This is a genomic window from Mycobacterium sp. URHB0044, assembly GCF_000620625.1.
In the GTDB taxonomy this organism is placed as follows: domain Bacteria; phylum Actinomycetota; class Actinomycetes; order Mycobacteriales; family Mycobacteriaceae; genus Mycobacterium.
This window is the reverse complement of sequence record NZ_JIAW01000001.1, coordinates 573,380-688,722: the sequence shown is the minus strand read 5'-3', so window position 1 is coordinate 688,722 and position 115,343 is coordinate 573,380. Positions and strand designations below refer to the sequence as shown.

114 protein-coding genes (2 of these 114 running past the window's edge) are annotated in these 115,343 nt (G+C 67.2%); 66 read left to right on the top strand and 48 right to left on the bottom strand.

What is annotated here, in order from left to right; genetic code table 11:
- The 6 genes in view from N536_RS0103360 to fbaA are tightly spaced (at most 22 nt apart) and all read left to right on the top strand, a layout consistent with a single transcriptional unit that may run on beyond the window.
- A protein-coding gene (locus N536_RS0103360; protein ID WP_029112307.1) for an ABC transporter permease crosses the window boundary here: on the top strand, positions 1-101 show its end. The gene continues 895 nt to the left of window position 1, outside the view; the window shows 101 of its 996 coding nt (coding positions 896-996); its start codon lies beyond the left edge, outside the window; the stop codon is at positions 99-101.
- A complete protein-coding gene (locus N536_RS0103355) occupies positions 98-889 on the top strand; it encodes an ATP-binding cassette domain-containing protein (RefSeq protein WP_029112306.1) in 792 nt (263 codons plus the stop codon). The genes N536_RS0103360 and N536_RS0103355 overlap by 4 nt, the downstream gene beginning before the upstream one ends.
- Complete coding sequence (locus tag N536_RS0103350; protein ID WP_029112305.1) at positions 867-1,784, top strand: PfkB family carbohydrate kinase; 918 nt, start codon at positions 867-869, stop codon at positions 1,782-1,784. The genes N536_RS0103355 and N536_RS0103350 overlap by 23 nt, the downstream gene beginning before the upstream one ends.
- Positions 1,781-2,431, top strand: a complete 651-nt coding sequence (locus N536_RS0103345) for a nucleoside/nucleotide kinase family protein (protein ID WP_029112304.1) — start codon at positions 1,781-1,783, stop codon at positions 2,429-2,431. Before N536_RS0103350 ends, N536_RS0103345 begins: the two co-directional genes overlap by 4 nt.
- Positions 2,432-2,436: 5 nt before the next feature.
- Positions 2,437-3,426 (top strand): LacI family DNA-binding transcriptional regulator, encoded by a 990-nt coding sequence (locus N536_RS0103340; RefSeq protein WP_231514415.1) that lies wholly within the window; start codon positions 2,437-2,439, stop codon positions 3,424-3,426.
- Between the two features lie 22 nt (positions 3,427-3,448).
- Positions 3,449-4,471, top strand: coding sequence for a class II fructose-bisphosphate aldolase (fbaA, locus tag N536_RS0103335; protein WP_029112302.1), 1,023 nt, complete (start codon positions 3,449-3,451; stop codon positions 4,469-4,471).
- Positions 4,472-4,505: 34 nt separating this feature from the next.
- On the opposite strand, the gene N536_RS0103330 is transcribed toward fbaA, so the two are convergent.
- Positions 4,506-5,882: a 6-phospho-beta-glucosidase gene (locus tag N536_RS0103330; RefSeq protein WP_029112301.1), complete on the bottom strand. Its 1,377-nt coding sequence runs from the start codon at positions 5,880-5,882 to the stop codon at positions 4,506-4,508.
- Positions 5,879-6,673 carry a DeoR/GlpR family DNA-binding transcription regulator gene (locus N536_RS0103325; protein WP_231514394.1) on the bottom strand — a complete coding sequence of 265 codons (795 nt, stop codon included), beginning with the start codon at positions 6,671-6,673 and terminating at the stop codon, positions 5,879-5,881. Before N536_RS0103325 ends, N536_RS0103330 begins: the two co-directional genes overlap by 4 nt.
- A gap of 153 nt (positions 6,674-6,826) precedes the next feature.
- Between N536_RS0103325 and N536_RS0103320 the strand changes: the two genes are divergently transcribed.
- From N536_RS0103320 to N536_RS0103290, 7 genes are read left to right on the top strand one after another with little or no spacing between them, the layout of a single operon-like run.
- On the top strand, positions 6,827-7,813 hold the full coding sequence (locus N536_RS0103320) for a carbohydrate kinase family protein (RefSeq protein WP_029112299.1): 987 nt from the start codon (positions 6,827-6,829) through the stop codon (positions 7,811-7,813).
- Entirely contained in the window at positions 7,810-9,171 is a 1,362-nt protein-coding gene (locus tag N536_RS0103315) for an extracellular solute-binding protein (protein WP_029112298.1), read from the top strand. Before N536_RS0103320 ends, N536_RS0103315 begins: the two co-directional genes overlap by 4 nt.
- 3 nt (positions 9,172-9,174) lie before the next feature.
- Complete coding sequence (locus N536_RS0103310) at positions 9,175-10,122, top strand: carbohydrate ABC transporter permease (RefSeq protein ID WP_231514393.1); 948 nt, start codon at positions 9,175-9,177, stop codon at positions 10,120-10,122.
- On the top strand, positions 10,119-10,943 hold the full coding sequence (locus N536_RS0103305; protein ID WP_029112296.1) for a carbohydrate ABC transporter permease: 825 nt from the start codon (positions 10,119-10,121) through the stop codon (positions 10,941-10,943). The genes N536_RS0103310 and N536_RS0103305 overlap by 4 nt, the downstream gene beginning before the upstream one ends.
- 35 nt (positions 10,944-10,978) lie before the next feature.
- The gene (locus tag N536_RS0103300) at positions 10,979-12,049 is read left to right on the top strand and encodes an ABC transporter ATP-binding protein (protein WP_029112295.1); all 1,071 of its coding nucleotides are present in this window, start codon (positions 10,979-10,981) and stop codon (positions 12,047-12,049) included.
- 54 nt (positions 12,050-12,103) lie between these two features.
- Positions 12,104-13,366: a threonine/serine exporter ThrE family protein gene (locus N536_RS37330; RefSeq protein WP_051574197.1), complete on the top strand. Its 1,263-nt coding sequence runs from the start codon at positions 12,104-12,106 to the stop codon at positions 13,364-13,366.
- The gene (locus N536_RS0103290) at positions 13,366-14,751 is read left to right on the top strand and encodes an FAD-binding oxidoreductase (protein ID WP_036435048.1); all 1,386 of its coding nucleotides are present in this window, start codon (positions 13,366-13,368) and stop codon (positions 14,749-14,751) included. The genes N536_RS37330 and N536_RS0103290 overlap by 1 nt, the downstream gene beginning before the upstream one ends.
- Positions 14,752-14,779: 28 nt before the next feature.
- On the opposite strand, the gene N536_RS0103285 is transcribed toward N536_RS0103290, so the two are convergent.
- The 12 genes from N536_RS0103285 to N536_RS0103230 all read right to left on the bottom strand — a co-directional run bounded on the left by N536_RS0103285 (position 14,780) and on the right by N536_RS0103230 (position 24,007).
- A complete protein-coding gene (locus N536_RS0103285) occupies positions 14,780-15,931 on the bottom strand; it encodes a GGDEF domain-containing protein (protein ID WP_231514392.1) in 1,152 nt (383 codons plus the stop codon).
- Between the two features lie 109 nt (positions 15,932-16,040).
- On the bottom strand, positions 16,041-16,424 hold the full coding sequence (locus tag N536_RS0103280) for a type II toxin-antitoxin system death-on-curing family toxin (RefSeq protein WP_029112292.1): 384 nt from the start codon (positions 16,422-16,424) through the stop codon (positions 16,041-16,043).
- A complete protein-coding gene (locus N536_RS0103275) occupies positions 16,421-16,627 on the bottom strand; it encodes a hypothetical protein (RefSeq protein ID WP_029112291.1) in 207 nt (68 codons plus the stop codon). The genes N536_RS0103280 and N536_RS0103275 overlap by 4 nt, the downstream gene beginning before the upstream one ends.
- 67 nt (positions 16,628-16,694) lie before the next feature.
- Positions 16,695-18,131, bottom strand: a complete 1,437-nt coding sequence (locus tag N536_RS0103270; protein WP_029112290.1) for a short-chain fatty acid transporter — start codon at positions 18,129-18,131, stop codon at positions 16,695-16,697.
- 119 nt (positions 18,132-18,250) lie between these two features.
- Entirely contained in the window at positions 18,251-18,733 is a 483-nt protein-coding gene (locus N536_RS40610) for a hypothetical protein (RefSeq protein ID WP_051574195.1), read from the bottom strand.
- 2 nt (positions 18,734-18,735) lie between these two features.
- The gene (locus N536_RS0103260; RefSeq protein ID WP_036435046.1) at positions 18,736-19,293 is read right to left on the bottom strand and encodes a cysteine hydrolase family protein; all 558 of its coding nucleotides are present in this window, start codon (positions 19,291-19,293) and stop codon (positions 18,736-18,738) included.
- 30 nt (positions 19,294-19,323) lie between these two features.
- The gene (locus tag N536_RS0103255; protein WP_029112288.1) at positions 19,324-20,367 is read right to left on the bottom strand and encodes an LLM class flavin-dependent oxidoreductase; all 1,044 of its coding nucleotides are present in this window, start codon (positions 20,365-20,367) and stop codon (positions 19,324-19,326) included.
- A complete protein-coding gene (locus N536_RS0103250; RefSeq protein ID WP_029112287.1) occupies positions 20,364-20,600 on the bottom strand; it encodes a tautomerase family protein in 237 nt (78 codons plus the stop codon). Before N536_RS0103250 ends, N536_RS0103255 begins: the two co-directional genes overlap by 4 nt.
- A 2-nt stretch (positions 20,601-20,602) precedes the next feature.
- Positions 20,603-22,090, bottom strand: a complete 1,488-nt coding sequence (locus tag N536_RS0103245) for an aldehyde dehydrogenase (protein WP_029112286.1) — start codon at positions 22,088-22,090, stop codon at positions 20,603-20,605.
- Complete coding sequence (locus tag N536_RS0103240; RefSeq protein WP_029112285.1) at positions 22,083-22,814, bottom strand: alpha/beta fold hydrolase; 732 nt, start codon at positions 22,812-22,814, stop codon at positions 22,083-22,085. The genes N536_RS0103245 and N536_RS0103240 overlap by 8 nt, the downstream gene beginning before the upstream one ends.
- Before the next feature lie 24 nt (positions 22,815-22,838).
- A complete protein-coding gene (locus tag N536_RS0103235) occupies positions 22,839-23,390 on the bottom strand; it encodes an amino acid synthesis family protein (RefSeq protein WP_029112284.1) in 552 nt (183 codons plus the stop codon).
- The gene (locus N536_RS0103230) at positions 23,387-24,007 is read right to left on the bottom strand and encodes an amino acid synthesis family protein (RefSeq protein ID WP_029112283.1); all 621 of its coding nucleotides are present in this window, start codon (positions 24,005-24,007) and stop codon (positions 23,387-23,389) included. The genes N536_RS0103235 and N536_RS0103230 overlap by 4 nt, the downstream gene beginning before the upstream one ends.
- Positions 24,008-24,281: 274 nt before the next feature.
- Here N536_RS0103230 and N536_RS37320 point away from each other — a divergent pair, with 274 nt between their 5' ends.
- From N536_RS37320 to N536_RS0103205, 5 genes are all read left to right on the top strand, one after another.
- Positions 24,282-25,787 (top strand): cytosine permease, encoded by a 1,506-nt coding sequence (locus N536_RS37320; protein WP_051574194.1) that lies wholly within the window; start codon positions 24,282-24,284, stop codon positions 25,785-25,787.
- Positions 25,788-25,799: 12 nt separating this feature from the next.
- Positions 25,800-26,228 (top strand): ester cyclase, encoded by a 429-nt coding sequence (locus N536_RS0103220; protein ID WP_029112282.1) that lies wholly within the window; start codon positions 25,800-25,802, stop codon positions 26,226-26,228.
- Between the two features lie 5 nt (positions 26,229-26,233).
- The gene (locus tag N536_RS0103215) at positions 26,234-26,743 is read left to right on the top strand and encodes a flavin reductase family protein (protein WP_029112281.1); all 510 of its coding nucleotides are present in this window, start codon (positions 26,234-26,236) and stop codon (positions 26,741-26,743) included.
- Between the two features lie 36 nt (positions 26,744-26,779).
- Complete coding sequence (locus tag N536_RS0103210; RefSeq protein WP_029112280.1) at positions 26,780-27,475, top strand: GntR family transcriptional regulator; 696 nt, start codon at positions 26,780-26,782, stop codon at positions 27,473-27,475.
- A gap of 114 nt (positions 27,476-27,589) precedes the next feature.
- A complete protein-coding gene (locus tag N536_RS0103205) occupies positions 27,590-28,504 on the top strand; it encodes a serine hydrolase (protein ID WP_029112279.1) in 915 nt (304 codons plus the stop codon).
- 27 nt (positions 28,505-28,531) lie between these two features.
- On the opposite strand, the gene N536_RS0103200 is transcribed toward N536_RS0103205, so the two are convergent.
- On the bottom strand, positions 28,532-28,951 hold the full coding sequence (locus tag N536_RS0103200) for an ester cyclase (protein ID WP_029112278.1): 420 nt from the start codon (positions 28,949-28,951) through the stop codon (positions 28,532-28,534).
- A gap of 58 nt (positions 28,952-29,009) precedes the next feature.
- Between N536_RS0103200 and N536_RS0103195 the strand changes: the two genes are divergently transcribed.
- Positions 29,010-29,558, top strand: coding sequence for a PadR family transcriptional regulator (locus N536_RS0103195; RefSeq protein ID WP_029112277.1), 549 nt, complete (start codon positions 29,010-29,012; stop codon positions 29,556-29,558).
- A gap of 242 nt (positions 29,559-29,800) precedes the next feature.
- Entirely contained in the window at positions 29,801-31,249 is a 1,449-nt protein-coding gene (locus N536_RS43415) for a hypothetical protein (RefSeq protein WP_155948391.1), read from the top strand.
- 4 nt (positions 31,250-31,253) lie between these two features.
- Here the strand turns inward: N536_RS43415 and N536_RS37310 are convergent, their stop codons facing one another.
- The 7 genes from N536_RS37310 to N536_RS0103155 all read right to left on the bottom strand — a co-directional run bounded on the left by N536_RS37310 (position 31,254) and on the right by N536_RS0103155 (position 38,166).
- Complete coding sequence (locus N536_RS37310; RefSeq protein ID WP_051574191.1) at positions 31,254-31,883, bottom strand: DUF3159 domain-containing protein; 630 nt, start codon at positions 31,881-31,883, stop codon at positions 31,254-31,256.
- Positions 31,880-33,760, bottom strand: coding sequence for a S9 family peptidase (locus N536_RS0103180; RefSeq protein ID WP_029112276.1), 1,881 nt, complete (start codon positions 33,758-33,760; stop codon positions 31,880-31,882). Before N536_RS0103180 ends, N536_RS37310 begins: the two co-directional genes overlap by 4 nt.
- A gap of 119 nt (positions 33,761-33,879) precedes the next feature.
- The gene (locus N536_RS0103175; RefSeq protein WP_029112275.1) at positions 33,880-34,461 is read right to left on the bottom strand and encodes a TetR/AcrR family transcriptional regulator; all 582 of its coding nucleotides are present in this window, start codon (positions 34,459-34,461) and stop codon (positions 33,880-33,882) included.
- Between the two features lie 141 nt (positions 34,462-34,602).
- Entirely contained in the window at positions 34,603-35,925 is a 1,323-nt protein-coding gene (locus N536_RS0103170) for a carboxylesterase family protein (protein ID WP_029112274.1), read from the bottom strand.
- A gap of 26 nt (positions 35,926-35,951) precedes the next feature.
- Positions 35,952-36,386, bottom strand: a complete 435-nt coding sequence (locus N536_RS0103165) for a hypothetical protein (protein ID WP_029112273.1) — start codon at positions 36,384-36,386, stop codon at positions 35,952-35,954.
- 31 nt (positions 36,387-36,417) lie between these two features.
- A complete protein-coding gene (locus N536_RS0103160) occupies positions 36,418-37,497 on the bottom strand; it encodes a glycoside hydrolase (RefSeq protein ID WP_029112272.1) in 1,080 nt (359 codons plus the stop codon).
- Between the two features lie 129 nt (positions 37,498-37,626).
- Positions 37,627-38,166, bottom strand: a complete 540-nt coding sequence (locus tag N536_RS0103155) for a TetR/AcrR family transcriptional regulator (RefSeq protein ID WP_029112271.1) — start codon at positions 38,164-38,166, stop codon at positions 37,627-37,629.
- Positions 38,167-38,263: 97 nt separating this feature from the next.
- Between N536_RS0103155 and N536_RS0103150 the strand changes: the two genes are divergently transcribed.
- The 7 genes from N536_RS0103150 to N536_RS41210 all read left to right on the top strand — a co-directional run bounded on the left by N536_RS0103150 (position 38,264) and on the right by N536_RS41210 (position 45,407).
- Positions 38,264-39,004 carry an SDR family oxidoreductase gene (locus tag N536_RS0103150; RefSeq protein WP_029112270.1) on the top strand — a complete coding sequence of 247 codons (741 nt, stop codon included), beginning with the start codon at positions 38,264-38,266 and terminating at the stop codon, positions 39,002-39,004.
- Between the two features lie 96 nt (positions 39,005-39,100).
- Entirely contained in the window at positions 39,101-39,970 is an 870-nt protein-coding gene (locus N536_RS0103145; protein WP_029112269.1) for a helix-turn-helix domain-containing protein, read from the top strand.
- Between the two features lie 145 nt (positions 39,971-40,115).
- On the top strand, positions 40,116-41,171 hold the full coding sequence (locus N536_RS37305) for a phosphotransferase family protein (RefSeq protein ID WP_036435042.1): 1,056 nt from the start codon (positions 40,116-40,118) through the stop codon (positions 41,169-41,171).
- An 18-nt stretch (positions 41,172-41,189) separates the two neighbouring features.
- A complete protein-coding gene (locus tag N536_RS0103135; protein ID WP_029112268.1) occupies positions 41,190-42,362 on the top strand; it encodes a hypothetical protein in 1,173 nt (390 codons plus the stop codon).
- On the top strand, positions 42,359-42,991 hold the full coding sequence (locus N536_RS40605; protein ID WP_051574190.1) for a PaaI family thioesterase: 633 nt from the start codon (positions 42,359-42,361) through the stop codon (positions 42,989-42,991). Before N536_RS0103135 ends, N536_RS40605 begins: the two co-directional genes overlap by 4 nt.
- Positions 42,991-44,640 (top strand): class I adenylate-forming enzyme family protein, encoded by a 1,650-nt coding sequence (locus N536_RS37295; RefSeq protein ID WP_081809018.1) that lies wholly within the window; start codon positions 42,991-42,993, stop codon positions 44,638-44,640. Before N536_RS40605 ends, N536_RS37295 begins: the two co-directional genes overlap by 1 nt.
- 47 nt (positions 44,641-44,687) lie before the next feature.
- The gene (locus N536_RS41210) at positions 44,688-45,407 is read left to right on the top strand and encodes a DUF1905 domain-containing protein (RefSeq protein WP_029112267.1); all 720 of its coding nucleotides are present in this window, start codon (positions 44,688-44,690) and stop codon (positions 45,405-45,407) included.
- Between the two features lie 39 nt (positions 45,408-45,446).
- On the opposite strand, the gene N536_RS0103115 is transcribed toward N536_RS41210, so the two are convergent.
- Entirely contained in the window at positions 45,447-45,833 is a 387-nt protein-coding gene (locus tag N536_RS0103115; RefSeq protein WP_029112266.1) for a nuclear transport factor 2 family protein, read from the bottom strand.
- A gap of 70 nt (positions 45,834-45,903) precedes the next feature.
- Positions 45,904-46,950, bottom strand: coding sequence for an aldo/keto reductase (locus N536_RS0103110; RefSeq protein ID WP_029112265.1), 1,047 nt, complete (start codon positions 46,948-46,950; stop codon positions 45,904-45,906).
- A 78-nt stretch (positions 46,951-47,028) separates the two neighbouring features.
- On the opposite strand from N536_RS0103110, the gene N536_RS0103105 reads away from it, so the two are divergent.
- The 6 genes from N536_RS0103105 (at position 47,029) to N536_RS0103080 (ending at position 52,171) form a co-directional block, all read left to right on the top strand.
- The gene (locus N536_RS0103105) at positions 47,029-47,577 is read left to right on the top strand and encodes a TetR/AcrR family transcriptional regulator (protein WP_029112264.1); all 549 of its coding nucleotides are present in this window, start codon (positions 47,029-47,031) and stop codon (positions 47,575-47,577) included.
- Positions 47,578-47,804: 227 nt separating this feature from the next.
- The gene (locus N536_RS0103100; protein WP_155948409.1) at positions 47,805-48,569 is read left to right on the top strand and encodes a DUF1906 domain-containing protein; all 765 of its coding nucleotides are present in this window, start codon (positions 47,805-47,807) and stop codon (positions 48,567-48,569) included.
- 173 nt (positions 48,570-48,742) lie between these two features.
- Positions 48,743-49,633: an SDR family oxidoreductase gene (locus N536_RS0103095; RefSeq protein WP_029112262.1), complete on the top strand. Its 891-nt coding sequence runs from the start codon at positions 48,743-48,745 to the stop codon at positions 49,631-49,633.
- Positions 49,624-50,502, top strand: coding sequence for an SDR family oxidoreductase (locus N536_RS0103090; protein WP_029112261.1), 879 nt, complete (start codon positions 49,624-49,626; stop codon positions 50,500-50,502). The genes N536_RS0103095 and N536_RS0103090 overlap by 10 nt, the downstream gene beginning before the upstream one ends.
- A gap of 93 nt (positions 50,503-50,595) precedes the next feature.
- Positions 50,596-51,405: an arginase family protein gene (locus tag N536_RS0103085; RefSeq protein ID WP_029112260.1), complete on the top strand. Its 810-nt coding sequence runs from the start codon at positions 50,596-50,598 to the stop codon at positions 51,403-51,405.
- 82 nt (positions 51,406-51,487) lie between these two features.
- Positions 51,488-52,171, top strand: a complete 684-nt coding sequence (locus N536_RS0103080) for a cutinase family protein (RefSeq protein WP_036435324.1) — start codon at positions 51,488-51,490, stop codon at positions 52,169-52,171.
- Positions 52,172-52,183: 12 nt separating this feature from the next.
- Here N536_RS0103080 and N536_RS37280 read toward each other — a convergent pair whose 3' ends face one another.
- Together N536_RS37280 and N536_RS0103070 are read right to left on the bottom strand one after the other, a co-directional pair.
- On the bottom strand, positions 52,184-53,593 hold the full coding sequence (locus N536_RS37280) for a carboxylesterase/lipase family protein (protein WP_036435039.1): 1,410 nt from the start codon (positions 53,591-53,593) through the stop codon (positions 52,184-52,186).
- Positions 53,586-54,488, bottom strand: a complete 903-nt coding sequence (locus N536_RS0103070; RefSeq protein ID WP_029112258.1) for an MBL fold metallo-hydrolase — start codon at positions 54,486-54,488, stop codon at positions 53,586-53,588. Before N536_RS0103070 ends, N536_RS37280 begins: the two co-directional genes overlap by 8 nt.
- 101 nt (positions 54,489-54,589) lie before the next feature.
- Between N536_RS0103070 and N536_RS37275 the strand changes: the two genes are divergently transcribed.
- The 3 genes from N536_RS37275 (at position 54,590) to N536_RS0103055 (ending at position 59,839) form a co-directional block, all read left to right on the top strand.
- Positions 54,590-55,477: a helix-turn-helix transcriptional regulator gene (locus N536_RS37275; RefSeq protein WP_036435036.1), complete on the top strand. Its 888-nt coding sequence runs from the start codon at positions 54,590-54,592 to the stop codon at positions 55,475-55,477.
- A gap of 179 nt (positions 55,478-55,656) precedes the next feature.
- Entirely contained in the window at positions 55,657-57,690 is a 2,034-nt protein-coding gene (locus N536_RS0103060; RefSeq protein WP_029112257.1) for a toprim domain-containing protein, read from the top strand.
- A gap of 10 nt (positions 57,691-57,700) precedes the next feature.
- The gene (locus N536_RS0103055; RefSeq protein WP_029112256.1) at positions 57,701-59,839 is read left to right on the top strand and encodes a DNA gyrase subunit A; all 2,139 of its coding nucleotides are present in this window, start codon (positions 57,701-57,703) and stop codon (positions 59,837-59,839) included.
- A 96-nt stretch (positions 59,840-59,935) separates the two neighbouring features.
- Here N536_RS0103055 and N536_RS0103050 read toward each other — a convergent pair whose 3' ends face one another.
- The 3 genes from N536_RS0103050 to N536_RS0103040 are packed head-to-tail and all read right to left on the bottom strand — an operon-like array spanning position 59,936 to position 63,005.
- The gene (locus N536_RS0103050; protein ID WP_036435033.1) at positions 59,936-60,847 is read right to left on the bottom strand and encodes an alpha/beta hydrolase; all 912 of its coding nucleotides are present in this window, start codon (positions 60,845-60,847) and stop codon (positions 59,936-59,938) included.
- A gap of 23 nt (positions 60,848-60,870) precedes the next feature.
- The gene (locus tag N536_RS0103045; RefSeq protein ID WP_029112254.1) at positions 60,871-62,400 is read right to left on the bottom strand and encodes a GMC family oxidoreductase; all 1,530 of its coding nucleotides are present in this window, start codon (positions 62,398-62,400) and stop codon (positions 60,871-60,873) included.
- Positions 62,397-63,005, bottom strand: coding sequence for an isochorismatase family protein (locus tag N536_RS0103040; protein WP_255358397.1), 609 nt, complete (start codon positions 63,003-63,005; stop codon positions 62,397-62,399). Before N536_RS0103040 ends, N536_RS0103045 begins: the two co-directional genes overlap by 4 nt.
- A 232-nt stretch (positions 63,006-63,237) precedes the next feature.
- On the opposite strand from N536_RS0103040, the gene N536_RS37270 reads away from it, so the two are divergent.
- Positions 63,238-63,681 carry a MarR family winged helix-turn-helix transcriptional regulator gene (locus N536_RS37270; protein WP_051574189.1) on the top strand — a complete coding sequence of 148 codons (444 nt, stop codon included), beginning with the start codon at positions 63,238-63,240 and terminating at the stop codon, positions 63,679-63,681.
- Positions 63,682-63,735: 54 nt separating this feature from the next.
- Here the strand turns inward: N536_RS37270 and N536_RS0103030 are convergent, their stop codons facing one another.
- Complete coding sequence (locus N536_RS0103030; protein WP_029112252.1) at positions 63,736-64,380, bottom strand: maleylpyruvate isomerase family mycothiol-dependent enzyme; 645 nt, start codon at positions 64,378-64,380, stop codon at positions 63,736-63,738.
- A 251-nt stretch (positions 64,381-64,631) separates the two neighbouring features.
- Between N536_RS0103030 and N536_RS0103025 the strand changes: the two genes are divergently transcribed.
- The 3 genes from N536_RS0103025 (at position 64,632) to N536_RS0103015 (ending at position 67,490) form a co-directional block, all read left to right on the top strand.
- A complete protein-coding gene (locus N536_RS0103025; protein WP_029112251.1) occupies positions 64,632-65,696 on the top strand; it encodes a sodium:calcium antiporter in 1,065 nt (354 codons plus the stop codon).
- 96 nt (positions 65,697-65,792) lie between these two features.
- On the top strand, positions 65,793-66,779 hold the full coding sequence (locus tag N536_RS0103020) for a YihY/virulence factor BrkB family protein (protein WP_029112250.1): 987 nt from the start codon (positions 65,793-65,795) through the stop codon (positions 66,777-66,779).
- Positions 66,780-66,857: 78 nt separating this feature from the next.
- Positions 66,858-67,490, top strand: coding sequence for a hypothetical protein (locus N536_RS0103015; protein ID WP_029112249.1), 633 nt, complete (start codon positions 66,858-66,860; stop codon positions 67,488-67,490).
- A gap of 10 nt (positions 67,491-67,500) precedes the next feature.
- On the opposite strand, the gene N536_RS0103010 is transcribed toward N536_RS0103015, so the two are convergent.
- Positions 67,501-68,157, bottom strand: coding sequence for a hypothetical protein (locus N536_RS0103010; RefSeq protein ID WP_155948390.1), 657 nt, complete (start codon positions 68,155-68,157; stop codon positions 67,501-67,503).
- A gap of 688 nt (positions 68,158-68,845) precedes the next feature.
- On the opposite strand from N536_RS0103010, the gene N536_RS0102995 reads away from it, so the two are divergent.
- Both N536_RS0102995 and N536_RS37265 read left to right on the top strand, forming a co-directional pair.
- The gene (locus tag N536_RS0102995; protein WP_029112247.1) at positions 68,846-70,270 is read left to right on the top strand and encodes an MFS transporter; all 1,425 of its coding nucleotides are present in this window, start codon (positions 68,846-68,848) and stop codon (positions 70,268-70,270) included.
- Between the two features lie 125 nt (positions 70,271-70,395).
- Positions 70,396-70,743, top strand: coding sequence for a MarR family winged helix-turn-helix transcriptional regulator (locus N536_RS37265; protein ID WP_051574188.1), 348 nt, complete (start codon positions 70,396-70,398; stop codon positions 70,741-70,743).
- Positions 70,744-70,785: 42 nt separating this feature from the next.
- Here the strand turns inward: N536_RS37265 and N536_RS37260 are convergent, their stop codons facing one another.
- The 9 genes from N536_RS37260 to N536_RS0102945 all read right to left on the bottom strand — a co-directional run bounded on the left by N536_RS37260 (position 70,786) and on the right by N536_RS0102945 (position 80,721).
- Positions 70,786-72,069: an LAGLIDADG family homing endonuclease gene (locus N536_RS37260; RefSeq protein ID WP_051574187.1), complete on the bottom strand. Its 1,284-nt coding sequence runs from the start codon at positions 72,067-72,069 to the stop codon at positions 70,786-70,788.
- 8 nt (positions 72,070-72,077) lie between these two features.
- Positions 72,078-73,883 (bottom strand): replicative DNA helicase, encoded by a 1,806-nt coding sequence (dnaB, locus tag N536_RS0102980; RefSeq protein WP_029112246.1) that lies wholly within the window; start codon positions 73,881-73,883, stop codon positions 72,078-72,080.
- A 482-nt stretch (positions 73,884-74,365) separates the two neighbouring features.
- The gene (gene rplI / locus N536_RS0102975) at positions 74,366-74,821 is read right to left on the bottom strand and encodes a 50S ribosomal protein L9 (RefSeq protein WP_029112245.1); all 456 of its coding nucleotides are present in this window, start codon (positions 74,819-74,821) and stop codon (positions 74,366-74,368) included.
- Positions 74,822-74,844: 23 nt separating this feature from the next.
- A complete protein-coding gene (rpsR, locus tag N536_RS0102970; RefSeq protein ID WP_029112244.1) occupies positions 74,845-75,108 on the bottom strand; it encodes a 30S ribosomal protein S18 in 264 nt (87 codons plus the stop codon).
- 33 nt (positions 75,109-75,141) lie between these two features.
- Entirely contained in the window at positions 75,142-75,651 is a 510-nt protein-coding gene (locus N536_RS0102965; protein WP_029112243.1) for a single-stranded DNA-binding protein, read from the bottom strand.
- 90 nt (positions 75,652-75,741) lie between these two features.
- Positions 75,742-76,032 carry a 30S ribosomal protein S6 gene (gene rpsF, locus N536_RS0102960; RefSeq protein WP_029112242.1) on the bottom strand — a complete coding sequence of 97 codons (291 nt, stop codon included), beginning with the start codon at positions 76,030-76,032 and terminating at the stop codon, positions 75,742-75,744.
- Positions 76,033-76,152: 120 nt separating this feature from the next.
- On the bottom strand, positions 76,153-77,826 hold the full coding sequence (locus N536_RS0102955; RefSeq protein ID WP_051574186.1) for a glycosyltransferase family 87 protein: 1,674 nt from the start codon (positions 77,824-77,826) through the stop codon (positions 76,153-76,155).
- A complete protein-coding gene (locus tag N536_RS0102950; RefSeq protein ID WP_029112240.1) occupies positions 77,823-80,306 on the bottom strand; it encodes a transglycosylase domain-containing protein in 2,484 nt (827 codons plus the stop codon). The genes N536_RS0102955 and N536_RS0102950 overlap by 4 nt, the downstream gene beginning before the upstream one ends.
- Positions 80,299-80,721: a DUF5318 family protein gene (locus tag N536_RS0102945; RefSeq protein WP_029112239.1), complete on the bottom strand. Its 423-nt coding sequence runs from the start codon at positions 80,719-80,721 to the stop codon at positions 80,299-80,301. Before N536_RS0102945 ends, N536_RS0102950 begins: the two co-directional genes overlap by 8 nt.
- Positions 80,722-80,832: 111 nt before the next feature.
- Between N536_RS0102945 and N536_RS0102940 the strand changes: the two genes are divergently transcribed.
- The 11 genes from N536_RS0102940 (at position 80,833) to N536_RS0102890 (ending at position 91,566) form a co-directional block, all read left to right on the top strand.
- On the top strand, positions 80,833-81,699 hold the full coding sequence (locus N536_RS0102940; RefSeq protein WP_029112238.1) for a DUF1707 domain-containing protein: 867 nt from the start codon (positions 80,833-80,835) through the stop codon (positions 81,697-81,699).
- 113 nt (positions 81,700-81,812) lie between these two features.
- Positions 81,813-82,367: a PadR family transcriptional regulator gene (locus tag N536_RS0102935; protein ID WP_029112237.1), complete on the top strand. Its 555-nt coding sequence runs from the start codon at positions 81,813-81,815 to the stop codon at positions 82,365-82,367.
- Between the two features lie 49 nt (positions 82,368-82,416).
- Entirely contained in the window at positions 82,417-83,511 is a 1,095-nt protein-coding gene (locus N536_RS0102930; protein ID WP_029112236.1) for an inositol-3-phosphate synthase, read from the top strand.
- Between the two features lie 97 nt (positions 83,512-83,608).
- Complete coding sequence (locus tag N536_RS0102925) at positions 83,609-84,508, top strand: alpha/beta fold hydrolase (RefSeq protein WP_029112235.1); 900 nt, start codon at positions 83,609-83,611, stop codon at positions 84,506-84,508.
- A gap of 41 nt (positions 84,509-84,549) precedes the next feature.
- Positions 84,550-84,696: a hypothetical protein gene (locus tag N536_RS42515; protein ID WP_197040047.1), complete on the top strand. Its 147-nt coding sequence runs from the start codon at positions 84,550-84,552 to the stop codon at positions 84,694-84,696.
- 114 nt (positions 84,697-84,810) lie between these two features.
- Entirely contained in the window at positions 84,811-86,883 is a 2,073-nt protein-coding gene (locus N536_RS0102915) for a PhoX family phosphatase (RefSeq protein ID WP_029112234.1), read from the top strand.
- Between the two features lie 10 nt (positions 86,884-86,893).
- Positions 86,894-87,682, top strand: a complete 789-nt coding sequence (locus tag N536_RS0102910; protein WP_029112233.1) for an LLM class F420-dependent oxidoreductase — start codon at positions 86,894-86,896, stop codon at positions 87,680-87,682.
- Positions 87,683-87,738: 56 nt separating this feature from the next.
- On the top strand, positions 87,739-88,428 hold the full coding sequence (locus N536_RS37255) for a GntR family transcriptional regulator (RefSeq protein ID WP_036435031.1): 690 nt from the start codon (positions 87,739-87,741) through the stop codon (positions 88,426-88,428).
- Between the two features lie 69 nt (positions 88,429-88,497).
- Entirely contained in the window at positions 88,498-90,249 is a 1,752-nt protein-coding gene (locus N536_RS0102900) for an ABC transporter substrate-binding protein/permease (protein ID WP_036435310.1), read from the top strand.
- Positions 90,249-90,989, top strand: a complete 741-nt coding sequence (locus N536_RS0102895; RefSeq protein ID WP_029112231.1) for an amino acid ABC transporter ATP-binding protein — start codon at positions 90,249-90,251, stop codon at positions 90,987-90,989. The genes N536_RS0102900 and N536_RS0102895 overlap by 1 nt, the downstream gene beginning before the upstream one ends.
- 112 nt (positions 90,990-91,101) lie before the next feature.
- Positions 91,102-91,566 (top strand): MarR family winged helix-turn-helix transcriptional regulator, encoded by a 465-nt coding sequence (locus tag N536_RS0102890; RefSeq protein ID WP_029112230.1) that lies wholly within the window; start codon positions 91,102-91,104, stop codon positions 91,564-91,566.
- Here N536_RS0102890 and N536_RS0102885 read toward each other — a convergent pair whose 3' ends face one another.
- The gene (locus N536_RS0102885) at positions 91,567-92,907 is read right to left on the bottom strand and encodes a hypothetical protein (RefSeq protein ID WP_029112229.1); all 1,341 of its coding nucleotides are present in this window, start codon (positions 92,905-92,907) and stop codon (positions 91,567-91,569) included.
- A gap of 53 nt (positions 92,908-92,960) precedes the next feature.
- On the opposite strand from N536_RS0102885, the gene N536_RS0102880 reads away from it, so the two are divergent.
- Entirely contained in the window at positions 92,961-93,626 is a 666-nt protein-coding gene (locus tag N536_RS0102880) for an SDR family oxidoreductase (protein ID WP_029112228.1), read from the top strand.
- Between the two features lie 56 nt (positions 93,627-93,682).
- On the opposite strand, the gene leuS is transcribed toward N536_RS0102880, so the two are convergent.
- Entirely contained in the window at positions 93,683-96,526 is a 2,844-nt protein-coding gene (gene leuS / locus N536_RS0102875; RefSeq protein WP_029112227.1) for a leucine--tRNA ligase, read from the bottom strand.
- A 229-nt stretch (positions 96,527-96,755) separates the two neighbouring features.
- Between leuS and N536_RS0102870 the strand changes: the two genes are divergently transcribed.
- Positions 96,756-97,703: an LpqN/LpqT family lipoprotein gene (locus tag N536_RS0102870; protein ID WP_029112226.1), complete on the top strand. Its 948-nt coding sequence runs from the start codon at positions 96,756-96,758 to the stop codon at positions 97,701-97,703.
- A gap of 42 nt (positions 97,704-97,745) precedes the next feature.
- Positions 97,746-98,084 carry a hypothetical protein gene (locus tag N536_RS0102865; RefSeq protein WP_029112225.1) on the top strand — a complete coding sequence of 113 codons (339 nt, stop codon included), beginning with the start codon at positions 97,746-97,748 and terminating at the stop codon, positions 98,082-98,084.
- 49 nt (positions 98,085-98,133) lie between these two features.
- On the opposite strand, the gene N536_RS0102860 is transcribed toward N536_RS0102865, so the two are convergent.
- On the bottom strand, positions 98,134-98,739 hold the full coding sequence (locus N536_RS0102860; RefSeq protein ID WP_029112224.1) for a YqgE/AlgH family protein: 606 nt from the start codon (positions 98,737-98,739) through the stop codon (positions 98,134-98,136).
- A 122-nt stretch (positions 98,740-98,861) separates the two neighbouring features.
- On the opposite strand from N536_RS0102860, the gene N536_RS0102855 reads away from it, so the two are divergent.
- Positions 98,862-100,151: an MFS transporter gene (locus N536_RS0102855; protein ID WP_029112223.1), complete on the top strand. Its 1,290-nt coding sequence runs from the start codon at positions 98,862-98,864 to the stop codon at positions 100,149-100,151.
- A gap of 10 nt (positions 100,152-100,161) precedes the next feature.
- Entirely contained in the window at positions 100,162-100,935 is a 774-nt protein-coding gene (locus N536_RS0102850) for a TIGR03084 family metal-binding protein (RefSeq protein WP_029112222.1), read from the top strand.
- Between the two features lie 66 nt (positions 100,936-101,001).
- Here N536_RS0102850 and N536_RS37250 read toward each other — a convergent pair whose 3' ends face one another.
- From N536_RS37250 to N536_RS0102835, 3 genes are all read right to left on the bottom strand, one after another.
- Positions 101,002-101,310, bottom strand: coding sequence for a hypothetical protein (locus N536_RS37250; protein ID WP_231514390.1), 309 nt, complete (start codon positions 101,308-101,310; stop codon positions 101,002-101,004).
- 106 nt (positions 101,311-101,416) lie between these two features.
- Entirely contained in the window at positions 101,417-101,923 is a 507-nt protein-coding gene (locus N536_RS0102840) for a hypothetical protein (RefSeq protein ID WP_029112221.1), read from the bottom strand.
- 49 nt (positions 101,924-101,972) lie between these two features.
- On the bottom strand, positions 101,973-103,460 hold the full coding sequence (locus tag N536_RS0102835; RefSeq protein WP_029112220.1) for a CCA tRNA nucleotidyltransferase: 1,488 nt from the start codon (positions 103,458-103,460) through the stop codon (positions 101,973-101,975).
- A 122-nt stretch (positions 103,461-103,582) separates the two neighbouring features.
- Between N536_RS0102835 and N536_RS0102830 the strand changes: the two genes are divergently transcribed.
- From N536_RS0102830 to sigM, 4 genes are all read left to right on the top strand, one after another.
- Complete coding sequence (locus N536_RS0102830) at positions 103,583-104,368, top strand: NUDIX hydrolase (protein WP_029112219.1); 786 nt, start codon at positions 103,583-103,585, stop codon at positions 104,366-104,368.
- Positions 104,365-106,725 (top strand): DUF6049 family protein, encoded by a 2,361-nt coding sequence (locus N536_RS37245; RefSeq protein WP_051574184.1) that lies wholly within the window; start codon positions 104,365-104,367, stop codon positions 106,723-106,725. Before N536_RS0102830 ends, N536_RS37245 begins: the two co-directional genes overlap by 4 nt.
- The gene (gene murJ / locus N536_RS0102820) at positions 106,722-110,363 is read left to right on the top strand and encodes a murein biosynthesis integral membrane protein MurJ (protein WP_081809015.1); all 3,642 of its coding nucleotides are present in this window, start codon (positions 106,722-106,724) and stop codon (positions 110,361-110,363) included. The genes N536_RS37245 and murJ overlap by 4 nt, the downstream gene beginning before the upstream one ends.
- 97 nt (positions 110,364-110,460) lie before the next feature.
- Positions 110,461-111,063 (top strand): RNA polymerase sigma factor SigM, encoded by a 603-nt coding sequence (gene sigM, locus N536_RS0102815; protein ID WP_029112217.1) that lies wholly within the window; start codon positions 110,461-110,463, stop codon positions 111,061-111,063.
- Here sigM and N536_RS41205 read toward each other — a convergent pair.
- Positions 111,017-111,295 carry a hypothetical protein gene (locus N536_RS41205; protein ID WP_231514389.1) on the bottom strand — a complete coding sequence of 93 codons (279 nt, stop codon included), beginning with the start codon at positions 111,293-111,295 and terminating at the stop codon, positions 111,017-111,019. The two genes, sigM and N536_RS41205, sit on opposite strands and share 47 nt — an antisense overlap.
- A gap of 152 nt (positions 111,296-111,447) precedes the next feature.
- Between N536_RS41205 and N536_RS0102805 the strand changes: the two genes are divergently transcribed.
- The 4 genes from N536_RS0102805 (at position 111,448) to N536_RS37240 (ending at position 114,922) form a co-directional block, all read left to right on the top strand.
- The gene (locus N536_RS0102805; RefSeq protein WP_029112215.1) at positions 111,448-112,194 is read left to right on the top strand and encodes a hypothetical protein; all 747 of its coding nucleotides are present in this window, start codon (positions 111,448-111,450) and stop codon (positions 112,192-112,194) included.
- Positions 112,195-112,287: 93 nt separating this feature from the next.
- On the top strand, positions 112,288-113,223 hold the full coding sequence (gene trxB / locus N536_RS0102800; protein ID WP_029112214.1) for a thioredoxin-disulfide reductase: 936 nt from the start codon (positions 112,288-112,290) through the stop codon (positions 113,221-113,223).
- A 34-nt stretch (positions 113,224-113,257) separates the two neighbouring features.
- On the top strand, positions 113,258-113,590 hold the full coding sequence (gene trxA, locus N536_RS0102795; RefSeq protein WP_029112213.1) for a thioredoxin: 333 nt from the start codon (positions 113,258-113,260) through the stop codon (positions 113,588-113,590).
- 135 nt (positions 113,591-113,725) lie between these two features.
- Positions 113,726-114,922, top strand: a complete 1,197-nt coding sequence (locus tag N536_RS37240; RefSeq protein WP_036435025.1) for an N-acetylmuramoyl-L-alanine amidase — start codon at positions 113,726-113,728, stop codon at positions 114,920-114,922.
- Between the two features lie 6 nt (positions 114,923-114,928).
- On the opposite strand, the gene N536_RS0102775 is transcribed toward N536_RS37240, so the two are convergent.
- A protein-coding gene (locus tag N536_RS0102775) for a hypothetical protein (protein WP_029112210.1) crosses the window boundary here: on the bottom strand, positions 114,929-115,343 show its 3' portion. Its footprint extends 323 nt past the window's final position; only the last 415 of its 738 coding nucleotides appear in the window; its start codon lies beyond the right edge, outside the window; it ends in the stop codon at positions 114,929-114,931.

The following is a 115,343-nucleotide window of genomic DNA, read 5'->3' as shown; positions in this document are numbered from 1 at the left end:
CCCAGGCCGGGGTCGACAACCTCTATCAGAACATCGCAACCGGGGTCCTCGTGATCGTCGCGGTGGCAGTGGATCAATTCGCACGCAGGAGGTCACAGTGACGACGACGACCGGCGCACCCGTCCTCGAGGCGCGCGGGCTCGTCAAGAAGTACGGCCACGTGACGGCGATCAACGGAGCCGACTTCGAGCTCCGCGCAGGTGAGGTGCTCGCGGTCATCGGCGACAACGGTGCCGGAAAGACAAGCCTCATCAAGGCTTTGGCGGGCGCCGTCATTCCGGACTCGGGCGAGATCCTGATGAACGGGACACCCGTGTCGTTCAAGAACACCCGCGACGCCAGGGCCGCCGGAATCGAGACGGTGTACCAGGACCTCGCGGTCGTACAGGCGCTCGACATCGCGTCGAACCTGTACCTCGGACGCGAGGTGCGGCGAAAGGGCGTTGCAGGCAGCCTGTTCCGCCGACTCGACATGCCGAGAATGCGCGAGGAAGCGTCGCAGCACCTCTCGGACCTGAAGATCGGCATCAAGTCCGTGAACCAGGCCGTCGAGACGTTGTCCGGCGGGCAGCGGCAGGGCGTCGCGGTGGCGCGGGCCGCCGCGTTCGGCCGCGGCGTGATCATCATGGACGAGCCGACGGCCGCCCTCGGCGTGCGGGAGTCGGGACAGGTCATCGACCTCATCCGGTCGATCCGCGACCGCGGCATCCCCGTGGTGCTCATCAGCCACGACATGCCGCACGTGTTCGAGGTGGCCGACCGGATTCACATCCACCGACTCGGGCAACGCGCGGGCGTCGTCGATCCGAAGCAGCGCTCGATGTCCGAGGTGGTGGCGCTCATGACCGGTGCGGAGGAGCCGACCGATGAGGAACGCGCCGGTCTCTGAGAAGGCCCCGGTGGGGGTCTTCGTCGGATTGGCGACTCTCGACGTGATCCACCGCATCGCGAAACCGCCTGGTGTGAATGAGAAGATCACGTCGACCGCCCAGTTCGTCGCTGCGGGTGGACCTGCGGCGAACGCAGCCGTCACCTTCGCAGCACTGGGCGGCGACGCGACGCTCGTCACCGCGCTCGGCGACGATCCGGTCGCCGACTTGATCCGAGCCGACCTCGCGAAGTACGACGTCCGCGTCGTCGACGCGGCGACGGGCACCACCCGAGCGGTACCCGTGTCCGCCGTGTCAGTGATCGAATCGACGGGTGACCGGTCGGTCGTCTCGCTCGACGCCGTGACCTCCGACGCGTCGCCACCGGCCGACCTCGAGGACGTCGTGGCGGCTGCGGACGTGGTGCTCGTCGACGGGCACCACCCGCTGATCGCCTGCGCCGCCGTCCGGTTTGCCGCAGCGCGAGACCTCACAGTCGTCGTCGACGCCGGCCGATGGAAGCCGGTCATGAGCGACATCGTTCCCCGGGTCACGGACATGGTGTGCTCCAACGACTTCCGGGTACCGGGGGCCGACGACGCGAAGTCCACCGCCGCGGCGCTGGTCGGCAGCGGTGTGCGCACCGTCGCCACCACGCACGGCGGTGATCCCGTCGAGTGGTGGTCGGGTGGTGAGTCCGGGTCGGTACCGGTGGAACCAGTGGAGGTGGTCGACACGCTGGGCGCCGGCGATGCGTTCCACGGTGCGTATGCATACTTCTCGACCCAGATCGACGGGGTCGCCGAGCGCATCGCGTGGTCCGCTCGCGTGGCGGCACTGCGATGTTCGGTGGTCGGGCCGCGGGCATGGCTGGGCAAGATCCACACTGAACAGACTCGAAAGCGGGAACGGTGACCATCGAGCAGGACGTGCAGAACGCCACACTGGACCAGCTGGTCGAGTCGGCCATGGCGCTCGTCGTTCCCGGCGAGCGCCGCATTCTCGGTCTCACCGGCGCACCGGGAGCCGGGAAGTCCACCGTCGCAGAGCAACTCGTCACCGCACTCGGTCCGGACATCGCCGTCCTCGTCCCGATGGACGGCTTTCATCTGGCCAACGAAGTCTTGATCGACCTGGGACGCCGGGACCGCAAGGGTGCGCACGACACGTTCGACGACGGCGGTTACGCACGCCTGATCGCGACCCTTCGGGCGCAGCGCGTCGACGACCCGGTCGTGTACGCACCCCGGTTCCGGCGCGAGATCGAGGAGTCGATCGGCTCGTCCATTCCCGTGCAGGCGACGGTGCCGCTGGTCGTCACGGAGGGCAACTACCTCCTGCTGGACTTCGACGCGTGGCCGGCGGCGCGGTCCGGTATCGACGAGGTGTGGTTCCTGGCCCCCGACACCGACGTCCGCCACGCTCGGCTCCTGCGCCGACACGAGGCCTACGGAAAGTCCCCGCAGGAGGCGGCGTCCTGGGCGCTCGGACCCGACGAGCGCAATGCCCAACTGATCGAGTCGACCGCAAGTCGCGCGGACCGAATCGTGCGACTCCGGTGACCACCATGGGAGACGTCGCCCGCCTCGCCGGCGTCTCTGCGTCCACGGTCTCGCACGTGCTCAACCGCACCCGCAAGGTCGACACCGCCACGCGCTTGCGCGTCGAAGCGGCCATCGAGCAGACGGGGTACCGACGCAACGTCGTCGCACGTTCACTTGCAGCCGGGCGCACGCATACGGTCGGCCTATCCATCTCCGCGTTGACGAATCCCTACTTCGGCAGCTTGGTGCACGCCGTCGAACGGGCGCTGTCCGAGGCCGGGTACGTGCTGATCGTCGGAGACTCCCACGACGACGTGGAGTCGGAGAAACGCGTCACCGGCTCCCTGCTCGATCGGCAGGTCGACGGGATGATCGTGGCGCCCGCAGCCGGTTCGGAGCGCGTCACCCTCCCCGTAATCAACCGAACGGGAACGCCTCTGGTCTTGATCGACCGCGGTGTCGACCTTGGCTGCGATCAGGTTGGCCCGGAGAACTTCTCGTCGGCACGCCAGCTGACCGAGCACCTGCTCGACCTCGGACATCGCCGGATCGCCGCGGTACGCGGCATTGCCGGGATCTCCTCCACCACCGAGAGATTCGACGGCTACGTCGCGGCGCTCGCAGACCGCGGCATCGCCCTCGACGATGCTCTGGTTCTCGACGGCGACTCCAACACCGACGTGGCGGAGCGTGAAGTGCACGCCCTGATGTCGGGCGAGAACCGCCCCACTGCAGTGGTGTCCTTGAACAACTCCATGACCATCGGCACCCTCAAAGCCGTTCGTAGACTGGGTATGTCGATACCGGGCGACGTGGCACTCGTCTGTTACGACGACTTCGAATGGGCGGACCTCTTCGAACCCAAGCTCACCGCCGCGGCACAGGACGTCGAGACGATCGGCGCCACCGCGGTCGAATTGCTTCTGGCTCGTATTCGGCGGGAAGCCGGTGCACCGCAACGCATTAGGGTGCCGACGACGTTCCATCACCGCAATTCCTGCGGATGCACATAACTCACCGACAGGATCTTCTCGCATGCCGATCGCCACCCCCGACCGCTACCTTGCAATGCTCGACCGCGCCAAGGAGGGCGGGTTCGCGTATCCGGCGATCAACGTGACCAGCTCCCAAACGCTCAACGCGGCCCTGCAGGGGTTCGCCGAAGCGGAGAGCGACGGCATCATTCAGGTGTCGCTGGGAACGGCACTCTATCTGTCCGGCAACACCGTTCAGAGCCGCTTCGCCGGCTCGAAGGCGCTCGCGCTCTATGCACACGAGGTCGCATCGCACTACTCGGTCACCGTGGCCCTGCACACCGATCACTGCCCCGCCGAGAACCTCGACGACTGGGTCCGGCCATTGATCGCCGATTCGATCGAACGGCGCGGCCGAGGCCTGGACCCGCTATATCAATCGCACATGTGGGACGGGTCTGCGGTCCCCCTCGACGAGAACCTGCGCATCGCAAGGGGATTGCTGGAGTCATCGGTGGAAGCCAACACGCTCCTGGAGATCGAGGTCGGCGTGATCGGCGGCGAGGAAGACGGCGTCTCCCATGAGATCAACGAACAGCTGTATTCCACCGTCGACGATGCCCGCGCCACCATCGAGGCACTAGGAACGGGAGAACGCGGTCGGTACCTGACCGCGTTGACGTTCGGCAACGTGCACGGCGTCTACCACCCGGACGCGGTGCATCTGCGCCCGGAGATCCTCGAGGAGATCCAGACCGTCATCGGCGGCGAGACCGGGAAGACGAAGCCGTTCGACCTCGTCTTTCACGGCGGGTCCGGATCGAGCGCCGAGGACATCGCGTCCGCCGTCGCAAGTGGCGTCGTCAAGATGAACGTCGACACCGACACGCAGTACGCGTTCACCCGGTCCATCGCCGGCCACATGATCGCCAAGTACGACCAGGTGCTCAAGGTCGACGGCGGCTACGGCGACAAGAAGGCCTACGACCCGCGGTCGTGGGGCAAACCGGCCGAGAGTGCCATGGCCGCACGGGTTGTCGAGGCCGCGCAGATGCTGGGTTCGGCCGGACGGGCGATGCGCTAGGCCCAGGCATCGGTGACGAGCGCGACGGGCGGCGTCACGCTGCCAGGGAACGCTTCGCCAACGCCTTGGCGAGGTCGGGATTGGCTCCGATATAGCCGGCGAGCAGCTCACGCGCGACACTGACCGAGTCGACCAGAGGGTGCAACGCGAACGCCTTGAGCGCCTCCGCCATCGATCCGGTGGTGACCGCGGAGATGGTGTGCCGTTCAACGGCTTTGACCTGTTGCATTAGTCCCAGCTGGTGCAGGTCGGGCTGTGTGTCCAGGGTCAATGGGTGGACGCCGTTCGCGTCGACCATGGCGGGTACTTCCACCACCGCGTCGTCGGGAAGTCCGGCGATGGTGCCGCGGTTGCGCACGTTGAGGATCATCGTGCGCCTCTCGTCGCGGCTGATCGCCGTCATCACGCCGAGAGCCACACCGGCATACCCCAGGTGAGCGGGATCGGTTTCGCGGTCCCGCTCGACGGCGGGCGCGCCCTGGACGCCGCCCTTGGCCTCGGCCATGTAGCTGGCGCCACGCTCGTCTACCGCACCCGTCCACAGCTTCGCCGCGTGGTCGATGTCTTCGGCGGCTTCGTCGAAGAATCGGCCCTGGGTCTCCAGCAGAAAGTCGCCTCGGGTCTGGGGTGATTCGAGGATGCGCCGCACGGCGTCCCGGTTGTAGTAGTAGTAGTACAGATATTCGTTGGGGATCAGCCCGAGAGTCCGGAGCCACTCGGCGCCGAACACCTGGGTCTCCTCCATCCGTGCCAGTCGCTCGTCGTCGTCGAGCAGCGCCGGCAGGACGTCGACGCCGTCGACCAGCACCCGTCGCATCCAGCCAAGGTGGTTGAGGCCCACGTAGTCCATCTGAATGCGCGTGTGGTCGTAGCCGAGCACGCCGGCGACCCGACGGCCCAGACCCGATGGCGTGTCACAGATTCCGAGCGCGCGGTCACCCAGCACGCTCTGCAGCGCTTCGGTGATGATGCCGGCCGGGTTGGTGAAGTTCAGAAAGTAGGCCTCCGGGGCCACCCGGCGGATCGTCTCCGCGATGTCGAGCATCACCGGCAGGGTGCGCAGGGCATAGGCGATGCCGCCCGGCCCGGTGGTCTCCTGACCAAGCACGTTGAGATCGAGTGCGACGTGCTCGTCGCAGCAGCGTTGCTCGACGCCGCCGACCCTGATGGCGGCGAACACGAAATCGGCGCCGGCCAAGGCAGATTCGAGATCGGTGTAGGTCCGCAGAATGGGTACGTCGGTGAATCCTTCGGCCAGTTGATCAAGGATGGCGGTGATGGTCGTCAGCCGCGCCTCGTCGACGTCGTACAGGGCCACCTCGGTCACCTTCGGCGACCCCTGATCGCGGATGAGGGCCTGCCAGACGTAGGGGGTGCGGAACCCGCCGCCACCGAGAATCACGAGCTTCATGCGACGATGACCTTTCCGCCGGCTTCGCGGCGCTGAGCAATTTCTTCCTCCGGGGTGCCGGGGGTAGTGATGAGCACGTCCACCTCGTCGAGGGTGCACAGCCGTAGCGCCCCCGATCCCGGAAACTTGAGTTCACTGGCCAGCAGCACGATGCGGTGGGACGCCGCGATCATCGCGTGTTTGATGGGAGCCTCGACAGCCATGTTGTCCAGCACCCGGCCACCGCGAACACCGGTGCAGCTCAGGAACATCACGTCGGCGCTGAGCTGGCCTAGTACCTGTTCGGCCAGCGGTCCCACGAGCGACTGCTGGTTGCGTCGCAGCACGCCGCCGAGCAGCACCAGCTCTACCGCGTCGTCACTGCGTACCTCATCGAGCACCGCCAGATTGGACGTGATGATGGTGACGGGACGGCCACGCAGTTCTCGTGCGACGAGTGGAGTGCTCGACCCGATGTCGAGCACGACGACGTCGCCGTCCCCGACCAACCGGGCGGCCTCGACCGCCATCCGCCGTCGCAGCTCGTAGTCGGCACGGGTATCGGAGAGGAACGGGTCCTCGATACCACCGGAGTCGGTGATGTTGGCACGGCTGCCCTGGGTGAGCATCGCTCCGCCGTAGAGGCGCTCGAGCCGGCCGCCCTTGGCCAGCACGTCCAGATCGCGGCGGATGGTGGACTCGCTGACGCCCAATGCCCCGGCAAGTTGCACGACCGACTGCCCCCCGCTGCTGAGCGCAGCGAGTATTCGCTCGTGGCGCTCGGCGAGGAACATGCCGGGAATCGTACCCATCTACTGACCGACTCTGCGCGACTCTGGCCAACTTTGGTCCAAATATCTCCGATATCCGGCGGAGACACGGCCGCAGCGCTATCGTCACGCAGTGAACGCACGGTGAGCACGCACAAAACGTCAAACTACGTCAGACGGTGGAGGTAGCCGGGAGTGACCGATCGTGACATCGACGTCCTCGTGGCGGGACGGGTCTTCGCCGACCTGGTCTTCACCGGAGTGCACGCGCCCGAACCCGGCGCCGAGGTGTACGCCGACGGATTCGCGATCTCACCCGGCGGTGCTGCCAACCGCGCGGTTGCCTCCGCGCGGCTCGGGGCGCGCACCGCGTTGGTCGCCGAGCTGGGTGACGATCCCATCGGCTGCATCGTCGCGCGGAGTCTGCGCGAGGAGCCCGACCTGGATCTGCGCTTCGCCATTCAGCGCGAGGACTACCAAATTCCGATCTCCGTGGCGATCACCGACGGCCACGAGCGCTCGTTCGTCACCTACGAACACTCCGGGGAACTACCGCCCTGGCCGGCGTCCACCGCGGTGCGAGTCGCCCACGTCGGCCTCGGCCGCGGTCCCGTACATCCGCAGGCAACACGGCTGCGCGCCAACGGAACCACGATCGTCGCCGGGGTCGGATGGGATCCCTCGGGACAGTGGTCGGAGACCCTCCTCGAGCATCTCGAAGGCGTCGACGTCCTCATCGTCAATGATCACGAAGCGGTCCAGTACACCCGAGCGGACACGGTGGACGCCGCACTCGACGTCCTGGCCCGGGTGGTCGACACGGCCGTCGTGACCCTCGGCCCACGCGGTGCGGTGGCTGCGCACGGATCTGCCCGGCTGCACGTGCCGGCGATCGCGGTGGACGCTGTCGACCCCACGGGCGCCGGGGACGCGTTCGCCGCAGCCTTCATGGCCGCCACGGCATGGGATTGGGAGCTGCATGATCGGCTGCGGCTGGCCAGCGTGTGCGCCACCTGCTCCGTGCGCAGCGCCGGCGGAGCGCGCAGCGCACCCCACCCCGTCGACATCGCGCACCTACTCGCCGACCACCATTCCGACCCCGGCTGGACCTCCGTCCGGCAGTGGGCAGAACAACGCAGTGATCACCCCGTCCCCGCAACCCCAGGAGCACTGACGTCATGACGAAGAATCGACTGTTCCGACTCGGCGCCGCCATCGCCGTGGCTGGCGTGGCGTTGTCGATGTCTGCTTGCGCGCCTGGGCCTTCGGGTGACACGCCAGCTCCGTCGTCGACCAACCAGGCGTCCAAGGACATCTCCTCCGCCGGACCGGTGACGCTGACCGTCTGGGACCAGAACACCGACGGCGGGATCTCGAAGGCCCAGGAGCAACTGAACGCCGAGTTTCACGAGAAGTATCCGAACGTCACGGTCCAGCGGACCGTGGAGTCGTTCAGCGACCTGAAGACCACCCTGAAGCTGGCCTTGTCGAGCAACACGCCGCCCGACGTCGTCCAGGCCAACCAGGGTTATCCCGACATGGGTGCCTTCGTCGCCGCAGGGATGCTGCGCCCGATGAACGACTACGCCACGCTCTACGGCTGGGACGGCTACTACCCGAAGGCGTTGCTCAAGCAGAACAGCTTCTCCCACGACGGCAAGACCTGGCAGGGCGACACGCTGTTCGGCGTGTCCCAGACCGGCGAGGTAGTCGGCATCTACTACAACCGACAGCTGCTGTCCTCCCTGGGGCTGCAGGCGCCAAAGACCTTGTCGGAGTTGAACTCCGCGATGGCCGCGGCAAAGGCCAAGGGCATTCTGCCGATGGCCTTCGGCAATCTCGACAAGAGTCCGGGAATCCACCTGTTCGGCGTGGTCCAGGCTGCCCTCGCCGGCGCTCCCGCGGTCGACGAACTCGTCAGCGGCCAGGGTGGCGCCTGGACCGACGACCCGTCGTTGAAGGCAGCCCAGCAGATCGCCGAGTGGAGTAAGCAGGGGTATCTCACCCCCGGGGCCAACGGGGTGTCTCGCGACGACGCCGTCGCGGCATTCGGCAAGGGCGGGGCCTTGTTCACGCTGACCGGCACGTGGTTGCAGCAGAACATGCAGGACGACCTTGGTCCGAACGTCGGCTTCGCGACGCTCACCTCCACCGACGGCAAGCCCGCGACAACCGGCGGTCAGGGACTGGCGTGGGCGATCACCTCGAAGTCCGCACATCCCGACGTCGCCGCCGCCTACATCGACTTCATCACCAACGCCAAAGCGGCCCAGACACTCGTCGACACCGGCAACCTGCCCACGGTGTTGCCAAATGGGTACGAGCCCCAACCGGGCACCGTCGCCGCCGACATCGCCACGCAGTACCGCGACGTCCAGAAGGCCAATGGTGAAGTGCCGTACCTGGATTACTCAACGCCCACCTTCTACGACACCATCACCGCGGGGATGCAGGAACTCGTCGGTGGACAGTCCGACCCACAACAGTTCGTCGACACCCTGCAGAAGGACTACGCAAGCTTCTTGGCGAGCAAGAAGTAGCTCGTGACGCTGCACCATCCCGAGCAGCGGGTGACCGCCGAGCCGCCTGCGGGTGCGCCAGCGGTGGTCGTTCGCAGCCGACCGGCCCGCCGCTCGGCGAAGGCGTATCTCTATGTGGCGCCGGCGTTCCTGGTCTTTGCGGCGTTCCTAGGCGCTCCGGTGTTGCAGACCGTGCAGTACTCGTTCTACGACTGGGACGGCATGGGCAGCTCGACCGTCGCCGGCCTGAGAAACTACGTCGCCGTGTTCACCGACGAACGGCTGCGGGACTCGTTCTTGCACGCCGGGGTGCTGATGCTGTTCTACGCGGCGGCACCGGTCCTCATCGCGCTGTTCCTCAGCGCGCTCATCTCCCGGGCGCATGCGATGAAGTCCATGTCGTTCTTCCGGACGGTCCTGTTCCTCCCGCAGGTCATCGCGACCGTCGTGATCGCGACGATCTGGATCTCGATCTACTCCCAGGACGGCCTGCTCAACCAGACCCTGCGCCTGCTCGGACTCGAATCGATCAGCCGCGTGTGGCTGGGCGACCACACCTTCGCCCTGGTCGCCATCGGTCTGGTCGGCACGTGGCTCAACATCGGCCTGTGCCTCGTGCTCTTCCTGTCCGGCATCGGCAACATCGCACCCGAACTCTTCGAGGCCGCACGCCTCGACGGGGCCGGGCGGGCAAGGGAATTCATCGCGATCACCCTGCCGTCGTTGCGCGGTCAGATCGCCGTCGCGTTGACGCTGACGGTGGTGTCCGCACTGAAGACCTTCGACCTCGTCTTCATCACCACCCGCGGCGGGCCGGGCAATGCGACGACGGTGCCGGCCTTCGAGGCTTACAACCGGGCCTTCAACACCGGCCAGGTCGGGCTGGCCTCGGCCATCGCCGTGGTGCTGACGATCGTGATCGTGGTGCTGACGGTGTCGATCAGTCGTATCGCCCCGAGGGAGTCCGAGTGAAGATCTCCCGAGCCGAGAGGGTCGTCAACCAGCTGATCCTGGCCGTCTTCGCGGCGTTCGCGGTGGTTCCACTGCTGGGCGTGCTGTTGTCGTCGGTGACCCCGGCCAATCAGAACTCCGGCGGGTTCGCGATCCCGGACGCCGTCGACCTGGGCAACTACGGGAAGGCGTGGAGCCGCGGCAACTTCAGCAGCTACCTCTTCTCGAGCGTGCTCGTCACCGCCGCGGTGGTGCTCCTCAGCGTCGTCTTGGCCACCTTCGCCGGGTACGCGTTTGCGCGCATGCGGTTTCGCGGTTCCTCGGTGCTGTTCTATCTGCTTCTGGTCGGACTGACCCTGCCGACGGAGGCGTTCATCATCCCGCTGTACTTCAACATGCGGACGATCGGACTCACCGACACGTACTGGGCGCTGATCCTGCCGCAGACCGCGCAGTCGCTCGCCTTCGCGGTCTTCTGGATGCGCAACCAGTTTCGTGGCTTCCCCGGCGAAGTCATCGAGGCGGCGCGTCTCGACGGCTGCAGCGACCTTCGGCTGCTGTGGAGGGTCGTCGTACCGCCGTCCCTGGCACCCATGATGACGATGGCCGTCGTCATCACGATGTGGACGTGGAACGAGTTCCTGCTGCCGCTGGTGATGGTGGTCTCGGACGATCGGCGCACCGCCCCATTGGGATTGGCGCTGTTTCAGGGTCAACACCTCACCGACTACTCGTTGCTGGCCGCTGCCGGTGTGATGGTCGCACTGCCCATCGCCGTGCTCTTCTTCGCGCTGCAGAAGCGCTTCATCAACGGCATGGTCGGCGGCATCTCGTCGCGCTGACCGCGTTCCCACCACGACGTACAGGAGCAAATCCCATGGCTGCCATCAGATTCGAGGAGGCCCAGCACTGGTATCCGAATGCGCCGACGGCCGCGGTGGCCGGAATGGACCTCGACATCGCCGACGGCGAGTTCATGGTGCTGGTCGGTCCCTCCGGCTGCGGCAAGTCGACGACGCTGCGGATGTTGGCCGGTCTCGAAGAGCTCACCGCAGGCTCCATTTACCTTGGTGACAGGGATATCTCGACGACGGCCCCCAAGGACCGCGACATCGCGATGGTGTTCCAGAACTACGCGCTCTACCCCCATATGACCGTGGGCGGCAACATGGAGTTCTGCCTCAAGAACGCAGGCATGTCCCGCGACGAACGCAAGCGCCGGGTGGCTTCCGCCGCGAAGACGCTCGGCCTCACCGACTACCTGGACCGCAAGCCCAAGGCGCTGTCGGGTGGCCAGCGGCAACGCGTCGCGATGGGCCGGGCCATCGTGCGCAACCCACAGGTCTTCTGCATGGACGAGCCGCTGTCCAACCTCGACGCCAAGATGCGCGTGCAAACCCGCACCGACGTTGCCAAGCTGCAACGCGACCTCGGCGTCACCACCGTCTACGTCACCCACGATCAGACCGAGGCCATGACGATGGGCGACCGTGTCGGCGTGATGAAAGACGGTGTGCTGCAGCAGGTTGGCGCGCCGATGGACCTCTACGATCGGCCGGAGAATGTCTTCGTCGCCGGATTCATCGGGTCACCGGCGATGAAGTTCCTCGACGCGCAACTCAGTGGTGCCGCGGTGACCGTCGGCGGGCACGAGATGGCGGTGCACCGGTCCGGCGGCGGGGACGGTCCCGTCGTCATCGGGGTGCGCCCGGAGGGCTGGCGGCTGACCACCGCCGGCGACGGCATAGCGGTCACCGTCGGGGTGGTCGAGACTCTCGGGGCCGACGCCTACCTCTACGGCACCGCAAAGATGGACGCCGGCGACGCCGACGTCATCGCCCGCATCGGCAGCCGCGAGCACGTCGGCACGGGCGACACCGTGCACGTCACGGCGGACGCTCACACCATTCACCTGTTCGATTCGGTGACCGGCGCGCGGATCAACTGACGTCCGCTCACGAACCCCGCTCCGGCCTCTGCCCCGACCTGGCAGAGTGACGCCGTGTCCGAAGACGACGACGCCGTCCGCGCCTTGCTGGCCTACCTGGGCGCCGCGATGGTGGCCACGGGGCAGCCGGTCAGTGACGTGGAGGACGAGCTCGCCGAGGTGAGCGCCGCGCTGGGCTACCCCGATGTCCAGATCGCCGCATCGCCGACCGGCGTCTTCGTGAACCTGGCCAGCGGCGCCCCGGCCACGTTCGAGTCGGTCACGGGCGGACTGCGTCTCGACCAGGCCGCGGAGGTCCGCGCGATCCGTCATCGGCTATCGCAGCGTGCGTTGACGGTGGCACAGGCCACCGAGGAGTTGCTCGACCTGCGCCACCGTCCGCCCCGCTATCCGCAGTGGATGGCCAACCTCGGCTGGATCGCGATCGCCGCGGGAATCGCTCTGATCCTGCAGCCCGGTGGCCCCAACGTTGCCTTCGCCGCCGTTGGGGCCGTCGTGGTGGTCGCCCTCGTCCGGCTGGGGCAGAGGTTCGGCCTGATCGCCACCCTGCTGCCCACGCTTGCGGCCTTCGTTCTGGCGTGCGGGGTGTTCGCAGCCGCCAACGCCGATCTGCTGGACGGACCACTGCGCACTCTGCTGCCGCCGTTGGCGGTGCTGCTGCCCGGCGCGTTGATCGTCACGGCGATGTCCGAGCTGGCCGCCGGCGACATGGTGGCAGGAACGTCACGGCTGACCTTCGGACTGGTCCAGCTGCTGCTGTTCACCCTGGGCATCGTCGCCGCCAGTCACGTAATCACCGTGCCGGCAGCGGAATTGACCAATCTGCGCGTCGACACACTCGGCTGGTGGGCCGCACCGTTGGGGCTGATTCTGATCAGCCTCGGGATCGGCGTCCTCGAGAGTCCGCCGATCCGGTTGCTGCCGTGGATCACCGTGGTGTTGGTCCTCGCCTTCGCCGCCCAGAGTTTCGGGCAACACGTCGGTGGCGCGGCGCTCGGCAGCTTCCTCGGCGCCGTCGCCGCCACCCTCGGGTCCTCGCTCGTCGAGGCCGTGCGCCCGAATCTGCCGCGGTTGGTGGTCTTCCTGCCGGCCTTCTGGCTGCTCGTCCCGGGCAGCCTCGGTCTGCTTTCCACCACCGCGCTGGTCACCAGTCCCGGCGGTGGTGGGGCGAACGCGTTCGGCGTGGTGACGGTGGTCTTTGCCATCGCGGTCGGGTTGTTGGTCGGTGCGGCGATTGCACGGTCCCTCGGTGGTGCTCTCCACAGACTGCGGCGCGGGTACCCGCTGCGCGGACGCGGTCGGGGCATGCTGCGCTGATGGATGCCGCCGAGACCGTCGTCGACGACCTGCTTGCCGCGCTGCCGCAGGGACGGGTGATCGTCGACGCCGACGTCGCCCGTGGCCTCAGCCGAGATCAGGCGGCCGGGGCTCCGGCCGGCGAGCCGGCAGCCGTCGTACGTGCCCGCAGCACCGAAGAGGTCCGTCGGGTGGTCGAGATCTGCCTGCGCCACCGCACCCCGGTCGTGGCCCGCGGAGCGGGGACCGGCCTGTCCGGTGGCGCAAACGCCATCGACGGCTGCGTGGTGTTGTCCCTGGAGGCGATGTCGAAGATCCTCGAGATCAACCCGTTGGAGCGGCTGGCGGTGGTCCAACCGGGCGTGGTCAACGACGACCTTCGCGCGGCAGTGGCGGAGCACGGGTTGTGGTACCCACCCGATCCCGCCAGCTCGCCGTGGTCGACGCTCGGTGGCAACGTCGCCACGAACGCAGGTGGGGTGTGTTGCGTCAAGTACGGCGTCACCGGTGAGTACGTGCTCGAACTCGAGATGGTGACCGGTTCGGCGGAAGTGGTGCGCATCGGGCGCAGGACCGCCAAGGGCGTCGCCGGCTACGACCTCGTCGGCCTGATGGTCGGGTCCGAGGGCACATTGGGCATCGTCACCGAGATCACGGTCCGCCTCCGCAGCCTGCCTGGCGCGCCCATCACGGTCGCGGGCTTCTTCCCGTCGCTGGTGGCTGCTGGTACCGCGGTGCGCGCGGTCGGGGCAGCGGGCATAACCCCGTCGGCATTGGAGCTGATGGACCGGTATTGCCTTCGTGCGGTGGACGATTGGAAGCACATGGGCCTGACGGACGCGGGAGACGTGCTACTGCTCGCTCGGGTCGATGACCCAGAGCCCACCGGCGGCGCACTCGCCGACGCCATCGTCGAGCACTTCCGGGCCAGCGGCGCGAACTGGGCCGAACGGTCGAGCGACCCCGACGAAGGCGACGCCCTGTTCGCGGCCCGCCGGTTGGCCTACCCGGCGCTCGAACGGTTGGGACCGGTGATCACCGAGGACGTGTGCGTCCCCAAGGAGCAGGTCCCGGAGATGCTGGCCCGCATCGAGGCACTGGCGCTGCAACACGGCGTTCGGATCGCCAACGTCGCGCACGCCGGCGACGGCAACCTGCACCCTCTGATCATCGGACCCACGGATGACGACGCCGACCTGTGGCGGCGGATTCACGCGGCCTTCGACGGCATCCTCGACGCCGCCTTGTCCTTTGGCGGCACCATCACCGGCGAGCACGGTGTCGGCCTGCTCAAGCGTGGAGGCCTGGTGAACGAATTGTCGCCGACGGTGCTGGGACTGCACCGGGCGATCAAGGATGCACTCGATCCTGCGGGAATCCTCAACCCCGGCAAGATCTTCGAGTAGCTATTACCCCGCGCTGGGCGGGCGGATCTCAGTCGTCGGAATCGGCAGCCCGTAAGTGGATCGTCGAATTTCCGCCGAGGCGTTTCGCCTCGAACATCGCGAGATCGGCGCGCCCGATGACCGCGTCCAACAGTGCAGCGGAATCAGCCTCCGGCGCGGCCAACTCGGTCAGGGCCACACTCGTGACGCCCACGCTGGCGGTGACCGAAGGTCGATCAGCCGGTGCAGCGACCGCAGACCGCACCCGCTCGGTGATGTGTTCTGCGTGGCCTGGTTCAGCGAGGTCCACGACCACGAATTCCTCCCCGCCGACCCGAGCCACCAACGCGTTGCTGCGAACGGCGGACCGAATTCGCCGTGCGCTGCGAATCAGGACTTCATCACCGACGGCGTGACCGAAGGCGTCGTTGATGCCCTTGAACCGATCCAGGTCGACGACCATCACCACCACGTGCTCGTCCTCGGAACTTCCGTCGCGCACCAGGTCACCGACATGCAGGTACAGCCCCCGTCGGTTCAGCAAGCCGGTCAGCGGATCCGTGACCGAGTCGTTGGCGTCGTTGCGCAGAATCCAGATCCCGAATTGGATGCCCAGCGGCGCCGCGGCGCCGCCCGCCGCCACCAGCAACACCTTGACTGCCAAGCCGACCCCGCCAAATTCTGCACCGCCGACCTGGACAGCGTGGGCCGTCGTCGTCACCAGTATCCATAGCGTGTGCACGGCTAGGACTTTCGGCCCGTCGAAGAACATCAGGTAGATGCCAATAAGCCCAAACGCGTTGAGCCCGAAGAGTCCTGTCAGCCAGCCCGTGTCGTGCAGGGCCACCGCGGCGATTCCGATATCGCACGAAACGACGAACCCGATCGACCAGCTACGCGAGGGCCACGGTCGCCAACACCATATGACGGCCCAAAAGATCGTCAAGGCGGCAAACATCGTCACGACGAGGCGAGAAGCGAAGCCGCTCGAACTGGTGAAGGGCAGCTCCAGCGCTAGCAAAACAACGGCAACGAGGGCAGTCCCACCGCCGATCAATACTTTGAGGGGACTAGCCAGCGATCTCTTGGTGAAATACTGTACCTGCGCCGCATAGTCGACCGGCTCATTCCACCAGTCACGGACAAGGCTGGTCAACACAACAAAGTTTCGCGAAAACCCCGGCAAACGACACCCCAGCAATTAGTACAACTCGACTCCCTTGGTGATCAATCTAACCCCGGATTGGACTAGGCCAGAGCAGCAAAATGACGGAGGCACGATGGCCGCTCACGAATTCACGCGACGCAACTCATCCCTCCTCGTAGCTCCACGACAGTAGCTGCGCAGCGATCTTGTCGAGTTCGGCCTCCGACCCGGTGGCGACGCGGATTACGAAGTCGAATCGTTCGTCTTCCGGTGCGCTGATCCATTGACCGTTGATGGCCAAAAATGTTCGGCAGGCTGTCCATGCGAGTCGCTTGTTTCCGTCCACCAGCGCGTGGTTGCGTGCCAGGGAGTGCAGCAGCGCAGCGGCTTTGAGGTGCAGTTCAGGGTAGGCATCCTGGCCGAACACGGAAGCTCGAGGCCGGGCCAGGGCAGATTCGAGTAAGCCGTAGTCGCCGACCGAGACGTCCTCTGCAACGGCGACACGAGCGATTTCGAGTAGGTCGTCGAGATCCAGGTACTCGGTCACGCGTCCTTGAGGCGCTCCAGAACGCCAGCCTCCTCGCGCACAACGCGCTGCAGCGCATCGGCAACCTTGGCCTTGTGCGCCCGCCGGGCGATGTATTCGTCGATCGCCGACAGCGCCACAGCCTGCATCGACCGCCCCTCGGCAGCGGCCTGCCGGCGCAACGCTTCTGCCTGCTGGTCTGTGGTACGCAGCGTCATTCCCATGGCGTCATGATACCACTGTGATACCACGTCTTCGCCTGCGTACGGGAGAGCGCCCGGCTCCCTCCGCCTACGGTGTCGCGGGCACGACAGGGGGAACGAAGTCGAACGTCATTCCGAGTAACCACACCAACGCCAGGACCACCGGTAGGTGGAAGATGAACTGCAAGAACGTAAATCCCACCAGATCGCGGGCCCGGAGTCCGAGCACCGCCAGCAGCGGCAGCATGAAGAACGGGTTGATCAGATTCGGCAGCGCTTCGGCCACGTTGTAGATCTGGACCGTCCAACCGAGATTCATCTGGACGTCGGTGGCCGATTGCATGACGTAGGGGGCCTCGACCAACCACTTGCCGCCGCCCGATGGAATGAAGACACCCAACACGACGGTGTAGATGGCGATGACGACCGCGAACGCCCCGCCGCCAACACTGGTGAACAGGTGCACGAGCTGATCCGAAACCGTGTGCCCACCAGTGCCTTTCGCCTTGGTGAGGATCGCCGCCATGGCGGCATACAGCGGGAACTGAACGAGGATGCCGCCCGTAGCCGGGACGGCTTTGGCGACGGCTTGCAAGAACTTCCGTGGTGTCCCGTGCAGCACCAATCCGAGGATGAGGAAGACCAGCAGATATCCGTTGAGGCTGCTGACGACGGTCAAGACCGGTTTCGTGAGCAGCTGGGAGATCAGCCAGCCCAACGTCATCAGGGCCGCCACGACGGGCAGGACGCGACTGTACTCGAGCCACTCCCCCGGCCGCGCGCGTGGCGGCACCTCCTCGCTCTGGTCATCCAGGTCCACGTCCAGATCCTCGGCGGTCCTGATGGCCGCGCCCCTTGGTGCTGAGAAGTGCGCGATCACCACGGTGAGCGCGATGATGACCGCGCACATCGACAGGGACTGCCACGTGAAGATTGTTTTGCCGAAGTCGAGGACGCCGGTGATCTTCAACAATGTGTCGGGCAGCGAGCTGGCGGTCGCCTGAAGCTGTGCGGCCGACGAGGACAACCCCAGGGCCCACACCGCGCCGAGCCCCATGAACGCCGCGGCACCGAGAGCGCGATAGTCCACCCGCAGATCGGTCCGACGTGCGATGGCCCGGGCCAGCAGTCCGCCGAAGACCAGACTCAGTCCCCAATTCAGGAAGGAGACCGACATGGACAGGAACGCAACGAGACTCACCGCACTGCGCGCCGACTGTGGCACGGTGGCGAGGCGATCGATCAGCCGGGCCACCGGCGGGGACGTGGCGACGACGTATCCGGTCAGCACCACCATGGCCATCTGGAGCGTGAAGGCGGTCAGATCCCAGAAGCCGTTGCCGAACGCATCCACGACCGCTTGCGGAGACGACCCGTTGGCTAGCGCGGCGACGGAGACGAGGACGACACCCGCGAGGGCGACGACATAGGCGTCCGGAAACCACTTCTCCGTCCAGCCCGCCAGCGACTGAGCGACCCGCGCCAACCCCTTCTCGGAGCGAGAATCTTCGGTGGCAGTGGTCATTCGGCGTTCCCCTTGTCTCCGCTCCCGGTGTACCTCGCGAGCGGGGATTCGCGATCGCGTGCGGCTCCGGACCCAACAAACCTAAGGGGGCCTGGCTCCGGTAGTAAAGCGCAGCGCTATCAGGCAGTGAGTGCCTGGAGCACTTCGTTGATCGAATCCTCCGAGCAAGCAGGGAACTGCGCTGACCGCAACGTGACACCGTCCGCAATGCCAAGGCGATGCAGATCATCGATGAAACCTGCCAGCCCATGGGGTGTGCCGACATAACGCACAGCGGGCTCTCCACTCGCCGTGGTGGACCCGATTCGTTCGGCAGCGTGCAACGCCTTGCGTACGTCGCGGTCGACGGTCGCTTCGACGTCGACGAAGATCGTGCAGGACGAACTGCCGGCGTTCGCGCGCAGAGCAGCCGACTGCCGTCGCGCGTCACCAAGATCCTTGGCGCGGATCCGGTGAAAGCAGTCCGGCAGCGGGACCACGCTCAGCGCGGACACATGGGTCTGCGGGAGATCTTCGCGCAGAAAGACATGCAGCACGTCGACCGGCCCGCACACCCTGACGCGGTCACTGAAGGCGGCGTGGTTCGCCGATGGATGGGACATGTTCACTCCTTGGTGATATCGCGTCGCACCTGCTCGACGGCGGTGATCTCGACGAGGGGACCGAACAACGCCATGGCTTCCAACGCCCGTTCGTGGTCTTCGTCGCTGATGCCGGCGCATGCGTCGGCGACCACCCGCACGTGTACACCGGAGTCAGCGGCGGCCAGGGCAGTGGCCAGGACACAGCAATCGGTCGACACACCGGTGAGCACCATCTCGTGGCTACCGCGCATCGCCGAAGCCAACGCCGGTCCCCACTTTCCGAACGTCGTCATACAGACCGCAGCCTCGGCGTGGCGGCTGAACTCTGGTGTCAGTTCATACAGCGGGTCGTCGTCTGGAACCAACGCGAAGGGCCACCGCTGGTAGTACTCGACCCATGCGCCCGTAGGCTCGCGCGGCGAGACGAATCGGGTGAACACCGCGCGATCGTCGAAGAGCGGCAACAACTCCCGGATTCCGCTGGCCGCCTGGGCGTACCGTGGCGCGAACCACCCGCTGTCGGGTCGGCTGAACACGTCTTGCATGTCTATCGCGACGAGATACGCCTCATCGGTCATTTCGATCTCCTGGGCCGGGCGAGGGTAGACCTACTGAAACGTCGGAGCCACTTCCTTGATGAAGAGTTCGAGTGACTTCCGCTTCTCTTCGTGCGGCAGGCTGTTGTCGCACCAGAAGCTGAATTCGTCGACGCCGAGTTCCTCGTAGTGCTTCAGACGTGCGATGACTTCGTCGGGTGTACCGATCATGGCCGTGCGGTGCAGGGAGTCGAGTTCGAACTCCGGGCGTCCTTCGAACTTGGATTCGGGGCTGGGGGCGAGGAAGCCGTCGACCGGGGTGGTCTTGTTGCCGAACCACGCGTCGAAGGTCCGGTAGAACTTGGAGATTGCCGCGGCGGCGGGGCGCCAACCGTCGGAGTCATCAGCAGAGTGAACATGGGTGTGGCGCAGCACCATTAGTTGTGGGCGAGCGACCTCGGGATGGTTGGCCACCGCGGTTTCGAACTTCTGCTGCAGGTCGGCCACCTCTTCGTCGCCCTTCATCAGAGGGGTGACCATGACGTTGCATCCGGACCGGACCGCGAAGTCGTGTGAGTCGGGGTCGCGAGCGGCAATCCACATCGGCGGCATCGGCTGTTGGATGGGCTTGGGGACGCTCGTCGAGGTGGGGAACTGCCAGATCTCGCCGTCGTGCGCGTAGTCGCCTTGCCAGAGCTTGCGCACCGCCGGTACCAACTCCCGCAAGTACTTTCCGCCGTCGCTGGCAGGCAGGCCGCCGGCCATCCGGTCGAACTCGAACTGGTAGGCGCCCCTGGCCAGACCGACTTCCATGCGCCCGTTGCTGATGACGTCGAGCAGTGCGCACTCGCCGGCGGCACGGATCGGATTCCAGAACGGGGCAATGATGGTTCCTGCACCGAGCCGGATGGTGGACGTCTGACCTGCGAGATAGGCGAGCAGGGGCATCGGGCTCGGCGAGATGGTGTACTCCATGCCGTGGTGCTCGCCGATCCATACCGTGCTGAAGCCGCCGGCTTCGGCCATCTGCGTCAGCTCGGTGAGGTTCTCGAACAGCTGGCGATGGCTGACCTGTTCGTCCCAGCGTTCCATGTGTACGAACAATGAAAATCTCATGATTCCTCCTCGGTACCAGATGCTTTCGGGTCTGAGCCGTGCCGAGACTGCATCTCGGACAGCGTGACGTCGCCTGTGGCCCAGTGCGTCCGAGGCACTTCGCGCACGATGACACGGATGTACTCGGGCCTGGTGTCGATGGTGCGCAGTACGGCTTCGTGGACTTCGTGGATCATGGTGCGGATCTGCTGCTCTGAACGTCCCTGAGCCAGGGAGACTTCGATGAGTGGCATGGTCAGCTCCGCATCACGAAGGGATCGGGTACCGGTCCCTCGTCGGTGTTGATCCAGACGCTCTTGAGCCTGGTGTATTCCTTGATGGTTTCGGTGCCGTGTTCGACACCGACTCCGCTGCTCTTGAAGCCTTGGCGCGGCGACATGGGCGACATCGCCCGGTAGGTGTTGACCCACACCGTGCCCGCCTCCAACTTCGATGCAACCCGGTGTGCGCGAGCTAGATTCGACGTCCACACGCCGGCAGCAAGTCCGTACTCGGTGTCGTTGGCCAGGCGTATGACCTCGTCTTCGCTGTCGAAGGGCATGACGGCCGCGACGGGCCCGAAGATCTCCTCGCGCACGACCCGCATGTCGTTGTCGACGTCGACGAGCACGGTGGGCTCGTAGAAGTATCCGCCGAGGCCGGCGTCGCTGGTTCGGCCGCCGGTGAGCACGCGCGCCCCTTCGCTGCGGCCGATGTCCACGTACGAGGCGACCTTGTCGCGCTGGTCCTCGAATGCTAGTGGGCCCAATTCCGTTGTGTCGTCGAGCGGATCACCCATGCGGATGCTGCGTGCGCGCTCGGAGACGAGCTCGAGAAGCTCGTCGTAGACCGATCGGTGAGCGAAGACCCGGCTGCCGGCGATGCAGGTCTGTCCGGCGGCGGCGAAGATCCCTGCGATGACCCCGACCGCAGCGTTGGCCACGTCGGCGTCCTCGAAGACGATGTTCGGGGACTTGCCGCCCAGTTCGAGCGTGCATCCGATGAATCTGCCCGCCGCGGCAGCCGCGATGCGGGAGCCGGTGGCGGTACTTCCGGTGAAGGAGATCTTGGCCAGCAGGGGATGGTCCACCAAGGGCTGGCCGGCCTCGGCCCCGAATCCGGTGACGACGTTGACCGCGCCGGGCGGGAATCCGGCGTCGACCGCGAGCTCCGCGAGTCGCAGGACGGTGGCCGAGGTGTACTCCGAGGGCTTGATCACGACGGTGTTGCCTGCGCACAGGGCGGGGGCGAGCTTGCTGGTGGTCAGGGTGAGTGGAGAGTTCCACGGCGTGATCGCGCCCACCACACCGAGCGGCTCGCGGGAGGTGTAGTTGAGGACGCGCCGATCGGAGGTGGGGATCACGTCACCCTGGATCTTGTCCGCCAGCCCGGCGTAGTAGTAGAAGTACTCGGGCAGCGTTGTCAGCTGTCCGCGCATCTCCCGCAACAGCTTTCCGTTGTCCTGCGTCTCCGAGCGGGCAAGTTCCTCGGCATTCTCGGCGACCAGATCACCGAGTCTGCGCAAGAGGTGACCACGCTTGGTCTGACTCAGATCGCGCCAGCGCGGGTCGTCGAACGCCGACTGTGCCGCCAGGACGGCGCGGTCGACGTCCACGGCGTCACCACGGGCGGCCTCGTAGAGCACCTCGCGGGTCGCGGGGTTGGTGCTCTCGAAGTATTCGCCGGATGCCGGCGGGGTGGGCTTGCCGTCGATGAAGTGTCCCAACGTGCGGAGTTCAGACATGAGCACTCTCTTTGAGGAAGGCCGACACGCAGTCGACGAGTTCGCGGGGGCGTTGGATGGGAAGCATGTGCCGCGCACCGGGGATCACGACGCTGCGACAGCCGGGGATCGCGTCGGCGAGTCGCTGTGTCATCTCCGGGGTCGACCCGAGGTCGTCGGCGCCGGTGACGGCGAGTGCGGGGATGTCGATGCGCGGGAGTTCGGGTGCGATGTCCGCGTCGGCGGTGGCGAAGACGCGGTAGCAGGCCAGGAAGCTTGCCGGGTCGTTGGCGCGCAGCACCGCCTCGGTGCGGCGGACCTGCTCGTCCGGCACGGCGGTGCCCTCGAACCACCGTGCCAAGGAGGCCTTGGTGCTTGTGGCGGGATCGCTCTCGGCGATGCGAAGACGCTCGAGGACGGCGGTTCGCTCCGCCTCGGTCCGGCGGCACACCGAGCTGACCGAGGTCACCGTCGCCACGAGATCGGAACGGAAGCGGGCGAGGTGCTGGGCGACCAGCGCACCCAGCGAGAACCCGACCACGTGTGCACCCGGGTTGATCTGCTCGGCGACGTCGCCCGCCAAGTCCGCAAGCGTGACGCCGGCCGGGGCGGCCTGCCTTGCGCCGTGGCCTAGCAGATCGGGGGCGACGACGTCGACGTCAGCGGGTAACAGCGCCCTGACGGCGTCCCACATGGTGTGGTCGAGGCCCACGCCATGCAGGAGAACGAGCCGCGTTGTGGTCATCGGTGATCTGCCCCTCAGCCGATGCTATTGCTCGGTGCTCAGCGGGGCCAGCCGCTGTTGCGGCCGACCTTGCGCCGCGGCGGCGAGCGCAACGATGATCTCGTCAGGATGCGGTGCATCGGCGATGCGCACCTCGACCGTCTGGTGGTGCGACCGGATCGTCGCGTCGGTGATGTGCTTGAGCGGGATGTCGAACAACACGCCCGCTGGGCCCCGCTTCTCGACGGCGGGCAGCAGGGTCGTGGCATCGGCGGCCTTGCGGAAGTGATCGCCGAACTGCAGTGTGTGGATCAATCCGGAGCCGTGTTCGATCTCGCCGTTGAGTCCGACGATGGCCGCCTTGCCGTACGCCTCCACCGGCGCCTGCAGTGCCTCTATCACCTGCGGGGCCAGCAGCGCTCCGACGTCAGAGGCCGTTTCGCCGATGCCCGGAGCCAGGTCATCGACGAATCCCATTCCAGCCCAGGGGTTCTCGATCACTGCGGCGACGATGGCGACCCGCGCCGCGGGGTGAACCTCGCGGCCGCCCTCGGTTCGGATTTCTTCGACGATGGTGACGATCTTGCGGATCTTCATGAAAGGACGCTCTCCAGATCTCTTGAGGTGACTGCGGGGTCGGTGGTGCGGTCGCCGATGCGGGGATGTGGTCGTGGACCGGTCGACGCCGCGGCGACGATCACGATCTCGTCGGCGCGAGGAGCATCGGATACCCGTGTGGTGACGGTCTGATAGTGGCTGCGCGTCGCAGCGTGGGTCTTGTGCCACAGCGGCACGATCAGTGGCTCACCGGCTTCGGCGCGGGTGTCGGCGAAGCAGATGATCGACTCGCCTTCGAGGTATTCGCGCATCAGGTTGCCGAAGTACGGCGTGTGGATCAACGCGCCACCGTGCTCGATCTCCCCGCCGCTGCCGACGATGGCGGCCTTGCCGAACGCTTCGACGGCCTCCACTGCACCGAGTGCGCCGATGAGGCGATCAGTCAGCAGGCGGGCCAGGACGGGCGCGATCCGTGCGGCCTCCTCGGCCAGTTGGTGCGTCGGATCGCTTCCCGCCCAGGGGTTTCGAATCACCGCGGCCACACTCGCCTGACAGGCCGGCTGAGCTGGTTGGACGCCGGCCTCGGTGACGATGGATTCGCGGTAGACGACCACCTTGCGGAGACCGATCCCTGCTGCGGAATGCGCTTGTTGCATACAACAGACGATAGCTCGCCCCACGTCTGCCGGTCAAGAAACCGGATCGCTGAACTGGGCCTCGGAGCGGTCAACAGCGGCATCGATGCAGCTAGCCGGTTTACGCAACGGAAACAACCGCCCCTGGAGGCGGTCGCTCTGCCGCAGAAGCAACGTATTTTGGATCACTCATTGACATCGGGTATGAGGAAGATTACTTTTCTGTTGCATGCCAGAGGCACTTGCTTCCCCAGCTGGCGCGGCCCAGGCCAAACAGATCGATCAAAGGAATCCGATGACTCTTGATCCAGCACGCAGCCCGGATGGCTCAGCCGCGCCGGACTTGCGCTACCGCGACAAGGTGGCGGCCGTCGAGCCCTACGGCGTCGACGCCATCCCCGACTCCGAGCGCCATGGCAAGGCGATCTCCCAGTTCTTCATCTGGTTCGCGGCGGGAATGAACTTCCCGATCATGGTGCTGGGGTTCCTGGCAGTGAGTTATGGCCTGTCATTGACAGCCTCGGTCACCGCGATCGTCGCCGGCTCGTTGGTCGGATCGGTCGTGATGGGTGTGCTGTCCCGCATGGGCGGCCGGCTTGGTGTCGCTCAGCAGATTCAGGCCCGTGGCCCGCTGGGATTCTTCGGCAACTTCCTGCCGGTCGCGTACGTCAACATCTTCGCCGGAATTGGTTGGGCTGCAGTCACCGTCATCCTCGGCGGCCAAGCGCTGGCCGCCCTGGTACCGGCCATTCCGTACTGGCTCGGCACCGCCGTGCTGGTGCTGATTCAGCTCGTCGTCGCAGTGTACGGCTACAACATGATCCACTACCTCGAGCGGATCCTCGCCGTGGTGCTGTTCTTCGGCTTCCTGATGATCACCGTCGTTTCGGTAAGCCGCGGCTGGCAGGGTGGTTTCGTCACGAACCCGCATGCCGACTACTGGATCGGCGGGGTGGGTGGCTGGATCACGTTCGCGGGATTCTTCCTGTCGTTCCTCATCGCGTGGTGGCCGTTCGCCTCTGACTACTCGCGCTATCTGCCCGACGAAGACGGCGTCAATCGGGCGTCCGGGATCTGGACCTTCGCCGGCAACTTCTTGTCGTTGTCATGGCTCGGCATCGCCGGCGCCCTGCTGGGAAGCTCGGCGGCCACCGGTGAAAGCCCCATCGACGCGCTGTACCGGCTGACCGGACCATTTCACGTGGCAGCGCTGCTCGTGGTTCTCGTCTCGTCGTTCTCACAGAACTTCTTGAACGTCTACGGCGGCGCCATCTCGGTACAGACGCTCCGGATACCGGTGAGCAGGCGCACGGCCGTCATCCTGATCTGCGCCGCCGCCTACGCCATCAGCCTATGGGCCGACGAGGGCTTCGAAGACAAGTTCAAGACGTTCCTCTTCGTCGGGGCGTACCTGATCGCACCGTTTGGCGCAGTGCTGTTGCTCGACTACGTATTTGGGCACAGGCACGACCGGGCTCGGATCGCCGAACTCTACGATTCTCGGCGCATCCTGGAGTGGGGCTTCGTCGCCTGGTTGGTCGGCACCTTGGCGTCGATGCTGTTCTGGAATCTGTCGATCTTCGTCGGCCCCATCGCCGAGGCACACCCCGAATGGGGTGACCTGTCGTACTTCGTCGGATTCGGCGTCGCAGCGGTGGTCTACCTGCTCACCTACCGACTTCCGCCACTGTGGCACAGCAAGGCACCCGTGTTCGGCAACGAGAAGACCACGACAGCCCCGATCGCACCCACGCCTCCGGTGGGCCTTGCGGTCAGCCCCGTCGGCGCGACTGAGAACTGAAGGGAGACAGTCATGTCCACCACCACCGACAATCGAACCCGGATCGAGCACGCTTGGCTGGCCGCGTGGGACCTCGGCGAAGTCGAAGCGCTCGACACGCTGCTGAGTCCCGACTACCGGCGGATCAGCGGCACCGGCGAGGGCCAGAGCCTGGCCGAGTTCAAGGCTTCGATAGTGACGACCCGGGCAGCCTTTCCGGACCTGAAGACCATCATCGACGAGCTCGTGGTCGACGGTGATCGTGCCGCCGTTCGTTGGCACAGCAGCGGCACCCACCGCCACTCGTTCCTGGGCGTTCCACCGACCAATCGTGAAATCATCGTCAGTGGTGCAACATTCGCCCACTTCGACGGGGATCGCATCGCGAAGGAATACGTCACCTGGGATCCACGCGCCTTACTGACTGCCCTCGGGATCTTGACCATTGGTCAGGACCACTGAACGCCATGACGCAGAGGGCTCTCGTGCCAGAACTCCCCGACCTGGACACGATGAAGGCAGTCAACCGCCAGTTCGTCAGCGGTGTCACCGTCGTCACCGCGATGGACCAGGACACACCCCGCGGTCTGGCCGTCAATGCGTTCTCGAGTGTGTCGTTGGCCCCACCGACCGTGATGGTCGCCGTCCAACACACGTCGTCAACGCACGATTGCCTATTCGCCGCCACCCACTTGGCGATCAACATCCTCTCCAGCGAGCAGCTCGACGTCGTCAACCGGTTCGCAACCAAGTCAGATGACAAGTTCGCCGGTCTCGACTGGGAGCGCGGACCATTCGGAAGTCCGTTGCTCGCACGCAGCGCCGCCCGGATGGAGGTCGAGATCCGGGAGAGACTGCGGGCCAGCACACACACGGTGTTCCTCGGCCGAGTCGTCCACGCCGACGTCAGTGAACGATCAGCGATGGTCTACAGCGCGGGTAAGTTCTTCGATGGCGGCGCGCTCACGCCGCTGTGACCGCGGACGAGCCTAGCTCTCAGGAGGAAATCGACGGTGACAGGCACCAACGGATCGCGTAACGGATCCGTTCAGGCACGGTTGATTGCCGAGGTCCGTCGACGCATCATCATGGGCGAGATCCAGCCGGGGGTCAACATCTCCGAGCTCGCGCTCGCCGAAGAATTCGGCGTCAGCAGAACGCCGGTTCGTGAGACGTTCAAGCAGCTGCAGACCGAGGGTCTGATCGAAATCCGGCCGCGGGTGGGCACTTTCGTGACCACTCCCTCGCGTCGCGAGATCATCGAGCTCTTCGAGATGAAGGAGCTTCTCGAAGGCGCGGCCGCGCGACTACTCGCGCAGCGGGGACGAGTGCCCGAGATCGACCAGCTCGAGGAGAACCTGCGCCAAGCCGACCAAGCGGTGGCAGCCGACGATCGCGCCCGCTACGCCGATCTGGTCGAGGAGTTTCACGACCTGTTGATTCGAGGCGCCGACAACAGCAAACTCGAGGCGCACTACCGGATGCTGATGAACCAGCTCGCGTACTCCCGCCTGGTCAACACGTCGCTGAGTCAGCCTGGTCGACCCCTGCAGTCCGACCGCGAGCATCACGACGTCCTCGAACTCATCATCGACAAGGACGGGGACAGCGCCGAGCGAGTGATGCGCGAACACGTCCGTGCCAGCCGACAGGCATTGTTGGCGGGCCTCAGTTCGCAGCCGGCCACAGACACGCGCTCCAACCGCTGAGGACGAAACGTCCGGCGACCCGGTGCACTCTGCGCCAGCCGATTAGGCTGGGCGTATCCAGGGGCGCAGCGGGTACCCGGCTGCCCTGGTTCAAGATCTGCTTGGAGGAGACGTATGCGGCGGCTGATTACGGGAATGGCGGTCGTCTGTGTGGCGCTGCTCGTAAACGGTTGTGAGGCACAGGTCTGGGGTGCTCCGCCGACCGCTGAGACCACCACGCAAGCACCAATCGCCGCCCCGCAGGCCTCGCTTCCCGTGCTGCCCGAAGCCCCACCCGACCAGCCGGCGGCCTCATTCGACGGACTCGACGCCCGCGTCCGTCAGGCCACCGCCGACGCGGCCAAGTCTGGCGCCAACATCGAGACCGTCGTGTTGGACCGCGACACCGGCCAGATCATCTCCAACGGCAACACCAAACCCTTCCCGATCGCGTCCGTGGCGAAGCTGTTCATCGCCGACGATCTGCTGCTGCAGCAGTCCCAGGGCAAGACGACGCTGTCCCCCGCCGATCGCGCGTCACTCGACGTCATGCTGCGCTCGTCCGACGACAGCGCAGCCCAGATGTTCTGGAACCGCGGCGGTGGAAATGCCATCCTCGCCCGCGTCAAGGCGCGGTACGGGTTGCCGGGCACCACGGCGCCCTCGAACAGCCATTGGGACGTCACCACAAGCACCGCAAGCGATCTCGTCCAGTACTACCGCATGCTGTTGGACGGCACTGGCGGCCTGCCACCCGAACAGGCCGCCGTCATCCTCGGCGACCTCGCGCAGTCCACACCGACGGGCACCGATGGGTACCCGCAGCGGTTCGGCATCCCCGAGGGGCTCTATGCCGAGCCGGTCGCGGTCAAGCAGGGCTGGTTCTGCTGCTGGAGCGGCGCGAACCAGTTGCACGTGTCGACCGGCGTGATCGGACCCGATCGCCGCTACGTGATGGCGATCAGCTCCCTGGAGCCCGACGGCGCTGCCGCTGCCCGCGACACCGTCACGCAGGCCGTCAAGACGATGTTCCCGGGCGGGAAGATCTGACGGGAATCGCAAGGGTAGCTTCCAACTTCACGGAGTTGGCACGGCGCCGATTTGTTGCATGATCCCGAGCAGATCGGGCTGGCCTCGCTCGTTGACGATCTTGCCGTCCGCCAGGTGATAGAAGTTGAGAGCCTGCACCGAGATCTCGTTGCCGGTCGGCGGGATTCCGAAGAAGTCACCTTGATGTGTGCCGCGCATGGTGAATCGTGCGGCGATCCTATTGCCTTCGGCGATTGTCTCTTCCACGGTCCAGTGGATGTCAGGAAACCCGTTGCGCAAGACGGCAAGTAGTTCCAAGTAGCCGCCGGGTCCACGCAGCGGTTCGGCATGTGTCGGTGCGTAGAACACTGCGTCCGAGGCGATGACCTGGCCGGCAAGTTGCTCGTCCGCTGTGTTGATGAACTCGACGAATCGCTTCATCACTGCTTCGGAGGATTCCAATGGCATTCGTCCAAGGTAGCATCGAATCGATGTGCACCTCGATTCGATGTGATCAGGAGGCGACGTGCTGGAGTTAGCGATCCTGGGCTTTCTGAACGAGGGCCCACTGGCAGGGCACGAGTTGCGTCGGCGCGTGTCCCAGCTGACTGGTTACACGCGGCCCGTCAGCGATGGCAGCCTGTATCCGGCGATCACCCGACTCGCCAAGGCCGGCCTGCTAGAGCGGCGAGCGGACACGGACGCAGGCCCGGGTCGGTACGTGCTAACCGCGACAGAGGCGGGCCGCGCCGACCTACTCGAGCGGCTACGTCACCCCGCGCAGCACGAGATCACTGACTTCGCCCGATTCTTCGTCGTTCTGACGTTCCTGTCCGAGTTGCCCGAGGTCTCCGACCAGCACGCCGTACTACGCCGACGGCTGGCGTTCCTGGAGGAGCCGGCGAGTTTCTTCTACGACGGCGATCGGCCGCTGCATGCCGAGGACGTCGCTGATCCGTACAGGCGCGGCATGCTGATGACCGCCCGCGCCATCAGCAGCGCCGAACGACGCTGGCTACGGGAAGCCCTCGGTGACGACCCGCCCGGGAACACCGCGGACGATCCGGTGAGGTAGCGAACTCCTGGCGATGGCTCGGCCTTCCGCAGGATTCTGCTCGGTTTTCAAGACGTTGCCGTCGCAAGCAAATACTCTTTTGCTGGCCTTTCTCCACCCCCTCCAGCAGAGGTCCCCTCATGTCTCGTTTGGTTCGCTCGTCCGTCACCGCCGGGGTTGCCCTCGCTGGGGCTGCGTTTTGGCTCACCGCGCTATCGGAGGCGCCTGCGGCTCATGCCTCGCCGGGCATTGCGGTGATATCGATGGACGCTCCGTTGGCGCCACCCTTGGCCGACCTGACCAAGTGCGCAAACGATCCGCTGTGCGTGTTCGCCGGAGACAGCGTCCCGCCAAAGCTGGCCGCCGCCTTGGTCATTCCGGTTTCCAATCCGGCGATCAACCTGGTCGGTCCTGCGGTCGATCCCATCTCCGCACTGATCGGTGTGTTCATCAGCAACGGCACGGCCGAGCATCCCAACGCCGGGCTTCTGATCGGCAACGGTTACCAGGGTGGAGCCGGGCAGACCGGTGGCAATGGCGGGCTGCTGATCGGCAACGGCGGGGGCGGCGGCGCAGGCGTCGTCGGCATCAACGGTGGGGCCGGTGGGAGCGGCGGCAGCGCCGGGTTGTTCGGCAACGGCGGCAGCGGCGGTGTGGGCGCATCCGCGACCGTCGCCGGACAGGCCGGCGGCAACGGCGGCCGAGGCGGAAATGGTGGGCTGCTGTTCGGCAACGGTGGAGCCGGCGGAGCGGGTGGAGCAGGCGCACTCGGGACCAACGGCACCAACGCGCCCACGGTGCCCGACACGGCAACCCCCAACCCCGGTGTCCCCGACTTTCCGAACGGCCAGCCCGCCAAAATCGGGGAAGGCGAGCAAATCGGCGATGCGGGCGGCCAGGGGACCAGCGGCGTGGGTAGCCAGAACGGGGCAGACGGCGGCCACGGCCAAACCGGCGCCAATCTCGGCGGCATCGGCAATCCGCTCGGACAAGGCGGTAGCGGGGGTGACGGCGGCACCGGTGGTGGTACCGCAGGCAACGGCGGCAACGGCGGAGCCGGCGGGAGCGGATACGGCAACGTCACGGGCGTGGGCGGTTCCGGTGGAGACGGCGGCAACGGCGTTGCCCCAGGAACCAACGGCGGCAACGGCGGGGGCGGCGGAGACACCTCCGGAGGCAGTGTGGCCGTCGGCGGCAATGGCGGTGCCGGCGGGAACGGTGCCGACGGCGCATCGGGGACTGGTGGCGGTGCGGGCGGCGCCGGTGGAGCGGGTGGGCGCGGAGGGCTGATCGGCGGCATCGGTGGCGCGGGCGGCTCAGGAGGCGAGGGCGCTCAGGGTGGCAGCGGTGCGACCGGCGGTAACGGCGGTAACGGCGGGAGCGGCGGTCCCGCCATCGGCACGATCGGAACTACCACCGGCGGTGACGGTGGGACCGGCGGAGCTGCGGGCGACGGCGGCGCCGGGGGTAGCGGCGGCAATGGTGGGACCGGTGGCACGGGCGGGGCTGGCGGACTGTTGGGCTCGACGGGAACTCACGGCTCTGGTGGCACGGGAGGCCTTGGTGGCAGCGGCGGCGGCGCGGGCATACCGGGCGCCGGCGGCAGCGGCGGGAGCGCCAGGTCCTTCGGCACGAACACGAACGGAACACCCGGCAGCACCGGGGCATCCGGCGAAGCGGGCAACACGGGAAGTGCGGGTACGGACGGCTGAAACGTCAGCCGTACTCGCTCGCGACGGCCCTTCGCCGCTCGGCCCGGCGGACCGCCCAGACGACGACCACGAGTGCCACCGCGCTTAGCGGATAGCCCATGGCGATCCGGGCAAACGCAAGCCATCCCGTGGCGTCCTCGCCATGCAGCCAGTTCTGCACCATGAATCGGGCCGCGAACACGGCCACCAGCGCGAGCGTCGCAATGTCGTAGCCCATCCGGGCGGACCGGTCCGCGCGCCAGGCCTGACCGGTCCCGCTCACTGCACCCCAGATGACACCCGCGAGCGGCCTACGCAGCAGAATCGATGCGAAGAACACCACCGCAAGAACGAAGCTCCCCCAAATGCCCACCAGGAAGTAATCTTTCGCGTCTCCGGTCTGGTAGGCGATGAACGCGGCGATCGCGACGCCCAACAGACCGGACAGCGCCGGCTGCATTGACTCCTTGCGCAGCAGCCGCAGCAGCGCGATACCTGCGCCGGTGCCCACGGCCAGTGCCACCGCGGTGTGAATTCCGGTCACGGCGTCGGCCACCGCCAAGACCACGCCGGGCAGGCTGGCATAGATCAGTCCCGGTATGCCTCCCGCCTGCTGCAGCGCGGTGGGCTTCCGTTCACGGACAACCTCTTTCATGCCCGCCCGCCAAGGTGCCGAGCGAGGAATCCCGAGATGGCGCGCCACATGTCGATCACGTTCTCCGGGTTCACCGCGCCATGGCCCTCGTCCGATTGGATGAGGTAGTCCACCTCGACGCCACGACCGCGGAGCGCGGTGACGAGGTTGTCGGATTCGGCCTGCACCACGCGCACGTCGTTGGCTCCTTGGATCACCATCAGCGGCGTCCGGATCTGGTCGACTCTCGTGATCGGCGAGCGGGCCACCATGTCGGCCAGTTGCTCGGGGTCGCTGGGGTCGCCGACGTACGCGTGCCAGTTGTTGGCCAGGTGCGGGCGGGCGACCGGCGGCAGGGTTCGCATGAAGTTCGCGAGATCGGAGATGCCGACGTAGTCGACGGCGGCGGCGAAGACGTCGGGTGTAAAGGTCACCCCGACCAGGGCGGCGTACCCGCCGTAGGAGCCGCCGAAGACGGCCACGCGGTCGGGGTCGGCGTAGCCCTGCTCCACTGCCCAGTCGACGCCGTCGATGAGGTCGTCGTGCATCTTGGCCGCGAACTCGCCGATCGCCGCCTTGAGGAAGGCCTTGCCGTATCCCACGGATCCGCGAAAGTTGACCTGTAACACCGCATATCCGCGGTTGGCCAGCAACTGCACCCCGGCATCGAAACCCCAGCTGTCGCGGTACCACGGCCCGCCATGCACGACGAGCACCAGCGGTAGCCCCTTCGGTTCCACCCCGACTGGCAGCGTCAGGTACGAGTGCAGCGCCAGTCCGTCGCGTGAGGTGATCGTGACCGGCCGCATGGTGGCCAGCTGCTCGGGATCGAGGTGCGGCAACGGCCGGAACAGCAGTCGACTCTCGCCGGTGGTGTGGTCGTACAGATAGGTGGCGCCGGGATCGCGGTCGTGATTGAACCCGACGACCCAGCGCAGCCCGGACTCGTCCGAGGAGAGTCGTCCGATGTCTCCGTCGGACAGCTTCTGCAGGTTGCTCAGGACGTCGCCGAACCGCGGGTCGACAGCCCGGATGACCTGGCGCTCACCGAAATAGCGGACGGCGAGCAACTCGCCGGTGCGCCGGTGCTGAATGAGCGGCGCAGGGACGATGGGGCTGACGAGCGCCCGGGGATCGATGTCGAGTTCTGGGTGGCTGTCGACTTCGGTCTCTTCGCCGGTGGTCAAGTCGACGCGTACCAGGCGGGTGCGGTCGGTGTCGCGGTTGGACCCCATCCACGCCCCAGTACCGTCGGGTGTGATGACCAGCGGGTGGATGCCCACGGGGTAGTCGCTGCCGTCGAACGTGACGATGGGCCGCAGGGTGCCGGCGGCGTCGTCCCACCGAGACAGCTCGAGGTCGCCGTCAGGGGTCAGCGAGGTGGCGAAGAGGTCTCCGCTGTCGCTGCACAACCAGCCGTTCACGTGTCCGGGATTGGTGGCTCGCAGGGTGAGATCGCCTGTGGCGATGTCGAGTTGGTGAACGTCGAGCAGGGCGGCGTCGCGGTTGTTGAGCATGACGGTCGTCGTGCCGTTCTTGACTTCGCGTAGGGGTGCGGCCATCGCACCTGGGAACGGTGTGAGGTCGACGGCGGCAGCATCGGGGTCGTCGAGGTCGACTCGATGGACGTGCCAGTTCTCGTCGCCGTTGGTGTCCTGGAGGTAGATCAGCCATCGCGGGTCGTCCGTCCACTCGAAGTGCAGGACACTGCGGTTGTCGTCGGCCGTCACGCATCTCGGCTCGTCGGCCTCGGACTCGAGGCCCTGGACCCAGACGTTGAGGCGATCCTTCCATGGTGCGAGGAAGGCGATCTTGGTGCCGTCCGGGGAGATCGTCGCGGCCGCGCGGGTCGGCGGGTTGAAGAAGTCCTCGACCGAGATCACGTCGGGTAGTGCCATGACAGTCCTTTCACGGGGTTGATGCAGGCAGCGTTCATCGCACCGCCAGAGATCCTCGAGATCCCCGGCAATGGCGGGTTCGGTGCTATTCGGTTGTCGTGATTGCTATTTCAGCTTCGTCAAGGGTTCACCGGGCCGCCCAGACGGCCGTTGGTGGCATCCCGGATGGCCCGGTCGATCAACGCCAGAGCCTCCTGCTGAGAAACCTTCTCCTTGTCGATGATGGCGCGGCGCCCCACGTCCTCGTCGACCACACGGAACGCCGCGGTGACCGCCGCCGCGCACAGCCGCGCGGTGAGGTCATCCTCCGGAAGCCGCAACCGTCTGGCGACGATGGGAACGAAGCGGCGCTCCATTTCGTCGTGCACCATCAGGTAGGCGGTGCGCAGTGCCGGCTCCGTCGCCGACATGGTGGCGATCCGTAGCGACGCAATTTCGTCGGCGAGTTCCCGCTCGGTGAGGGGATTCTCGACCATGTCCGCCGCCATGTGGTCGGCCAGCGACAGTTCGTCCGGCCAGCGGCCCGCCAATGCGATGAAGCGCTGCGCCGACAACGCCAGCACCGGCTCTACGCAGCTCTCCTTGGAACGGAAGTAGCGCCATATCGTTCTGGTCGACAGCCCTGCCGCAGCAGCGATGTCGTCACCAGTGGTCGCGGCGACGCCCCGCTCCCAGAACAACTCGCAGGCGTGCCGGGACACCCGAAGGCGGGCCCGCGACTGCTTGTCGTCGACCGCGCTCGATGCTGCAGTCGTGTCGATGTCGGAAACCTCCTGTCACTTAGCGACAGGACCACTGTGTCACTAAGTGACAGCGGGGTCAAGCGGCCCGCATGCCGACCGTCAGGTGAAACGCATCGTCCTGGTCGGGAGCGAGCCGATGCCGTCCCGCGCGAAACCCGCCCACACCGAACGCATCCGGCGCGCCAGCATCGCGTCGATCGTGCGCGAGCGCCCGAGCATCGGTGCGTCGGACCACGCTCCGCCGACGCCGAGGAGGAAGGGCAGTTCCATGCAATGGCACGATCCGAACGGGGCATCGGCTGGCGCCCACTCGAAACGGTAGGTCGCCACCTGGCCACCGTTGGCGGTCCAGTCGTCGGCGAACCGCCCGACCGCCGATCCGAAGGTGCGTCGCGTCATTCGTCCCGTCGCCGACCGAACAACCAACTGCTGCAACAGCCTTACGCGGCCCAGCGCGGCAACCCGAGGGTTCATGAACACGAACGGAGCGGCGTCGTCCGCGGTGTGTCCGATGAACAGCTCGACCCGCTGTGCCGCATCGGCCAGGCGCTCCTCCAGCTGCGACGCCGCGGGCATCGGGCTGCGTCCCAATCGAGGCGCAAATGCCATGCCGCTCACCAACTTCGACGCCTGCGCCGCCTCCACGGCCGCCGCCTCTGCCTCCAACAGCCGCGCCACCGTGGTGGTTCGCGGATCCTCGCCGTTGAGTGCGCGGGCCATGGCCGCCTGCATGGCAGACGCCATGTCCGCCCGTGCCTCGGCGACGTCGACGGTGCCGGTGCCGACGCCCACGGGAGCGCTCTGCACGATGGCGCGGTGAAACAGGCCAGCCGTGCCGTCAGACACGATGAGCGCCAGCACGGAGTCCGCTCCCGCGGACTGGCCGAATATCGTTACGTTGGACGGGTTCCCGCCGAATGCGCCGATGCTCCGTTGCACCCATTGCAGTGCCAAGATCTGGTCTCGCAGACCTAGGTTGTCGTCCGCGTCCGCGCCCGGCGGCGCCAGGTACCCGAAGATGCCCAGGCGGTAGGTGACCGTCACGACCACGACGTCGCCCTCCGCGGCGAGCATCGTCGGGTCGTACTTCGACGACTCGCCGCCCCCGGCAACGTAGGCGCCGCCGTGGAACCACACCATGACAGGGAGACCGTCGGCACCTTCGGGCGCGGTCACCGACAGGACGAGACAGTCCTCGCTGATCTCGAGACCGTCGAGGACCGGCCCGGTGACGAAGTCGAGCCGGCCCGGGCGCTGTGGGCAGGCGGGGCCCGGCGCGTGCGCATCGCGTCGACCGGTCCACGGCTCCGGTGGCACGGCGACGTCGAAACGTGCCGCCCTGCCGTAGGGCAGCCCTCGCGCGCGTATGACGCCGTCTCGCGCTTCGACGTCGATCGGGCCGTCCTCGGTGGTCAGCTGCACGTCATGAATGTACGACTCAGCGTGGCTCACGCCGTGATCCGTAGTTCGGCACCCGGGTGCGAACTGAGCGTGACGATCACCGTGCCGCTACCCGTTTCGAATGTGGTGTTTGCGTAGCCGATGAAACCGTAGTGCCCGTCGATCGTCGAAACCGCGGTGACGTCACTGCTTCCCGACGCACCAGTGTCGAGATTCGTCCAAGCGGCGGTCACGGTGAGCGAACAGGATCCGTCGTAGCTGCCGGCGTCGTAGTGGATCGCGACGCGGACACCGTCCTCGGCGCGGTCGTCGACCTGTACCGGTGTCACCTGAGCGTCGGCGCTGACGCTGCCGGCACACGTCGGGGATGCCACGACCGGAACCGGATCGAGTTGCGCGAAGGCGTCGGCATGGGCCGTTGCCGCCCACAACCAGGGCGCCGTCAGAGCGATGGCCAGCGCGCCCGTGGTGAACGGAGTCATGCCTGTCATATCGACCGACGCCGCCGCGGCGTTAGCGGCGTGGTGTCGTGGTGATGTGCACGTGGTCGTAGTGCCCGTAACCCGATCCTGCCGGACCGCTCGGCGTGTAGTACGTGCCGCGCCAGATCACGTCCTGCAGCCCGAACCGGGCCGCGTTGGCCATCGCGAACGCGAGAATCTCGTCCCCGAGCGCGATCCCCTCGGGGCTTGAGGAGTTGGGGATCATGATGTCGATCGCCAGACCGCTCGGATGCCACGGCTTCGAATCCGGCCGGACGCCGCCGATCTCGGCGATCTGAGGGAACCTTTGGCTGACGGCGCGGGCGGCCACAATGGTGTTGGGCTGAAGTCCGGCCTCAGACGCGACGCCGACGGGCAACGCCTCCGGGATGTCCACGGCAGCCTCGGGGGGAGGCGGGCCGGGCAGCGCGTTGAGTAGCGGGTCCGCCGGAGCGGGCGCGTTCTGCGGCGCGTTGTCGACCACCGCCTGCTGAGCGGGTGTCAACCCTGCGTACTGGGCCTCGGCGGCGGCGATCTGCCGCAGCAGTTCACTCAGTTTCGCCTGCAGGTCAGCGCGCACCGCTGCAGACCGCTCTGCGGCGGCACGGGCGTCAGCGGCCGATGTCTCCGACGCCCTCGCGGCGGCATCCGCACGCTCGCGCGCAGCTTGGAAGGCCTTGATCCGACCGGCCGTCTCAGTCACGACGATCCGCTGCACGGACAGCTGGTCGATCAGTTGTTGCGGGGAGCCTGCGGTCAGCACCGCTGCCATCTGACCGGTGCGACCACTTACATATGTCATCGCCGCCACCTGGTCGGCTGCCGCTTGATTCGCAGCCAGCTGGGAATTCGCGTCGTCGAGGGCTGCCAGGTGAGCGCGATGTCGGCTTTCGGCCTCGGTCTGGGCGGCCAGTCTGTCGTCGGCATCGCGTTGGGCGCCGGTGACGGCTTGACGCGTCTGCAACGCCTGTTGGGACAACTCGTGGAGCCGCGACAGCGCATCGTCCGCCGGGTCCGCCTTGACGTCGGCCGCCACCACAATGGCTAGCACCAGGACCGCGGCCGCAAAACCGCCCACCGTTCGCCGAAGCGAGTGGTGCACCCGACTCATTCGGATTGGTCACGATCCTTCGTTGCAGGCCCCCCGCAACACATGTCTCGGACAGGGTAGGAACTGGCATCGCCGATGTCTAATCCTCGGGCAATGGGATTACCGGTAATCCGTGGCGGCGCTTGGCCCTTAGCGCGTAGTCAAGCCGTCGAGCAGGACGGCGAGCAGGCGCGGGGTTCGTTCTGCCCATTCGTCCTCCTCCACGTGGGCGAGAAACCAGGACAACAAGATGACATCGCGTGAGTCGACGTCGCCGCGAATCACGCCGTCGGCGCGGCCGGCGGCGAGCAGTGCGGCGAGCGCCTCGCCGAGCTTGCCGAGAGTGTGCGCCCCGATGTCCTCCCACACCGACGCCTCGACGGCGGCGATCACTCCGAACTTCACCCGCGCGTACACCGCCAGCTGGGTGAACCACCGCTTCAGCGCCTCGTCGGGCGAGTGCGTCTCGAGCAGTGCATGAGCAAGGGCGACGAGTTCGTCGATCTCCCGGTCGTAGAGCGCGCGAACCAGTTCGTCCCGGGTGGCGAAGTGACGGTAGAGGGTGCCTTGGCCCAGTCCCGCCCGCTTCGCGACCGCGCTGAGTTTGAGCTCGCCCGGCTCGGTGATGAGTTTGCGGGCGGCCTCGATGATCGCGGCGCGGTTGCGCGCGGCATCACTGCGCTCGGCCATGCCCCTCCTCGACGTCGGGCCCACCTACTTGCAAACGGACAATTTGTCCGGTTTGATGAAGCGGACAGGTTGTCCATATCGCTAATGGAGGTTAGTCATGGGTCTGCTCGACGACAAGGTGGTGGCGATAACCGGCGCCAGCAGCGGTATCGGCGCCGCCACGGCACGGCGGCTGGCAGCCCAAGGAGCCGCCGTCGTCCTCGGGGCGCGCCGCAGCGACCGGCTCGACGCGCTCGCGTCCGAGATCGGAGCCGCCGGGCGTCGCGCCACCGCCGTGACGGTCGACGTCACCCGTGCCGAGGACCTGGAACGGCTGGTCGAGACCGCCGTCACTACGTACGGCAGGCTCGACGTGCTGGTCGGCAATGCCGGGATCGGCCCGATTTCACCGATGACGGCTCGCCGCCGAGCGGACTGGGACGCCATGATCGACGTCAACCTCCGCGGTGTCCTGCACGGCATCGACGCTGCCTTGCCCATCTTCGAAGGACAGGGCCGCGGCCACTTCGTCACCATCCTCTCCACCGCCGGACTGAAGATCGTGCCGACGATGGCGGTGTACGCCGCCACCAAGAACGCCGTCCGCACCCTGCTGGAGGGCCTGCGTCAGGAGTCCACCGACGGGACGCTGAAGACCACGGCGATCTCACCGGGCTACGTAGGCACTGAATTCGCCGACACCATCACCGACCCTTCGATTCGCGCCGAGATCGGCCGGGGCATGGCGGAATTCGCGATCGACCCTGACGCGGTGGCCACGGCCGTGCAATTCGTCATCGACCAACCCTGGGAGGTCGAGATTGGCGAGTTGACCATCCGACCCACGGTGCAGGGATAGGGACCGAGCGCCATGGTCAACCGTGATCCATACGAGGAAGGTTGGGCAAGCCCCTAGCATTGGCCGGGGGTCGTCGTCACACGTCAGGAAAACAGGATGGCCGGTTCAGCGCTCGATTCCGAGCAGAGACGGCGAGAACTCGCCGCCTTCCTGCGGGCGCGCCGAGCGCGACTGCGACCGGAGCTCGTTGGCATCGACGTCGACCCGGCGCGGCGCCGCGTACACGGATTGCGACGAGAAGAGGTCGCGCACCTCTCCAAGGTGAGCTACAGCTGGTACACCCGGCTAGAGCAGGGCAAGGACGTGCACGCCACCGCGGAGGTCATCGACAGCATCGCCAACGCCCTGCAGTTGACCGATGACGAGTTGCGGCATCTACGGCGTCTGGCTGCACTGCCGTTGGGCCCACACGAAGACGGCGACGTCGGCATCGACGAGGACGTGCGCCGACTGTTGGAACGACTGCTGCCGGCACCCGCCTACGTCGTAGGGCCGCGTTCGGAGTACCTCGCCTGGAACGACGCCTTGGTGGCCGTCTTCTGCGACATCGGTCAACTGCCGCCCGAACACCGAAGCGCGTTGTGGGCGATCTTCACCGTTCCGAGAGTCCGTTCCTCCCTGGTGGATTGGGAAGAACACGCGCGCCTCGTCGTCGGTCAATTCCGCGCCGAGGCCGCCTCCCAGCCCGACGACACCCGATTCTCAGCCACCGCAGCGGAACTGGCAACGCTCAGCGACGAGTTTCGCTACTGGTGGTCGAGGCACGAGGTGGTCCGCGCCGCTGGCGGAACGCAATCCTTCCAGCATCCGCACGTCGGCCTGCTGTCCACGCAGCTCTTGCAACTCCGGCTGATCGATCGTCCGTCGTTGAAAGTGGTAATCCACCAACCCTCCACACCCGATGACGAACGCAAGCTAGAAACTCTCCGCGGAGATTCCCAATGGACGGCGGTCATCAATCGCTGACCGGCCTCATCCGATCTGACTAGGCACAATCGCTGGCTACCACTGCGAGTGGTACCACAAACTCGCGCCTTGTCGCCGACGCCGTCGCGTCGCAGACTGCGAACCATGACCGAATCGCCATCTACGTTTGCCGGTTCCGTGACCCGTGGCTGAGTTGGCGGTATTCGAGGCGCGGCGCGGCAATCTCGAACGCTGGATCGCCGCCGCCATGCCGGAGGCGACATCTGTTGCCCTGTCACCGTTTACGCCAGTGAATTCGGGCTTTTCCAATGTCACCTTGTTCACCGATCTGCAATGGACCGCCGCCGACGGCACACACATCACCGAACTGGTCCTGCGGGTGCAGCCGCCGGAGGGTGGCCTGTTCCCGAGCTACGACCTTCGACTGCAGTACGACGTGATGGCCGCACTGGCAGGCACGGGGGTACCGGTGCCGAAGGTCAAGTGGTTCATCGACGATCCAGCGGTGATGGGCGCGCCGTGCTTCCTCATGCACCGCGTGCACGGCGAAGTCGCCTCCGGCTTTCGGCCGGGCTTCCACGGCCACGGCCTGTTCTTCGAGGCGTCCCTCCACCAGCGCAGGCAGATGTGGCTTGCCTGCCTCGATGTCATCGCCTCACTGCACACCCTCGACACCGCTTCGCTGCCGCTGCCTGCCTCGCTGACCCGCTATGGCAGCGGCCGCGATGCGATACTGGGAATGCTCGAAGTGATTGAGCGACAGCTGCAATGGGCCGGTATCGGGCCGCCGGTACTCGACGAGGCGGTGCGGTTTTTGCGCGCGAAGGCACCCGAGTCGGCCGGAGTTGCACTGTGCTGGGGCGATGCCCGTCCAGGGAACCTGATCTATCGCGACGGCCGCGTTGCCGCGGCACTGGACTGGGAACTCGCCCACATCTGCCCACCCGAAGCCGATGTGGCCTACCTGCTACTCATCGACGAAGTCGTCGCCGAACTCAACGACGTCCCCAGGCTGCCAGGCTTGCCGGACGCCGCAGAGACGGTGGCGTACTACGAATCACGGACGGGGCGGCCGTTGGAAGACCTCGACTTCCACCGCACGCTCCAAGCGCTTCGGCTGGCCGCCATGCTCGTCCTCACGGTGCGGCTCAGTCCCCCACACCTGAGCTTTCCATCCGATTACCTCACCAACAACGTTCCCACCCGCCGGCTCGCCGAGTTGCTAGGGACCAGTGCCTAACCCCGAGAAGGAGTGCCCATGAGCGACATCGTGCTCACCGCTGCCGACGAATACCTGTGCCACCAAACGGTATCCAGCTTCGAAGAAGTGGCGACGACCGACCGCAACTGGACCGAGAAGGGCTACGTCGTCGCCTTCGACAAGTCCGGCGAGGTCATGGTTGCCGTCGGAATCGGCAAGTACACCAACCGCGACGTCATGGATGCCTTCGCAGGTGTGGCGGTTCCCGGCCGGGTGTGGAATGTGCGCGCCTCCCGTGAACTCCGCCCGCGGCTGGACGACACGACCGTGGGTCCCGTGACCTGGGAGATAGTCAAGCCGCCAACGACGAACCGGATCGCGTTGGCCGAGAACGAACTCGACGTCAGCTTCGACGTCACCTTCGAGAGCGACTTTCAGCCGATCGTCGGATCGCCAGGGCTTCGCCGTGATCGCGGGATCACCGGCAACCACACGATCCGCTACTTCCAGCCCGGTGTCGCACGAGGCGTGGTGAAGGTCGAAGGCCGCACCTACCAACTGGATCCGGACAGCACCTACGCCTACAAGGATCGGTCGTGGGGCATTCGGACCATGACCGGGATACCCAACCCCGGCGCCTTCTGGTTCAACGATCCGCACGGTCTGCCAGAAGTCGGTCTGCGTCCCGCGCCGGATCACGGGGAGGGCGTGCTGCATGGGTATATCAACCTGAGCTTCGGCAGCTGGGCATTGTCGACCACCTTCACCCGGGGACCCGACGGCTTGCCCGCCAAGTCGAGCACCGGCATCACCGAAGGCTTCATCGCGTTTGCCGGAGACGCCCGACCGCGCCTGCGGATCACGACCATGGACCTCGACTTCGAGTTCTGGCCGGGATCGCGCCGGGTCAAATCAGCCCACATCGTCGTCGAACTCGAAGACGGTACGAAACGCGACATCGTGTGCAGCTGGAAGGACCTCGTCTGGTACTTCCGCGGAGGCGGTTACTTCGGTTTCCGCGGCTGGTGGCAAGGCAACTACCGCGGTCCATTGGACGTAGCTGGTGAATCGATGGACTTGCGGGACAAGGCAGTCCGTGACGAACTGTACGGCTGCGAGGAGATCGCGGTCGACTGCGTGTGCGGCGACGACATCGGCTACGGCGTGCTCGAGCCATGGGCTCTGGGGGCATTGCCCCGATACGACATCACCGAGGAGACGCTTGGATGACCGACCACCAGGTGGTCATGACCGATGAGGTCAGCCGACTGGCCAATGCCGCGCGGGTGTCGAACGCGCCCGAAGACGTGGCCGAGAACGTCCGCGGACTGAGCGAACAGGCCCGCGCCCTGCTCGACGAACACACGTGGCCGGGGCCATACGCCGTCGAGCAGCTCGCGCCGCCGGGGGACGGGATGTTGGTGTGGGAGCCGGGCGATCTCCGCAAGACCGTTCCCTACAGCCCCATCTTGGGTGAGCTCAATCCCTTTGCGGGCGAGGTGAAGCTGTGGGCGGACGGCGCCGCGGTACGAGGGACACTCACGGCCCGCCCCATCCATGCGGGTCCGATCGGCACGGTGCACGGCGGTATCGTCGCGGCAATTCTGGACGAGCTCAGCAGCCTCGCGGTCCTGGCGTTCGGTGTCGTCGGTTACACCCAGACCTTGACGGTGTCGTATCGACGGCCCACCCCCCTGGGCCCGGAATTGGAGCTGTGGGCCCAGACATCCGGCCCTACCGGTGCGGTCGTCTTGACTTCGGCCGAGATTCGGCATGCCGGTCGCGTCACCGCTTCCGCTGTCGGCGTCCACAAGGCGGCCGGCCACCGTGACGAGTCGGTCTATCCCGTCCAGCAGTGATGACACCAATTATCTCGCTCGGCCGCCACACCGCTGAGCAACCAGGTCTGGCCTACCGTCGCGAGTCCGGTCGCTGCGAATTGTCCACTGAGACAGTGGCCGACGTGCTTCGCCGGGTCGGCCACGACTGCCCGGACAACCGCGCCCTGGCGTGGCTCACCGATGACGGACTGGAGTCGTTGACCTGGCGTGAGGTCTACCTGCGCGCGAAGTCGGTGGCGGCGGCGTTGGTGAACCACAATCCACGGCGAGCCCGGGTGGGGTTCGTTGCCCCGAACTCGGTCGACTGGCTGATCGCCATGTTCGGGTGCGCCTTGGCCGGTATGCCGATCGTCCCTCTGAGCCCGCGATCAACCGACGTCGAGATGGCACACCTGTTTTCGCTCACGCAGGTAGGAGTGATCCTGGTAGCGGATATGCCAGGAGACGACGTCCCGGCACGGGTGCGGGATGTGGCTGCACAGTTCGCCGATCCCCCGCTCGTGCTGCCCATCTCCGATTGGCCGGTCACGGATCCGAGCGCGTCGTCGTGGGATGGCCCCAAGCCAACCGACGAATTTCTGATTCAAGCCACCTCGGGGACGACGGGATCGCCAAAAGCCGCCAGGCTCTCGCATCGCGCCGTGGTCAACTCCGCACGCTTCTTCGCCGAGAACGCCGGCTCGCACGCCAAGGACACCTGGTTCATCCCGCTGCCACTGCATCACGTCGGCGGGATCGTGTCCGGCATTCTCGCCGTACTCTGGAGCGCCGCGACTTATGTTGTGGTGGACCGATTTACGTCGCACATTGCGTTGCGCGCCGTGCGTGAGGTAGGTGCGACGATATTGGGTCTGGTTCCCACGATGGTCATCGATCTGCTCAATGAACCGGGCGTCACCGACTCGCAGTTCGCCGACGTGCGGACCGTCATCGGGGGCGCTACTGCAGTAGACCCGATGCTGATCGGCCAAATCGAGCGTCGGATCGGCATCCGCTTCCTGATTGCCTACGGACAGAGCGAAGCACCGATCATGACCATGAGCGTGGACGGCGACACCGTTTCGGTCCGGACCCGCACGATCGGACACCCGCTGCCGGGTCGTGACTACTGCATTGCGGATCGGGCGGCGCAGGTCACCGCAACCGGTGTGGTCGGAGAGCTGCACGTCCGTGGACCCCTGATCATGTCGGGATACCTGCGCGAGGACGGCACCATAGATTCCGCGGTCGACGACGCCGGTTGGATGGCAACGGGCGACCTGTGTTCCATGGACGACGACGGTGTGATCACCTTTCACGGCAGGCTGCGTGAGGTGATCATTCGCGGCGGCAACAACGTCTACCCAGCAGAAGTCGAACAGGCGATGTCAGATCACGAGTCCATCGCGGAGATCGCCGTTTTCGGGGTGCCCGACCGACGCCTCGGCGAGCGTGTGGTGGCGGCGTTGATACCGAAGGCAGGTGCCGTGCCCGACGTCGAAGACTTGACCGAGTACGCCGCGACGCGGCTTGGTCAGCAGAAGCGCCCGGTCGAGTGGATCCTCGTCTCCGACTTCCCCAGGACGAGTACCGGGAAGGTGCGCAAACACCTACTGCGCCAGGGGTACGAAGACGGTCAGTACCGGCCGCTTCAGTCTCACGCGATAGCCCCGGAGCCCATTCTGTAACCGCGGTTCCGCGCGCGCTGACGATCTCGCGGACATAGCGTGGTGCGGTGGACTGGGAGTTCGAGGCCGAGGTGTTTCAGTGGCGTGGCCCTGCGCCGTACTTCTTCGTCGCCACACCGGCGCACGTCGATGACTTCCTGCACGCACACCTGGGTGAGCTGACCTACGGCTGGGGTGGGATCCCTGCGCAGGTGCGCGTCGGCGACACCGAGGTGACGACGTCACTGATGCCGAAGGACGGCGTGTATCTGGTACCGCTGAAGGTGGCGCTACGCCGAGCCGAAGCCATCGACGACGGAGATGTCGTGCGGGTACGGCTGCACGTCGGCCAGCAGCGCGTCGCTGAATCAAATGAAGGGACTGGGATGACCACCTTCATCATCGATGCGCAGGTGGCCGTCAACCTCGCCTCCGAGGGAGCCACCATTCCGCCGCAGCACAGCCTGACGGCTCCCACGTTGCTGCGATCGCAGGTGCTGGCGCTGGTGTACGAATCGGTGCGCCGCGGCGACATCGACGATCGGAGCGGCCGGAAGATTCTCGACGACATCCGTGGACTGCGGATCCGCATGCTCGGCGATCGATCGCTGGAGGACCACGCGTGGCGACTGGCTGCCAAGCTGGACTGGCCGGACATCCACCAGGCCGAGTACATCGCGCTGACCCAACTGCAGGGCGACGCCCTGGTTACGTTGGACGAGGAATTGGCCTCCGCGGCACGTGCATTCGTCGAGACCGCATCGCCGGCCGACATTCTGCGGCGGTAGCCGAAAAGCATTTGAGCGGCACGCCGTCGGGAGCACCCGTCAGCTGGTGAAGACCTCGGCGGCGTGGCTGGTGTCGAGGTACTCACGCACGGCGGAGATCTGGCCACCGTCCATGTCGAAGACATAGGCCACGCGGTTGTCGTACTCGACTCCGTTGGTCGAGCGGCCCCGCACGTGGGCTTCGAGCACGATGCGCTGCTCTGTCTCCATGACCGAGGTGATTTCGGTTTGAGGACCTTCCGGAAGCGCGGCCGCGACACGGGCGAGCATGGCGGGGAACTCTTGCGCGCCATACACGCCGGCAAGCGCAAAGGCGCCTCCCGGCACGCCAGGAACCGTCCACGTGAACCCTGGGGCAGTGCGACCCAAGGCCCGGTCGACGTGTCCGGCTTCCAGGTCGGCGAAGAACTGCGTGGCTGAATTCATGTCGTTCCCTTCTTCTTTCAATGTTTCTGGTCGAGACCTCCCACCCTCGCAGCCGGGCGGAACCGGACCATTACGTCAACGCCATCCCGGGGATGCGTGCCCGGATTGCCTCGAGGTCGGCTTCGTCGGAGACGCCCTGGAAGTCGTATCGGGGGCTGTACGGGGCCTGCAGTGAACGCACCTCGTCGTCAGTCAACTCGATGTCCAGGGAGGCGATCGCCTCGTCGATGTGACGAACGGTGCCGGCGCCCACTAGTGGTGCGGTCACGACGGGTTGACGGTGCAGCCAGGCGAGCGCCACCGTCGCCCTGGACGTCCCGCGCCTCTGGGCGATGTGGCCGACCGCGTCGACGATCGCGCGGTTGGCGGCCTCGTCGGAGGAGTACAACGCATCGGCGAAGTAGCCATCCGATTGCGACCGCGTCGTCGACTTCGCCTCGTCCCAGCCGCGCGCGAGGCGCCCGCGGGCCAGCGGGCTCCACACGATCGTTCCGACGCCTTCGTCGATGCAGAGCGGAATCATCTCCCGTTCCTCTTCGCGGGCGAGCAGGTTGTAGTGGTCCTGCATGGTGACGAAGCGAGCCCAGCCGTGACGGGCCTGCAGGTGCAACGCCTTGGCGAACTCCCAGGCCGGCATCGATGAGGCACCCAGGTATCGGACCTTCCCCGCCCTGACGAGTTCGTCGAGCGCCTGCAGGGTTTCCTCCAACGGCGTCGCGTGGTCGTTGCGGTGAATCTGGTACAGGTCGACGTAGTCGGTGCCGAGCCGCCGCAGCGAGTGGTCGATCTCGGTCATGATCGCCTTGCGGGACAGGCCGCGGCCGTTGGCGCCGGGCCGCATCGGATGGCGCAGCTTGGTGGCGATCACCACCTCGTCGCGGTTGGCGAAGTCCTTCAACGCGCGCCCGAGGATCTCCTCGCTGGAGCCGTTGGAGTACATGTTCGCGGTGTCGAAGAAGTTGATACCCGCCTCGAGGGCGTACTTGATGAGTGGACGGGCGTCGTCCTCACCGAGTGACCACACGGGGTGGCCGCGGTCGGGTTCGCCGTAGGTCATGGCGCCGATCGCGATGGGTGACACGTCCAGCCCGGTCGTGCCGAGCTTGCGATATTGCACGGGAGTCCCTTCAATGAGTAGTGGAGATGTCTCCGCTTCACCGTAGCGGAGAGCTCTCCGTTTAGCAACGGAGGAAACGTGGCCGAGGTTCGGCGTGCCGACGCGCAGCGCAACAAGGCGCGGATTCTCGGGGTGGCGTTGTCGGCGTTCGCCGCGGACCCCCAGGTGTCGCTGAACGCGATCGCCAAACTCGCGGGAGTCGGTCCGGGCACCTTGTACCGGCACTTCCCCACCCGGGAGGCGCTGCTGCTCGCCGTGTATCAGCAGGAGATCGAATCCCTTGGCGCATCGGTGCAACGACTGCTCGAACAACAGCCGCCACTGGAGGCCTTCCGCAGGTGGGCGCGCAACCTCGCCGCACTCGTCCGCATCAAGCACGGCCTCGGCGAGGCACTCGAAACAGCGCCCGCCCAAGCAATCATCAACGCCACCTACGAGCCGGTCACCAACGCCATCCGCGAACTTCTCGACGCCGCCGAAGCCAGCGGTGACATTCGCAGCGGCGTCGACGCTGGCGACGTGCTGTTGCTGCTGAGTGCGCTGTGGCGGGTGCCCGCTGGCAACGATGGACTGCGGCAAGCCGACCGCATCCTGGACATGATCGTCGACTCGCTTGCGCCACAATGATTGTGACCACACGGTCCGACGCCATGGCGAGCGGATCGCGCCGTTCGGCGAAGCCAGAGTTGTACAACCCTGGCCGCCGCCGCGGAAATGAATGTTTCGGCTTCGCGTCACCTGGATCGCGAACCGGACACAGCCGGTCGGCGCAACAGCAGTAACGCCAGTCCCATTGTTAACGTCACCCGGTGCAGGACTTCCTGGGGACTTCCGACCTGCGGCCGTCACGCCCGATTTCCCGGCGCGACGCACTGCGCTACGCCGCGGCTGCGTCGGCGTTGGCCGGGCTGGGCGCCGCCGCGGCAGGTGCCGCCGCGCCCGCGGCATCGGCCGCCGCTCCCACACTGATCGACTACGCCATGCGCCAGATCCCGGCCGCCGACATCCGGGCGGCAGGCCACGCCGGAGTGATCAACTACGTCTCGACGTCGCGGCCTGGCTCGTCCTTCGGCGCCAAGCCGATCACCCTGCCCTACGCGCAGTCACTGGCCGCCGCCGGGTTGGCCATCGTCAGCAACTACCAGTACGGCAAGCCGGGCGGGACCGCCCCGTCGGACTTCACCCGCGGGTATGCCGGAGGCGTCGCCGATGCGCGAACCGCGTGGCAGTTGCACACCGCCGCAGGCGGAGGCAAGAGTGCGCCGATCTACTTCAGCGTCGACGACGACATCGACCGTGCAGCCTGGAATAGCGTTGTCCTACAATGGTTTCGCGGGATCAATTCGGTGATCGGCGCTCAGCGCACCGGCATCTACGGCGGCATCAATGCGTGCCAGTGGGCCGCGGCCGACGGAGTGATCGGACGCTCACGATCCCCCGGCCACGTCTGGGCGTGGCAGACGCGGTCGTGGTCAAAGGGTCAGATCTACCCCGCCGCCGTTCTCTACCAGCGGGTGGTTAGCACCGCGTCGAACCCAGGCCCGGTGGTCGGCGGGCTCGAAGTCGACGTCAGCGATGCCCTGGCGCAGGACGTCGGCCAGTGGAACCTGCATCCGTGAGGCCGTAGCCCACTCAAGCTCTTCGGTGCGTGGAGTCGATCTCCGCTCGCCAACTGCTTCCACAGCGCCGCTACCGATCAGAGCGATTCCTTTGCGCTCACGCGACGGTCTACCCATACGGAAGTGCCGCAACATAGCGCGGCAACGTTTCGACCTATGAGGACGACCACGACATGATTCTCGTAACGGGCGCGACCGGCTTGACCGGTTCCGCGGCCATCCGTGTGTGCGCAGAACGCGGGACAACGGTGCGCGCACTAGTCAGAGATCCAGCCAAAGTGGCAGCGCTCGCCGTGCCCGCGACGGTCGAGCTCGCCGTCGGCGACATGCTGCAGCCGGCGACCCTCGAAGGCGCTCTCGACGGTGTGAAGCGCGTCCTGCTGATATCGTCGCCCGACCCGCATCTGGTCGAGACACAGTGCACGTTCATCGATGCCGCCAAGCGTGCAGGCGTCCGACACATCGTCAAGCTTTCCGGTATGGGCTGCACGAGCCGCTCGACGTTCCGGTTCGCGCGGATGCACGCCGAAGTCGAACAATACTTGGAGGGATCGGGCGTGGCGTGGACGCATCTGCGGCCGAGCACCTTCATGCAAACCCACCTCCAAGGGCTGATACCGACGATCCTGAGCGAGGGCACGGTATGCCTGCCGATGGCAGACGCGCGACTCGCGCCCGTCGACGTCGAGGACATCGCTCGTGTCGCCGTCGCGCTGCTGGAGAGCAGTGGCCACGAGGGCAAAAGCTATGAGATGACCGGACCGGAAGCGCTCACCACGGCCGACATCGCCGAACGCATTTCGGCGACCATCGACCGACCGGTTCGCTACGTCGACATACCACCCGCTGCCTACCGAGACGCGCTGCTCACCGCTGGCGTCCCTGCGTACTTCGTCGACGCCATGGAGGAGCTCTTCGACGAACGTCGACAGGGCGTAGACGAGTCACGCCCAAATCTCGTCACCCACAAGCTGTTTGACTTCACTCCCACGAGCCTCGCCTCCTTCGTTGGCCGACACGTCGCCGTGTTCCGCGGCGATGAAGGAAGTTCCGCATGCTTCTGATTACAGGTGTCACGGGGACAGCGGGTTCCATCGTGATCCGCGAGTTCGCGCATCAGCAGATTCGAGTGCGGGCATTGGTCCGTGACTCGGCCAAGGCGCACTGGTTGGGCGCCTTTCCCACCGTTGAGGTCGTCCAGGGCGACATGGCCAACCCGGCGACCCTGAACGAGGCGTTCGACGGCGTCGACCGCACCTTCATGATCTCCTCCCCCAGGGGCGACATGGTGTCGACGCAATGCAGGTTCATCGACGCCGCGAAGGCGTCCGGCGTTCGGCACGTGATCAAGCTCAGCGGCAAGGAATCCGGAACCACCTTCGATCCCAATAGGTTCCGAGGCACACGCGAGCATCTGCAAATCGAACGCCATCTCGAGGCGTCGGGCCTGGAATGGACTCATCTGCGGCCGAGCCAATTCATGCAGTTCTATCTGCCCAACGCGACCACCGGAGTGGATCCACGACAGCAGGTGCTAGCGATGCCGATCGGCGAAAGCCAACTGTCGCCCGTCGACCTCGTCGACGTCGCCAAAGTGGCGGTGGCGATGACGCGCGCCGACGGAATCGACGGAAGGGCCTACGACATGACCGGCCCCGAGGCGCTGACGATGACGCAGATCACCGAAATCATCTCCACCGCCACCGGGCGGGCGTTCCGCCATCAAGAGGTCACGTTCGAAGAAAAGCGTCGACTCCATGCGGCACAGGGCTTCCCACCCGAAGTCATCGACACCCTCGACGAGATCTACCGGGAACGTGCCAACTCTCCGCAATCGCGGGTGGATCTGAGCACCCATGAGGCGTTCGGCGTAGCGCCGACGACATTCGCCACCTTCGCCCACCGCAACGCCGCCGCATTCGTCGCCCCTTGATCACCGCATTCGCTGCTGCCCAAATCTGCGGAAAATCATTCGCATCCCACTGGACGCCGGATGGAGAATCGGAGGCGGAAAGGGAGGCGCCTCGTGACTGACGACAGCACCAGTTGGGATCTCATCGTCGCGCCCTGGCACCTCGACGAGCACATCCCGGCCTTCCCGGTCCCCGTCGGCGCATCCGAGACGATCTTCCCGACCCTCCTCGCCGAATCCGTGCCCGCCCGGATGAGCCTGCTGCACGCGGCAATAGCGGACGCGGTGGCCGAGGCCGCCAGGCCCCTGCTGCTGTCCGGCGACTGCTCCACCGCCCGCGCGGCGGTGGCCGGCCTGCAGCGCCGCCATGACGACCTGGCCGTGGTGTGGCTGGACGCCCACGGTGACTTCAACACCCCGGCCATATCGACCAGCGGCTACATCGGCGGGATGGCGATATCGATGCTGACCGGCCGGACACCCGGGCTGTTCGACGATGCACTCGAACTTCGGCCCGTCCCCGAAACCAACGTCGTGCTCGCCGACGCCAGAGACCTCGACCCCGCCGAGCGCGACGCCCTCACCGCCAGCCAGGTCCGCCGCGTGCCCGCCGACCGGGCAGCGATCACCGCCGCCCTCGACGGGCTCCCCGGCACGCCGGTCTACCTTCATCTCGACGTGGACGTCGTCGACAGCGCGGAACTATCCGGTCTGCGCTTCCCCGCGGGCCCCGGGCCCTCCCTCGGCCAGATCGAGGAATGTCTGGCCGCTGTCTGCGCGGGAACCGACGTGATCGGCGCCGGCATCGCCTGCGCCTGGCTGCCCGACCGTGTCGGCGACGAGTCCACACGCGAGGCAATCACCCGCCTCGCCAGAGCACTCGGCGCCGATCTCGCGTGGCACGAACACCTTCCGCATACGTAGCATCGTCGGCAGGCGCAACATGCGGGTGACGGAAGGCGGGGGCGTCTTGATCGGTACCAACGGACGGCCGCTTGTCGGCCTGATGATCCGTGCGTTCGTCGCAACTCTCATCGCTACGTGGGGGCTGGTGGGCACCTCCGCCCCGCCCGCGCTCGCGCAACCGTGCCCCGACGTCGAGGTGGTGTTCGCGCGCGGGACCGACGAGCCACCCGGCGTTGGCGGGATCGGGCAGGGCTTCGTCGATGCGTTGCGCTCGAAGGCCGGTGCGAGGTCGGTCGACGCCTACGCCGTGAACTACGCCGCCAGCGACGACTTTGGCGACCCTTTGCAGTTCGCCTTGAGCGTCATCGATGGCATCAGGGATGCGAGCAACCACATCCAGGCAACGATCGCGGCCTGTCCGAGCACCAGGATCGTCCTGGGCGGGTTCTCGCAGGGCGCGGCGGTTGCGGGCTTCGTCACCTCGCCCGAAGTCCCTCCGGGTGTTCCTGCCGCGTTCGTGCCGCCACCCATGCCGCCCGAGGTAGCCGACCACGTGGCCGCGGTGACCCTGTTCGGCAAACCGTCGAATCGGTTCCTGGGCGACTCCGGTGCCCCGCAGATCACCATTGGCCCGCTTTACGTCCCGAAGACCATCGACCTGTGCGCGCCTGGCGACACGATCTGCAATGGCGCTCCCCCGGGGGCACCTACCGGCGCTCACGGCTCGTACGTGACGAACGGTATGACGGCGCAGGCGGCGAGCTTCGTGGCCGGTCGGCTGTAGCCGCTCCGGCGGTTACCCGCCGAAGACCTTCCTCCCCTGCCAGCCCGGGTCCCCGGTGCTCGCGTAGCGGACCCACGCACCGTGCATGTCATCGGCGAGTCGTTGCGGCGGGTCGCCCGGCCCGAGCAGACCACGGGGCCCGCGCAGCCCCGGCGCGCCGAGGCAGTCGAAGACGAAGGGCACTTCGACCGTGTGGGCGGCACCGAGGAGACCATCGACTGCCATTGACCGCCAAGTGAATTCGTACTCGTGCAGGGGTGCCGCGCCGTGCGAGGCATGCGCACGGATCAGACGTCCGGTACCAGCGCCGAACAGGGCGTCGCCCAGCATCGCCGCGCGCACCTCGCCCCACGTAGCACCGGGCAGCCGGGTTCTGACGTCGCGGATGGCCGCCTCGGGATCCCGGGACGTGACCGACGCCAGCTCGACGACGTCGCGCTCGGTGGAGTCGACGAACGCGCCCTGCGGAACGAGATACAGGTTGCCCTCGTCAGCGTTGGTGCCGATGAGCATCGGCACGTCTGCACCGTTACCGTCTGCCACCGCGTCCGCGGGCTGGCGGTCCAACACCAGATTGAACGGGCTCAACCCGACCAGCGGATCCAACCGTCTCGCGGTGCGGAGATCGGTTCCGACGAGTGCCGCTCCGACCTCCACCAGCCGATCGTCGGCGAAGGTGCCGAATCCCGCGGCCGTGGGCGCTACGTCCAGCATCTTGGCGGCGCGGTGGGTGACGCGTGCCGCCTGCTCGCGGTCGAGCGCGCCGGACCCGTTGCCGCTCTGCACGATCACGCGCCGGACCAGGCCCGCCGCCTCTGGCGTCGCCAGTACCGCGGTGGTGATCGTCGCACCCGCGGACTGGCCGAACAAAGTGACGTTGCCGGGGTCGCCGCCGAACGCCGCGATGTTGTCCTGCACCCAGCGCAACGCGGCGAGCACGTCGAGTAAACCGCGGTTGGGTGGTGCGTCGGGGAGGTCGAGGAAGCCGATCACGCCCAGCCGGTAGGTGACGGTGACGAGCACGACGCCGTCACGCGCGAATGCTGCGCCGTCGTACATCGGCGACCTCGTCGACCCGGACAGGAACCCGCCGCCGTGCACGAACACCATGACCGGACAACGGTTTGCGTCCTTCGGCGACCACACGTTCACGGTCAAATAGTCAGGATCCACCTCGTCGGCGACGACGAACATCGGCGAGAGGTCCAGCGCACCGAAGCCGTGCCGCGGGGCTTGCGGAGCGGTCGGACCGGGCCGGGTCGCGTCCCGCACGCCGGGCCATCCGGGGTGGGTTTCCGGAGCGGCGAAGCGCAGCGGCCCGGTGGGCGATGCCGCATAGGGCACGCCCAAGAACACCGACCCCGTCCCCTCGGACCTCCCGCGGACGGCGCCACCGGTGGTGGAGACGACCGGCTCAGACATCGGACACCCGATCGAACGGCGCCCACTGCTTGATCGCGAAATCCTCACCAGCACGGGTCAGTTCGGCTGCCCCGTGGCCGCCGAGGTGGGCGGGGAAGACCAGCGTGTTCGAATCAGCCGCTTCGCCGAGTATCCGTCTGCGGGTGGCCCTGGCCGCGATCGGATCCTCGCAGAAGCAACTGTTGACATCCGGTTGGACGAACTGCAAAGGAGTGTGCAGGAGGTCCCCTACGAACACGGCCCGATCGGAGCCCGAATTCAACGCGACGACCGACGAGCCCGGCGTGTGGCCGGGCGCCAGATCCAGGCGCAGGTGTGCGTCGATCTGAAAGTGCCCGTCCCACAACTCGACCAGGCCGGCATCGACGACGGGGGCCACGCTGTCCTCGAAGACGTTCTGGTGCTCGCGGCTCATCGGACGCGCATGGGGGTTCCAGAACTGGAAGTCGGCCTCCGGCATCAGGTACGTCGCATTCGGGAAGGTCGGCACCCAATCACCGTCGTCCAGTCGGGTGTTCCATCCGACGTGGTCGTTGTGCAGGTGCGTGTTGATCACCACGTCGACGTCCTCGGGGCGGACGCCGGCCCGCGCGAGGTTGCCGAGGAAGTCCGTCTCCAAGTGATGCCAGACCGGCGAGGCCGGTCGTTCCTTGTGGTTGCCCACTCCGGTGTCGACGAGGATCGTCCTGCCCTCGCTACGCAAGACCCACGTCTGGATCGCGCTCACGCACACATCCTCGGCGGGGTCATAGAAATCCGGCACCAGCCAGGGCTCGTTGCGGTCCCACGATTCTGGTGCGCTGTCGGGGAAGAACTTTCGAGGCGAAAGTTCGACCGACCCGTAGTACTCCATGACACGGGTGACCGACACGTCACCCAACACGATTTCGTTCATGCCAGCCAGCGTGCGTCGGCAGCGCCGTGGCGACCAGCCCCTGTCGTGCCTATCCCTGTCAGGGTCAGGCACGGGCGCCTCGACGCGCGCATAGTGGAGTCATGATGCAAACGACCCTCGGCGAGTTCCTGCGGGCCCGCCGCGCGCAACTCGAACCCGAGGACGTCGGCCTCCGCGCATTCCCAGAGCGCCGGCGGGTCGCCGGGCTGCGGCGCGAGGAACTCGCCCAGCTGGCGGGGGTGAGCGTGTCGTACTACACGCGCCTCGAGCAGGGCCAGTCGGTCAACGCCTCAGCCGCGGTACTGGATGCCATCGCGACGGCACTGCGCCTCGATCGGCACGAACGCCGCCACCTGCACGCGCTCGCCGCATCGCGCCCCGCGCAGATGCGCAAACCTCCGGCCGAGCGGATCGACCCGCTCACCCGCGATCTGTTGCGCACGCTGGGCGACGTACCCGCGACGGTCCTCGGCCGGCGCACCGACGTCCTGGCCTGGAACGACCTCGGGCACGCCCTGACGTCGGGGCACGTCGATCCGACGTCGGTGGACCGCCCCGCCGAGCGGCCCAACATGGCGCGGATGCTCTTCCTCGACCCGCACTACCGCGACCTCTACGTGGACTGGCCACGCAAGGCCAAGGCCATGGTCGGGAACCTGCGACTGGTGGCAGGGCGGCATCCCGAGGACGCCGCACTGGCGTCGCTCATCGGTGAACTCTCGATGAAGAGCCCGGAGTTCGTGACGTTCTGGCGCGATCACCGCGTGCGGCCATGCGAGGCCGACTCCTACGACCTGCGACATCCGCTGGTCGGCGCGCTCACCGTCACCCAGCAGAACCTCGTCATCGCAAGGTCGGCAGAACAATCTGTGTCGATCGTCACGACGGCGGAAGGTTCCAGTTCGGCCGATTCCCTCCGCCTGCTGGCACAGATGGTGCGCGAGCGAAACGGGAGCGATGCCGAGGATCGTTCGAACGTCGGTACCTGATCCTCGTCCTCACGCGTCTGGCCTGCACTGCTGCCGCTTGCCGCCAGGTCAGTCCTCCGTAGACGGCGGCGACACGGACCGCATGATGCGGTGACTGTCGCCCGGTGGGGGCAGAATGCGTACGCCACCCGTGCCGCGCCCACTTCCGCACGGGCCCTGCCCGACGCGAAGGATCCGTAGTGAGTTACACCGCCGCCGACATCACCGAGCTCGACGATGTCCAGCACACTCGCCTGCGGCCTGCGGTGAATCTCGGCCTCGACGTGCTCAACACCGCATTGCGGGAGCTGGTGGACAACGCGATCGAAGAGGTCGCCGATCCCAGCCACGGTGGTTCGACCGTAACGATCACGCTGCACGCCGACGGATCCGTCAGCGTCGCCGACGACGGCCGCGGCCTTCCCGTCGACTCGGACCCCGTGAACGGCAAGAACGGCATCGTCAAGACGCTGGGTACCGCACGCGCCGGTGGCAAGTTCTCCGCACACGTCGACGCCGACAGCACCGGTGCCGGACTGAACGGGATCGGCGCCGCGGCAGCGGTCTTCATCTCCGCACGTACCGACGTGACGGTTCGTCGAGCCGGAAAGACCTACCTGCAGAGTTTCGGCGGCGGCTACCCCGGTGTGTTCGAGGGCAAGGACTTCGATCCGGACGCTCCGTTCGTCCGCGGCGACACGCAGAAGCTCCGCGGTGCCGGCAACCGCAAGCCCGACGCGCACGGCACCACGGTGCGCATCCTGTTCGACCCGGTCGTCGTGCCGGATTCCAGCATCGACATCAACGAAGTGCTGCTGCGAGCGCACGCCGCGGCGCGGATGTCGCCCGGCGTGCACCTGGCGGTCGTCGACGAAGGGTGGCCGGGCGACGAGATCCGGCCCGAACTGGTCGAACCGTTCAACGGCCCGTGGGGCACCGAGACGCTCTTGGACCTCATGTGCACCGCCTCGGACGCGCCGGTGCCCGATGTGCGCGCCGTCGTGGAGGGTCGCGGGGAGTACACCACGGGGCGCGGGGCGACGCCGTTCCGGTGGTCGTTGACCGCCGGACCCGCGGAGCCGGCCACCGTTGCCGCGTTCTGCAACACCGTGCGCACCCCTGGCGGTGGGTCCCACCTGACGGCTGCGGTCAAGGGGCTGTCGGAAGCGTTGGCCGAGCGGGCTTCCCGGATTCGCGACCTGGGACTCGCCAAGGGCGAGGAGGGTCCCGAGCCACAGGACTTCGCCGCGGTCACCGCACTGGCCGTCGATACCCGCGCGCCCGACGTGTCGTGGGACTCCCAGGCCAAGACCGCAGTGTCGTCGCGCTCCTTGAACGTGGCGATGGCCCCCGACGTCGCGCGCAGCGTCACCATCTGGGCAGTCAACCCAGCCAACGGTGAGACCGTCACCCTGTGGACGAAGCTCGCCCTGGAGTCGGCCAGAGCGCGGCGCAGTGCCGAGGGCGCGAAGGCCCGATCCAGGGCGGCGTCGAAGGCCAAGGGGTTGGGAACGAACCTGTCTCTTCCGCCGAAGCTGTTGCCCAGCAGGGAGACCGGCCGCGGGTCCGGTGCCGAACTGTTCCTGTGTGAGGGCGATTCCGCGCTTGGCACGATCAAGGCAGCCAGGGACGCGACGTTCCAGGCAGCGTTCCCGCTGAAGGGCAAGCCGCCCAACGTGTACGGGTTCACGGTGAGCAAGGCGCGGATCAAGGACGAGTTCGACTCGATCGAACGCATCCTGGGCTGCGGGGTCCGCGAGCATTGCGATCCGGAGATGTGTCGATACGACCGAATCCTGTTCGCCTCCGACGCCGACCCCGACGGCGGCAACATCAACTCGAGCCTCATCTCCATGTTCCTGGAGTTCTACCGGCCACTGGTCGCCGCCGGGATGGTCTACGTGACGCTGCCACCGCTGTTCGTCGTCAAGGATGGCAGCCAGCGGGTGTACTGCCAGGACGAGTCCGAGCGTGATGCCGCCGTCGCTCAGATGAAGGCCACCTCCAAACGCAAGGTGGAGGTGCAGCGCAACAAGGGGCTCGGCGAGATGGACGCCGACGACTTCTGGAACACGGTGCTGGATCCGCAGCGGCGCACCGTGATTCGGGTCCATCCCGATGACGGTGAGAAGAAGTTGCATCACACTCTGTTCGGTGGACCGCCGGAGGGCAGGCGCACGTGGATGGCGGACATCGCCTCCCGTGTCGACACCTCTTCGCTGGACTTGACGTAAAGGGCAGATCGTGACCGCCACGCTTGACATTCCTGAACAGAACGCCGACCTGGTGCTCGACCAGAGCGCCGACGACTACTGGAACCGCTACCAGCTGACCTTCGCGCTCTACAGCGTCAGCGACCGCGCGATCCCCTCCGCGTTCGACGGCCTCAAGCCGGGACAGCGCCGCTTGCTCTACCAGATGCACGACTCGAGACTGCTGCCCGGCAACAAGCCGCAGAAGTCGTCGAAGGTCTGCTCGGCGGTGACCGGCAACCTGCACCCGCACGGCGGCGCGTCGATGTACGGCGCTGCGGCGCTGATGGCCGCTGAGTTCCAGCGCGTGAAAGTCATTGATGGACAAGGTGCGTTCCCTCGCATCCAGGGTGACATTCCCGCGGCCGACCGCTATACCGAGATGCGGCTGTCGGCACCCGGTGCCGCGCTGACCGCTGAGCTCGACGATCACGCGGTGCCGATGGTGCAGACGTTCGACGGCGAATGGATCGAGCCGACGATGCTGCCCGCGCAGTGGCCGGTGCTGCTGTGCAACGGCGCCATTGGCATCGCCGAGGGGTGGGCCACCAAGGTGCCCGCCCACAATCCCCGCGAGATCATGGCGGCCTGCCGAGCACTCCTGGCCAGGCCGAACACGACCGACGACACGTTGATGAAGCTCATTCCCGGGCCCGACTGGGGATCCGGCGCCGCCGTCGTCGGCACGGCCGGGTTGCGCGAGTACATCACCACCGGCCGGGGACAGTTCACGGTTCGCGGCACGGTGTCGGTGGACGGGAAGAACGTCATCGTCACCGAGCTCCCGCCGGGGGTTGCCAGTTCGACTGTGCAGGAGAGAATCCGGGCACTGGTCGAGTCCGGGGAGATGTCGGGTGTGGCCGATATGTCCGATCTGACCGACCGGCGCAACGGTCTGCGCATCGTGGTCACGGCGAAGCGCGGGCACAGCGCCGAGACGATTCGCGACCAATTGCTTGCCCTCACTCCGCTGGAATCGACGTTCGCCGCAAGCCTGGTCGCGCTCGACGAGAACCGGGTGCCCCGCTGGTGGACGGTGCGGGAGTTGATCGGCGCGTTCCTGCACCTGCGCGACTCGGTGGTATTGCGGCGCAGCGAGTATCGACTCGAGAAGGTCACGGCGCGGCGCCACTTGGTCGCCGGCCTGATGACGATCCACCTGGACATCGATGCCGCGGTGGCGGTGATCCGCGGCTCCGACACCGTCGACGACGCGCGGCAGGGGCTGCAGGCGCGGTTCAAGATCGACGAGGAACAGGCCAATTACGTTCTGGCACTGCAGCTTCGCCGGCTGACCAAGCTCGACGTGATCGAGCTGCAGGCCGAAGCCGACAAGCTGGACGCCGAGTTCGCGGAGTTGACCGAATTGGTGTCGAACCCCGACGCGCGCCGGAAGGTGATCGACCGGGAGCTGGTGGAGACCGCGAAGCTGTTCAAGGGCCCGGAGTTCGACCGTCGCACCGTGCTGGACTTCGAGGCCGTGCCCGTCACTGCCGGCGCCGACGACGACGGGCCGCGCGAGCGCAAGGTCAACACGTCGTGGCGCCTTGACGATCGCGGTGTGTTCTCCGACAGCCACGGAGAGCTGCTCACCTCGGGTCTGGGTTGGGCGGCGTGGAGCGATGGCCGAATCAAGTTCACGACGGGTAGTGGTCTGCCGTACAAGATCCGCGACATTCCGGTGGCTCCGGACATCGTTGGGTTGGTGCGCTCGGGAGTGCTCGCCGACGGCCACCACCTGGCGCTGGTGACTCGCCGCGGGAAGATTCTGCGGATCGACCCCGCCGCGGTGAATCCGCAGGGCGCCGCGGGCAACGGCGTGGCCGGTGTGAAGCTGGCGGGCGATGGTGACGAGGTGATCGCCGCGCTACCGGTCTCATGCGAGAACGGCGAGGCCATCTTGTCGACGTCCGAAAGGGGTTGGAAGGTCACCGAAGTCGCCGACATCCCGGTGAAGGGCCGCGGCGGCGCCGGCGTCGGCTTCCACCCGTTCGTCAACGGCGAGGACGCCGTGCTGTCCGCGTCGATCTCGGCGACCGGGTTCGTGCGGGGCGGCAAGCGGGTGCGCGCCGAGAATCGCGCGAAGTCGACGATCAAGGGGTCGGGTGCGGATGTGACGCCTGCTGGTTAGCGGCGTGGTGGTGGGCACGTGCGGCGTAGCCACCACCGCTGGGCACAGTCCATTCAATTCGTCGATTCACTGCCCCGCCATCTAGGGCGCCTCAGCTCATTGCGCTCCGGACGCTGCGGTTAAGTGGCTGGACAAGAACGCGCTCGCATGGTCGACGGCTCGTCGTGCGGTGGCGAGCTGCGCGATGTTGAGCTGAAAGACGTGATGCATCCCCTCCCAGACCTCGAGCGTCACAGTGCCGCCGGCCCGTTCGACGGCCGTTGCGAATCGAATGGAATCGTCGAGCAAGATCTCGTCGGTGCCGACCTGGATGAGCAGCGGCGGCAGCTCGCCGGAAATGCCGAATAGGGGTGATGCGCGCGAGTCTTCGGCAGCCGCGTTGCCCAGGTAGGCAGCAGCGGATTGTTGAAGGTATGCCGGGTCGAGCAAAGGGTCACCGATCGCGTGTCTGCGTACACTCGCGCCACTGAGACTCAGGTCGGTCCATGGCGAGAAGACCGTCACTGCAGCCACTTCAATCTGTTCTCGATGGGCTTCGGCCGCCGTGGACAGCGCCAGCCCTCCACCGGCGGAGTCGCCCGCGATCGCGACTGCTGGATGGTCGTGGCACAGCTTGGCCAGCGTGGCCACGGCGAGGTTGAGGGCGTCAGGCAATTGCGACTCGGGCGCCAAGGGATAGTCGAGCACGAAGGCCGCGACTTCTGCACGTGCCGCGATGTGGCTAACCAACCCGGCGTACGCCGATGCGCTGCCCAGACCATAGCCACCGCCGTGCAGGAACAGCAGTACTCGGTCGGGTGCTGCGTCGTTGGGCAGAACCCAAACGCCTGGGCCGGGATCCTCGGTGACGTGTTGCACGGTCACGTTCGCCGCGATCGGAGTGGCCGCGATGAACCGGTCGTACACGGCACGGGCCTCACCCCGCTCGGTTGACCAGAACCGTGCGAACTCCGCCCGCAGGGCGCGTCCGGCTGCGACATCGTCGTTGTCGATCGGGATGGTCGGCATGCTCGCTCCTGGGTCGCGGTCGGTTATTGGCACAAGAGTCGGCCGCTGATTGCTTCGGCGACCATGATCGTTGTCAGATGGGGTGGCGCCGAAGGGATCTCGGGCATGATCGACGCATCCACCACGTGCAGTCTATCCAGTCCCCGTACTGCACCGTTGGCGTCCACCACGGCGAAGGGGTCATCGGGGCCGCCCATGGGAACCGTGGACGTGGGATGCGCGTAGCCGTCCACCGACGCGATCACCGCCTTCTCGAGTGCGGCCTCTTCCTCGATGTCCGTCCCAGGTGCCAGTTCGCAGTCGACGACGTCGCACAACGGCGCTGTTCGCCCGATGCGGCGGGATAGGCGCACGGCTTCCATCATCCGCCGCAGGTCACTGGGATCCTGAAAGAAGTTGTAGCGAATGCGCGGAGGTATCAGCGGGTCGCGCGAGGCGAGGCGCACCGACCCGTTCGACCTGGGAAGTGTTACGGCACAAGCGAGAACGATCGCACCTCCCGTCGGGCTTTGCCCGGGGTCGAATAGGTGCGTCGCGGAGATGTGCAAATCGAGTTCGTCGGCACCAGCCTCACTCGACTTCGTCCAGATGATGGCGCCGGCGGCGGGGTCCATCGACTTCGCCTCGGGCGTCAGAGCATAAACGTTGTAGTAGAACGGGTGCTCCTTGAGGCGATCACCCACGGGGGCGCCGAGAAGGACCGGGATGTCCAATTCCTCAAGGTGGGAGGGCGGACCTATGCCGGAACGCATCAGGATCGCCGGACTGCCGAAAGCGCCGGCCGACAGGACCACCTGTCCGCCAGAGATAGCGTCGCCGCCGACAAGGCGAACACCCGTCGCACGCCGCCATTCGAAGATGACGCGGTCCACCTCGGCTCCCCCGCTGATCGTGAGGTTCGGGCGGCTGCGCACGTCCTCGGTCAGATAGGCCATACCGGTGTTGATTCGCCGGCCCTCGACGACATTCAAGGGGTACGGCGAAATGCCGTGCTGCCGTGCACCATTGAAGTCGGCGACTCGCGGCAGGCCAATCGCTTGCCCGGCCAGCACGAATGCCTGCATCGACGGAGTGTTGTCTTCCATCGTGGTCTGCCGGATCGGAAAGGGGCCGCTACGTCCGTGCCAGGCGTCGTCACCGGTCGGTGTGTTCTCCAGTCGTTTGAAGATCGGCAGCACATCCGGAAACGACCAGCCGTCGACACCGTGCGCGGTCCAACGTGTGAAATCGGATGGTCTCGCGCGCATGGCCACCGCTGCGTTCACAGCGGAACAGCCACCGAGAACCTTGCCGCGTGGCGCGATGACATCGTGCCCGAGTCCGATGCGGTCCTCGGTGTGATAGCCCCAGTCGTGAGCGTCGTCGCCGCGCACTCGATTGGCGTTGGCGAGGACGTCGGGATATTCGGCCGGCCGGTAGGCCGGCCCCGCCTCGAGTAACAGGACTCGTTGCGTGGGATCCGCGCTGAGCCGGTTCGCCAGCACCGCTCCTGCCGAACCTCCCCCGACGATGACGACGTCGAACGACCTTCCATGCAGATCTGCCGGACTCATGTGGTCAACGCCGTCGCGACCTGACCCATCAGTGTGGCGAACGGCATGTCCAGTGCGGCGTAGACGTCGTTGGCCTTCGGATCGGCGTTGTCGGCCATGATCTCGACGATCATGGTGGCGTAATCGGAGACCTCGATGTCCAGCGTGGCAAGCCGGGCGAGGCCCGCTTCGCGCTTGTGGTGGGAGAAGGTGCCGCACGCGTCGAGCACCACGACGGGATGAAACCCGTTCTCTCGCGCCGAAATCGCGACAAACGAGGCGCAGACCTCAAATGACAGGCCGGCGATGATGAGGTGATCGCGGCCTGTCTCTCTGACCCCGTTGACTTTGGCGACGAATCGTTCGTCGTCCCAAGCGTTAACGGTAGAGCGATCGAGAATGTCGCCGTTGCCCAGCGCCTGCTTCAGTTCTGGGATGGTGGGCCCCCACATGCTGTCCCGTGCGGTGGTAACCGCCACGATGGGCAGCCCGAGGATCCGCGCGGCACGGGCCAGACCCACCACGTTGTGTTTGAGTTCATTGACGTCGATGTCGCGCACGCCGGTGAACAGACCCACCTGATGGTCTATCAGCAGCACCGCGGTGTTGTCGCGCGTGAAGCGCATCCGTCCCATGTCGTCTCGCCTTCCCTTTGTTTGGCTTTGCACGGGCGATCGGGGTCCTGTCCCAGGCCGCGTTAGTAATTATCACTTACTGTCAGTGACAATTACTACTTAGGTAGCGGTGAGCTTGTCAAGACCCGCGGCGATCCTCGCGCTATAGGGTGGCTGGTCACATGGGCTGGAGGTGGAGAGGCAGTTGGCGAAGCAGGCGGGCGGCAGAGGCGACGATCTAGGCGTGCTATCTGGTCGGCTGCTGTTCGCCGTGCAAGGCGAACTCTTCCAGCGTCTGCATGACGAAGGGTTCGACGACATCGTTCCCCGGCACGGAGTTGTTCTGGCCTACCTGCGCCCGGAGGGAATCCGCGCGACCGAACTCGCGCGGATGTCGGGACAACTAAAGCAGGTCGTCGGCGCGATCGTCGACGACCTCGAGGCCCTGGGCTACGTGATGCGTAAACCCGACCCGGCTGACCGGCGGGCCAAGCTGGTCGTACCCACCGACCGCGGACACGAGCAGATGCGTGCCGCCGACGCCATCATGGCCGACATCATGGAGCGGCATGCACGGCTCCTCGGACGCGACGAGTTCAGCCGCTTCCTCGCAGATTTCCGGACGATCATCGAACGCCAACGCTCGGTCACCACCGTCGCCGCGACTGGTTCCGAACCGATCGCATAGATCACTGGTTGCTCCAACCGATCACGACAGGTGCGGCAGCTGCCAGTGCCGGCCTCAGATCCTGCCGGTGAATGCGCGCAGCTGATCGACGATCGCCGGCTGCGCCTCGATGTTGGGCGCCGTCCGTGGGGGCCGGCCAGCGAGCCAGCGGACGAGATCGCCTGCAGGGCCGGTCAATACGGCAGTAGGACCGGCGACGGGGCCGATGGTGAATTGGCGGTCATCGGTCGTGCGGACGATCAGGCGGGTAGTAGGCAGGCGGGCGGCCTGGTAGCGCATCAGAAACGGGATGGCGTCGCAGAGGTGGTCGGGAGTGCCGTGGGTGAGGTCGTTGGCTCGCGTCAGGTCGTCGTGGTGCATCCACACCTCGAACAACGTGGCGGTAGCAACTGCCGGTGTGAGCAGCAGCCGCGGCGAGCGCTGCCGGAGTCGGTGGATCAACGTGGCATAGCCGCCGCGGCGTTCGCGACGGATCGTCCGGCTGACCAGCTGGGGACTTGGTCGAAACTGGACGCCCCTTGCCGCGAGCATTCGTACGCCAAATGCGAGCGTTCCCGATGCCCGTTCTGCGGCGACGACGTGTGCGGCGAGGTCGAATGCCGTCCAGTCGCCGCACGCCGTTTGTGCTTGGGGGCCAACTGCTTCGAGCGAGTTGGCTAGTGCTGCGCGCTCGGCCTCGACGTCATCGCGGACTGCCACAACGACTCCCCCTCAGCTGATTCCCAGCTCTCACCGTCTCTTATTATTACCTTATTTCCGTCTTAATTTCCTTATTTTCGCTGGCGCGGGGCGACGGTTAGCGCGCAGAGCAGTGGGGCATATATCTCCCTGCTACAGCGGTGCAGTTCCGTGCCGCTGGGCGCGATGACGCCGGCTATCTGCCCGCCGCCGGCCGAGTGAGGAGGCCTCGAAGCGATGCAACGGCTGACATGCGCCTGGGGCGTTCGGAGATGACGTCGTTGCCCTCGGTGGCGTTGGTAGGCATCTTCGTCGCGTGCGCCATCGTGATTTGGATCGCCGGGATCAAGTTGTCGGATACCACCGACGTCTTGTCGCAGAGGTGGCATCTGGGCTCGGCGCTCGGCGGCGTCATCTTGCTGGCGATCGCGACGAACTTGCCTGAGATCGCCATTACGGCTAGCGCCGCGCTGGCCCACCAACTCGACGTGGCGGTGGGCAACATCCTGGGAGGCATCGCCATTCAGACCGTCGTGTTGGCCGTTCTGGACGCTGCCGGGGTGCGCCCGCGTAAGCCGCTGACCTATTTGGCGGCTTCGCTGACCCTGGTGCTGGAAGCAGGACTGGTAGTGGCCCTGTTGGTCATCGTGGTGATGTCCACACAGCTGCCAAGCTCGCTGATCGTCTGGCGGCTGACTCCAGGCGCCGTGCTGATCGCCGTGGTGTGGGCGGCCGGATTGTTCTTGATTCGCCGCGCCGGTCATGGACTGCCGTGGCAGCAGGCTGGCCACGCGCCCGACAGCCAGGACAAGCCGGCCGGGCATTCCACCACGACCAAGGAAAAGACCGCCACCCAACGAGGCGTCAGCACCCGCCGCGCGGTATTGGTCTTCACCGCCGCCGCCCTCGCAACGCTCATTGCCGGTGTGCTGATCGAACGAAGCGGTGAGGAAGTGTTCGGCCGGTGGGGCATGTCGGGGGTGGTGTTCGGCGCCACGGTGCTCGCGGCGGCAACCTCACTACCGGAGTTGTCGACGGGTCTGGCGTCGACGCGCATGGGTGATTACAAGTTGGCGATGAGCGACATCTTCGGCGGCAACGCGTTCCTGCCTGTTCTGTTCCTCTTCGCGACGGTGCTGTCGGGTTCGGCGGTATTGCCGCTAGCCCACCACAGCGACATCTACCTGACGGCGCTGGCCGGACTGCTCACCGTGGTCTACGTGGCGGGGTTGATCTTCCGACCGCAGCGGCAGTGGCTTCGCATGGGCCCGGACTCCCTCGCCGTAATTGCGCTCTACATCGTCGGCATCGTCGGACTGGCCTTCATCAGCGGCTAACAAGAGCACCCCGCAACCACTCAGGTTAACCGGCACCACCACGGGGTATCTGCAGCGCAGGGGCGGTTTGGCCGCCGATTCCCTAGGAGTGGGCCGATGGTGCGCTGGCTGGATCGCATGCAGCAGCGAAGCCGCGCGCTCGGCTTCGCGATTGCGGTGGTCTACAAATACCTCGACGATCAGGGCGGCTACCTGGCGGTGTTGATCACCTACTACGCCGTCGTGGCGGTGTTTCCGCTGCTGCTTCTGCTGACCACCACCCTCGGGCTGGTCTTGGTCGGCCATCCGGCGCTTCAGCAGCAGCTGCTGCGCTCGGCGCTGCATCAATTTCCCGTGATCGGCGACCAACTCGCCCAACCGCACCAGCTCTCCGGCGGGGCGGTCGCCGTGGTCGTCGGCATCGCGGGCGCGCTCTACGGCGCGATGGGCGTCGGGCAAGCGGTGCAGAACGCGATGGACTCGGTGTGGGCGGTCCCGCGCAACAAGCGGCCCGATCCGCTTCGGTCGCGGCTGCGCAGCGTGGTGCTGCTGCTGGCGCTCGGCGGCGCGGCCATAGCCGCCACAGTCCTGTCGGCGGTGGCGCACACCACCGACTCGTTCGGTGTCGTCGGCACGGCAGCGGTGGTCACGGCCTCGGTTGCGGTCAACACCGTGATCTGTCTTGTCGCGTTCCGCGTGGCGACCGCGCGCCCGTTGACCTACTTGCAGGTGCTGCCCGGAGCGGTGACCGCGGCGGTGGTATGGCAGTTGTTGCAATGGTTCGGTGCTGCCTACATCGCGCACATCGTGAAATCGGCGAGCGCCACCAACAGTGTGTTCGCGGTGGTGTTGGGAATGCTGGCGTTCTTGTACCTGGTGTCGGTGACGCTTGTTCTGTGCGCGGAAATCAACGTCGTGTGTGTCGAGCGGTTGCATCCGCGAGCACTGCTGACCCCCTTCACCGACAACGTCGAGCTCACCGACGCCGATCGCAAGACCTACACGGGCAGGGCGAAAGCGGAGCGGCACAAGGCCTTTCAGCGGGTCGACGTGTCGTTCGATCGCCGCGCAGCCGACAGCGGCCAGTCTGAGCCGACGGCATAGAGCCACGCCGCCCCGACGCGGAGCTATTTCCATGACGCAAAGAGGAGGTCCCCGACGAGCATGTGGAACCATCCCTCCATGAGCACGACGGGAACCGAACCGGACGCGTCTCGGCCGAATCATCGGCTCAAGTACGCGATGGCCGTCACCGTGTCGGTCGTCGTGGCCATCGCGGCGGTGGTCGTGGTCGTCGGAGACGTTCCGGGCCGGATCAGCCGGGCGTTGAACGGCGCCGCGAGCGAGCCCCTGTTCTCCGCGCAACGGCTGGACGCGGAACTGGACGTGGTGCGCGCCCGGCTCGGCGTCCTGCCGATGCGGCGCGTGGACGTGACGTCCAACCTGATCTCGGTTGAGGCCGTCTCCGCTGACGGTCAGCTTCACAAGTACTGGGTGCGCGACGGCGAGGTGGAGGACGTGGACTCGATCGCCGACCTGCATGCGGGCGAGACGGCGTTCACCGCGGCGGATCTTTCGGGGCAGCGGATACGGGCGGCGGTGTCCGATGTCCGCAGCCTCGGGAAGCCCGGCGACATCGAACTGGTCTCCTACATTTTCCGTCCGGGGCATCCGCTGTCGGTGGCCGTATGGATCCGGCACGACCCGGTGAGCTCGGTGTTGCACTTCGACCCGCGGGGCGGGTCCGCCGTGGTGCGCGAGGAGTCGATCGAGACCGACGAACACACCTCGTCGTTCGGCGGGTGCTGGTGCTGACGCGGTGTCATCACCCCTGAGTACCGGCGATGGTCGCCGCGACGGTTCGCGCATCACGCCACCCCCGCTGCCGCAGCCGGGATTCCAGTCGCCTCGAGAACTCGTTGCGTTCGTTGATCGCGACTTCGGCGGCGGCGGCGACCGGGTCCCGTGGCAGCTGGACGGTGACGAACGGGCCCAGGATGGCATCGCCGTCGACCGGCTGCTCTAGCCGCAACTCGATCACATCGTTGACGACCCGGGCCATCCCAACTCGATGACCGTTGTGGACGGTCGCCCAGACTTCGGGGCGCCCGCGCAGCACGGCGAGCCAATCGTCCAATCCCTCCTCCAGATCACTGCAGTCGGGACTCACGATGACCTCGTCTCGGTATTGCACTACAACCCCGCCATCGGTATACGGTGCGAATCCTCCACTCTCATGGGCGCATTCGACGGCATAGTCGATGACGGCGTCGAGCAGCCGATCCGACTGAATCGCACGCACGGCGATGTGCATCCCGTCTGGAACATCGACGGCCGCAACGCCTATCGCAGCCCAAAATCGTTGCCGCCACCTCGTCCACGCCGCCGCGTCACCCGAGGCAGGCCGCTTCGGGATATCTGGCCCGTCGACACCGAGAAGCACCACGGGGGTCAGCGCCACGACGCCGCTATCGGGATGCATCGGCCTGTTCTTCGGCCGAGAGATCGGCCAGCACCAGCGCTTCCGCAGCATCAAGCCACCATCCATCCCATATATCGAGGGTAGGACGGCGCTGAAGCAGCACATCGCAATTCGCGTATCGTAGTTGCGGGCACTCGGGGGCAAACGAATCCTCCACGCCGTGGTCCGTCTGCGCGACGATTGACGGCTCCACTGACTTCCGATCCGAGCGGTCCGTCCGTGCGCTCGTAGCGGAGTGGCTCTCGGTGCGCGCGTGTGGCTGCAGGCCATGTCCCCACTCTGTCCCGGAAGCGAGTGTTGCTCAGCCGCGGCACGTAATGTTTGAGAATGCTCTGCAGGCCGGGGTGGCGCGGCGCACCTTGTACAACCAGTTCGCCTGGCAAGGGGGCGATCCTGTCGTTCTGATCACCGCAGAGGCGGCTGAGGCGACGTAGTACGCGGTCGACCGCGTCGCCGGCGTCGGGGAGAATGTGGTCACCGCCGCTCACCACGCATGTGGCTACGGTCGCACGACGCCCCAGAATTGCTTCGACGATGAAGCGAGTTGTTGCGGCGTAGCTGCATCGAGATCGAAGCTGCCAATGAAGGAGGACATCATGACCAGGGCATTCGATCCCCTGCAGCTCGGCCAGGACTGCGAGCTGACTACACGCGACGCGCTGGTGGCCAGTATCGACGCGCCGACACAGTGAGTTCGACGTCGACCGCCGCGGTCGGGTTCCGGTCGGAGCGGGGACCGGTGCTCATCTCGGTCATGCTGAGTACCGGTTTGGTCGCCATCGATTCGACGGTGCTGGCGACGGCCATTCCGTCGATCGTCGGCGAGTTGGGCGGCTTCCACCAGTTCCCATGGCTGTTCTCGGCATACCTTCTGGGACAAGCGGTTACCACGCCGATCTATGCGAAGCTCTCCGACGTCTTCGGCCGCAAACCGATCATGCTGCTCGGAATCGCGCTGTTCCTTGTGGGTTCGATCCTCTGCGCCGCGGCGTGGAACATGCTGGCACTGATCGTGTTTCGGGCGATACAGGGCCTCGGCGCCGGTGCGGTGCAACCCACGGCGATGACGATCGTCGGCGACATCTACACGGTGGCCGAACGCGCCAAGGTGCAGGGCTACCTGGCCAGCGTGTGGGCCGTGTCGTCGGTGGTGGGGCCGTTGCTGGGCGGCGTGTTCTCACAGCTGGGGATCTGGCGCGGCCTGTTCCTCATCAACGTCCCGTTATGCCTGCTGGCGGCGTGGATGTTCAATCGGCACTTCCACGAAATGGTCACCCACCGGCAGCGGTCGGTCGACGTTCTTGGCGCGCTGCTATTGGCGGCGGCGATGACGTCGCTGATCTTGGCCGTCCTCGGCGGCGGCCAGTCCTGGGCGTGGGGCTCGGCGCAGAGCATCAGCGCGTTCACGGCGGGGGCGGTGCTGTTGGCCGTTTTCGTCGTCGTGGAGCGCCGGGCGACCCAACCGATTTTGCCGCTGTGGGTGTTCTCCCGTCAGCTGCTGTGTGCGACCACTATCGTCGCGCTGGGGGTGGGCGCCATCCTGATGGGACTGACCTCCTACGTGCCCACCTATCTCGAAGGTGCACTGCACGTGCGACCCATCGTCGCGGGTCTTGCGCTGGCCGCACTGACGATCGGCTGGCCCGCAACGGCTGCAGTGGCCGGAAAGCTGTATCTGCGCTGGGGTTTCAAGAACACCGCTCTGGCGGGCGCCGCGCTGGTGATCACTGGTGCATCGGCGCTGGTGGCCATGGCACACCGGCCGAACGTCGCCGTCGCAGCAGCGGTGTGCTTCGTGATCGGCGCCGGCATGGGACTTCTGGCGGTACCCACGCTCATCGCCGCGCAGTCCAGCGTCGACTGGAACGAACGCGGCGTCGTGACGGGCACCAACATGTTCGCCCGTTCACTGGGTAGTGCCGTCGGCGTCGCCATCTTCGGTGCGATCGCGAACTCGATCTTCGGCCCAGGTGACATTCAATCGGTCGGCCCGGCGGCCATCCAATCGGGCTCGGCTGCGGTGTTCATCGGTGTACTGATCGTGACCGCAGTGACGGCCGTTGCAGTGGTTGCGATGCCGCGTACGGCTTCGTTGCGCACCAAGCCCCACTAGTCCACGACGCCAGCCGTGGAGGCGTTCTCCGCTAGGCGCTCCTTGGACTTCAGCAGTTTCGTGCCACCGATGAAAAGATGTGCGGTGGCGAGTAATCCAGACGCGATCCATACCGCACCACCGGATTGACGACGTTCGAGTACCTGGTGTTGGCGAATCTGGCGGAAGCCGACGACAGGACGCTGCGGATGTCGGAGCTCGCCGCCCGTGCCAACTCCTCGTTGTCGCGGTTGTCGCACGTAGTCAGACGGCTCGCGGACGATGGGTTGGCGACCAAGCGTGTCTGCGCCGACGATGGCAGGGTGTGCGTGGTCGAGCTCACGAAGGCGGGAATGAGGCGGGTCGCCGCCGCGGCCCCGTTGCACGTCGCCAAGGTGCGCGAACTGGTGGTGGAACCGTTGACGGAGGCCGACCTGATCCAGCTCGGCAAAGCGGCCGAGGCCATTACTGACCGGATCGCCGAGTCTGGTTGATTGCCTCAGCCTCAGCCCGAGCTGGGCCACCCTTCGGGGAGGCTAGGCGCCCACGGAGATGCCCTGCGCCACAAGGTTATGCGTGCCGGAGACGGCAACGTCGTACACGTCGCGTTCGCCGATGCTGGTGATCTCGACGACCTTGTCCCAGAAGACGTCGTTGTTGGTCAGGTCGTGCAACGTGCGATCGTCGAGGATGGCCGCCGCGCGGTGGAGTCGAGTTCGACTCGGCGAGTGCTTCCACATGGTTGAGCCACAGAACTTGGTCTGCATGGCTTCGGCGAACGCACGGTGCGTCATTCGTTGATCAGACAACGCTTGCCGAACGCCATCCCACACTTCTCGTGGCACCGTGTCGACGTTCTCGTTTGCCTTGACGCCCGAGAGGTTGGTCAGCACCTCACGTACGGCGAAGAACTTCTCGCCGTGCACGTCGATGTCGCGAAAGAAACGCGTCTGGTTCGCGGCCCCGAAGACGCGTAGATGCCACGAATCCCGGTGGCCCGCCTTTGGAGCGCGGTAGAGGCGCGACGCGATACCGAACCGCAGCAGTAACTGCCTCACGTCGTCGACGAGACGTCGGCTTGTCGATGAGTAGTACACATTTCCGAGACGCTGCTTTTCATCCCAGGTAACACAGCCGTCCGTCGCCCACAGATGCCGCAGGAACAACGCGACCTGATCCTTCGGTGCCGCGAAGACTTCGGATGGCACGAATTTGTCATAGCTGCGCTTGCCGAACAGACCGAGGCCGTCGAGCCACGCCGCGATGGGATTCCTCTTTCCATGTGTCAAGTGAAACGGCGCCGGCAGTCGGAGCGTCGTCACCCTGGCCGCGGCATAGTCGTCGCGAATCGCCGTGACACCAAAGTGCTTGGCTGCCTTAGTCACGGCGAGGAGACTCTGCTCGTCGATGCTCGCGTAGCGGATCGGCTGCCTCTTCACGCATGACCCGTCGCCGATCATGTGGGCCAGCAGGATCACTTCGTCGTTGACCATGGCTTGCGTGGCGACGGGTTCTGGCACACGGCGCGGTACAGCCAGTCGGCCGCCGATTTCGAGTTCGTCGAGTCGCGTCCACCCGCCGAGCGTGATGAACGCGCAGTCTGCTGTCGCCTCGAGCTCCCTCCCTGAAGCCAGCCGCAGCGTGAAGGCCTCCTCAGGTCCACCGGAAGTCGCGCCGGTAAGCGGGCGGGCCACTAGTCGCTTGCGCTCGTCGAGCGTCCACACCAGGGGCCGCTCACCGGTCCGGTGCAACTCCTCGCACGTCACCTCAGCGCCGTTGTCGGCCCTGAGGATTCGCGCGCTAGCGACCAGACGCGACATGGCAACTCCTAGTGCGCCATGTTCGTAAACCGCGACAAATGTAGCTGATGCGCGACCGTGACGGTCTTGGTCGGACCGCTGCGATGCTTTGCTATGATGAGGTCAGCTTCACCGCCGCGAGGGTCATCTCGTTCGAAGGCATCGGGTCGGTGCAAGAGAATTACCATGTCAGCGTCCTGTTCTATCGATCCCGATTCGCGTAGATCAGCTAACATTGGCTTCTTATCGGTTCTTTGCTCAGGCCCGCGGTTCAGCTGACTCATCGCCACCACGGGAACGCCAAGTTCCTTTGCTAGCAGCTTGATCTGGCGGGAGAACTCGGACACTTCCTGCTGACGCGACTCGACCTTCTTGCCCGACGTCATCAGCTGCAGGTAGTCGATGACGATGAGCCGCAGGTCGGCCTTCTGGTGCAATCGGCGGGCCTTGGCCCGAATCTCCATCATCGTCAGGTTGGGCGAGTCGTCGATGTAGAGCGGCGCCTCGCTGATCTCGCTCATGCGACGCGCCAGTCGCGTCCAGTCGTCGTCGCTCATCCGGCCCGACCGCATGTCGGCGAGCTTGATCTTCGCCTCCGCCGACAGCAGTCGCATGACGATCTCGGTCTTGCTCATCTCCAGCGAGAACACGACGCTCGCGTACTGGTTCTTGATCGAGCACGACCGCAGGAAGTCCAACCCGAGGGTGGAGTTGTGCGTCGGCACCATGCCCTCCCCCGCCAGGTACAGGTGCGACTCGTTGTCGACCTGCACGCAGCGCACCGGCACGCTGTCCACGGCGCGCACCCAGGCGACGTGCACGCCGAGTTCCAGCAGCGCCGTCCTGCTCCCTGCCCGGGCGGGCAGCGTGGCCGGGATGAGCCGGTCTGCGCCGCAACGCAATTCGGCCGTCGTCCGGATGCCCGCATCGGTCGGCCACTGGTGCTGTTCGTCGGCGACGATGACCGTGCCGTCGGAGAACTCCACCTCGTAGCAGGGCCGCCCGGCCATCACCTCCGTGGCCGCCACGACGCGCGTCGGCCGTCCGTCGGCCCCGATCAGCTCGTCACCGACGGCGACGTCGCCCATCGTCGTCCAGCCGGTCGGTGTGGGCAGCGGCGTGTCGAGCGCGAGCGCCTTGCCCATACCGGGCCGCGCCGCCACCACGATCATCTGCCCGGGGTGCAGTCCGTTGGTCAGCTCATCGAGTTCGACGAACCCGGTGGGCACACCACGCGCGATGCCGCCCTGCGACGCGATGGCGTCGATCTCGTCCATGGTGGGCTGCAGCAGCTGCTCCAGGGGCACGTAGTCCTCGGAGGTGCGCGCCTCGGTGACGTCGTAGATCTCGGCCTGGGCGCGGTCCACGATGTCCGCCACGTCGGCACCCTCGGCGCCCGCGTAGCCGTACTGCACGACGCGCGTGCCGGCCTCCACGAGCCGGCGCAGCAGCGCCTTCTCGGCGACGATGCCGGCGTAGTACCCGGCGTTGGCCGCGGTGGGCACCGTCGAGATCAGGGTGTGCAGATAGGGGGCGCCGCCGATGCGCTTCAGCAGGCCGCGCCGGTCGAGTTCGGCGGAGACCGTGATCGCGTCGGCGGGCTCACCGCGCCCGTAGAGATCGAGGATCGCGTCGTACACGCTCTGGTGCGCGGGCCGGTAGAAGTCGCCGGGCCGCAGCCGCTCCAGGACGTCGGCGATGGCGTCCTTGGAGAGCAGCATGCCGCCGAGGACGGACTGCTCGGCGGCCATGTCCTGCGGCGGTTGACGGCCGTAGTCCTCACTCGGCTGCGACGAATCCATGTCCGAACGGCCGAGGTCATCCACGACTGCCAACGCGTTCCACCTCCCCTATTCCATAGTCGAACAGTCGTTCGACGCCGCTGCCCGCGACGATAGATCGCCCCACCGACGAGCACCCTTGTGAGCGCGCCGGAACTGTCTCGGACGGCTCACGCTAGACGTTGCTGGGAGAGCCACCAAACGGGCCTGTTAGTCAACTCGTGGATGGTGTGTGGATAGCCTTGTTCGACCATGTTGAGGCGTTGGGGAGAACCTGTGCATGAACGGCGCCGTTTCGTGCATCCCCGCAGATAAGAGCACCATAGAAGGTGTCCGCGGTTGTGGATGTTAATTGCCCCGGCGTGTCGGTCCCGGTTGCGATCTCGGGCGTGTTGTGTTGCGCCGAATGGCCCTAGAGGTTAACAGTAGGTTGCTTCGCTGCGCACCCATTTCGGGGCAAAGTTCGCCAGCACATACAGCAACGCCCGGGTGAAGGCTGAATCAGCCTCCACCCGGGCGTATTGACGCTGGAGAAACTACTCGGCGACCACGCTCAGCGACACCTCGGCGGAGATGTCGGCGTTCAGCCGCACGGTGACCGGGTGGTTCCCGACCGACTTGATGTGCGCCTTGGGCAGCTGGACGGTCCGCTTGTCGAGATTCGGGCCGCCGGCCTTCTTGATGGCCCCGACGACGTCCGCCGGCGTAACCGAACCGAACAGCTTGCCGCCGTCGGCGGAGGCACGCACGGCCAGCGGCACGGAGCCGAGACCTTCGAGCGCGGTCTTCAGTTCCTTGGCGTGATCGAGGTCGCGCACGGTCTTGATTTCGCGTGCACGGCGGATCTCCTCGGCCTGGCGCTCGGCGCCACGGGACGCGGCAATGGCCAGGCCGCGCGGGAGCAGGAAGTTACGGCCGTAGCCGTCCTTCACTTCGACGGTGTCGCCTGCCGACCCCAAATGGTCGACCTCGGCGGTGAGAATCAATTTCATGTCTGTTGTTCTTCCGTCTCGATCTAACGCGTCGCCGAGCTGAACGGGAGCAACGCGACCTCACGGGCGTTCTTCACCGCGATCGCAATGTCACGCTGGTGCTGCACGCAGTTGCCGGTCACCCGACGGGCACGGATCTTGCCGCGCTCACTGATGTAGGTACGCAGCAGCGCCGTGTCCTTGTAGTCAATGTTCACTCCCTTGCCCTTCTTGGAGCAGAACACGCACTTGCGGGTCTTGACCGGCTTATCGGGCGCAGGCCGCCGCTTGGTGTTGGTCTTTGGCATGAGTCTTTCTTCCTTGCTTCGCTAAATGGTTTGTCAGAAGGGGGGTTCTTCGTCGGCGCCGCTGAACGAGCCGGAAGCAGGCGCGCTGCCCCACGGATCGTCCTTGGGCGGCTCCGCGGCACGCGAACCACCGCCACCGCCGCCACCGAACCCGCCGCCACCGCCACCGCCGCCGCCGCGGCTGGCCTTGTTGACCTTGGCCGTGGCGTAGCGCAGAGACGGACCGATCTCGTCGACCTCGAGCTCGACGACGGTGCGCTTCTCGCCCTCGCGGGTCTCGAACGAACGCTGCTTGAGCCGCCCGGTGACGACCACCCGCGCACCGCGGGTGAGGCTCTCGGCGACGTTCTCGGCCGCCTCGCGCCAGATGTTGCACCGGAGGAACAGCGCTTCGCCGTCCTTCCATTCATTGGTCTGACGGTCGAACGTCCGTGGCGTCGAGGCCACGGTGAAGTTCGCGACCGCGGCGCCGGACGGCGTGAACCGCAGTTCCGGGTCGGCGGTCAGATTTCCGACGACGGTGATGATCGTGTCACCAGCCACGGGGATCCTCCTGAGGATTTTCGGCGTACTCGAAGTAGCGGTCGCAGGCGAGCCTACGGAACAGCTGCGACGAGCACGCGCCGTTGGTGACTAGTGCTTGTCGGTCCGCATGACCTTGGTCCGCAGCACGGACTCGTTCAGGCTGAGCTGACGGTCCAGCTCGGACACCGTGGCCGGTTCGGCCTTCACGTCGATGACGGCGTAGATGCCCTCACCGTGCTTGGCGATCTCGTAGGCCAGCCGGCGCCGTCCCCAGATGTCGACCTTGTCGACGGAACCGCCATCCTTGCGGATCACGTTCAGGAACGTCTCCAACGACGGGGCTACAGTCCGCTCGTCGAGGGTTGGGTCAAGAATGACCATGATTTCGTATGGACGCATGGAAACCTCATCACCTCCTGTGGTCATGTACGGCCACGGACAATCCGTGGCAGGAGTATCGCCTGCGTCGGCAACCGGCCCAGGCTACCTGAAGAGGCCGTCACCAGCGAAATCGTCGCCTCAGGAGGCCGACGTCAACTCCCGTTCGGGTTCGGCCGGGGACGGGCGCTGCACCTGCCGTTGGTCGGCGGGCCGCAGCCACGACGGCAGCCAGCGCGGCGGGTCGTCGGCCGCGCCGTCGAACACCCCGCCCGACGGATCGTCGACCCGGCCGTGATCGCGCACCAGGTCCAGTTCGTGCCGGTAGATCTGGCGAATCACCAACGCGCACAACGCCATCACCGCGACGTCACGCACCAGGACGGTGGTGGTGAACCACTGCTCCGGTAGCCCCATCTTCTGCTCGCCGTACAGGTACAGCATCCGGGGAATCCACACCAACGCGTCGACCGTCATCCATGCCAACAGGATTCGCCGGTGCGGCAACGCCAGGGCCGCCAGCGGCACCAGCCACAGCGAGTACTGCGGACTCCACACCTTGTTGGTCAGCAGGAACGCGGCCACCACCAGGAACGCCAGCTGCGCCAGGCGCGGCCGGCGAGACGCGGTGAGCGCGACGTAAGCGATGCCGCCACAACACAATACGAACAGCACCGCGGAGACCGAGTTGAGGATCGTCGGCGGCTCCCAGAACCCCAGGTTCTGGTCGAACCCGCGCCAGCCGGTGAACGACTTGACCACGTTGTACAGCGAATCCATGTCGTCGCCGCGGCGAGTGTTGAGCCGGAAGAACTCCGACCACCCCCGGGGGAAGAGGACGAGCACCGGCAGGTTCACCGCCAGCCAGGTCAGCACCGTCGCGATCGCGGCCTTGCCCACGTCGCGCATCCGACCCGTGCGCAGCGCCAGGATCAGCAGCGGTACGAACAGCAACAGCGGATACAGCTTGAGTGCCACGCCGACGCCAATCAACACCCCGGCAACCACCGGTTTTCGCCGAGACCAGGCCAGCAGCGCACCGACCGCCGCGGCCGTCGCCAAGGCGTCGAAGTTGGTGAAGATCTGAAAGATCAGCACCGGCGAACCCGCCACCACGGCCGCGTCCCAGATCCGACGGCCCGACAACCGTGCCGTCGCCCACACCGTGGCCATCCACGCCAGGGCAAGGCCGAACGCCGCGATGTTGAAGAACATCACCACCTCGGCGAGGATCGGCACGGCCACCAGCTTGGTCAACGCGGTGTAGGTCTTGGCCAGCGCCATCGACACGTACTGGTAGAGACCGGTGAGCACCGGATACTCCATGTACCGGATCGCCGGGCTGCCGTCGTACTGCGTGCGAGGCAGACCGTTCCCGTCGGTCTCCACCCAGCTCGACTTGTACGGAAACTTCCCCTGGCTCAACAACTCCGCCGTGTACAGCGGCACCGTGTCGGAGTAGCAGAGTTCGTAATACGCGCGCTGGTTCTCCCACACCGCGACCCGCTGATCGGCGGTGCCCGACTCCGTCGACTGCAGGCACGCCGCCTTCGTCGTGTAGCCGAGCGCGAGGAACACCAGCGCGATGAGCAGCATCGCCCGCAGCGGCGTCAGGAACCGTGCACGTCCGATCAGCGCGTGCTTGCCGACCGGACCGCCGATCACATTGGACAGCGCCGCACCCAGCACGTCGGTCCGGCTGGGCAGGTCGCGGTCGTCCGCGCCGCGGAGGTCTTCGGCCAGGGGAGCTGGCGATACGGTCGCTGCTAGGGGCTCCGGCGATACCGTTGCCCGACTTGGCTCGTCGCCCGTCACGGCGGCGGAAGCGGCGCTGTCGCGGTCGGAGTGGGAACCGCGTTCGGGTCGACGGGCACGCCCGGCGGCGGAGGCGGAGGGGCCGTGATGGTGGTCGGTGGACCGAACGGGATCGTGATGCCCGGCGCGATGTCCAGCGTCGGCTGGATCACCGTCTCAGAGGGCGGCGGCGGAGGCGGAGGCGGTGGCGGCGCGACCACCGGAGGGCCTGCGTAGCCGCCGATCTCGGTCGGCTTCGGGAAGGTCTCGTTGTCCGTGTCCTTGAGCGCGCCGTCCATCGTCGCCTTCCAGATGTCGGACGGCAGGCCGGACCCGTAGACCGCCGCGCCACCCGACGTCTGCAGTGGCTTGGTGCCCTCGGTGGTGCCGACCCACACTGCCGTCGACAGCGACGGGGTGTACCCGACCATCCAGGCGTCCCGGTTGTCGCCGGTGTCCCCGAGCTGGACGGTGCCCGTCTTGGCCGCCGACTGCCGCCCGCCCGCCAGGTTGTGGCCGCGCGACCAGCCGGCGATCGGCAGCATCGCGGAGGTCACGTTGTCGGCGACGGCCTTGTCGATGCGCTGCTCACCGGAGTTGTCCTGCGTCGACGCGTCGAACAGCACCTGACCCTCGGAGTTGACCACCTTCTGCACGAAGTGCGGCCGGTGGTACACGCCCGACGCGGCAAGCGTGGCGTACGCGGACGCCATGTCGATCGGGCGAACCTGGTACTGGCCCAACACGACTCCGTTGTTGGGTGGGCCGCCCTTGCCGTCCTCTGACAGCGTGTGCTCCACGCCGGGGAAGCTCTCGGCGATGCCGGCCTTGTGCGCGGCGTCGGCGACGTCGGACGGTCCGTTCTTCAGCTTGAGCATCAGCCGGTAGTACGCCGTGTTCAGTGACCGCTTCAGCGCCTCGGCGACGTTGCAGGTGCCGCAGCCCTCACCCTCGACGTTGGTGATCGTGACGCCGTTGAGCGTGACCGGCGAGCTGTCGACCTGATAGCCCAGCCCGATGCCCTGCTGCAGCGCCGCCACCAACGCGAACACCTTGAACGACGAGCCGGCGGGCAGGCCGGCCTGCGCGAAGTCGAACCCGTTGGCGTCGGTGCCGCCGTAGTACGCCTTCACCCCGCCGGAGTGCGGGTCGATCGACACGACGGCCGAGCGCATGTCCGGATCCTGGCCCTCCAGGTTCTCCGTCACCGCCTCCTCGGCGGCCTTCTGCGCCTTGGGGTCGATCGTCGTGGTGACCTGCAGCCCCTCGGTGTTCAGGGTCTGCTCGTCGATGTCGAACAGGTCGAGCAGCTCCTTGGTGACCTGCCGTTCGATCAACCCGTTGGGCCCGGTGGTCTGATTCTGCGCGCGCGCCTGATCGGGTGACACCGTCGGCGGAAAGACCTGCGCCGCACGGTCGGACGGCGACAGCGCACCCATGGTGACCATGCCGTCGAGCACCCAGTTCCACCGCTCGGCGGCGCCATCGGGGTCGACGGCCGGGTCGAGCGTCGACGGCCGCTGGATCAGCGCGGCCAGCAGCGCGCCATCGGCGACGGTGAGCTGCTCGACCGGTTTGTCGAAGTACGCCTTCGCCGCCGCGGAGATGCCGTAGGCGCCGCGACCGAAGTAGATGATGTTGAGGTACGACTGCAGCACCGCGTCCTTGGACCACTGGCGCGACATCTTCGTCGAGATGACCAGTTCCTTGGCCTTGCGGACCACGCCGCCAAGACCGGAGCGCGCGTCACCGACCAACGCGTTCTTCACGTACTGCTGGGTGATCGTCGAACCGCCCTGCAGGTCGCCACCGAAGATGTTGTTCTTGAACGCGCGGGCGAACCCGGAGAACGAGAAGCCGGGGTTGGTGTAGAAGTCGCGGTCCTCGGCGGCCATCACGGCGTCGCGGACATGCACCGGGATCTGGTCGATGTCGACGTCGACCCGATTGCCTTCTGGCGGAACGATCTTGGCGAGTTCACTGCCGTCGCTGGCGAGGATCGTCGACACCTGAGCGGTGCGGATGTCGCCGGGCTTGGGCACGTCGACGATCAGGTACGCCATCGCGAACGTCACGATGGGCAGCACCAGCATCATGGCCGCGACCAGGTACAGGCTGCGGCGCACCCACTTCCAGTTGATCTTGGTGCCGGCGGGGCGCGGCTCCGGCGGTCCGCCACTGGGCGGTCCACCGCCGGGAGGAGGCCCGCCACGGCCGGGCGGCGGGCCGAACGGGGGCTGCTTGGGTGGCGGCTTGCCGTCGAGGACCGCCTTGACGACGTCGACCTGATCGCGCATCCGGGGATCACCAGCCGGCGGAACGGCAGGCAGCACCATGGTCCTGCGGTCGTCGGGCGGCGTGGGTGGCCTCGGCGGCCGACGGTCCGCGTCGTGGCGAGGCGGCGGAGCGGGACGGCCGTCGGCGCCGTCGTTCACACCGCCAGCCACGGGCCCGCCCTGGACGTCGTCGGCTGACCTGCTGTGGCGCCCTTCGCTATTCACTGGCCGTACGCGCGCCAGAGCGCGCCGCCCGAGTGCCGCGCGCCTTTGGAGGTCGGGGAGCGCCGAGCACATATGACTTGACCAGGTGATTCCACTCGCAGGTTCGGCATACCTCCACCACGTGTACCGCGAATTCATCGAAGCGGGTCGCCAGCATCACCAATTCCTCGCTGCTGCGGGCCGATCCGGAGACCGCGCCCAAGTGCTCGCCGAACACCCACGACACCAGCGTGAGTTGTTCCTTCCGGCAGATCGGGCACATCACCGTACTGGGCTTGCCGTGGAACTTCGCTGCGCGCAGCAAGTAGGGATTGGCGTCACAGACCTCCGAGACACCCGTGCGTCCCGAGTACACCTCGGCCAGCAGGGACCGCCGCTTGAGCGCGTAGTCCACCACCTGTCGCTGCAATCCCACGTCGACCAGAGTACGTCGACCCCTGCGGCGCGGAGGCGCGACTCCGGTCACGCGGGCGCCGTATCGCCATCTGGTCTGCGGCAATGGCACGTCAACTCCTACGATCTCCTGGTGGCGACACGGCAGACAGCAGGAACGCGGGCGAAGGACTCCGACCGCAATGACACGTGCAGGATCCTCGACAACGCCCTGAGCGAGGGCCAGCTGTCGATGACCGAGCACGGCGAGCGGGTCAAGGCCGCCACCAACGCAGCCACGCTCGGCGAACTGCAGGACCTGGTGTCCGACCTCCAGAACTCCAACGCACCGGTTCAGCTGCCCAACCTCAAGAAGGTCTCGCGGTTGTCGGGCAGCGGGGGCAGCGGCCTCGGATTGCGGCTCGCGACGGCCGGCGTGCTGGTGGTGCTCGGCATCGCCATCGGCTGGGGGCTGTACGGGAACACGTCGTCGCCTTTGAGCTTCCAAACCGATCCAGGGGCCAAGGCCGACGGCATCGAGCCCCGCGTCGTCACGGCGCCACGTCAGCTGCAGTCGTTGGGCGGTCTGAATGGACTGCTGGAACAGATGCGCCAACGGTTCGGCGACACGACGGGCTACTCGTTGGTTATCTATCCCGAATACGCCGTCCTCGCCCGCGCCGACCCCAAGGACGAGCGGAGAGTGCTGCGCTACACCTACCGCGGCGGCTTCGATGACCCGTCGACGTCCGCCAAGAGCGAGGACGACGTCGTCGTCGACCTCGGTGCCTTCGACGTGAAGACGGCCGTGGCGACACTGCGCGGAGCGCCGAAGATGACCGGAATGGAGGAGTCCGACGTGCAGAGGGAGAAGACGTACCTCACCGTCGACCCGACGCGCGAGCCCCAGGCCCCGGGCGAGCTCACCCTGCGCGCCAACGTCACCAGCGAGTTCGGCAACGGTTCGGTGACCTTCGCCGCCGACGGCACGATCAAGAGCATCGACCCCGTCGACGCCTAGACGCGACCTCGAACGTCCCCTTTTGTGGCACCGATGTAGCGGTGCATATATCGGCGCGATACAATTCGTGGAGGTGTTGAGTCGTCGTAGCGACCGAGTAAGGGGGTGGATCGATGCTGGAACTCGCAGTCCTGGGACTTCTGCTCGAATCGCCCATGCACGGTTACGAGCTGCGTAAACGCCTGACCGGCCTGCTTGGAGCGTTCCGGGCGTTCTCTTACGGTTCGCTGTACCCCGCGCTGCGCCGGATGCAGGCCGACGGGCTCATCGTCGAAGATGCCGCCCCCGTCGGAGCGGTCAAGGTGCGGCGCGCACGCCGCGTCTACCAACTGACGGACGCCGGCAAGCAACGGTTCGCCGAACTGGTCGCCGACACCGGTCCGCAGAACTACACCGACGACGGCTTCGGCGTCCACCTCGCGTTCTTCAACCGCACACCGGCCGAGGCCAGGATGCGCATCCTGGAGGGTCGCCGGCGTCAGGTGGAGGAACGTCGCGAAGGTCTGCGTGAAGCCATCGCGCGGGCAAGCAATTCACTCGACCGCTACACCCGCCAACTGCATCAGCTCGGCTTGGAATCCAGCGAGCGTGAAGTCAAGTGGCTCAACGAGCTCATCGCGGCCGAACGCGTGGCCCAAGGGCCCGCGGACCAACAGCCCCAGCCCTGAGAAGTAACCAGCACCCGAACGTCCAGAAGTAGAAGAAGGAGAACGTCCCATGTCGTTGACGAACGAGGCGACCGCCTCGAACGAAATCCGGGTCGCCATCGTTGGCGTCGGCAACTGCGCGTCCTCGCTGGTTCAGGGTGTGCAGTACTACCACGACGCCGACGAGAACAACACCGTGCCCGGCCTGATGCACGTGCGTCTCGGCAAGTACCACGTCCGCGACGTCAAGTTCGTCGCCGCGTTCGACGTGGACGCCAAGAAGGTCGGCTTCGACCTGTCCGAGGCCATCTTCGCCTCCGAGAACAACACCATCAAGATCGCCGACGTGCCGCCCACCAATGTCACGGTGCAGCGCGGCCCGACCCTCGACGGCATCGGCAAGTACTACTCCGAGACCATCGAGGTTTCCGACGCCGAGTCCGTCGACGTGGTTAAGGCGCTCAAGGACGCGAACGTCGACGTCATGGTGTCCTACCTCCCGGTCGGCTCCGAAGAGGCCGACAAGTTCTACGCGCAGTGCGCGATCGATGCGGGCGTGGCCTTCGTCAACGCACTGCCCGTGTTCATCGCGTCGGATCCGGTGTGGGCCAAGAAGTTCGAGGATGCCGGCGTGCCGATCGTCGGCGACGACATCAAGAGCCAGGTCGGCGCCACCATCACCCACCGCGTGATGGCGAAGCTGTTCGAGGACCGCGGCGTGCAGCTCGACCGCACCATGCAGCTCAACGTCGGCGGCAACATGGACTTCCTCAACATGCTGGAGCGTTCGCGGCTGGAGTCGAAGAAGATCTCCAAGACCCAGGCCGTCACCTCCAATCTGCAGCGTGAGTTCAACACCAAGGACGTGCACATCGGCCCGTCCGATCACGTCGGCTGGCTCGACGACCGCAAGTGGGCCTACGTCCGGCTCGAGGGCCGCGCCTTCGGCGACGTGCCACTGAACCTGGAGTACAAGCTCGAGGTGTGGGACTCCCCCAACTCGGCAGGCGTCATCATCGACGCGGTGCGCGCGGCGAAGATCGCCAAGGACCGTGGCATCGGTGGTCCCGTCGTCGCCGCGTCGGCCTACCTGATGAAGAGCCCGCCGAAGCAGCTGCCGGACGACATCGCCCGCACGCAGCTCGAAACCTTCATCGAGGGCTAACTCTTCGTTCCCGAGACTGCGGGGAGATCGCGTATCCGATTGGAATCGCGATCTCCCCGCAGTTTCGGCGTCTGGGGTGGTGAGTAAGGTCCGATCCGTGGTCAACGACGACGAATTGGTGGGCCTCGACGAGTTCGGCCTGCTGCCCGAGAACGCCGAGCAGATCGGCGCGAGCGCGCTGCCTCCCGTCGAGCGCATCGAGGCCGGCCCGATCAGCGCGCTCAAGTGGGGCACCGAACCCCCGGAGGTCGTGTTCCTGCACGGCGGCGGTCAGAACGCGCACACCTGGGACACCGTCATCCTCGGACTCGGCGTGCCCGCGCTGGCCGTCGACCTGCCCGGCCACGGCCGTTCCGCGTGGCGCGAGGACGGTGACTACGGCCCCAAGCTCAACGCTGACACGCTGCGGCCGGCGCTTCGCGAATGGGCACCCACCCGGCGGCTGGTCGTCGGGATGTCGCTCGGTGGGTTGACCGCGCTGCGCATCGCCGCGACCGAACCCGGGCTGGTGCCAAAGCTGGTTCTCGTCGACGTCACGCCGTCCGCTCCGGCCCGCCACGAGGAGATGACGAAGGCCCAGATGGGCCCCGTCGCCCTGGTGAACGGCGAGCGCAGCTTCCCCTCGTTCGAGGCCATGCTCGACGTGACGATGGCTGCCGCACCCAATCGTGACCGTAAGTCCTTGCGGCGCGGCGTCTTTCACAACTCCAAGCAGCTCGACGACGGCACATGGACCTGGCGTTACGACTCGTTCCGTACGGATACCCACCTTGAGGGTTTCGAGGGCTTGTGGGACGACGTCGCGGCGATCACCATGCCGACCACCCTGGTGCGCGGCGCCAACTCGTACTTCGTCAACGACGAGGACGCCGCCGCATTCGCCAAGGGCGCGCCCGGTTTTCAGCGCACCATCGTCGTTCCGGATGCCGGCCACTCGGTGCAGGGTGACCAGCCCGCCGCACTGGTGGAGATCCTGCGCGGAGTGCTCGACGCCTGAGCGCGCTTTTCGTCGGACGCCGATTCGGGTAGTCGAGTGTGATGACCGAGCCCAACACGGCCCCGAACGAACCGGCCGAACCGCTGAGTCCCGCCGAGACCCCCGAGCGCCTCGTACCTGCCGAAACGCCGGAACGCCTGACGCCCGCGGAACCGGCGGAACCCGGCACGCCCAGCGAGTCGCGCTGAGTCCGTCCACCTTCCGTTCACCGATTGCTTGACAGCTGATCAACAGCCTGCCGTAACTTTCCGACGGTCCGGCCACAGCCCCGGCCGGTGATCGTCGGAAGGAATCCCCACGTCATGGCGCTCGTGCCGCTGAACCTGTTCGTCACCCACAACGGCCGTTCGTCGCGCCAGCGCGTCACGTGCCGGTACAAGTGCGGCGACGCGTGCTCGCATCCGGCACCCAACGCCAGTGACAATGAGTACTTCGGTGATATTGCGCGGCAAGCACTTTCGCGTCGCACAGCGCTACGAGCCGGTGCGGTGACCGTGTTGGCCGTCGGCGCTGGATCGGCGCTGGCCGCCTGCTCCGGCAACGACACCCCCGCCGCGACACCGACGAGCGACACCCCGGCCGCGCCCGTCACGCCGCCCGGCATGAACTTCACCGCCGTCGCGCCCAACACGGAGGACGCCGTCGTCATCCCCGACGGCTACCGGCAGTCCGTCGTGATCCGCTGGGGCGACCCGGTGCTGCCGGGCGCCCCGATGTTCAACGTGAAGGCGCAGACCGCGGCCGCGCAGCGCCAGCAGTTCGGCTTCAACAACGACTTCGCGGGCCTGCTGCCGATCGACGGCGTCAAGGACCACTACCTGCTGGTGGTCAACCACGAATACACCACCGAACAATTCATGTTCCCCGGCTACGACCCGGACAAGCCGACCCGCGAACAGTTCGACATCGGCGTCGCCGCGCACGGCATGGCGGTCGTGGAGGTCGAGCGCACGCCGGACGGCCTGCGGCCCGTGATCGGCCGGTACAACCGCCGGATCACGGCCGACACGCCGTTCACCCTGACGGGTCCCGGCGCCGGTGCCGACTTCGTCAAGACCGCTGCCGACCCGACGGGTCGCACTGTCGCCGGCACGTTCGCCAACTGCGCGGGCGGCGTCACGCCGTGGGGCACCGTGCTGTCGGGCGAGGAGAACTTCCACAGCTACTTCGGTGCGGCCGAGGGCTCCATGCCCAGCCCCGCCGTCGCCGACCGGGACAAGCGTTACGGCATCAAACCCGAACCGACGGAACGCAAGTGGGAGACCTTCGACGCGCGGTTCGACGTCGGCAAGTCGCCCAACGAGGTGAACCGCTTCGGCTACGTCATCGAAGTCAACCCGTGGGATCCGGCGTCGGTACCGGTGAAGCACACCGCCCTCGGCAGGCTCAAGCACGAGGGCGCCACCATCTACGTCACCGGCGACGGCACCGTGGTGTCCTACCTCGGCGACGACGAACGCTTCGACTACATGTACAAGTTCGTGTCCAGTAAGAAGGTCCAGCCAGGACACGACGCCGCCGCGATGGCCAACAACCTGTCGATCCTCGACGAGGGCACGCTCTACGTCGCGAAGCTCTCCAGCGACATCCCCGCAACGGAGATCGACGGGTCGGGCACGCTGCCGTCGTCGGGATCGTTCCGGGGCAGCGGCACGTGGATTCCGCTCCTGAAGTCCGGCCCGAACGGAACCGGTGAGTCACTCGTCGGCGGCATGACGCCGCAGGAGGTGGCCGTGTTCACCCGGCTGGCCGCCGACAAGGCCGGCGCTACCAAGATGGACCGGCCGGAGGACTTCGAGGCCAACCCGAAGACCGGCAAGGTCTACGTCGCGCTGACCAACAACGACGAGCGCGGCGCCCCCGGGGAGGCGGCACCCGACGCCGCGAACCCCCGCAACGACAACAAGAGCGGGCAGATCCTCGAACTCACCGACGAGCACGCAGGCACGTCGTTCACCTGGGAGCTGCTGCTGGTGTGCGGCGACCCGGCTGCCGCCGACACCTACTACGGCGGGTTCGACAAGACGAAGGTCAGCCCGATCTCGTGTCCGGACAACCTCGCCTTCGACCGGCACGGCAACCTGTGGATCTCCACCGACGGCAACGCGCTGGACTCCAACGACGGACTGTTCGCGGTCGCCCTCGAAGGGCCCAACCGCGGCGAGACCCGCCAGTTCCTCACCGTTCCGCTCGGCGCCGAGACGTGCGGGCCGGTCATCACCGACGATTTGGTGACGGTATGCGTGCAACATCCGGGCGAGAGCGACGAGAACAGCCTCGACGACCCGTTGTCGCGCTGGCCAGAGGGCGGCAACGGCACCGCGCGGCCGGCGGTGGTGGCGGTGTGGCGCGACGGCGGCGGAATCGGCGTCTAGCGTGGCGGACATGACCTTCCCCATCCGCATCGGCGTGCAACTGCAGCCACAACATTCCCCGCAATACGGCCACATCCGCGACGCCGTCCGGCGCTGCGAGGACATGGGCGTCGACATCGCGTTCAACTGGGACCACTTCTTCCCGCTCTACGGCGATCCCGACGGCGCGCACTACGAATGCTGGACGATGCTGGGCGCCTGGGCAGAGCAGACCTCGCGCATCGAGATCGGCGCGTTGGTGACCTGCAACTCCTACCGCAACCCGGAGCTGCTTGCCGACATGGCCCGCACCGTCGACCACATCTCCGACGGTCGACTGATCCTGGGCATCGGCTCGGGCTGGAAGGACAAGGACTACGTCGAATACGGCTACGACTTCGGAACCGCGGGCAGCAGGCTCGACGATCTCGCGGGCGCGCTGCCGCGCATCAAGTCGCGGTTGGGCAAACTGAATCCTGCACCAACGCGCGACATCCCGGTCCTCCTCGGCGGCGGCGGTGAGAAGAAGACGCTGCGCCTGGTGGCCGAATACGGCGACGTGTGGCACTACTTCGTCGACCGCGAAACGTATCCGCACAAGGCGGAGGTGCTGGCCCGGCACTGCGCGGACGTGGGCCGCGACCCCGCCACGATCGAGCACTCGGCGGGTGTTGAGGGCGACGACGTCGACGCGCTTCTCGAGGAGGCCAACGCGCTGCTCGGGCTCGGCGTCACGACCTTCACGGTCGGAGCGAATGGCCCCGACTACGACCTCGGCAAGGCCGAGGCGCTCTGCCGTTGGCGCGACGAACGCGCCTGAGGAGAAGCGTCCGAAGCCGTCCGATCGCGGCGGTGGCGTGAGAAACTGACCGCGCCATGCCCAAGAAGTACGGGGTCAAAGAGAAGGACCTGGTCGTCTCCCACGTCGTGACACTGGTCCTGACGGGCAAGTTGCGCTCCGGAGATCGGTTGGACCGCAACGAAATCGCCGCTGAACTGGGCGTCAGCCGGGTGCCGGTCCAGGAAGCAGTGGTCGCCCTCGAGCACGACGGCGTGCTGTCGACGCGCTACCACCGCGGCGCGTACGTGGAGCGCTTCGACGACGACGTAGTCCGCGAAACCCATGAGCTCTACGGGGTGCTCAACGGCCTGGCATCGGCGCGCGCCGCCACCGCAGCCGACCCCAAGGTGCTCGACGGGCTTCGCACGCAGCTGGACGCGTTGCGGGCCGGCGTGGAGTCGCGCACGTTCCACGAGATCGCGTTTCGCTACCGCCAGCTCATCAACGAGGAGTACGCCGGGCCGCAGTTGCGCGCCGCGATCAGGTCTTCGCGGACGCTGATGCCGCGCGGCTTCTGGACGGCATACCTGGGCAGCCACGACGAACTGCTGCCGTTCTACGAGGCCGAGACCACCGCGATCGGCTCTCGCGATCCCGCCGCCGCACAGGCCGCGTGCGTCGGAAGGGCCGAGGTCATGGGCCGCATCATGCTGGCCGAACTGATCCGGCGCCGCGTGCTCGCGCCGCCAGCCGTCACTCCGCAGGAGCCGTCGATTACGTTCTGAGTGAGTCCAGGCCGTGGCCCGCGCAGCGCCGGACGCTACGTTTTGAAGATGGCCCGGATCGGCAAGACGATGGTCGCTGCGCTCGTCGCGCTCGTGGTGTTCGGCATGGGATCCGCCCCGCCCGCGGGCGCCGACGGCGACCAGTGCGCCCCGCCAGGACTGCAGAGCGCCAGCGCGCTGCCCACCAACCTGGCCGCAGCCGCGAAGGGTCCCGGGGAGGACAAGTACACCACCCCGACGGTCGTTCCGCTCGGCTCGATCAATCCGGGTGCACTGCGACTGGCCACCCCCGGCGTGCTGACCGTCGGCACGCTGTCGGACGCGCCGCCGAGCATCTGCATCAACGCCCAAGGGCAGTTCACCGGGTTCGACAACGAACTGCTGCGCGCGATCGCCGGCAAGATCGGCCTGCAGGTCAACTTCGTCGGCACCGAGTTCTCGGGACTGCTGGCGCAGACGGCGTCGGCGCGGTTCGACGTCGGCTCGTCGTCGATCACCACCACCGACGCGCGCCGACGCACCGTCGGCTTCACCAACGGCTACGACTTCGGCTACTTCTCGCTAGTCGTCCCCAACGGCTCCGCCATCACCGGCTTCGACAAGCTGGCGGCGGGCCAGCGGATCGGCGTCGTGCAGGGCACCGTGCAAGAGGCCTACGTCGTCGACACCCTCGGGCTCGACCCGGTGAAGTTCCCGGACTACAACACCGTCTACGCCAGCCTGAAGAGCCGTCAGATCGACGCCTGGGTGGCCCCGTCGCAGCAGGCGCAGGGCACGGTCCAGCCGGGCGACCCCACGCAGATCATCGAGAACACCTTCAGCCTGGACAACTTCGTCGCCTACGCGGTCGCCAAGGAGAACACCCCGCTGATCGATGCGCTCAACTCCGGGCTCGACGCGGTGATCGCCGACGGGACGTGGGCGAAGCTGTACTCCGACTGGGTGCCCCGCGCGCTACCGCCCGGCTGGAAGCCCGGTTCCAAGGCCGCGCCGCCGCCGCAGCTGCCCGACTTCGCCGCCATCGCCGCCAGCCGCGCGCCCGCCGAATCATCCAGCACCGCACCGAAATCCACGCTGTCTCAGCTGAAGGACGCGTTCCTGGACTGGGACCTGTACAAGGCGGCCATCCCCGACCTGCTCAAGACCGGCCTGCCCAACACGCTGATCCTCACCGTCAGCGCCAGCATCATCGGGCTGATCATCGGCATGGCGTTGGCCGTCGCGGGCATCTCCCGATCGCGGTGGCTGCGCTGGCCCGCCCGGGTGTACACCGACGTGTTCCGTGGGCTGCCCGAAGTGGTGATCATCCTGCTCATCGGTCTTGGCGTCGGACCGGTCGTCGGATCGCTCACCGGCAACAATCCGTACCCGCTGGGCATCGCGGCGCTCGGGTTGATGGCAGGCGCCTACATCGGCGAGATCTTCCGCTCCGGCATCCAGAGCGTGGAGGCAGGCCAGCTGGAGGCGTCGCGCGCGCTGGGCTTCAGCTACTCGGCGTCGATGCAGCTGATCGTCATCCCGCAGGGCGTGCGGCGCGTGCTGCCGGCCCTGGTCAACCAGTTCATCTCGCTGCTCAAGGCGTCGTCGCTGGTGTACTTCCTCGGTCTGGTCGCCAGCCAGCGCGAGCTGTTCCAGGTCGGCCGGGACCTCAACGCGCAGACCGGCAGCCTGTCGCCATTGGTGGCCGCGGGTCTGTTCTATCTGCTGTTGACGATCCCGCTGACCCATCTGGTCAACTTCATCGACGCCAGGCTGCGGCGTGGGCGGCCGCCCGGTGACGAAGATCCGCTCGAGCTGTCCACGTCGCAGGAGATGATCTGATGACCACGGCAGTGAACCCGGTGTCGCTCAGCGGCAGCGACATTCACCTGGCATTCGGCCCGAATTCGGTACTGCGCGGCGTCGACATCGACGTGCCCGCCGGCACCACCGCCGCGGTGATCGGTCCGTCGGGATCCGGCAAGTCGACGTTGTTGCGGACGCTCAACCGGCTCTACGAACCGGACCGCGGCGACATCCTGCTCGACGGGCGCTCCGTGCTCAAGGACGATCCGGATCAGCTGCGTCAGCGCATCGGCATGGTGTTCCAGCAATTCAATCTCTTCCCGCACCGCACCGTGCTCGACAACGTCACGCTGGCGCCCCGCAAGCTCAAGCGGCTCGCGGTCGACGAGGCGCGCGAGCTCGGACTGGCGCAGCTGGAACGGGTCGGCTTGAAACACAAGGCCGACGTGCGGCCCTCGACGCTGTCGGGTGGACAGCAACAGCGCGTAGCGATCGCACGGGCACTCGCGATGTCGCCTCAGGTGATGTTCTTCGACGAGGCGACGTCGGCGCTGGACCCCGAGTTGGTGAAGGGCATCCTGGCGTTGATGGCCGACCTCGGGTCGGACGGGATGACCATGGTGGTCGTCACCCACGAGATGGGCTTCGCCCAGTCGGCGGCCGACGCCGTGGTGTTCATGGATCACGGCGTGGTCGTCGAGTCCGGACCGCCCGAGCGGATCTTCGAGGGTGCCGAAACCGACCGGCTGCGGCAGTTCCTCGACCAGGTGCTTTGACGCTCGAGCAACGTGATGGCATGCGCAGTCACGTGCGCATGAGCGCCAGTTCCGGGCAGAAAAATCGCATGTTGAGGTTCTGGCAGGCAATGACAGGTTAGACTAGCGAATTATGGTAGAGACGGAACCGCAGGTCACTGAGCTGGCCGGGGAGCTGCAACAGGTGCTCTCCAAGCTGTTCTCCGTGCTGCGTCGCTCAGACCCCCATCGCAGTGCCGCGGATAGCGGAGCCGATCTCACCCTGGCCCAGTTGTCGATCCTGTTGACCCTGCTCGATCAGGGGCCGATCCGGATGACCGAATTGGCCGCACACGAGCGCGTGCGCACCCCCACGACGACGGTCGCGATCCGGCGGCTGGAGAAGCTCGGACTGGTGAAACGCTCCCGTGATCCGTCCGATCTGCGGGCCGTCCTGGTCGACGTCACCCCGCGCGGATTGGTTCAGCATCGGGAGGCGCTGGCCACCCGGCGGGCAACGCTCGCAGGCCTGCTGCGCAAGCTCAGCGACACCGACCGGCAGGCGCTGTCCGACGCCTTGGCGCCGCTGGCGCGGCTCGCCGAGCAAACAGCGGACTAGCTACCCCAACCAGTCCAGCACGGCTGCGGCCGTCCACGACTGCTGCATGCTGCCAAGCGGCTCACCCGTGAACGGTTCGTAGTATTCGGCGAAGGTGCCGTCGCTGGCCTGCCGCAGCCCCTCGCGCCGCAGGCTCAGCGAGCGCTCGGACCAACCGCGGCGGGCGAAGCACCACGAGAACAGCCACGTCATCACGGGCCAGACCGGCCCACGCCAGTACTCCCGCGCGCGGAAGTCGCGCGACACCGGTGACGTCGACGGGATCAGCGAGTACTTGAGGTCGGGGTGCCCGCAGAACCGCGGCCCGTCGAACAGGCGCAGCAGCGCGCGTTCCTGGTCGTGCGGCAGCCCACCGCACAGCAGCGGCGCGAACTGGGCGACGGTTTCGGTGGCCACGTAGCGTTCGGCACGGACGTCGTAATCCCTTGCGGCGCCGGTTCTTTGGTTGGCCGTCTCGACGACGCCGGTGCGGAACCGCTCGGCCCAGGAGTAGAGGTCGCGGACGTCGGCGTTGGGCCGTTTGTAGTCCTCCCCGATCTCGGCGAGCACCGTGCAGGCGACCGAGAGGATGGCCGACACGAACACGTCCTCGACGGCGAAGCTCATCACCTTGGGCAGCAGGTCGTCGTCGTAGCGGACGGACTTCATCTCCTCGACCAGCCACAGGTACCGGTCGTACTCGACGTCGGACGGACGCTGGCTGGCGTCGGTCACGATCGCGTTGTCCTCGCGCTGGTATTCGGGCACCGCGCCGGGAATCACGTTGGCGTACGCGCTATCCCAGCGCGGCGAGTTGTCCATGCCGGACTCCCAGCCGTGGTACAGCGTGACCCGGCCGCGCGTGTTCGGGTCACGCGCCTCTGCCAGCCAGCGGTGCCAGCGCACCAGATCCGACCACCGACGGTCGAGGAACGCCTCGGCGACCGAGCGCGTGGAGCGGCCGCGGGTGCGGGCGTGGTCGAGGATGCGTTGCACGGCGATGGCGTGGACGGGCGGCTGGGTGATGCCCGACGTGTGCCGAACGCGCGGGGCGTTGGCCGCCAGCGCCGAGCATGCCCACCTCGCGGGGCCCGGGAAGTACCCGTCGACACCGTTGGCGAAGACGATGTGCGGGATCATGCCGTTGCGCCATTGCGCGGACAGCAGCGTGTCGAGTTCGACGACCGCCCGTTCCACGCTGAGCGGGGCGAGCCCGATGGACACGAACGCGGCGTCCCAGCTCCACATGTGCGGGTACAGGAGCGGGGCGGCGGTGGTCATCACGCCGAGGTCATTGCCACGCAGGAGATAGGCGGCGCGGGCCGCGAGTTGCGTGGGCGCGAAGCTGGGATCGGGAGGCATTTGTTCAATGATGCGACGCCGAAGCGAACTATGCAGGTCGGTAGTGTGTCGGCGTGCCGACCGCAATGATTACGGGAGCGGGCGGCGGGCTCGGAGCCGCCATCGCCACCGCCCTGGCTCCCACCCACACGCTGCTACTCGCCGGCCGCCCATCGGACCGCCTTGACGCGCTGGCGGAGCGACTCGGCGCCCCCACCTGGCCGTTGGACCTCACCGATGAGGCCAGCATCGAGGCCGGGGCCGAAGTGCTCACCGACCTGGACGTGCTGGTCCACAACGCGGGGGTGTCCTTCCCCGGGCGGGTGGCCGAATCCACCGTCGACGAGTGGCGGGCCACGCTCGAGGTCAACGTCGTCGGCGCGGTCGCGCTCACCCTCGCTCTGCTGCCCGCCCTGCGCAGCGCCCGTGGGCACGTCGTCTTCATCAACTCCGGCGCAGGACACAACGCGTCGCCCGGGTTGGCGTCGTACTCGGCGAGCAAGTTCGCGTTGCGGGCGTTCGCCGATTCGCTGCGGGCCGACGAGCCCGAGCTGCGCGTCACCTCGGTGCATCCCGGTCGGATCGCCACCGACATGCAGCGCGACCTCATCGCCTACGAGGGACGCGAGTACGTGCCCGAGAACTTCCTGCAACCCGACACCGTCGCCGCGGTGGTGGCGCAGGCGGTGGCGACGCCGCCCGATGGGCACGTGCACGAGGTCGTCATCCGCCCGCGCTGAGGGCGATTTCGGCGTGATCCGTCGCCCTCAGCGTTACGCAGCACGCCGAAATCCCGCTAGACGACGAGGTTGACCAGCTTGCCTGCGACGACGATGACCTTCTTCGGGGTGGCGCCGTCGAGGAACGCGGCGACCTTCTCGTCGGACAGCGCGGCGGCCTCCACCAGGTCGGCGTCGGCGTCGGCCGCGACGGTGATGCGTCCCCGCACCTTGCCGTTGACCTGCACGGGGTATTCGACGGTGTCCTCGACCAGATAGGCGGGATCGGCCTGCGGGAACGGTCCGTGCGCCAGCGACGTGTCGTGGCCGAGCCGCCGCCACAACTCCTCGGCCAGGTGCGGCGCCAGCGGCGCGACCATCAGCACCAGTGGTTCGATGGCCGCGCGGGCGGTCACGCCTTCCTTGGTCAGGTGGTTCGTGTACTCGATCAGCTTCGCCGCAGCGGTGTTGTTCCGAAGCGCCGCATAGTCATCCGCGACGCCGGCGATGGTGCGGTGCAGCAGTCGCAGCGTCTCCTCACCGACGGCCTCGTGGTCGGCCACCCGTTCGGTGCCGGTGGCCTCGTCGACCACCGTGCGCCACACGCGCTGCAGGAAGCGGTACGCCCCGACGACGTCCTTGGTGGCCCACGGCCGCGACGCCTCCAGCGGGCCCATCGACATCTCGTAGACGCGCAGCGTGTCCGCGCCGTACTCGTCACAGATCTCGTCCGGTGACACCGAGTTCTTCAGGCTCTTGCCGATCTTGCCGAACTCCTGGTTTACCTCGGAGTCCTGATAGAAGAACTTCCCTTCGCGCTCAACGACTTCGGCCGCGGGCACGTAGGAGCCGCGGGCGTCGGTGTACGCGAACGCCTGGATGTAGCCCTGGTTGACCAGCCGCCGGTACGGCTCGCGAGAGCTGACGTGGCCGAGGTCGTACAGCACCTTGTGCCAGAACCGCGAGTACAGCAGGTGCAGCACCGCGTGCTCGACGCCACCCACGTACAGATCCACGCCACCCGGGTCGTGCGCGCCGTGCTCGGCCGGACGCGGACCCATCCAGTACGCCTCGTTCTCCTTGGCGCAGAACGTCTCCGAGTTGTGCGGGTCGGCGTAGCGCAGCTCGTACCAGGAACTGCCCGCCCACTGCGGCATGACGTTGGTGTCGCGGGTGTAGGGCTGCAATCCGTCGCCGAGATCGAGTTCGACGTGCACCCATTCGCTGACCTTGCCCAACGGCGGCGACGGCTCGCTGTCGGCGTCGTCGGGATCGAGCTGCACCGGCGAGTAGTCGGGGATGTCCGGAAGTTCCACGGGCAGCGCGGATTCCGGCAGCGGATGGGCACGACCATCGGCGTCGTAGACGATCGGGAACGGCTCACCCCAGTAGCGCTGCCGCGCGAACAGCCAGTCGCGCAGCTTGTACTCGACGCGAGCCCGGCCGCGGCCACCCGCCTCCAGCCGCGTGACGATGGCCTCCTTGGCCGACGCGATGCTCAGCCCGTCGAGCTCGCCCGAGTTCACCAGCACGCCGTCGCCGTTGAACGCGGCCTCCGACACGTCGCCCCCGCTGATGACCTCCACGATGGGCAGCCCGAACTCGGTTGCGAACTCCCAGTCGCGCTGATCGTGTCCAGGCACCGCCATGATCGCGCCGGTGCCGTAGCCGATCAGCACGTAGTCGGCGATGAACACCGGAATGCTTTGGCCATTAACGGGATTGGTGGCGTAGGAGCCGGTGAACACACCGGTCTTGGTCTTGTTCTCCTGCCGCTCCAGATCGGACTTCGCCGCGATCGACGACCGGTAGGAGGCCACCGCTTCGGCGGGTGTCGCCGCGCCGAACGTCCACCGCGCGTCCACGCCGGTGGGCCACTCGGCGGCGGCGAGCGACTCGACCAAGGGATGCTCCGGCGCCAGCACCATGTAGGTGGCGCCGAACAAGGTGTCCGGCCGCGTGGTGAAGACTTCGATGTCACCGGCGTCGGTGGCGAACTGCACCTCCGCCCCGGTGGACCGGCCGATCCAGTTGCGCTGCATGGCCTTGACCTTCTCCGGCCAGTCCAGGACTTCCAGGTCGTCGAGCAACCGGTCGGAGTACGCGGTGATCCGCATCATCCACTGCCGCAGCCGCTTCCGGAACACGGGGAAGTTACCGCGGTCGCTGCGACCGTCCGACGTCACTTCCTCGTTGGCCAGCACCGTGCCCAACCCGGGACACCAGTTCACCACCGAGTCGGCCCGGTAGACCAGCCGGTAGGAGTCGACGACGTCGGCTCGCTGGTCCGGCGTCAGGTCCGACCACGTGCGGCCGTCCTCGAGTAGCCGTGCACCCGAATCGAACTCCGCGATCAGTTCGGCGATCGGCCGCGCCTTGTTGGCCGCGGTGTCGAACCAGGCGTTGTAGATCTGCAGGAAGATCCACTGTGTCCACTTGTAGAAGTCGACGTCGGTGGTGGCGAAGCTGCGGCGCGCGTCGTGGCCGAGGCCAAGACGGCCCAGCTGGCGCCGGAAGTTGACGATGTTGGCTTCAGTCCGCGTGCGGGGATGCGTGCCAGTCTGCACCGCGTATTGCTCCGCAGGCAGGCCGAAGGCGTCGAATCCCAAGGCATGCAAGACATTGCGGCCGGTCATCCGGAAGTACCTGGCGTACACGTCGGTGGCGATGTAGCCGAGCGGATGTCCGACGTGCAGACCCTCGCCCGACGGGTACGGGAACATGTCCTGCACGAACATCTTGTCCGCAGGCACCGTGCCACCGTCGGTCGGAGCCAGCGTCCCGACCGGATTCGGCACGTTGAACGTGCCCGACCGCGCCCATGTCTCCTGCCAGGCGCGCTCGATCTCCCCGGCCAAATCCGCGTTGTAGCGGAACTGCGGGGTGTCCGAGGCGTCGGAGGCGCCGTCCTGATCGGTCACGTGAACAGGGTAGTCAACGGGCCAAACGGGGCCGTCGGCACGCCATGTGGCCCGGGTCACGCAGCTGCGGCAACGGGTTGATCTCGGTTCCGTTGCAGACCGGTCAGCGCATGGTTGCGAGTCGATCCCGGCCCTGGTGGCTGCCCCTCGGGCGTGGATACAGTCGGCGCCTGGCCGGGGCACGCATGCCCGACTTTGATCCAGGAGAGTTCGGAAGGACGCACGTCAGATGTACGAACATGCCCGCCGCTGGGGGCTTCTGGCAGGAGGTGTGGCCGCCGGCGTGGCCGGCGTCGTCGGCTTTGCAAGCACCACCGCCTCGGCCGAGCCCACCCTGCCGCAACCCGCCTTGCCCGCACCCGCCGTGCCCGCACCCGCAACGGTGACCCAGACGATCACGGTGCAGGCCGGTGCGCCCACCGCGCCGGTCGGAACGGCGGCAGTGCCTGCGGCAGCACCAGCAGCGGCAGCACCAGGCGTCCAGCCGGCCGCCGGTCTGAGCGTTCCTGCCGCGGTCGCCCCCGTTGCCGCGCCGTCGACGATCGTGCCTGCCGCCTCCGGGACCATCATCGACTACCTCAAGGAGCACAACGTCGGCCTCGAGCCGCAGGTCGCCAACGACTTCAAGGCGCTGACGATCGTGCTGCCGATGCCCACCGGCTGGAGCCACGTACCCGATCCGAACGTGCCCGACGCGTTCGCCGTGATCGCCGACCGCGTGGGAGGCGACGGGCTCTACACGTCCAACGCCCAGGTCGTCGTCTACAAGCTGGTCGGTGACTTCGACCCGAAGGAAGCCATCAGCCACGGCCTGATCGACAGCCAGCAGCTGCCGGCGTGGCGTTCCACCGACGCGTCGCTCGCCGACTTCGGTGGCATGCCCTCCGCGGTGATCGAGGGCACCTACCGGCAGAACAACATGACGCTGAACACCTCCCGCCGCCACGTCATCGCGACCTCCGGCACCGACCGCTACCTGGTGACGCTGACGGTCACCACCAGCGCGCAGGTGTCGGTCGCCGCGGGCCAGGCCACGGACGCCATCGTCAACGGATTCCGGGTCACCTCGCCCACCGCGCCGGTCCCGCCGGTACCGGCGGCGCCTGCCGCGGTAGCTCCGCTCGCGGGCCCGGCTGCGCTGCCAGCACTGACGCCGGTGGTCGGGCTGCCCAGCTGACCCAGGCCGCCACCGCGTCGGCGGCCCCGTATTGTGTGGCCCATGCTGATTGCCGCGGTGCTGTGCCTGTGCGCCGCCGTCGCGGTCGCAGGACTGGGCCTGTGGCTGTTGCTCCGTCCGCGGTCCAGCGACCCGGTGCGGCAGGTGTTGCGCACCGTCGCGCCCATCCAGTTGGCGGCCGCAGCCATGCTGGCCGCCGGCGGGATCGTGGCGCTGTCGGTGCGGCCGGAGACCGGCCTACTACTAGTGGGAATTTGCGTCGTCGGCGCCGTCGGCACCGTCGGCGCGGGCTGCTATCAGAGCGCCAAGGTCGTGGCGAACCAAGAGGCTGCAGCCAGCTGCGCGGGTACCTGCGCATCCTGCACACTGTCCTGCCACTGAGGTAGGCCCGCCGAACACATTGCAGCAGAAGCGCTTTCGCGCCGAACGCCTAGTTACGGCTCACGTCGATCGGATGCGTCGCCAGTAGCGACAGCGGCAATGGCTGTCGACGCAGCACCCGCGACCACAGGTCCACCCGGGGTTCGACCAGAACGTCGGACGGCATGGCAGACAACACGATCCAGTCGTCGCGCTCGATCTCGCCGTCGAGCTGGCCGATGGTCCAGCCGGAGTAGCCGGCGTAGATCCGCACCCCCTCGACCAAGGGGGCGATCTCGTCGGGTTCGGCGTCCAGGTCCACCATGACCATCCGGCCCTGCACGTGGCGCAACCCGGGCACACCGGCGGGGTCGGTGCCGACGCGCAGCGTGGCCAGGCACAGCGCGGCATCCCGCTTGACCGGCCCGCCGATGAACATCGTCTTCGGCTTGGTGGCCAGCTTCGCCCACTGCGGAAGGACGTTGTAGACGGCGGTCTCGCTGGGGCGGTTCAGCACCACGCCGAGCGTGCCGCCGTCGTTGTGCTCGACCACGTAGATGACGCTGCGCCGGAACGTAGGCTCGAGCAGATCGGTGTTGGCAAGCAGCAGCGTTCCCGCACGTACGCGAGGCACGGAGGGAGCGATGAAGTCCTCCGGGTCGTCTGAATGCGCCACCCCTCCATCATGTCACCAGCACCGCCCCGACGTGGCGAACGGGCACGGCCTGCCGGGATATTTGTAGTGTGGATCGGGTTGCCGATCGCCGTGTAACACCGTTCGACAGGACCGGATCTGACGTGACCGAATCTCGCGCACCCAATGCCTTGTGGCAGTCGGTGCGCGCGCTGCCCGAATTCCGCCGACTGCTCGAACTGCGCGCGGTCAGCCAGTTCGGCGACGGCGTGTTCCAGGCCGGGTTGGCGGGTGCCCTGCTGTTCAACCCGGAGCGTGCCGCAGGGCCGTGGGAGATCGCGGGCTCGTTCGCCGTGCTGTTCCTGCCGTACTCACTCCTCGGCCCGTTCGCGGGTGCACTGCTCGACCGGTGGGACCGCCGTGTGGTGCTCATCGGCGCGAACCTGGCCCGGCTGTTCCTGATGATCGGCGTCGGCACGCTGCTGGCCGTCGGCGCGGGCGAACTGGCGATCCTGTGCGGGGCGTTGATCATCAACGGCTTCACCCGCTTCGTATCGTCGGGACTGTCCGCCGCGCTGCCCCACGTCGTCCCGCGCGAACAGGTGGTCACCATGAATTCGGTGGCCACCGCCACCGGTGCCGCCGCGGCGTTCCTCGGCGCCAACTTCATGCTGCTGCCGCGGTGGTTGTTCGGCACCGGCGATGCGGGCGCCGCCTCGGTGATCTACATCGCGATGGTGCCGGTCGCGATCGCGCTGTGGCTGTCGGTGCGGATCAAGCCGCGCGCGCTGGGACCGGACGACAGCGCCAGGGCGGTCCACGGTTCCGTGGCCTACGTCGTGGCCACCGGTTGGGGGTATGGCATCCGCACGGTGCTTGCCGTCCCCACGGTTGCCGCCACGCTGTCCGGGCTGGCCGCGCACCGGGTGGTGTTCGGGTTCAACACGCTGCTGGTCCTGGTGATCGTCCGGCATACCGGCATGCGCGACGTCGCCGGGCTGGGCACCGCGGTGCTGTTCGTCGCCGCGACCGGACTCGGAGCCTTCCTCGCGACGTTCATCACCCCGTCCGCCGTGCTCCGCTGGGGCCGCTACGCCACCGCCAACGGCGCGCTCGGCCTGGCGGCCGTCGTCCAGTTGGGCGGCTCGGGCCTGCAACTGCCGATGATGATCGCGTGCGGCCTGCTGCTCGGGGGCGCCGGGCAGGTGGTGAAGTTGTGTGCCGACTCGGCCATGCAGATCGACGTCGACGACGCGTTGCGCGGCCACGTCTTCACCGTGCAGGATTCACTGTTCTGGGTGTCGTTCGTCGGCGCGATCGCGGTGGCGGCCGCCGTCATCCCCGCCAACGGACACGCGCCGGTGCTGGCGGTCTGCGGTGCAGTGGTCTATCTCCTTGGACTGGCCGCGCATTCGACGATCGGGCGCCGCGCCGACCGAATCCAGGACGAGTAGGGAGACAACCATGGCTGGAGCGGACACGGTGGTGGCCGACCTTCGTGCGGAGAGCGACGAGCTCGACGCGCTCGTCGCCGGCCTGCCGCCGGAGCGCTGGCGCACCGAGACGCCAGCGCCGGGCTGGACCATTGCGCACCAGATCGCGCATCTGTTGTGGACCGATCGGGTCGCGGTCATCGCCGTCACCGACGAGCCCGGCTTCGCCGAGGTGCTCACGCAGGCGGCCACGAATCCGACGGGGTTCGTCGACGAAGGCGCCGAGGAGCTGTCCGCGATGCCGCCCGCCGAGATGCTCGACGAGTGGCGGCGCACCAGGACCCGGCTGCACGACGAACTCCTCGGCGTCGCCGACGGCCGCAAACTGCCGTGGTTCGGTCCGCCGATGAGCGCGGCGTCGATGGCGACCGCCCGGCTGATGGAGACCTGGGCGCACGGCCTCGACGTCGCCGATGCGCTCGGCGTGACGCGGCCGGCCACGGCCCGCCTGCGCTCGATCGCTCACATCGGGGTGCGAACGCGGGATTTCGCGTTCGCCGTCAACGGGCTGCCCGCGCCTGCCGAGCCGTTCCTCGTCGAACTGCGGGCACCCGCGGGCGAGACGTGGTCGTGGGGCCCCTCGGACGCCGCGCAGCGCGTGACGGGATCGGCCGAGGACTTTTGCCTGCTGGTCACGCAGCGTCGGCCGCGCGCCGAGCTCGACGTGACCGCCGAGGGCGCCGACGCGCGGACGTGGTTGACGATCGCGCAGGCGTTCGCGGGCCCGCCTGGGCCCGGGCGATGAACGAAGAGAAGAGCCCCATCCAACCCGGGCGATGAACGAAGAGAAGAGCCCCATCCAACCCGGGCGCTAGGCCGGCGGCGCAGCCGGGTGCGGCGTGCCGTGCCACGGGTACATCGTGTTGGTCGTGACGTCGACGATGCCCTCGGAGTTCCAGTACCAGTCGTGCGGGACGTTCCAGTCCCAACTGAGGACCTGGCTGCCGGGGATCAGTGGGTCACCTGGAAACCAGTGCGTGCACGTGACGCCGTACGGACAGTTGCCACCGTTGTAGCTGGGGCCGTCGGCTTGAGCCGATCCGGCAGCCAGTGCCATTCCGGCGATGGTCAGGCCGGTGGACATCGCCACCGTCGCCGCCAACCGCGAGCCTCGCTTCATCGATCGGATCCCTTCACTGGCGCCGCCCCAGTGGCTTTTGCCGTTGCGGACCATTGAAGACCGTCGAGGCCGCTACCGATCCCAAAATCGAGCACGCCGTTGGTCGCTAGAGGGCCGTGGAGGTGTCCGCGGCGCCGTCCCCGTCGGTGTCCGAGAGCCGCACGTCCCAGTGCCCGTCACCGTCGGCGTCGACGTACGCCTGGTCGCCGACGAACGCCCGGTCGGCCAGCCCGTTGCGGTCGGCGTCGAGCAGCCGGTCGTCGTCCGTGCCGTCGCCGTCGAAGTCGACGGTCGGGCCGCCGACCGATTCCGCCCCGTCCAGCCCGAACCAGCGCACCTCGCCGCCGCGGCCCCTTGCGTCGAGCCCGACGGTCCACGTCCCCGAGCCGTCGTCGGTGAAGGACGCCTCGGCGTGCCCGTCATCGTCCAGGTCGAGAACGGCGTGGTCGGCCAGGCCGTCGCCGTCGAGGTCGGCCAGTGCGTCGTCGAGCAATCCGTCGCCGTCGAAATCCAGTCCTATGGCGTCGAATTCGCCGTCACCGTCGGTATCCAGATTCGGCTCGGCCGTCCACATCGCCGCCGTGCCATCACCGGCGCCCAGGCAGTACTCCATGTCAAATCCCCCGTCGCTTCGCTCGCCCCACGCCAGATAGGACGCACGCTCAGCTCCTGGCGTTCCACCACTTCCGAAGTTCGGCGACGGCCTCGTCGTGCTCGAGCGGTCCGCGGTCCAACCTCAGCTCCTTGAGGTACTTCCACGCTTCGCCGACGACGGGGCCCGCCGGGATGCCGAGAATCTCCATGATCTCGTTGCCGTCGAGGTCGGGCCGCACCTTCTGCAGGTCCTCCTTTGCCGCCAGTTCGGCGATGCGCTCCTCGAGGCTGTCGTAGTTGGCCTGCAGTCGCGCCGCGCGCCGCTTGTTGCGGGTGGTGCAATCGGCGCGCACCAGCTTGTGCAGCCGGTCCAGCAGCGGCCCGGCGTCGGTGACGTAGCGGCGCACGGCGGAGTCGGTCCACTTGCCGTCTCCGTAGCCGTGGAACCGCAGGTGCAGGTAGACCAGCTGCGAGACGTCGTCGACCATCTGCTTGGAGTACTTCAGCGCCCGCATCCGCTTGCGGGTCATCTTCGCCCCGACTACCTCGTGGTGGTGGAAGCTGACCCCGCCGTCGGCCTCGTGCCTTCGCGTGGCCGGCTTGCCGATGTCGTGCAGCAGCGCCGCCCACCGCAGCACCAGATCCGCGCCCGAGCCGGTTCCATCCCCCGAGTCGCTGCGCTCCTGCCCGCCGGCGCCCTCAAGGTCCATCGCCTGCGCCAGCACCGTCAGCGAATGCTGGTAGACGTCCTTGTGCTGGTGATGTTCGTCGATGGCCATCTGCATGGCCCCGATCTCGGGCAGCACCACGTCACCCAACCCGGTCTGCACCATCAGGTCGATGCCCGCGACGGGGTCGGCACCCAGGATCAGCTTGTCCAGCTCCGCGGCCACCCGCTCGGCGGTGATGCGGCCGAGCTCCGGCGCCATCCGCACCATGGCCTCCCGGACCCGTGGCGCGACGCCGAAGCCGAGCTGCGAGACGAACCGCGCCGCGCGCAGCATCCGCAGCGGATCGTCGCCGAACGACACCTCGGGCGCCGCGGGCGTATCCAGCACGCCGGCCCGCAGCGCCGCCAATCCGCCTAGGGGATCCCGGAATTCGCCGAGCCCGCCGGGTGCCTTGGGGTCGATGCGGACGGCCATGGCGTTGACGCTGAAGTCGCGGCGCACCAGATCGTCTTCGAGGGTGTCGCCGAACCGGACCTGCGGATTGCGCGACACCTGGTCGTAACTGTCGGCCCGGAACGTCGTGATCTCCAGGCGATGATCGCCCTTGAGCGCACCGATGGTGCCGAACTCGATGCCGGTGTCCCAGAGACCGTCGGCCCAGCGCCGCACGATCTCTTGCACCCGCTCGGGCCGCGCGTCCGTGGTGAAGTCCAGATCGGTGACGGGCCGGTCCAGCAGCGCATCGCGGACACTGCCGCCGACCAGGTAGAGCTCATGGTGGGCGTCGGCGAACAGCTTGGCCACCTCACTCAGTACCTGGGCATGCGGCTGGAGCGCCTTGACGGCGGCCAACAGCTCGACGTCGGCACTGGGATCGTTCGGCACGTTCGTTGATCTTTCCACCGAGCCTCCGCCGCGCTCACGGCGACGTAACGACCAGGCGACAAGGAGACCACGAAGGTGAGTGCGGCGAGGAGGAAAGTTGCAGGGCAGCTACTATCGCTTGGGTGTCGGAGGGCGAGCGAGCCAAACCACGACGACGTCGAGGAAGGCGTCGCGGCCGACGCTCGGCTGGCCCGCCGGAAGCCTTCGCGCAGCCAAGCGAACCGACCCCCGCTCCCGACACTCGCCAACCCCGTGCCGCCAAACCTTCCGACAACGGTCACAAGCCCACCGCCGGCCGTCGCCCCCCTGACCGGCTCCGTACAGTGCACGAGACCTCAGCGGGCGGCCTCGTGATCGACGGCATCGACGGCCCCAAGGACGGCCAGCTGGCTGCGCTGATCGGACGGCTCGACCGTCGGGGCCGGATGTTGTGGTCGCTGCCCAAGGGCCACATCGAACTCGGCGAGACCGCCGAGCAGACCGCGATCCGCGAGGTCGCCGAGGAGACCGGTATCCAGGGCAGCGTGCTGGCCGCCCTCGGCAGCATCGACTACTGGTTCGTCACGGAAGGGAGGCGCGTGCACAAGACCGTGCACCACTACCTCATGCGCTTCCTCGGCGGCGAACTGTCCGACGAGGACGTCGAAGTCAGCGAGGTGGCCTGGGTGCCCCTCAAGGAACTGCCGTCCCGGCTGGCGTACGCCGACGAGCGCAGGCTCGCCGAGGTGGCCGGGGAACTGATCGACCGGCTGCATTCCGGCGGGCCCACGGCCCTGCCGCCATTGCCGCACTCGTCGCCGCGACGCCGGGCCCAGACCCACTCGCACACCCGTAATCGTCGACCCGACGACTCCACACCACCCCCGAAACCTGGCCGGCGGGCGAACGGCTGCGGCCAGGGGCCATGACGCGCTGGGCGGCTTGGACGGCTGGCGTACGCCTGCTTGCCGTCGCCGCGCTGCTGACGCTGATCGCCGTGCCCGCCCTCGTGCCGAAGGCCGCCGCGGGCGAGCCGGGCGCCACTCCCTTCCTCCAGCTCCACATCGACCGCGTCACGCCCGACATCGTCAGCACGGCGAGCGAACCCATGGTCACGGTCACGGGGACCGTCACCAACGTGGGCGACCGCCCGGTGCGCGACGTGATGGTGCGCCTCGAGCACGCGGCCGCCGTCTCCGCGTCTCCCGAGCTGCGCACGAACCTCGCCGGCGGCGTCGACCAGTACGAGGCGGTCGCCGACTTCATCACCGTCGCACCGGAATTGGAGCGGGGCCAGAACGTCCCGTTCACGCTGGCGTATCCGGTCCGCTCGGCGGAGCTGCCGTCGCTGCGCATCGAGCAACCCGGCATCTACCCGGTGCTGGTCAACGTCAACGGCACCCCCGACTACGGCGCGCCCGCCCGGCTCGACGACGCGCGCTTCCTGCTGCCCGTGCTCGGGGTGCCGCCCGATCCGGCCACCGACCCCGCCGATCCCCTTTCGGCGGTGATCGCGCCGGACACCTCGCGGCCCACCCGCATCACCATGTTGTGGCCATTGGCCGACCGTCCCCGCCTCGCCGCCGGTGTGCCCGGCGGCGTCACGCCCGTGCGGCTGGTCGACGACGATCTGGCGGCTTCGCTCGGCGGTGGTGGCCGGCTCGACACGCTGCTCGCGGCGATCGACTTCGCCACCAGCCCCGCCGTCGACCCCGGCGGCCAGGTCCGCAGCGCTGCGTGCCTCGCCGTCGACCCCGATCTGCTCGTCACCGTGAACGCGATGACGTCCGGTTACGTCGTCAACGACCAGCCCGGCGGCGGGCTGAACTCACCCACCCATCCCGGCACCGGCCAGGACGCGGCGGTGAATTGGCTCAACCGGCTGAAGACCCTGGCCCAGCGAATGTGCGTGGCACCGTCGGTGTACGCCCAGGCCGACCTCGGCGCGCTGCAACGGGTCGGCGACCCCGGCCTCGACACGGTGGCCACCACCGACACGAACGCCATCGTCGACCAGATCCTCGGCGTCGCATCCGTGCGGGGCGCGACCCTGGTCGGTGACGGGCCGCTCACCGGGCCTGCGGTGCGCATGCTGTCCGAGCAGGGCCCGACCGTCGCGATCGCCGCTCCCGAGTACACCGTGCAGGACTCCGCCGCCGGTGAAGCCGCCCCGGTGGACGTCGCCCCGCGCCGGTACACCCCCGAGGTCGTCACGGCCCCTGTCGACCCGATGGTCGGTGCGGCGCTCGCCGGCGCGGGCCGCGCGCCGATGGCGCCGTCGTACCTCGATGCGTCGCTGGACGTACCGCTGCGACACGACTCCGCCGTCGCCCGACGTCAGGACGCGTTGGCCTCGCTGCTGTGGCGGGGACTCCGGTCCGATGCCGAACCGCGCACCCAGATCCTGGTGCCTCCGCTGGCGTGGGACCTCAGCCCCGACGACGCGGCCGCCGTCCTCTCCACGCTCGCCACCTCCATCCACTCTGGACTGTCGGTTCCGCGGCCACTGACCGCGGTGATCGCCGAGACCCAGGCCGTGCCGCAGGAGGCGGCACAACCGCTACCCCCCGACGCGCTCGGCAACGCGCGCGCCCGGTTCGACGATTCGGTCACCTCCGAGGTGGCGAGGGTGTCCGGCAGGCTGCGGGATCTGACGTCGGCGCTGACCGTCGACCCGCGCACCGGACTGACCGGAACGCAGTACACCGCGCCGCTGCGCGAGGACATGCTGCGGGCGCTGAGCCAGTCGGTGCCGCCCGACGCCCGCAACGGGATGGCCGGACAGCGGGTGCACACCACCGGCGCGACGGTCGACGACCTGTTCGGCGCCGTGACGATCGTCAACCCCGGCGGCTCGTACACCCTGGCCACCGAGCGCAGCCCCCTCCCCCTCGCGTTGCGCAACGACCTGCCGGTGCCCATCCGGGTGCGCCTCGCCGTCGACGCACCGCCAGGGATGACGGTCACCGACATGGGTGAGATCGAACTGCCACCCGGATTCCTCCCGCTGCGCGTTCCGATCGAGGTGCACTTCACCCAACGGGTGGCCGTCGACGTGGCGCTGCACACCGCCGACGGTGTGCCGCTCGGCGAACCGGTCCGACTGTCGGTGCACTCGAACGCGTACGGCAAGGTGCTGTTCTTCATCACGCTCTCGGCGGGTGCCGTGCTCGTCCTGCTGGCCGGACGACGGTTGTGGCACCGCTTCCGCGGCCAGCCCGACCGCGCCGATCTCGACCGGCCGCGTCGCCGCAGCGCGATGGCCCACACACCGGAAGAACAGTGAGCACGCCGCGACCGCCGGCGCCGCCGCCGCCCCGCCGGCCGCTCCCCCCGCCATCGAACTGGGCGCCACCCCCTCCGCCGCGCAGGCAGGCACCCGCGCCGCCGCATCAGCGGATCCCGCGCGGCCCGGCGCCGCGCCGACGCGCCGGACGGCAGGAACTCTCGGACGCCGCAGTGGTTTCCCGGTCCTGGGGCATGGCGTTCGCGACCCTGATCAGCCGGATCACCGGCTTCATCCGCATCGTGTTGTTGGCGGCGATCCTCGGTGCGGCGCTGTCGAGTTCGTTCTCCGTGGCCAATCAGCTGCCGAACCTGGTCGCGGCACTGGTGCTGGAGGCCACGTTCACCGCCATCTTCGTTCCGGTGCTGGCGCGCGCGGAACGCGACGACGCCGACGGCGGGACGGCGTTCGTCCGGCGGCTCATCACCCTCGCCACCGCCCTGCTGCTGTTGGCGACGGTCGTCTCGGTGGCGGCCGCGCCGCTGCTGGTCGACCTGATGCTGGGCGACGACCCTCAGGTCAACCAGCCACTCACCACGGCGTTCGCCTACCTGCTGCTGCCGCAGGTGATCTTCTACGGATTGTCATCGGTGTTCATGGCAATCCTGAACACCCGCAACGTCTTCGGGCCCCCGGCCTGGGCGCCGGTACTCAACAACGTCGTGGCCATCGTGACCTTGGTGGTGTACGTCATCGTGCCCGGCGAACTCTCGGTCGACCCCGTCGAGATGGGCAACGCCAAGCTGCTGGTCCTCGGCATCGGCACCACGCTCGGCGTCTTCGCCCAGACCGCGGTACTGCTGCTGGCGATCCGGCGCGAGCGGGTCAGCCTCCGGCCGCTGTGGGGCATCGACGAACGGTTGAAGAAATTCGGCACGATGGCGGCGGCCATGGTGCTCTACGTGCTGATCAGCCAGATCGGCCTCATCGTCGGCAACCAAATCGCCAGCAACGCAGCGGCTTCCGGCCCGGCGATCTACAACTACACCTGGCTGGTCTTGCAGTTGCCGTTCGGCATGATCGGCGTGACGGTGCTGACCGTGGTGATGCCCCGGCTGTCCCGCAACGCTGCGTCCCAGAACACCCCGGCCGTGCTGGCCGACCTGTCCTTGGCGACCCGGCTGACCATGGTGACCCTGATCCCGATCGTCGCGTTCATGACGGTCGGCGGGCCGGCGATCGGCAGCGCGCTGTTCGCATACGGCAACTTCGGCGAAGTCGACGCCGGTTACCTCGGGATGGCGATCACGCTTTCGGCGTTCACGCTGATCCCCTACGCGCTGGTGCTGCTGCAGCTGCGCGTGTTCTACGCCCGCGAACAGCCGTGGACGCCACTGGTGCTCATCTCCGTGATCACCGCGGTCAAGATCGTCGCTTCGGTGATCGCGCCACACCTCACCGACGACCGCGAGATGGTCGCCGGATATCTCGGACTGGCCAATGGGCTCGGCTTCCTCGCCGGCGCGACGGTCGGTTACGTCGTGTTGCGAGCCAACCTGAATCCCCCCGGCGGGCGACTGCTGAACCTCCAGGTGGTGCGCACCATCCTGGTGACGATCACGGCATCACTCCTGGCGGGCCTGATCGGGCACGTCGTCGACCAGCTGTTCGGCCTGGAGTCGCTCACCGCGCACGGCGGCGGTGCCGGGTCTCTGCTGCGGCTGCTGCTGCTCGGCCTGATCATGCTGCCGATCGTGGCGGGCGTGCTGCTGGCGGCCAAGGTGCCCGAGGCGACGACCGCACTGGCCTGGGTCCGGCGGAGGCTGGGCCGGGGTGCGCCGCCGCCGGCGGTAGCCGCTCCACCACCCGCCCCCGCCGACCGACCACGACCGATGGGCCCGCTCCCGTACTCTGATCAGAGGAATTCGTACCCCGTACGACCGCGTCAGAGCATGACCGTTCCGCGGGGGGAACCTCCGGCAGGGGTTGCCGGAGACGGGCTGCGGAAAGGACCAGCGGTGACCGACGACTCCGCGGACTCCCCGCCCGGCGATGCGGGCGCGACCACCCGCATTCCGCGCCAGGCCGCCGACGACTTCCAGCCCGACGTCCCGCCCGACGCCCCGTTTCCCGCGTCCGGTCGGCCGCCCGCCGACTACGGCGGCGACCCGACGCGCGAGCCGCTCACCCTCGGCATGCCGAACGAGCCGCCGATCGAGGCCGCCACCGCCGAGGACGACGTCCACCTCATCCCCGGCGCCACCATCGCCGGTGGCCGTTACCGGCTATTGGTCTTTCACGGGGGTCCACCGCACCTGCAGTTCTGGCATGCGCTGGACACCGCCCTCGACCGCCAGGTGGCACTGACCTTCGTCGATCCCGATGCCGTCCTGCCAGACGCCGAGCTCTCCGAGATCCTTTCGCGGACAATGAAGTTGAGTCACATCGAAACGCCAGGCGTGGCGCGCATCCTCGACGTCGCCAGGACCGGCTCCGGTGGCCTGGTGGTGGCGGAATGGATCCGCGGCGGATCACTTGCCGAGGTCGCCGAGACCGCGCCTTCGCCGATCGGCGGCGCGCGCGCCATCCAGTCACTCGCCGCCGCGGCCGACGCCGCCCACCGCGAAGGCGTCGCCCTTTCCATCGATCACCCCGGCCGGGTGCGGGTCAGCATCGACGGCGACGTCGCGCTCGCGTTCCCCGCCACGCTGCCCGACGCCACGCCCGAGGACGACATCCGCGGCGTCGGCGCCGCCCTCTACGCACTCCTGACCAACCGCTGGCCGCTTCCCGAGTCGGGGGTACGCAGCGGTATGGAGGCCGCCGAGCTGGACGCCGCAGGCGAACCCGTCGAGCCGCGCGCCATCGACAGGGACATTCCGTTCCAGATCTCAGCAGCAGCGGCCCGCGCCGTCCAGGAGAACGGTGGCATCCGCTCCGCGCCCACCCTGCTCAACCTCCTCCAGCAGGCCACCGCGGTCGCCGATCGCACCGAAACCATCACTCCGGTCGACGAACCGGCGCAGCCGCACCAGCGGTTCCAAGCTCACAACGACCCGGAGGCGCAGGCCCGACGCCGCAAGGGCCTGGTGATCGGTGTCAGCGTCGGCGCAGTGGTCCTCGTCGTCGCGCTCGTCGTCCTGGCCACGGTGTTGAGTCGGGTCTTCGGTGACGTCGGCGGCCCGCTGCAGGGCGATGAACTCGGGCTCAACGATCCCTCCAGCTCCACCACCAGCACCGCCGACGGCAGCGTTGTGAAACCCCTACGCGCAACGGTCTTCTCGCCAGGGGGCGAGGCCGACAATCCGGACGCGGCGAGCCAGGCGATCGATGGCAACCCGTCGACGTCGTGGTCCACCGACACCTACAGCGACCCCGTGCCGTTCCCGAACTTCAAGAGCGGTGTCGGGCTGCTGCTGCAGCTGCCGAAGCCCACCGCGCTGGCCTCGGTCACGTTGAGCCTCAACAGCACAGGGACCTCGATCCAGATCCGGTCCGCCCAGACCGCGACGCCCGCGTCGCTGGAGGACACCACCGAGCTCAGCCCGCCGACGCCGATGAAGACCGGCTCCAACACCATCGCCATCACGAACCCGACGCCTACCTCCACCGTGCTGGTGTGGATCACGACGCTGGGCACCGTCGACGGCAAGAGCGAGTCGGCGATCTCCGACATCACCCTCAAGGCCGCCTCCTAGGTCCATCCCCAGGCCGGCCGACGCGTCTGCCCTGTTCACGGGCCCAGCCGCGAAAGAAGTGTCGAGTGGGTAGTCCAGGGTTCATTAGTGTTCGGCTGTGGGCAGTTTCGGGGGAATCGTCGACCAAGATCGGTCGGATGCCGAGTTGCTCGCCGCGCACGTCGCCGGTGACCGGTATGCCTTCGAGCAACTGTTTCACCGCTACCACCGGCAGCTGTACCGGCTCGCACACATCACCAGCCGACACCCCGAAGACGCCGCGGACGCGCTTCAGGACGCCATGCTCTCGGCGCATCGCAGCGCGCCGCGATTCCGGCACGACGCGTCGGTGAGCAGCTGGCTGTACCGGATCGTGGTCAACTCTAGCCTGGACCGCCTGCGCCGCAACAAGTTCCACGCGACGGCCGTCCTTCAAGACGACGCATGTCACATCGGCGATCCGACGACGCGGGTGGACACGGCCCTTGTAATCGAGCGCGCACTGATGCGCCTTCCCGTCGAACAACGCGCCGCCGTCGTGGCGGTCGACATGCAGGGCTTCTCCGTCGCCGAGACCGCCCGGCTCCTCGGCGTCGCCGAAGGGACGGTCAAGAGCAGGTGTTCACGAGCGCGCGCAAAACTCGCCGAGACCCTCGACTACTTCGCGCCGGTACCTACTGACTCTGCCGAACCCTGGTGTCCGGCTGCGGCACCTGAATGATGCCGGGGCCGTTGACCACCTGTGACAGGCAGCCGGGGATGTTGCGGCACGCGATTATCGCGCCCGCGCCGGGCGACGAGCCAGGGACGGTCACCGGAGCATTGGGTATGCCGCACGTCTCCAGGTACGGGTTGAACGGCTGGATGTACTGGCTGCACGAGTTCGCGGACGCGGTGCCCGAGCCGATCATGATGCTGCCTGCGACAGCCAACGCGCCAGCACCGAATGTCACCGCGGTCATTATTTGGTGACGTTGCCAAGCCATGATTTTCCCTCCTGGGCCGCATAGCGGCCATTTCAAGCATGCACCCTTAATCAACGTCAGTGGCCATTACGGCAATTCCCTAGACTTCCCGCAGAGACCATCGGTTGGCGGGAGTGACGGTGAGCGACGACGCGGACGGCCCGGTTCCGTTGTCGCTGCTGGCCGACCTGCAGGCCGGGCTGCTCGACGATGACAGCGCGGCCGCCCTCCGCCGCCGTGTCCGCGACGATCCCGACGCCGCCCGCCGGATGGACGCCTTGGATCGGGTGCGCCGTGACCTGGCCGAACTGGGTGCCGATCCGGCGTCCGCGCCGGACGTCCCAGTCGACGTGGTCACCCGCGTGACCGACGGGCTGCGCACCGAGCCGCCACGACACCGGGTGGTCGGCTCGCCCGCCGTGTCCGCCGCCCACGCGGCGCGTGCGTCGGGCTCCCGGTTCCGGAACGCCGCGGCGGCGGTCGGCGTCGCCGCGGCGCTGGTGGCGGCAGGGGTGGGCACGGCAATGCTGCTCCGGGGTGCGGACCGCACGCCGGCGACGGGTCCGACCGCCGAACGCATCACCGTGTCGAGCCCCGTGGGCGGCGTACCCCTGACCGATGCCGAGATCCTGGCGTTGCTGGGTCAGCCGCCCGACCTCGGGCCGCTGGCCGACCCGCAGCGACGCGCGTCGTGCCTGAGCGGACTGGGCTACCCGACGTCGGCGACCGTCCTCGGTGCCCGCCCACTGTCCGTCGGTGGCAGATCCGGCGTGCTGATGCTGCTGCCCGGCGACACGCCGCAGCGGGTGAACCTCGTGGTCGTCGCGCTCAACTGCAGTTCCGCCGACACCGGGCTACTCGCCGAGCGGGCGATCACTCGGCGATGATGCGTCCCGGCCGCCCTCGGGGAACAGCCGGGCCTACGCTGGTGTTATATGCGTGCCAAACGCGGATGGCCACGCAGGGGCAGAAAGGCGGACATGACCCCTAATTCGACGGTGCATGACGTGATCATCATCGGTTCCGGTCCTGCCGGATATACAGCGGCCATCTACGCGGCACGTGCCCAGCTCAAGCCGCTGGTCTTCGAGGGCGTGCAGTTCGGCGGTGCCCTGATGACCACCACGGAGGTGGAGAACTACCCCGGCTTCCGGCAGGGCATCACCGGCCCGGAGCTGATGGAGGAGATGCGCGAGCAGGCCATTCGCTTCGGTGCCGACCTCCGCATGGAGGACGTCGACTCCGTATCGCTCGAAGGCCCCGTCAAGACGGTCACCGTCGGTGACGAGACCTTCCAGGCGCGCTCCGTCATCCTGGCGATGGGCGCTGCCGCCCGCCAACTCGGCGTACCCGGTGAGATGGAACGCATCGGCACCGGCGTCAGCACCTGCGCCACCTGCGACGGCTTCTTCTTCCGCGGTGAGGACATCGCCGTCATCGGCGGCGGCGACTCCGCCATGGAGGAGGCGATCTTCCTGACCAAGTTCGCCAGCAGCGTCACGCTGATCCACCGTCGCGAGGAGTTCCGCGCCTCCAAGATCATGCTCGAGCGGGCCAAGGCCAACGAGAAGATCACCATCCTCACCAACACCGCCGTCACCCAGGTCGAGGGCGAGCCGAAGGTCAGCGGGGTGCGGCTGCGCGACACCGTCACCGGCGAGGAGTCCAAGCTCGCCGTCACCGGTGTGTTCGTTGCGATCGGGCACGATCCCCGTTCGGACCTGGTCCGCGGGCAGGTCGAGCTCGACGACGAGGGCTACGTCAAGGTCGTGGGTCGCACCACCAGCACCTCGATCGACGGCGTGTTCGCCGCGGGCGACCTCGTCGACCACACGTACCGACAGGCCATCACCGCCGCAGGCAGCGGATGTTCCGCCGCCATCGACAGCGAGCGCTGGCTTTCCGAAAAGGACTGAACCCGTCCATGATTTCCCAACGAAGGAGCACCCCATGACTGACACCAAGGCGACGGTCGTCGTCACCGACGACTCGTTCTCGGACGACGTGCTGTCCAGCAGCACTCCGGTACTGGTGGATTTCTGGGCGACCTGGTGCGGCCCATGCAAGATGGTCGCCCCGGTGCTGGAGGAACTCGCCACCGAGAAGGCCGGCGAACTCACGGTCGCCAAGCTCGACGTGGACGAGAATCCTGCCACCGCGCGGGACTTCCAGGTGGTGTCCATTCCGACGATGATCCTGTTCAAGGACGGTGCCCCGGTGAAGCGGATCGTGGGGGCGAAGGGCAAGGCCGCGCTGCTGCGCGAGCTTTCCGACGCCCTCTGACGGCGCGGCACGCCGGGTCGAGGCCTGGCCTGTAGGTTTCCGAATATTCAGAGCCGTCTGCGACAATGCTGTTCAGCATGTCTTGCAATCGGCGGCGTCTGTGTCCGCCGCCCTCCGCGACCTGAAAGGCCTGGTATGTCGAGTCTGCGTCGCGGTGACCGGGGCGGTCCGGTTACTGAGATTCGGGCGGCCCTGGCAGCGCTCGGGCTGATCGACAGCCCCGATTCGGACCTCACCACCGGCAAGCACGTGGCGTTGGACGCCTTCGACGACGAACTCGATCAGGCGGTCCGCGCCTTCCAACAGCAGCGGGGACTCCTCGTCGACGGCATCGTCGGCGAGGCCACGTACCGCGCTCTCAAGGAGGCGTCCTACCGACTGGGTGCACGTACGTTGGCCCACCAGTTCGGGGCGCCGATGTACGGGGACGACGTCGCCACCCTTCAGGCACGCCTGCAGGATCTGGGTTTCTACACCGGTCTGGTCGACGGGCACTTCGGTCTGCAGACCCACAACGGCTTGATGTCCTACCAACGCGAGTACGGCCTATACCCCGACGGCATCTGCGGTCCGGAAACGTTGCGCTCCTTGTACTTTCTGGGTTCCCGCGTGACTGGCGGCTCGCCACATGCCATCCGCGAGGAAGAACTCGTGCGCCGCTCGGGTCCGCGTCTGTCTGGCAAGCGGGTGATCATCGATCCGGGTCGCGGTGGCGACGACCACGGCCCCATCATGCAGGGTCCGTCGGGTCCGATCAGCGAAGCAGACATCTTGTGGGACTTGGCAAGTCGTCTCGAAGGGCGGATGACCGCGATCGGCATGGAGACGTTCCTGTCCAGGCCCGTCGGCCGTAGTCCGTCGGATGCCGAACGGGCCGCGACGGCCAACACCGTCGGCGCCGACCTGATGATCAGCCTGCGTTGCGCCGCCCTGCCGGGGTCGGCCGCAAACGGCCTGGCGTCGTTCCACTTCGGAAACTCGCACGGCTCGGTGTCCACCATCGGACGCAATCTCGCCGACTTCATTCAGCGAGAAGTCGTCGCGCGCACCGGATTACGCGACTGCCGCACACACGGCCGCACGTGGGACCTGTTGCGGCTGACCAGGATGCCGACCGTCCAGGTCGACGTCGGCTATGTCACCAACCCCCACGACCGAGATCTGTTGGTATCGCCGCAGAATCGCGATTCGGTCGCCGAAGGCATCCTGGCCGCGGTGAAACGGCTCTACCTCCTCGGCAAGAACGACAGGCCCACGGGCACTTTCACGTTCGCTGAGCTGTTGGCCCACGAGCTTTCCGTCGAACAAGCCGGCCACGCCGCACAGGGCTGACGCTCGCTACACGCACGGACTTGCGCCGGCACCGACCGGTCGCAGTTGCGCACTTTCCAGCAGACGTTCCAGCGCTGCCTCCACGTCGGCCTTCCAGCCCAGACCCTGCTCCAGTTCGAGGCGCAGGCGCGGGAAGTAGCGATGCGGGGTGACGACCTCGAATCCGACGTCGCCGAGGAAGTCCGCATCGACGATGCACCGGTCGATCGAGCAGTCGCCGAGCACCTGCACCGCCGGACGCAGTTCGGCAGGCACCAACCGCGGGTCGCTGAGTTCCGATGCCTCGGCCGTCCTGCCGAACGCCTCCAGCGCGCGGACACCGCGGCGCACGAGATCCCCCACCACCGACGCGATCAGACCGCGAGGTAATCCGTCACCGTCCTCGGCGCTCTCGATGCCCATCGACGTGAGAAGCACCGCG

Excerpts from the sequence above, each read along its gene's own strand:
- N536_RS0103350 (WP_029112305.1), top strand. The coding sequence starts at position 867 with ATGAGGAACGCGCCGGTCTCTGAGAAGGCCCCGGTGGGGGTCTTCGTC.
- N536_RS0103340 (WP_231514415.1), top strand. The coding sequence starts at position 2,437 with ATGGGAGACGTCGCCCGCCTCGCCGGCGTCTCTGCGTCCACGGTCTCG.
- fbaA (WP_029112302.1), top strand. The coding sequence starts at position 3,449 with ATGCCGATCGCCACCCCCGACCGCTACCTTGCAATGCTCGACCGCGCC.
- N536_RS0103330 (WP_029112301.1), bottom strand. The coding sequence starts at position 5,882 with ATGAAGCTCGTGATTCTCGGTGGCGGCGGGTTCCGCACCCCCTACGTC.
- N536_RS0103325 (WP_231514394.1), bottom strand. The coding sequence starts at position 6,673 with ATGGGTACGATTCCCGGCATGTTCCTCGCCGAGCGCCACGAGCGAATA.
- N536_RS0103315 (WP_029112298.1), top strand. The coding sequence starts at position 7,810 with ATGACGAAGAATCGACTGTTCCGACTCGGCGCCGCCATCGCCGTGGCT.
- N536_RS0103300 (WP_029112295.1), top strand. The coding sequence starts at position 10,979 with ATGGCTGCCATCAGATTCGAGGAGGCCCAGCACTGGTATCCGAATGCG.
- N536_RS0103290 (WP_036435048.1), top strand. The coding sequence starts at position 13,366 with ATGGATGCCGCCGAGACCGTCGTCGACGACCTGCTTGCCGCGCTGCCG.
- N536_RS0103275 (WP_029112291.1), bottom strand. The coding sequence starts at position 16,627 with ATGGGAATGACGCTGCGTACCACAGACCAGCAGGCAGAAGCGTTGCGC.
- N536_RS0103270 (WP_029112290.1), bottom strand. The coding sequence starts at position 18,131 with ATGACCACTGCCACCGAAGATTCTCGCTCCGAGAAGGGGTTGGCGCGG.
- N536_RS40610 (WP_051574195.1), bottom strand. The coding sequence starts at position 18,733 with ATGTCCCATCCATCGGCGAACCACGCCGCCTTCAGTGACCGCGTCAGG.
- N536_RS0103260 (WP_036435046.1), bottom strand. The coding sequence starts at position 19,293 with ATGACCGATGAGGCGTATCTCGTCGCGATAGACATGCAAGACGTGTTC.
- N536_RS0103255 (WP_029112288.1), bottom strand. The coding sequence starts at position 20,367 with ATGAGATTTTCATTGTTCGTACACATGGAACGCTGGGACGAACAGGTC.
- N536_RS0103250 (WP_029112287.1), bottom strand. The coding sequence starts at position 20,600 with ATGCCACTCATCGAAGTCTCCCTGGCTCAGGGACGTTCAGAGCAGCAG.
- N536_RS0103245 (WP_029112286.1), bottom strand. The coding sequence starts at position 22,090 with ATGTCTGAACTCCGCACGTTGGGACACTTCATCGACGGCAAGCCCACC.
- N536_RS0103240 (WP_029112285.1), bottom strand. The coding sequence starts at position 22,814 with ATGACCACAACGCGGCTCGTTCTCCTGCATGGCGTGGGCCTCGACCAC.
- N536_RS0103235 (WP_029112284.1), bottom strand. The coding sequence starts at position 23,390 with ATGAAGATCCGCAAGATCGTCACCATCGTCGAAGAAATCCGAACCGAG.
- N536_RS0103230 (WP_029112283.1), bottom strand. The coding sequence starts at position 24,007 with ATGCAACAAGCGCATTCCGCAGCAGGGATCGGTCTCCGCAAGGTGGTC.
- N536_RS37320 (WP_051574194.1), top strand. The coding sequence starts at position 24,282 with ATGACTCTTGATCCAGCACGCAGCCCGGATGGCTCAGCCGCGCCGGAC.
- N536_RS0103220 (WP_029112282.1), top strand. The coding sequence starts at position 25,800 with ATGTCCACCACCACCGACAATCGAACCCGGATCGAGCACGCTTGGCTG.
- N536_RS0103215 (WP_029112281.1), top strand. The coding sequence starts at position 26,234 with ATGACGCAGAGGGCTCTCGTGCCAGAACTCCCCGACCTGGACACGATG.
- N536_RS0103205 (WP_029112279.1), top strand. The coding sequence starts at position 27,590 with ATGCGGCGGCTGATTACGGGAATGGCGGTCGTCTGTGTGGCGCTGCTC.
- N536_RS0103200 (WP_029112278.1), bottom strand. The coding sequence starts at position 28,951 with ATGCCATTGGAATCCTCCGAAGCAGTGATGAAGCGATTCGTCGAGTTC.
- N536_RS43415 (WP_155948391.1), top strand. The coding sequence starts at position 29,801 with ATGGACGCTCCGTTGGCGCCACCCTTGGCCGACCTGACCAAGTGCGCA.
- N536_RS37310 (WP_051574191.1), bottom strand. The coding sequence starts at position 31,883 with ATGAAAGAGGTTGTCCGTGAACGGAAGCCCACCGCGCTGCAGCAGGCG.
- N536_RS0103180 (WP_029112276.1), bottom strand. The coding sequence starts at position 33,760 with ATGGCACTACCCGACGTGATCTCGGTCGAGGACTTCTTCAACCCGCCG.
- N536_RS0103165 (WP_029112273.1), bottom strand. The coding sequence starts at position 36,386 with ATGACTCCGTTCACCACGGGCGCGCTGGCCATCGCTCTGACGGCGCCC.
- N536_RS0103160 (WP_029112272.1), bottom strand. The coding sequence starts at position 37,497 with ATGAGTCGGGTGCACCACTCGCTTCGGCGAACGGTGGGCGGTTTTGCG.
- N536_RS0103155 (WP_029112271.1), bottom strand. The coding sequence starts at position 38,166 with ATGGCCGAGCGCAGTGATGCCGCGCGCAACCGCGCCGCGATCATCGAG.
- N536_RS0103150 (WP_029112270.1), top strand. The coding sequence starts at position 38,264 with ATGGGTCTGCTCGACGACAAGGTGGTGGCGATAACCGGCGCCAGCAGC.
- N536_RS0103145 (WP_029112269.1), top strand. The coding sequence starts at position 39,101 with ATGGCCGGTTCAGCGCTCGATTCCGAGCAGAGACGGCGAGAACTCGCC.
- N536_RS0103135 (WP_029112268.1), top strand. The coding sequence starts at position 41,190 with ATGAGCGACATCGTGCTCACCGCTGCCGACGAATACCTGTGCCACCAA.
- N536_RS40605 (WP_051574190.1), top strand. The coding sequence starts at position 42,359 with ATGACCGACCACCAGGTGGTCATGACCGATGAGGTCAGCCGACTGGCC.
- N536_RS37295 (WP_081809018.1), top strand. The coding sequence starts at position 42,991 with ATGACACCAATTATCTCGCTCGGCCGCCACACCGCTGAGCAACCAGGT.
- N536_RS0103115 (WP_029112266.1), bottom strand. The coding sequence starts at position 45,833 with ATGAATTCAGCCACGCAGTTCTTCGCCGACCTGGAAGCCGGACACGTC.
- N536_RS0103095 (WP_029112262.1), top strand. The coding sequence starts at position 48,743 with ATGATTCTCGTAACGGGCGCGACCGGCTTGACCGGTTCCGCGGCCATC.
- N536_RS0103090 (WP_029112261.1), top strand. The coding sequence starts at position 49,624 with ATGCTTCTGATTACAGGTGTCACGGGGACAGCGGGTTCCATCGTGATC.
- N536_RS0103080 (WP_036435324.1), top strand. The coding sequence starts at position 51,488 with ATGATCCGTGCGTTCGTCGCAACTCTCATCGCTACGTGGGGGCTGGTG.
- N536_RS37280 (WP_036435039.1), bottom strand. The coding sequence starts at position 53,593 with ATGTCTGAGCCGGTCGTCTCCACCACCGGTGGCGCCGTCCGCGGGAGG.
- N536_RS0103070 (WP_029112258.1), bottom strand. The coding sequence starts at position 54,488 with ATGAACGAAATCGTGTTGGGTGACGTGTCGGTCACCCGTGTCATGGAG.
- N536_RS37275 (WP_036435036.1), top strand. The coding sequence starts at position 54,590 with ATGATGCAAACGACCCTCGGCGAGTTCCTGCGGGCCCGCCGCGCGCAA.
- N536_RS0103050 (WP_036435033.1), bottom strand. The coding sequence starts at position 60,847 with ATGCCGACCATCCCGATCGACAACGACGATGTCGCAGCCGGACGCGCC.
- N536_RS0103045 (WP_029112254.1), bottom strand. The coding sequence starts at position 62,400 with ATGAGTCCGGCAGATCTGCATGGAAGGTCGTTCGACGTCGTCATCGTC.
- N536_RS0103040 (WP_255358397.1), bottom strand. The coding sequence starts at position 63,005 with ATGCGCTTCACGCGCGACAACACCGCGGTGCTGCTGATAGACCATCAG.
- N536_RS0103025 (WP_029112251.1), top strand. The coding sequence starts at position 64,632 with ATGACGTCGTTGCCCTCGGTGGCGTTGGTAGGCATCTTCGTCGCGTGC.
- N536_RS0103020 (WP_029112250.1), top strand. The coding sequence starts at position 65,793 with ATGGTGCGCTGGCTGGATCGCATGCAGCAGCGAAGCCGCGCGCTCGGC.
- N536_RS0103015 (WP_029112249.1), top strand. The coding sequence starts at position 66,858 with ATGAGCACGACGGGAACCGAACCGGACGCGTCTCGGCCGAATCATCGG.
- N536_RS0103010 (WP_155948390.1), bottom strand. The coding sequence starts at position 68,157 with ATGCATCCCGATAGCGGCGTCGTGGCGCTGACCCCCGTGGTGCTTCTC.
- N536_RS37260 (WP_051574187.1), bottom strand. The coding sequence starts at position 72,069 with ATGTCGCGTCTGGTCGCTAGCGCGCGAATCCTCAGGGCCGACAACGGC.
- rplI (WP_029112245.1), bottom strand. The coding sequence starts at position 74,821 with ATGAAATTGATTCTCACCGCCGAGGTCGACCATTTGGGGTCGGCAGGC.
- rpsR (WP_029112244.1), bottom strand. The coding sequence starts at position 75,108 with ATGCCAAAGACCAACACCAAGCGGCGGCCTGCGCCCGATAAGCCGGTC.
- rpsF (WP_029112242.1), bottom strand. The coding sequence starts at position 76,032 with ATGCGTCCATACGAAATCATGGTCATTCTTGACCCAACCCTCGACGAG.
- N536_RS0102935 (WP_029112237.1), top strand. The coding sequence starts at position 81,813 with ATGCTGGAACTCGCAGTCCTGGGACTTCTGCTCGAATCGCCCATGCAC.
- N536_RS0102930 (WP_029112236.1), top strand. The coding sequence starts at position 82,417 with ATGTCGTTGACGAACGAGGCGACCGCCTCGAACGAAATCCGGGTCGCC.
- N536_RS42515 (WP_197040047.1), top strand. The coding sequence starts at position 84,550 with ATGACCGAGCCCAACACGGCCCCGAACGAACCGGCCGAACCGCTGAGT.
- N536_RS0102915 (WP_029112234.1), top strand. The coding sequence starts at position 84,811 with ATGGCGCTCGTGCCGCTGAACCTGTTCGTCACCCACAACGGCCGTTCG.
- N536_RS0102910 (WP_029112233.1), top strand. The coding sequence starts at position 86,894 with ATGACCTTCCCCATCCGCATCGGCGTGCAACTGCAGCCACAACATTCC.
- N536_RS37255 (WP_036435031.1), top strand. The coding sequence starts at position 87,739 with ATGCCCAAGAAGTACGGGGTCAAAGAGAAGGACCTGGTCGTCTCCCAC.
- N536_RS0102900 (WP_036435310.1), top strand. The coding sequence starts at position 88,498 with ATGGTCGCTGCGCTCGTCGCGCTCGTGGTGTTCGGCATGGGATCCGCC.
- N536_RS0102895 (WP_029112231.1), top strand. The coding sequence starts at position 90,249 with ATGACCACGGCAGTGAACCCGGTGTCGCTCAGCGGCAGCGACATTCAC.
- N536_RS0102890 (WP_029112230.1), top strand. The coding sequence starts at position 91,102 with ATGGTAGAGACGGAACCGCAGGTCACTGAGCTGGCCGGGGAGCTGCAA.
- N536_RS0102885 (WP_029112229.1), bottom strand. The coding sequence starts at position 92,907 with ATGCCTCCCGATCCCAGCTTCGCGCCCACGCAACTCGCGGCCCGCGCC.
- N536_RS0102870 (WP_029112226.1), top strand. The coding sequence starts at position 96,756 with ATGTACGAACATGCCCGCCGCTGGGGGCTTCTGGCAGGAGGTGTGGCC.
- N536_RS0102865 (WP_029112225.1), top strand. The coding sequence starts at position 97,746 with ATGCTGATTGCCGCGGTGCTGTGCCTGTGCGCCGCCGTCGCGGTCGCA.
- N536_RS0102850 (WP_029112222.1), top strand. The coding sequence starts at position 100,162 with ATGGCTGGAGCGGACACGGTGGTGGCCGACCTTCGTGCGGAGAGCGAC.
- N536_RS37250 (WP_231514390.1), bottom strand. The coding sequence starts at position 101,310 with ATGAAGCGAGGCTCGCGGTTGGCGGCGACGGTGGCGATGTCCACCGGC.
- N536_RS0102840 (WP_029112221.1), bottom strand. The coding sequence starts at position 101,923 with ATGGAGTACTGCCTGGGCGCCGGTGATGGCACGGCGGCGATGTGGACG.
- N536_RS37245 (WP_051574184.1), top strand. The coding sequence starts at position 104,365 with ATGACGCGCTGGGCGGCTTGGACGGCTGGCGTACGCCTGCTTGCCGTC.
- trxB (WP_029112214.1), top strand. The coding sequence starts at position 112,288 with ATGACCCCTAATTCGACGGTGCATGACGTGATCATCATCGGTTCCGGT.
- trxA (WP_029112213.1), top strand. The coding sequence starts at position 113,258 with ATGACTGACACCAAGGCGACGGTCGTCGTCACCGACGACTCGTTCTCG.
- N536_RS37240 (WP_036435025.1), top strand. The coding sequence starts at position 113,726 with ATGTCGAGTCTGCGTCGCGGTGACCGGGGCGGTCCGGTTACTGAGATT.